Source organism: Pseudomonas sp. ADAK21 (assembly GCF_012935735.1).
Lineage (GTDB): Bacteria > Pseudomonadota > Gammaproteobacteria > Pseudomonadales > Pseudomonadaceae > Aquipseudomonas > Aquipseudomonas proteolytica.
The window spans coordinates 1,709,283-1,820,128 of the sequence record NZ_CP052857.1 but is presented as its reverse complement, the minus strand read 5'-3'; the positions used below and the strand labels follow the sequence as shown (position 1 = coordinate 1,820,128).

The window sequence follows — 110,846 nt, the reverse complement described above, 5'->3', positions numbered from 1 at the left end:
CGCCCTTGAGGATTTTTTCGGTGGCGGGGCGGTAGCGTTCGGCGGCGGTGTTCGCTTGGCTGAAATCGACGACATCCTGAATGTTCATGCACGTATCCCGTCTAGGCCTGGGGTTGGAGAGCCAAAGTCTATGTTTATTAAAATGAACATCGCAAGGGCGTTTGCGGTCGTTATGTCAAATATATTGAAACATCCCCGGCGGCTGGTTTAGGGTGGCGGGTGCCTCGGACCGAATAGCTGGCTGGCCGGGCAAGCATTTGGAAGGGAACTGGTGATTACGCCGGGCCCTTATATTTAATAAGAGGAGGACACTCGCATGACCACCCTGACCCGTGCCGACTGGGAACAACGCGCCAAGGACCTGAAGATCGAAGGCCGCGCGTATATCAATGGCGAATACACCGCCGCCGTTTCCGGCGACACGTTCGAATGTCTCAGCCCGGTTGACGGCCGCCTGCTGACCACGGTTGCCAGCTGTGACGTCGCCGACGCCCAGCGCGCCGTGGAAAACGCCCGCGCCACCTTCAACTCGGGTGCCTGGTCACGCCTGGCCCCGGCCAAGCGTAAAGCCACCATGATCCGTTTCGCCGCGCTGCTCAAGGCCAATGCCGAAGAGCTGGCCCTGCTTGAAACCTTGGACATGGGCAAGCCAATCGGTGATTCCCTGGGCATCGACATTCCAGGCGCGGCGCAAGCCCTGAGCTGGAGCGGCGAGGCCATCGACAAGATTTACGACGAAGTCGCCGCCACCCCCCATGACCAACTGGGCCTGGTGACCCGCGAGCCCGTCGGCGTAGTGGCGGCCATCGTGCCGTGGAACTTCCCGCTGATGATGGCCTGCTGGAAACTGGGGCCGGCGCTGTCCACCGGTAACTCGGTCGTCCTCAAGCCGTCGGAAAAGTCGCCGCTGACCGCCATCCGCATCGCCGCCCTGGCCGTTGAAGCCGGTATCCCCAAAGGCGTGCTCAACGTGCTGCCGGGCTACGGCCACACCGTGGGCAAGGCGTTGGCGCTGCATATGGACGTCGACACTCTGGTGTTCACCGGTTCTACCAAGATCGCCAAGCAACTGATGATCTACTCCGGCGAGTCGAACATGAAGCGCGTCTGGCTGGAAGCCGGCGGCAAGAGCCCGAACATCGTGTTTGCCGATGCCCCGGACCTGCAAGCCGCTGCCGAATCCGCCGCTGGCGCCATCGCCTTCAACCAGGGCGAAGTCTGCACCGCCGGCTCGCGCCTGCTGGTGGAGCGTTCGATCAAGGACAAATTCCTGCCGATGGTGATCGAGGCCCTCAAGGGCTGGAAGCCGGGCAACCCGCTGGACCCGGCCACCAACGTCGGTGCGCTGGTGGATACCCAGCAGATGAACACCGTGCTGTCGTACATCGAAGCCGGGCACGCCGATGGCGCCAAACTGGTGGCCGGTGGCAAGCGCACCCTGCAGGAAACCGGCGGCACTTACGTCGAGCCGACGATTTTCGACGGTGTGACCAACGCCATGAAGATTGCCCAGGAAGAGATCTTTGGCCCGGTCCTGTCGGTGATCACCTTCGACAGCGCTGAAGAAGCCGTAGCCATCGCCAACGACACGCCTTATGGCCTGGCCGCTGCGGTATGGACCTCGGATATCTCCAAGGCGCACCTGACCGCCAAAGCGCTGCGCGCCGGTAGCGTGTGGGTCAACCAGTACGATGGCGGCGACATGACCGCGCCGTTCGGCGGGTTCAAGCAGTCGGGCAACGGTCGCGACAAGTCGCTGCACGCGTTCGACAAGTACACCGAACTGAAGGCAACCTGGATCAAGCTGTAAGCAACCCCGCTGATCCCCTGTAGGAGCGAGCTTGTGTGGGAGCTGGCTTGCCTGCGATAGCATCACCTCGGTGCAACTGATGTACCGAGGTGCCAGCATCGCGGGCAAGCCCGGCTCCCACACAAGCTCGCTCCTACAGTTCGTTTTACCGTCCACAAATGAGTTATCCACAGGAGCGTGGCAATGCGTTGGGCGACTTACTTTGCCGTCCTGGCTTCAGTACTCAGCGTCGGCCTTGCCCTGGGCGTCAGCATGCCGCTGGTGTCCCTGCGCCTGGAAAGCTGGGGCTACGGCAACTTTGCTATCGGCATCATGGCGGCGATGCCAGCGTTCGGTGTGTTGTTGGGCGCCAAGGTGTCGAGCCGCCTGGCTTCCTGGCTGGGCACGGCAAATCTGATGCGCCTGTGCCTGTGGGCCGGGGCGGTTTCCATCGGGTTGCTGGCGGTATTGCCCAGCTATCCGGTGTGGCTGGTGCTGCGGTTGATGATCGGGGTGATCCTGACCATTGTGTTTATCCTCGGCGAAAGCTGGATCAACCAACTGGTGGTGGAGCAGTGGCGTGGCCGGCTGGTGGCGCTGTATGGCTGTACCTACGCCTTGAGCCAGCTGTCGGGGCCGTTGTTGCTCGGCGTGCTGGGCACCGATCATGACTATGGCTTCTGGGTTGGCGTCGGTCTGTTGATCGTTGCGCCCTTCCTGCTGCTGGGGCGTAGCGGGGCGCCGACGGCAGAGGCCTTCAGCGTGACCTTTGGCGACTTGTGGGGATTTTGCCGGGGCTTGCCGGCGATCGCCTGGGCGGTGGCATTGTTTGCCGCGTTCGAGGCGATGATTCTGACGCTGTTGCCGGTGTATTGCCTGCAACAGGGCTTCACTGCCGAAGTGGCGTTGGCGATGGTCAGCACCGTGGTAGTAGGCGATGCCCTGCTGCAATTGCCGATTGGTGCGCTGGCCGACTACCTGCCCAGGCGCACCCTGTTTCTCGGCTGTGCGGTGCTGTTGCTGCTGTCGAGCCTGGCCATTGCGCCGTTGCTGGATACCTGGCTGATCTGGCCGATCTGGGTCCTGTTCGGTGCCAGTGCGGGGGGCTTGTTCACCTTGTCGTTGATTCTGATCGGCGAGCGCTACCGTGACGATGCGCTGGTGCGAGCCAATGCCCATATTGCCCAGTTGTGGGGGATTGGTTGCCTGATCGGGCCGCTGGTGGCGGGGGCTGGCAGCCAGTGGATCAGCGGGCATGCGTTGCCGTTGTTGATGGCCGCAGGTGCCTTGGGATTGGTGATTCTGTTGTTGCGCCAAGGCGCGTTTGGCCTCGAGCAACCAGCCTGACCTGGAAATGCGATCAAAACTGTGGGAGCTGGCTTGCCTGCGATAGCGGTGTATCAGTAGCAAATGGGCCAACTGACCCACCGCTATCGCAGGCAAGCCAGCTCCCACAATGGATATTCGTGGTTCTTAGAGCATGCGCTCCAGACCCACGGTGGTGGCAAACCAGGCATTGAACCGGCGCCACCAGCTCCCCGGCTCGCGGCTCAGGGTGTGCATCTGGCCGTTGTCTTCCGTGACCCAAACCACCTGGCCATCTTGCAGTTTTGCCTCATAACTCAACGCCGGCGCCATCCCTTGCAGGGCCAGGTTACGAACATGCTCGGCCAGTTCGGGGCTGTCCACCAGCACGCCGACCTCGGTGTTCCACAGCACCGAACGCGGGTCGAAATTGAACGAGCCGATAAACGACTTCTGCCGATCAAAAATCATCGCCTTGCTGTGCAGGCTCGAGTCCGAACCGTGCAGCGAGCGGCTGCCCAGCAGGTGCGGGCCACTGCCGCCACCGTCGCCCGGTTGGCGGCGCAGTTCGTACAACTTCACCCCGTGTTCCAGCAGCGCCTTGCGATAGGGCGCATAGCCGCCATGCACCGCCGGCACGTCGGTGGCTTCCAGGGCGTTGGTCAGCAGGCGCACGTCGACGCCTGCGTCCGCGCGGCCGGTGAGGTACACCAGGCCCGGCTGGCCGGGCACGAAGTAGGCCGAAATCATCATCAGCTCACTGTGCACGCCTTCCAGCTCTGGCCCCAGTTGGGTCGTGAGCAGCAGTTGTGGGTCGGGATCGGCCTTGGCCAGGACTTTGCTCGGCGCGTCCCACAGTGCCTGGTTCCAGGCCCAGATCAGTTCCCGGCGCCAGATATCCATGCGTGGCTGGGTCTGGTAGGTCCGCAGGCGGTTATACAGGGCATGGTTTTGCTGGCGCGATTCGGCCAGGGACTTCTCCAGAAGCCCGCGCGCCGTGGCCAGGTCGCGGGAGGACGGGGCGCTGGAGATAAAGTCGGCGATAGGTTTGCTCAGCGCACTGTTCCAGTACTGATCAAAACTGTGGCCCAGTTGCTCGGCCACGGGCCCCACACTGAGCATGTCGATATCGGTGAAGTTCAGGTTGGGCTCGGCATCGAAATACTCATCCCCCAGGTTGCGCCCGCCGACAATCGCCACGCTGTTGTCGGCCAGCCATAGCTTGTTGTGCATGCGCCGGTGTTGCAGCGACAGGTTGAACAGCCGGCCCATGGCCCGTGTCACGCCGGTGCTGCGCCCCAGGTGCAAGGGGTTGAACAGGCGGATCTGGATCTGCGGATGTGCAGCCAGTGTGGCGATGATCTGGTCCAGGCCGTCGCTGGTGGTGTCATCGAGGAGGATGCGCACCCGCACGCCACGGTCGGCCGCCGTCAGCAGCTCGTCCACCAGCATGCGCGTGCTGATGCCGTCATGGACGATGTAGTACTGCAAGTCGAGGCTGGTCTGGGCATTGCGGATCAATTCGGCGCGGGCCATGAACGCTTCGCTGCTGTTGGGCAGCAGGCGAAACCCGGAGCGGCCCTGATAGGGCGCGGCCTGGGCCTGGATCGAGCGCCCAAAGGCGGACTGCGTCGCCGGCAGTGCCTCGCTGGGCACCCGGGGCACGTCCAGGGTGGCGCAACCGCCCAGGCCCAGGAACCCCAGCAAAAAGAACGCTAACAGCCGTTGGCTCATCAAGGAGACAGGTTCCGAATCAGGACGGTGGTGGGCATATGACGGTGATTGCTGGCAAAAGGTCAGTCCATCCGCTGTTCGGCTTCGGCGAGCATCTTGCTCGCCGTTGCCCCGACCTTGCGCACCGCCTCTTCAATCTGCGGGGTTGGCTTGGCAGCGTAGTTCATCCGCAGGCAGTTACGGTATTTGCCCGAAGCGGAAAAGATACTGCCTACGGCAATTTGCACCCCCTGCTCGACCAGGGCCCGGTTGAGCCTGAGGGTGTCGAAGCCTTCGGGCAGTTCCACCCACAGCATAAAGCTGCCCTGGGGCCGGCTGGCGCGGGTGCCAGCGGGGAAATAGCGGCTGACCCAATCGAGCATCAGGTCGCGATTGCGCTGGTATTGGGTACGCATGCGCCGCAAATGCGGTTCGAAGTGCCCGTTCTTGAGGAATTCGGCAATGGCGATCTGTGGTTGGGTGGCGGTGGAGCCGGTGCTGATGTACTTCATGTGCAGCACCCGCTCCAGATAGCGTCCGGGCGCTACCCAGCCGATCCGCAGGCCGGGGGCCAGGGTCTTGGAGAACGAGCTGCAGAGTAGGACGCGGCCATCTTCGTCGAAGGACTTGATGGTGCGCGGCCGCGGGTAGCTGTAGGCCAGTTCGCCATACACATCGTCCTCAATGATCGCCACGTCAAAGCGCTGGGCCAGGGTCAGCAGCGCCCGCTTGCGCGCCTCGGGCATGATGTAACCCAGGGGGTTGTTGCAGTTGGGCGTCAGCTGGATGACCTTGATCGGCCATTGCTCCAGGGCCAGTTCCAGGGCTTCGAGGCTGATGCCGGTGAGCGGGTCAGTGGGGATTTCCAGGGCTTTCATGCCCAGGCCCTTGAGGGTCTGCATGGCGCCATGGAAGCTTGGCGAGTCCACGGCGACGATATCGCCGGGTTCGCAAATCGCACGGATGCTGGAGGATAAGGCTTCGTGGCAGCCAGTGGTGATCACGATGTCCTGGGCGTCGAGCTGGCAGCCGGAATCCAATGACAGACGGGCTATTTGCTCGCGCAATTCCATACAGCCGTAGATATTGTCGTAGTACAGGCCCGGCAGGTCCTGGCGGCGACTGACCCGGGCCAGGCTGCGCAGCAAGGGCTTGATGGTCGGTGACATTACATCTGGCATGCCGCGGCCCATCTGTATGACGTCTTTGCGCGGCACCGCGCGCACCAGTTCCAGTACCTGGTCCCACTGGGAGATCTCCACCGGGCGCTGGGCCGGCCGACCCACGGCGGGCAGCGCCGGCAGCTCGCGCCCAACGGGCACGAAGTAGCCGGATTTTGGCTTTGGCGTCGCCAGGCCGTTGTCTTCCAGTAACCGGTAAGCCTGTTGCACGGTGCTCAGGCTGACGCCATGTTCCACGCTCAGGGCACGCACCGAGGGCAGGCGATCGCCGGGGCGATAGAAGCCTTGCTCGATGCGGGTACCCAGCAATTCGGCGAGGTTGACGTAGAGGGTCATGGCGGTCGCTCCCGGTGGACCAGTACAGATGAAGGGAAAATACAGGATTCAGCTCCTGCATGGCAGTATCTGTATGGATTTAATAAAGGTTGGTTGAATCTGTAATGGTTTTGCCGCGCCATCCATTCTAGTCACTCATGGCAACAGGCAAATGAGGGGCAGGACAATGAGTGGCTTGAGCGATGTGCGGCTGGCGCTACACAGTCAGGAACTGGAAGCAGGGCAGGAGCGTGGGCTGACTGGGCTGGCGCCTGGTCAGCCGAGCCGTTGGGAACTGTTCTGGCGCCGTCGCCACACGCGCCAGGCCCTGCTGGACCTGACCCCGGAGCAACTGCGCGATATCGGCTTGAGCGCTGAGCAAGCGCGCCAGGAAGGCTTGAAACCGTTCTGGCGCGGGTGAGTCAGAGCAGTTCTTTCAAACGGTGCCAGAGCATGCCCAGGGCCAGCAACGGCGAGCGCAAGTGCTTGCCGCCAGGGAAGGTGACGTGGGGCACCTGGGCAAACAGATCGAAGCGCCCACGGTGCTGGCCGCTAATGGCTTCGGCCAGCAGCTTGCCCGCCAGGTGGGTGGCGTTCAGGCCATGGCCGGCATACGCCTGGGCAAAGTACACGTTGGGTTGGTCGGCCAAGCGGCCAATCTGCGGCAGGCGGTTGGCACCGATGCCGATCATGCCGCCCCATTGGTAGTCGATTTTCACCTCGGCCAGTTGCGGGAAGACCTTGAGCATCTTGGGCCGCATATAAGCCGCGATGTCTTGAGGGTCGCGCCCGGAATAATGGCAGGCGCCGCCAAACAGCAGGCGGCGGTCGGCTGACAGACGGAAGTAATCCACCGTGACCCGCTGATCACACACGGCCATGTTTTGCGGCAGCAGCTCGGCGGCCTGGGTCGGGCTCAAGGGTTCGGTGGCGATGATATAGCTGCCGGCGGGCAGCACCTTACCGCTCAGGTGGGGGTTGAGGCCGTTGAGGTAGGCATTGCAGCCCAGCACCAGAGTCTTGGCGCGCACACTGCCGTGGGCGGTATGGACTTTGACTTCAGGGCCGTAGTCGATGCGCACCGCTGCGGAGTGCTCGAACAGCCTGACACCCAGTTGCTGCGCGGCGGCGGCTTCGCCGAGGGCCAGGTTCAGCGGGTGCAGGTGGCCGGAGCCCATGTCGATCATGCCGCCTACGTAGCGGTCGGAACCGATCACGCTGCCCATCTCCCCGGCTTGCAGCAGGCGCAGTTCGTGGCGATAACCCAGGTCGTGCAACTCCTCGGCATCGGCGGCCAGGCCCTGCAGGTCGCGGGGCTTGTTGGCCAGGTCGCAGTAACCCCAGGTCAGGTCGCATTCAATCTGGAAGCGCTCGACCCGCTGGCGCACGATTTCCACGGCTTCCAGGCCCATCAACTTCATCTGCCGCACGCCTTCGGTGCCGACCACATTGGCAAACTGATCCAGGCCGTGGCCGACGCCACGAATCAACTGCCCGCCATTACGCCCGCTGGCGCCCCAGGCAATCTTGCGGGCCTCCAGCAGCACCACGCTGAAGCCCCGTTCAGCCAGTTCCAGCGCGGTGTTCAGCCCGGAAAACCCACCGCCCACCACGCACACATCGGCGACGACTTCACCCGCCAGCGCCGGGTAATCGGGTTGCGGCAGGCTGCTGGCGGCGTAGTAGGAAGCGGTGTGCCGGGCGCTGGCGGTCATGGGGAGCATCCGTGTTTGGAAAATTTGACGCAGGATACAGCGGTCGGGTGAAGCTGTCTCACTCGTGGCTTTTAGGGCAAAATCCACGCCTATTCGCCGTTCGGTATGGGTTTCGATGAGTTGCAACAGCCAGAAAGTCAACGCGCTGCGCCGGCAGATTCCCTCGTTCGAGTGTGTGCCGGGTTGCCATGATTGCTGTGGGCCGGTGACTACATCCACCGAGGAAATGTCGCGCCTGCCGCGCAAGACCGCGGCCGAGCAGGAAGCGGCCATGGATGAGCTGAACTGTGTACACCTGGGGCCCAACGGCTGCACGGTGTACGACGAGCGCCCATTGATCTGTAGGTTGTTTGGTACTACGCCCAGCCTGCCATGCCCCAATAACCGTGGGCCGGTGGAACTGATTCACCCTCGGGTCGAGAAGCAGATCCACGAGTACATGGCGACGACGCGGCAGGTGCTGGTCTGACAGATGTACTCGGTCAAAAGGTGGGAGCTGGCTTGCCTGCGACGACGGTGTACCAGGCCATGAAAATGGCGGCCGGTTGATCGCTATCGCAGGCAAGCCAGCTCCCACAGGATCAATCCGGGATCGGCAGGTTCAGGCTCTCCTTCACCTCTTCCATCACGATATAGCTCTTGGACTCGCGCACATGGGGCAGCTTGAGCAGGATGTCGCCCAGCAGTTTGCGGTACGACGCCATTTCGGAAATCCGCGCCTTCACTAGATAGTCGAAATCCCCCGAGACCAGGTGGCACTCCAGCACATGGGGCAGTTTCAGCACGGCACGTCGGAATTCTTCGAAGGTATCGCCGGATTTGTAGTCGAGGCTGATCTCGACAAACACCAGCAGGCTACCCTTCAAGTGCTGCGGATTGAGGCGGGCGTTGTAGCCCATGATGATCCCCTCGCGCTCCAGGCGCCGGACCCGTTCGGTGCAGGGCGTGGTCGACAGTCCTACCTTCTCCCCCAGCTCGGTAAACGATATCCGCCCGTCCGCCTGCAGGATGCGCAGGATGTTGCGGTCGATCTTGTCCAGCTCCCGCTTGGTCTGGGTATTGGTCCGCATAGGGGATGCTCCTCCGTGAAAAGGGTTTTTGCCGAGAATTGTCGCCAAATATAGGCACTTATATAGTGAAATGCACTGGTCATTGCTTTTTATACTGCCCACATCTTTGTGCTGAACAACAAACGTCAGCGGTCAAGCCGTGATGAGGATATAAAAATGCGCGTTTTGGTCTTGGGTAGCGGTGTCATTGGTGTGGCCAGTGCCTACTATTTGGCGCGTGCCGGTTTTGAGGTGGTCGTGGTCGACCGTCAGCCGGCCGTTGCAATGGAGACCAGCTTCGCCAACGCCGGCCAGGTTTCGCCCGGCTATGCGTCGCCATGGGCTGCGCCGGGTGTGCCGCTCAAGGCCATCAAGTGGCTGCTGCAGCGCCATGCGCCGCTGGCGATCAAGGCCACGGCCGATATCGACCAATACCTGTGGATGGCGCAGATGCTGCGCAACTGCACGGCCAACCGCTATGCGGTGAACAAGGAGCGCATGGTGCGTCTGTCCGAGTACAGCCGCGACTGCCTCGACGAACTGCGCGCCGAAACCGGCATTGCCTACGAAGGCCGTAGCCTGGGTACTACGCAATTGTTCCGTACCCAGGCGCAACTCGATGGTGCGGCCAAGGATATTGCCGTGTTGAAAGAGTCCGGCGTACCGTTCGAGCTGCTCGACCGCGCCGGCATCGCCCGCGTCGAGCCGGCCCTGGCCAGCGTCACGGATATCCTGGCCGGTGCCTTGCGCCTGCCCAATGACCAGACCGGCGACTGCCAGATGTTCACCACCCGCCTGGCCGATATGTGCAAGCAGTTGGGCGTGGAGTTCCGTTTCGAGCAGGACATTCAGCGCCTGGACCACGCCGGTGATCGTATCAACGGTGTGTGGATCGACGGCAAGCTGGAAACCGCCGATCGCTACGTGCTGGCCCTGGGCAGCTACTCGCCGCAGTTGCTCAAGCCGCTGGGGATCAAGGCACCGGTGTATCCGCTCAAGGGTTACTCCCTGACCGTGCCGATCACCAACCCGGCGATGGCCCCGACTTCGACCATTCTCGACGAAACCTACAAGGTTGCGATCACCCGTTTCGACAACCGCATCCGGGTTGGCGGCATGGCTGAGATAGCCGGTTTTGACCTGTCGCTGAACCCGCGCCGGCGCGAAACCCTGGAGATGATCGTCAACGACCTTTATCCTCAGGGCGGTGATCTGAGCGAAGCCACGTTCTGGACCGGCCTGCGCCCGACCACCCCGGACGGTACGCCAATTGTCGGCGCCACCCCGTTCAAGAATCTGTTCTTGAATACCGGCCACGGCACCCTCGGCTGGACCATGGCCTGTGGCTCTGGCCGCTTGCTGGCGGACCTGATGGCCAAGAAAACCCCGCAGATCAGCGCCGCAGGCCTCGATATTTCCCGTTACGGCAACCCTCAGGAGTCCACAAAACATGTCAATCCAGCGCCAGCTCACCAATGAGCGCATGAGCCAGATCGTTGTCCACAGCGGTACCGTGTATCTGGCAGGGCAAGTCGGCGACGACATGAGTGCCGGGATTGAACAGCAGACCCGCGAGACGTTGGCCAACATCGAGCGCTTGCTGGATCTGGCCGGTACCGACAAAACCAGGTTGCTGTCGGTGACGATCTACCTCAAAGACATCGACGCCGACTTTGCCGGCATGAACGCGGTATGGGACAAGTGGCTGCCAAAAGGTGTCGCACCCGCCCGTGCCACGGTCGAATCGAAACTGTGTGAACCCGAAATCCTGGTCGAGCTGTCTGTCGTGGCCGCTCTGCCTTAAACGATCCCTCTTCCGGTGCCGGCGCTGTCGGTCGGTACCGGTTTTTTCTTCCTACCGCCGCCTAGAAGCCTGCCGCCATGCGTCCTGCCCGTGCCCTGATCGACCTACAAGCCCTGCGCCACAACTACCAATTGGCCCGCGAACTGACCGGGGCCAAGGCCCTTGCCGTGATCAAGGCCGATGCCTACGGCCATGGAGCCGTGCGCGTGGCCCAGGCCCTGGAAGACCAGGCCGACGGTTTTGCCGTGGCCTGTATCGAGGAAGCGCTGGAACTGCGCGCTGCCGGGATTGGTGGGCCGGTATTGTTGCTCGAAGGGTTCTTCGAAGCCGACGAACTGCCGCTGATCATCGAGCATGACTTCTGGTGCGTGGTGCATTCGCTGTGGCAGCTGGAAGCGATTGAACAGGCGCGCCTGAGCAAGCCGCTGACGGTATGGTTGAAGCTGGATTCGGGCATGCACCGGGTTGGCTTGCATCCCAAGGATTATCACGACGCCTATCAGCGCCTGCTGGCCAGCGGCAAAGTGGCCAAGATCGTGTTGATGAGCCACTTCGCCCGTGCCGATGAGCTGGACTGCGCGAGCAGCGATGAACAGGTCACGGTCTTCGAGGCCGCGCGCCAGGGCTTGGCGGCCCAGGTCAGCCTGCGCAACTCGCCGTCGGTGATGGGCTGGCCGAGCGTTTCCAGCGACTGGGTACGCCCCGGCATCATGCTTTACGGTGCGACGCCGTTTGGCGAAGACCAGGCGGTTGCCGCGCGTTTGCAGCCGGTAATGACCCTGGAGTCGAAAGTCATCTGCGTCCGCGAGCTGCCTGCGGGCGAGCCCGTGGGTTATGGCGCGCGCTTCGTGACGCCCAAGCCGATGCGTATCGGTGTGGTTGCCATGGGGTATGCCGACGGTTATCCACGGCATGCGCCGACCGGTACGCCGGTACTGGTCGCCGGCCAGCGCAGCCAGTTGCTGGGGCGGGTGTCGATGGACATGCTGTGCATCGACCTGACCGATGTACCCCAGGCGGGTCTGGGTTCGACCGTCGAGTTGTGGGGCAAAAACATCCTCGCCAGCGATGTGGCGACCGCCGCCGAGACCATCCCTTATCAGATTTTCTGCAACCTGCGCCGTGTGCCACGGCTCTATTCCGGCGCTTAGCCGCCAGCTGCAGATGAAGCCCTGCGGGATTCAGACCAAAGTGTTGTAAATACTGAACGCTGTCGCCATGATAACGCTCAATTACAACAAAGCCTGAATCCTAGGAGGCTCCTGCATTGGACGTCGGCGAACGACTGCAATCCATCCGTAAACTGAAAGGTCTTTCCCAGCGTGAACTCGCCAAGCGTGCGGGCGTCACCAACAGCACCATTTCGATGATCGAGAAAAACAGTGTCAGCCCCTCCATCAGCTCCTTGCGCAAGGTGCTGGGCGGCATCCCCATGTCCATGGTCGAGTTCTTTTCCGAGGAGATCCTCCAGGAAAAACCGACGCAGATCGTCTATAAAGCCAATGAGCTGATCGACATCTCCGATGGCGCGGTCACCATGAAGCTGGTGGGCCGGGCACATCCGAGCCGGGCGATTGCGTTTCTCAACGAAATCTACCCACCGGGCGCCGATACGGGTGAGGAAATGCTGACCCATGACGGCGAGGAAACCGGGATCCTGCTGGAAGGTCGTCTGGAATTGGTCGTGGGTGTCGAAACTTTTGTGCTCGAAGCCGGCGATAGCTACTACTTTGAAAGCACCAAGCCGCACCGTTTTCGCAATCCGTTCGATGTGCCGGCGCGACTAATCAGCGCAGCCACACCCGCGAACTTTTAACAGAAGAGGCGCCCTGCCTACCTTGCAGAGGTGCCCGTAGTTGTATTTCGCCATGCTCAATCTCCCCTTGGATAATAGGGTTGTTTCAGTGAGGCGGCCTAACCGTTATACTTTCGCCGCCTGCGAAACCGTGGCCGCAGGCGTGAATAGCCACCATGAGGGTGAACGCGTGAACCTAATTATGAAAATGCTGGCTGTACCAGCAACCGTACTGGCCCTTTGGGCTGCCAGCGCTCAAGCTGCGACCAATGATGATATTGCCAAGCGCCTTGAACCCGTGGGGAAGGTCTGTATTCAAGGTGAGGAATGCAAGGGCATGGAGGTCGCTGTGACAGCGGGCGGCGGCGGCGCAAAAACGCCGGACGAGATCATCGCCAAACACTGTAACGCTTGCCACGGCACTGGCCTGTTGGGCGCACCGAAAATCGGTGACACCGCAGCCTGGAAAGAGCGCGCCGACCACCAGGGCGGCCTCGACGGCATCCTGGCCAAAGCCATCACCGGCATCAACGCCATGCCGCCTAAAGGCACCTGCTCCGATTGCTCGGATGACGACCTCAAGGCTGCAATCGAGAAGATGTCTGGTTTGAAATAAACCGATCTTCGCCAAAAAGCCGCTGACCAGCGGCTTTTTTGTGCCCGCAATTTGCCGGCCAAGGCTGTTCATTGCAGCAAAGACCCGGCAAGCTCGGTCCAACCCCTAATCACGGAACGTCAGGAGGGTCGGATGGTGCAGTTGTGTTCAATCGAGCAAGCGGTCGACGACGTACTGGAGCGCCTACCGGCGCATATCCACATGGGTATGCCGCTGGGTCTGGGTAAGCCGAATCTGTTTGCCAATGCCTTGTACCGGCGTATCGCCAAGCTGCCCGAGCGGTCGCTGACGATCTACACCGCGTTGAGCCTGGGCCGCCCGCCGCTGGGTGATGGTTTGCAGAAGCGCTTTCTGGAGCCGTTTGTCGAGCGGGTGTTCGGTGATTATCCCGAGCTGGATTACCTTGCCGCCCTGCGCAAGGACAGCCTGCCGGCCAATATCCACGTGCAGCAGTTCTTCATGCAGCCCGGCAGCCTGTTGCACAGCGCCCAGGCCCAGCAGGACTACGTCAGCAGCAACTACAGCCATGCCGCTCGCGATATCAACGCCGCCGGCCTGAACCTGGTTGCGCAATTGGTGGCCAGCAGCAGTGAGCACCCGGATCGCCTGAGCCTGAGTTGCAACCCGGATATCACCCTCGACCTGTTGCCCATGATCGCCAAGCGCCGCGCGGCAGGCGAGACCATCCTGGTGGTCGGCCAGGTACATGAAGATTTGCCCTACATGCCCGGTGATGCCGAACTGGGCATGGATCAGTTCGACTTCCTGATCGACGAAAAAGACCGCACCACGCTGTTCTCTACGCCCAACATGCCAGTGGGTTTGCAGGACCACTTCATCGGTTTGCACGCCAGCACCCTGGTGCGCGATGGCGGCACCTTGCAGATTGGTATCGGTTCGATGGGCGACGCCTTGACCGCCGCGTTGCTGGCGCGTCAGGCCGATAACGAGAGCTATCGGCAGTTGCTCACCGACCTGGATGTGTACCAATGGGCGCCGCTGATCAGCCGTGAGGGTGGGGTCGAACCGTTTGCCCGGGGCCTTTATGGTTGCAGCGAAATGTTCGTCAACGGCCTGCTGGTGCTGGCCGATGCCGGGATTGTGCGGCGCAAGGTGTACCCGGATGTGGCGACGCAGGAGCAGGCCAACGCAGGCCTGCTGGACGATGCGGCGCAGCCCGATGGCATATCGATCCACGGTGGGTTTTTCCTCGGCCCCCGCAGTTTTTACCAGCGCTTGCAGGAAATGACCCACGCCAAGCGTCTGGAATTCAACATGACCCGCATCAGCTATATCAACGAGCTGTACGGGCAGGAAGAACTCAAGCGTTTACAGCGCGTGGATGCGCGGTTTATCAACAGCGCGATCATGGTGACGCTGCTGGGTGCAGGCGTTGCCGACCAACTGGGAGATGGCCGCGTGCTCAGCGGTGTGGGTGGGCAATACAACTTTGTCGCCCAAGGCCATGCGCTGGAGGGTGCGCGCTCGATCCTGATCCTGCGCAGTTGGCGCGAATCGGCTGGCGAGGTCAGCTCCAATATTGTCTGGGAATACGGCCATTGCACGATTCCAAGGCACCTGCGCGATATCGTGATCACCGAATACGGCATCGCTGACCTGCGCGGCCAGACCGACGCCAAGGTGATCGAGGCGTTGCTCAATATCACCGACTCGCGGTTCCAGGCCGACTTGATCGAACAGGCGCAAAAAGCCGGCAAGTTGCCCAAGGACTTCCAGCTCGACCCACGCTTTGCCGACAACACTCCCGAGCGTTTGCAGGCGGTGCAGGCGCGGCATTCAAGGCTGTTTCCGGAGTATCCGCTGGGCAGTGACTTCACTGATCAAGAGCGGGATTTGTTGCGCGCGCTGAACTGGCTCAAGAGCAAATTCAAGCTGACGGAGATTCTGGAGTTGGGCAAGGCGGCGCTGGATGCACCGGAACCTGCGGCGTTTCCCAAGCATCTGGTGCGCATGCGCCTGGATAAGCCTGAGGGGTTTAAAGAGGATCTGTATCAGCGCCTATTGCTTGCTGGCCTACAGGCCACCGCACACTGATAGGTAACACAAGGCAAATGTGGGAGCTGGCTTGCCTGCGATGAGGGCCTGACAGTCGACATCTCTGTCGCCTGACACTGCGCTATCGCAGGCAAGCCAGCTCCCACATTTTTAACTGTGCTCGCTCACCTTCAGTCGATGAAGGTCACAACCCCACCGGCCAGGGACTTCACCCGCGCCAGCGACTCAACACGGTAGCCCTGGGCATCCAGCTCTGCACGGCCGCCCTGGAACGACTTCTCGATCACAATCCCCAGGCCTGCCACGGTGGCGCCGGCCTGTTTGATGATCGAAATCAGCGCCTGGGACGCCTTGCCGTTGGCCAGGAAGTCATCGATCACCAGCACGCGGTCGCTGCTGGTCAGGTGACGCGGGGAAATCGCCACGGTGCTTTCGACTTTCTTGGTGAAGGAATACACCGTCGCCGACAGCAGGTTTTCCGTCAGGGTCAGGGACTGTTGCTTGCGGGCGAAAATCACCGGCACGCCCAGGTTCAGGCCGGTCATGATCGCCGGCGCGATGCCCGAGGCTTCGATGGTGACGATCTTGGTGATCCCCGAATCCTTGAACAGCGCGGCGAATTCGTCGCCGATCAGCTTCATCAGCGCCGGGTCGATCTGATGGTTCAGAAAGGCGTCGACCTTGAGTACCTGGTCGGAAAGCACGATGCCTTCTTCGCGAATTTTCTTGTGCAGTGCTTCCACAAAAGCTTCCTCTGGTGGCGCAAGGGGCGCCGAAAGTAGATTAAAAAGTAGTCGATTCTAGCGCTTTAGCATCGCGCGTATATCCGCCAGGGCAGTGTTGCCGCGTACCGCCTTGACTTCAGTCGGGGTGTCGTCGTTGCCTTCCCAGGCCAAATCGTCCGGTGGCAGCTCATCGAGGAAGCGGCTCGGGGCGCAGTCGATGATCTCGCCGTATTGCTTGCGCTTGGCCGCAAAGGTGAAGGCCAGGGTCTGACGCGCGCGGGTAATGCCCACGTAGGCCAGGCGCCGTTCTTCTTCAATGGTGTCGGCTTCGATACTGGAGCGGTGTGGGAGGATTTCCTCTTCCATGCCCATGATGAACACATAGGGGAATTCCAGGCCCTTGGATGCATGCAAGGTCATCATTTGCACCCCTTCGGCGCCATCTTCTTCTTCCTGCTGGCGCTCGAGCATGTCGCGCAGGACCAGCTTGCCGATGGCGTCCTCGACGGTCATTTCACCGTCTTCGTCTTTTTCCAGGGTGTTCTTCAGCGCTTCGATCAGGAACCAGACGTTGCCCATGCGGTAATCCGCGGCCTTGTCGCTGGAGCTGTTGGTGCGCAGCCAGTTTTCGTAGTCGATATCCATGACCATGCTGCGCAGGGCGCTGATCGGGTCTTCGCCGGCGCACTGCTCGCGCACCTTGTCCATAAAGCGCTTGAAGCGCGACAGGCGATCGGTGAAGCGCGTATCCAGGTGTTCGCCCAGGCCGATTTCGTCGGTGGCGGCGTACATCGAGATCTTGCGTTCGGTGGCGTAGTTGCCGAGTTTTTCCAGGGTGGTGGAGCCGATCTCCCGACGCGGCACGTTGATCACGCGCAGGAAGGCGTTGTCGTCATCCGGGTTCACGATCAACCGGAAGTAGGCCATCAGATCCTTTACTTCCTGGCGTCCGAAAAAGCTGTTGCCGCCTGACAGGCGATACGGCACCTGGTGGTGCTGCAGCTTCAGCTCGATCAGCTTGGCCTGGTAGTTGCCGCGATACAGGATCGCAAAATCGCTGTAGGGCCGGTCGGTGCGCAGGTGCAGGCTGAGGATCTCGACGGCCACGCGCTCGGCTTCGGCATCTTCGTTGCGGCAGCGGATCACGCGGATTTCGTCGCCATGGCCCATCTCGCTCCACAGCTGCTTTTCAAACTCGTGGGGGTTGTTGGAGATCAGCACGTTGGCGCAACGCAGGATGCGGCTGGTGGAGCGATAGTTCTGCTCCAGCATCACCACTTTCAGCGACGGGTAGTCGACCTTGAGCAGCATCAGGTTTTCCGGGCGCGCGCCGCGCCAGGCGTAGATCGACTGGTCATCGTCGCCGACCACGGTGAACTGGTTGCGCGTACCGATCAGCAACTTCACCAGCAAATACTGGCTGGCGTTGGTGTCCTGGTATTCATCCACCAGCAGGTAGCGCACCTTGTTCTGCCACTTTTCGAGGATGTCGGCGTGTTCCTGGAACAGCTTGACCGGCTGCAGGATCAGGTCGTCGAAGTCCACCGCATTGAACGCCTTGAGCGTGCGCTGGTAGTGGGTGTAGACGATGGCGGCGGTCTGTTCCTTGGGGTTGCGTGCGTTTTCCAGGGCTTCGGGGGGCAGGATCAGGTCGTTTTTCCAAGCGCCGATCATGTTCTTGATCTCATCGACGCCGTCGTCGCCCGCGTATTCCTTCTGCATGATGTCGGTCATCAGGGCCTTGACGTCGGTTTCGTCAAAGATCGAGAAGCCCGGCTTGTAGCCCAGCCGCGCATGCTCCTTGCGGATGATGTTCAGCCCCAGGTTGTGGAAGGTACACACGGTGAGGCCACGGCCTTCGCCGCCCTTGAGCAGGGTGCCGACGCGCTCTTTCATCTCGCGCGCGGCCTTGTTGGTAAAGGTCATGGCGACGATGTACTGGGCACGGATGCCACAGTTCTGGATCAAGTGCGCGATCTTGCGGGTGATCACGCTGGTCTTGCCGGAGCCAGCACCGGCGAGCACCAATAGAGGGCCGCCGACGTAGTTCACGGCTTCTTGCTGCCGGGGATTGAGTCGGGACATACGGAATTTTGGGAGTCATTGTTCAAAAGGGCGGGCATTTTAACAGGCTGGCAAGATTCTGCTGCCTCTGAACGACAGTGTGACGTACCACTCGATCTAAATTTGCCGCTTTTGTTACTTTGCCGCAGGATGTGCGGGGTTTTTGGGTCTATCGTTCGATCTAGAGCCGCACTGCGCGTATTTGATAACCAATATCATTGGTGATTATCAGGCTGCACGTCATAATGCCCGCCGCCAACGAAATCTTGCACAGTCTAGGGAGCTAGCTTGTCTACGCCTGTCGAACCCTTGCGTTTGCTGCTATTGGCCGATACGCCTACGTGGGCAGCGTTGTTGCGCGAGTGCCTGGCGCCGATGGGCGACGGGGCAGTGCTGATCAGTGCGCCAAATTGGGAGTCGGTGAGCAGCCTGTTCGACGACGACCGCACCGCCGTCTTGCTCACCACCCCCAGCCTGCAACCCGGCCCAGGCCGTTGCAGCCTGCCGACCGTCTTGCTGCTGGAGCAGGAGCCGCTGGTTGCGCCGTTGGGCGCCAGCGACTGGCTGATCCTCGGTGCGTTTGATGTCGATACGGTACGCCGCTGCCTGCGCCATGTGCGCGAGCGCGGCTTGCTGGAAAACACTCTGCAACGCCTGGCCGAACAGGATCCGCTGACCGGCATCGCCAACCGCCAGGGGTTCCAGACCCTGCTGGCCGCGCGCCTGGCAGAAAACGACGGGCGAGGCCTGGCCCTCGGCCATCTGGACCTGGACAACTTCCGCCATGCCAACGATGCCCTCGGCCACCAGGCGGGCGACCGGCTGATCCTGCAAGTGGTCTCGCGGCTCAAGAGCCAGCTCGAAGCCGGCGACCAACTGGCGCGCCTGGGCAGTGACGAATTCGCCTTGTTGATCGACACCCGCCGCGCGCCGCAACGCGCCGAGTGGATGGCCGAACGCATCACCGAGGCCATGGCCGAACCTTACTGGGTCGATGGCGAGAGCCTGCTGATCGGCTGCAGTCTCGGTGTGGCCCATGCCCGCGCCAAGGCCGGCGCCGACCCGTTGATGTGGCACGCGCATATCGCCATGCAACAGGCCAAGAGCACCCAGGGCTGCACCTTTCATATCTTCAATGAACGAATCAACCGCAACGCCCGCAGCCTTGCCGACCTGGAAAGCGAACTGCGCCGGGCGCTGCGCCGTGATGAGCTGGAGCTGCATTACCAGCCGCGCCTGGACCTGGACGATGGGCATATCGTCGGCCTCGAAGCCCTGGTGCGCTGGCGCCATGGCGAGCGCGGCCTGTTGCCGCCAAGCGAGTTCGTGCCGTTGGCCGAGCAGAGCGGCCTGATTGTGCCGTTGGGCTACTGGGTGATTTCCCGTGCCCTGCGCGACATGCAGGACCTGCGCGAACGCGGCCTGCCGCCGCTGCACATGGCGGTCAACCTGTCGTTCCGCCAATTCCAGGACAGCCAATTGCTGTCGACCTTGAGCCGGCTGATTGCCGAGCGTGGGGTGGAGGCGCAGTGGCTGGAATTCGAACTGACGGAAACCGCCGTGATGCGCCGCAGCGACCTGGTCAAGCAGACCATGGATGCCTTGGGCCGCCTGGGCGTACGCTTTTCCCTGGATGACTTTGGTACCGGGTTTTCATCCTTCGTACACCTCAACAGCCTGCCGATTGCCCTGCTCAAGATCGACAAGAGCTTTGTCGGCGGCATGGAAGAGCGCGAGGAAAACCGCAAGCTGGTGCACGCCATGATCAACCTGGCCCATAACCTCAACCTGGAAGTGGTGGCCGAAGGTGTGGAGACGCCGGAGCAACTGGCGTTATTGCGTCTGTTTGGCTGCGACCAGGCCCAGGGTTACCTGATCAGCAAGCCATTGCCGTTGCCGGAGTTGGTGGAATACCTGACATTTGGCAGCAGCCAACAGGCGTTGTTGGGTGAAGTGATCTGACTTTGTAAACCCAATCAAAAATGTGGGAGCAGGCAAGCCAGCTCCCACATTGACCGAGTACATGCTTCAGTTCGGCTGTGGGGCCATGTCGATTTGCGGTTCCTGGGCAATCATTCGCCTCATCTTTCTTTCAAACGCCCACGTCAGGGTAATCGCCGCACAGGCCAGGCCCAGCGCCAGTCCCCACCACACGCCGGTCGGGCCCCAATCCAGGGTAAACGCCATCAACCAGGCCGCTGGCGCGCCAATCAACCAGTAGCAGCCCAGGCCGACGAGGAAAGTGGTCTTGGCATCCTTGAGCCCGCGGATACAACCCATGGCAATGGTTTGCACGCCGTCGAACAACTCGAACCACGCCGCCACCGCCAACAGGCTGACCGCCAGGCTGATCACCTGGGCGAAGGCCGGGTCGTCATGGTCGAGGAACAGGCCGATCAGCGGGTCTGAAAACAACCAGAACACCATGGCAAACCCCAGCATCACCGTTGCGCCGAAGGCGATCCCGACCCGCCCGGCCAGCCTCGCGCCCAGCAGGTGCCCACCGCCGTAATGCAAACCGATGCGCATGGTGACCGCATAAGACATGCCCGCCGGCACCATGAACGCCACCGAGACGATTTGCAGGGCAATCTGATGCGCTGCCAACTGCGTACTGCCCATGGTCCCCATGCACAGCGCCGCGAAGGCGAACAAGCCGACTTCCACTGCATAGGTGCCGCCAATCGGCAGGCCCAGGCGCCACAGCTCGCGCAGGTAGTGCAGGTTGGGCCGCAACAGGCCCTTGCCCAATGGGTAGGCCGCGTAGGCGCGGTTGTATTTGATGTACCACAACAGCGCCAGGGCCATGCAGTTGGCGACAATCGCGGTGACCAGGCCAATGCCCATCAGGCCCAGCTTGGGCAGGCCGAACATGCCTTCGATCAGCGCGTGGTTGAGCAGGTAGTTGATCACCGTGCCGCACAGGCTGATCACCATCACCGGCGTGGCTTTGCCGATGGCGCTGGTGAAGCCGCGCAGGGCCATGAACGTCAGGTAGCCGGGCAGGGCGAACGGCAGGATCATCAGGAACTGGCCGGCCGACTGCACGTTGGTTTCGGTCTGGCCGAACATCAGCAGTACGGGCTTGAGGTTCCACAGCAGCAGGCCCGCCACCAGGGCCATCAGCCAGGCCAGCCAGAGTCCCGCCTGGGTCAGGCGGGTGGCGCCTTCGATATCACCGGCGCCCTGGCGGATAGCGACCAGGGTGCCCACGGCGGCTATCACGCCGATGCAAAAGATCGACACAAACGAGTAGCTCGCCGCCCCCAGCCCGCCGCCGGCCAGGGCTTCGGGGCTCAGGCGGGCCATCATCAAGGTGTCGGTGAGCACCATCAGCATGTGCGCCAACTGTGAGGCAATCAACGGCCCTGACAGCCGCATAATGGCCCAGAGTTCGGTACGCGCCGGATGCTGCATGATCATCACGCTCAATAATTCAGGAAGGGGTGGAAGGGTTGATTCTCGGCGCTCTCAGCGCTTTGCACAAAGGGATAAATGCGATCAGTCGCATGATTAAAACTCATGCCTGGACGATTCTGGTAGGGTTTGCGGATCAAGCCGTCGGAGTTTTCTTCATGTCTCGTCGTCTTCCTCCGCTGTATGCCCTGCGCGCGTTTGAAGCGGCGTCCCGGCACAATTCGTTCACCCGGGCCGCCGAGGAGCTGTCGATCACCCAAAGCGCGGTCAGCCGGCATATCCGCACCCTGGAGGAGCACTTCGCCTGCCGTCTGTTCCAGCGCAGCGGGCGCACCTTGCAGCTCACCGAGTCGGCGCGCCTGCTGTTGCCCGGCGTGCGCGAGGGTTTTGCCGCCCTGGAACGCGCTTGCCATACCTTGAATGCCGAGGACGACATCTTGCGCATGAAGGCCCCGTCGACCCTGACCATGCGTTGGTTGCTGGCGCGGTTGAGTCGGTTCCGGCATCTGCAGCCGGGCAATGAGGTGCAGTTGACCAGCGCGTGGATGAGCATCGATGAGGTGGACTTCAACCAGGAGCCGTTCGACTGCGCGGTCCTGCTGAGCGATGGGCACTTTCCTGCGGACTGGGAAGCCAGTTACCTGTTTCCTGAATTGCTGATCCCGGTGGGCGCTCCGAACTTGCTTAACGATGGCCCCTGGGATGTGGAACGCCTGGCCGGCGCCGAGCTGCTGCACCCCACGCCGGACCGGCGTGATTGGCGCCGCTGGTTGCAACGCACGGGGCTGGCCTCTCGCGTCGCCATCAAGGGCGGGCAGGTGTTCGATACCCTGGAGCTGGGCATGATTGCTGCCGCCCGGGGCTACGGCGTGTCCATGGGCGACTTGCTGATGGTCGCCGAGGATGTGGCCCAGGGCCGTTTGAGCCTGCCTTGGCCTACTGCGGTGGCCAGCGGCGAGAGCTACTACCTGGTCTGGCCCAAGACCCGCCCCGGCGGTGAGCGCCTGCGCAGGCTGTCGGACTTTCTGCAAAGTGAAGTGCGGGCCATGGCACTGCCGGCAGTGGAACAGCTCGACTGAATCGATGCAGCGCCCGCCAACAATGCGTTGGAGTGATACCCCTGTGATTTGCTCAAGTATTGACCCCGGCCGCCGAAGTAGGTGTGTCGCAGCTGCCATTAGTTGCGGCTCAGCGTGCCCCCAATTCAAGAAATTCGCCGATTAGCGCTATGAGATCAGGAAGATCCGGGCCTCGGCCAGGAGCAGTCATGTCTCAACCCCGCGCCCGCATAGCTTCGCAGCTGGGCATCGCCTTGGCGGTCATATTGGCTGTCGTGATCAGCGGCAGTACCGTGTTTGCCCTGCGCTCCCTTGATTCGGCCAACCTGCAGACCCGTGAAGAACACCTGGCCAGCGAAGCGCGTTTGCTCGCCGACCAACTCAATACCTTCCACAGCACCTTGCGCGAGAGCACTCAGCGTTTGAGCGGGTTGTTTGAAAAGCGCTTTGGCGCAGGCCTGAGTGTGCATGCCGAGCAGACGGTGAATGTGGCCGGGGTAGCGACCCCGAGTCTTTACCTGGGCGATGCGGTGCTCAACAACAACTTCGACGAGGTCGATGAGTTCAAGCAGATGTCCGGCGGCGTGGCCACGGTGTTTGTGCGCAGCGGCGAAGACTTCATCCGCATCAGTACCTCCCTGACCAAACAGGATGGCAACCGCGCCATCGGCACCGTGCTCGACCGTCAGGGCGCGGCCTACCAGCGCGTGGCCGGCGGCCAGACCTACATCGGCCGTGCGGTGCTGTTCGACCGTTCCTACATGACTCAATACAGCCCGGTGCGTGACAGCAGTGGCAAGGTCATCGCCGTGCTGTTCATCGGTTTTGATTACACCGACGCCCAGAACGCCCAGTTTGAAAACCTCAAACGTTTTCGCATCGGCCAGACCGGCTCGCTCGCGCTGCTGGATGAACAGAAGCATTGGCTGGTGGCGCCGGCTGGGGTGCAGGCGCCGGACGAGGCCATTGCGGTGATGCTCGACCTGGCGAAGAAACCGGGCGCAGGCCGTTTCTGGAGCGACAAGCACGAAGATTTCTACAGCGTCTCGGTGCCGTTCGAAGGCGGCCCCTGGGCGGTGGTAGCGAGCATGCCCAAGGCTGAAATTCGCGCAGTGACCTGGGAAGTCGGCATCCGCTTGGTGATCGGCAGTGTGCTGGCGATGTTGCTGGCAGTAGGCGCCACGGTGTGGCTGTTGCGCAGTAAGCTGGCTCCATTGAGCGACCTGGTGCGCCAGGCCGAAGCCCTGGGCGCCGGTGATTTGAGTGCGCGGTTGAATGTGTCCAGCCATGACGAAATCGGTCAATTGGCGCGCAGTTTCAACCAGATGGGCGAGGCCCTGTCGACCATGGTCTCGCATATCCGTGAGGCGGCCGAGGAGGTCAACAGCCGCGCTCAGGCGCTGTCGGGCTTGTCAGGTGGGGCCTATGAAGGCATGGAGCAGCAGTCCGGCGAGATCACCAGCATGGCCGGTGCGGTGGAAGAGTTCAGTGCCACCTCGTTGAACATTGCCGACAACATGGGCAATACCGAACGCCTGGCCCAGGAAAATGCCCAGCAGACCCGCATTGGCCGCAACTCGATGCAGGAGGCGTCGGCGTCCCTGGAGCATATCGCTACGGCACTCAACAGCACGGCCACGGTGATCAACACCCTGGGCCAGCGTTCCCAGGAAATCGGTGGCATCGTCGGCGTGATCACCTCGATTGCCGACCAGACCAACCTGTTGGCCCTCAACGCGGCCATCGAGGCGGCACGGGCCGGGGAGCAGGGGCGTGGGTTTGCCGTGGTTGCCGATGAGGTGCGCAACCTGGCCTCACGCACCCGCCAGGCCACCGACGAGATCTCCGGGATGATCCAGAGCATCCAGCAGGAAACCGGCAATGCCATCAGCACCATGGAGCAGGGCAATGTGCTGATGCAGGAAGGCTTGTCGCGCAATGCCGACGTTGCCTCAGCCCTGGCGCGCATTGACGAACAAAGCCGCTCGGCGGGGCAGCAATTCGCCGCGATCACCACCGCCACCCAGGAGCAAAGCAGCACGGCGACCTTGCTCAGCAGCAACCTGCAGAGCATTGCGCTGGCCAACAGTGAACAACGTGAAGTGGTCTCGAACCTGGCGATTACCGCCAGGGAGTTGGAGACGCTGGCGGCGGGGCTGCGGCATGAGGTTGATCGGTTTCGTTGATTGACTGTCAGGGCCTCATCGCGGGCAAGCCCGGCTCCCACAGTTGACCGTGTTCAATTGAAGAAACCGGTTCAGTGTGGGAGCCGGGCTTGCCCGCGATGACGGCTGACTCGGCTCTCAAGCCTCGGTTCGATCGCCGAGCCCTGGGTCCACGCGCTTGCCGATGTCCTTGAGCCGCGCCAGTTGATCGACCATCCCTGGTGCTTCGTCGAGGCTGCTGACGAAGGTCCACAAGTACGTCATCACCGCATACACGTGGCCGGCCTTGACTGCAGGCGACAGGGCCAGCTGGCTTATGGCGACCACAAACAGCAGCGCCGCCAGCGTGCCGATAAACAGGAACGCCGCGGCCTCGCGGTCCGACAGCCAGATACGCAGGCGTGACAGCAGTTGGTAATGGCGACGCAGGGTCTGGGCGCTGACCTTTTCCACCAGGCCAATTTCTTTCTCCAGGCGGTTATTCAAGCGTTTGTGCAATTGCTCGTTACGGCGGGCAAAGCGCGGCAGCAGGGTGATGCACAGCACCAGCGCGGCAAAGCAGGCCAGGCCGACCCAAGGTTCAATCACCAGGAGCATCACGGCTGCGCCAACGATGGATACCAGGGCCGTAGCAATCACCGGCACGTGCTTTTCGAAAAAATCGACAAAATCCCGTGCCAGCACTACCCGCGCGGCAGCCTTTGACGTGCTGTGGTTTTGCAGGCGCTGGTTGAGAATCACCGGCACGGCAAGGTCGGCGTAGATCCGGGTGAAGGTACGGGTATCCAGGGCCCGGCGTGCGGCACCGACTACCCAGAAAGCCATGACCACGGCTGCATAAATCAACGCGCTGCCGGCATCGCCGCGCAGGATCGAGTCCACGGCGAAACCCGCAAACAGCGGGTAGGCCAACAGCAAGGCGTTCTCCAGCGCGACCAACGACAACGTGCCAAACAGCTTCCAGGGGTAAGCCCTGGCGATTGCCTTGAGGGTTTGGCTGGCGGATTGCTGGCCAATTTTCTTGCTTTCTTCGATCAGGATGTGCGGCGTTACGGATGGCATGGGTGCACCAAAGGAGTGATAGGCGCTACTATTGAGCGACTGCTCAAGTATCCTTGAGCGATCGCTCAAAAAGCAAGCGCCGCTTATCTGCCGGTGCCCGTAAGGAATTGCCCATGTCGCGTATCGACCGTAAAGACCAGATCATCACCGCTGCCCTGGAGCTGTTTCGCAGCAAGGGTTTTGCCGATGTCTCCACCCGCGATCTGGCGGAGCATGCCGGTTTGTCCCGCAGCCACGTGTATCACTACTTCAGCGACTGGAAAGAACTGCGCCGCGAAGCCTTCGTGCGGTTCGCCACCGACCAGTTGGACGAAGTGCGTGCCCCCCTGGCGCTGGCGCCGCCTCTCGAGGCGTTGCTGGGGTTCCTGCGTGACTGCCTGCCAAGCAGCGCCGATGCCGACTGGGCACTGTGGCTGGACGCCTGGGACGAGGCGCTGTATGACCCGCAAATGGCCCAGGCCTATCTGTCGATCAACGCCCAGTGGCAAGCCATGCTGGCGGAGGTGATCGAGCGGGGTGTGGCCGCGCAGGTGTTCCGTTGCGACTCATCCACACGCGCCGCACGCCAGATCTTTGCCTTGGCGATGGGGTATGCCGATGACCTGATGCTTAACCCCTCCACCGAGTCCGCCGAATCGGCACTGGGTGAGGTGCTGGAAGTGGCGGGGTGGTTGCTGGACTTACCCCGGGATCTCTAGCCCAATGTTGCTGGCCGGTATTGCAACGCCTCCGCCAAGTGATGCCGCATGATGCTTTCCACCTGCTCCAGATCCGCCAGGGTGCGTGCGACCTTGAGCAGCCGGTGGGCCGCGCGCAACGACAGGGTCAAGCGCTCGCAGGCCGTCTCCAGCCAGCCTTCGTCGACTTTCGATAACTCGCAGTGGCGGCGCAACCCCGTCAGGTCGAGGAAAGCATTTGCACAGCCTTGGCGTTGCTGCTGGCGATCCCTGGCGTCGGCGACGAGGGCAGAAGCGCTGGCCGTGTCATTGCCGGTTTGTTTGGCAGGGTTCAGCGCGGTGCTTTCCCGGGCGACGGTCAGGTGCAGGTCGATGCGGTCCAGCAGCGGCCCGGACAGTTTGTTGCGGTAGCGCTGGACCTGCTCCGGCGTGCAACGACAGCGCCCGCTGGGCTCGCCCATATAGCCGCAAGGGCAGGGGTTCATCGCCGCTACCAGTTGAAACCGCGCCGGGAAACTCACACGGTCGCGGGCGCGGGAAATCACGATATGCCCGGACTCCAGCGGCTCGCGCAGCACCTCAAGCACTTTGCGATCAAACTCTGGCAACTCATCGAGAAACAGCACCCCATGATGGGCCAGGGTGATTTCCCCTGGCTGGGGTTTCGAGCCGCCACCCACGAGTGCCGGCCCGGACGCGGAATGATGCGGCTGACGGAATGGCCGGTGCGGCCAGTGGCTCAACGGAGCGAGGCTGACCACCGACTGGATCGCCGCCACTTCCAGGGCTTCCTGTTCACTCAGCGGCGGCAGCAAGCCGGGGAGGCGGCTGGCGAGAAGGGTCTTGCCGGTGCCCGGCGGGCCGCTGAACAACAGGTTGTGGGCGCCTGCTGCGGCAATCAACAGCGCTCGCTTGGCCGCCAGTTGGCCTTGCACTTCACTCAGGTCGGGGTAGGGCTTGTTCAGGTACAGCAAACCGTCGGACTTGAACGGCTCAATCGGCACCTGCCCATTAAGGTGCGCCACCACCTGCAGCAGATGATCCACCGCAATCACCGTCAGCCCGGACGCCAGGCAGGCTTCCTCGGCATTGGCCCGAGGCACGATCACCGTGCGCCCGGCCTTGCGTGCCGCCAGGGCGGCCGGTAATACGCCTTTCACCGCTCGCACCTCGCCGGACAGGGCCAGTTCGCCCAGACACTCCACATCATCGAGCATCAACGCTGGCACCTGCACACTGGCCGCGAGAATCCCCAGGGCAATCGCCAAGTCAAACCGCCCACCGTCCTTGGGCAGGTCGGCGGGGGCCAGGTTGAGCGTAATGCGGCGTGCGGGGTATTGCAGCGCGCTGTTGAGAATGGCGCTGCGTACGCGGTCCTTGCTTTCCTTCACAGCAGCCTCGGGCAAGCCCACCAGCGTCAACGATGGCAAGCCATTGGCCATATGCACTTCGACCGTGACGGCAGGGGCTTCGACGCCGATCTGGGCGCGGCTGTGGACGATGGCGAGGGACATGCTCGTTCCTTGAAAGAGAGGCCGCTTCCTGCGGGTTTTTCAAGGGTAGACGAGGTGGGGAAGAGCGAGGCGGGGGAGGTTTTACAGAACGTATCCGGAGTCGTTCGCAGCGCTTTATGTGGGAGCTGGCTTGCCTGCGATGCACACGCCTCGGTGTATCAGAAAGACTGAGGCGATGCTATCGCAGGCAAGCCAGCTCCCACACTGACCGCGTTTATTCAGCAGCGGCTGGCGTCAACTTGGCTTCCAACTCCGCGACCTTCGCCTCCAGGCTCTCCAGACGCGCGCGGGTGCGGGCCAGGACCACCATCTGGCTGTCGAATTCCTCGCGGCTCACCAGGTCCAGTTTGCTGAACCCGCTTTGCAGCAGCGCCTTGAACTGGCTTTCGATTTCGTTGCGAGGCAGCGGGGTTTCGCCGCTGAACAGGCGAGAGGCATGGCCGCTCAGGGCGTCGAGGAGGTCTTTGGGCGCGAGCATGGGAAACATTCCGGAAAACAGTTGGCCGGCAGTGTATCACGCAGCGCCTACAGTCTTTTCAAGGTGATCTACGCACGCTTTTCGCGCATCGGCCCGAATGGGTATGCACCGTTTTTGTGCGTATCCAGGCCGCAGCACAGGCCCGTGGGCGGATGTAAGCGGGCAACGGATTGATTTCAGTGATTTTTACGGAGCTGGCAAGGTTTCTGCTTAGACGATCATGACCCATGCACTGATGCAGTCGCTGTGACGAATGCAGTGCGCTGACGGACCAGGGTACTTGTTTCGTCACCAACGGTTAGCTGGCGTCGCAAAGGCAATTGCCAAGGCGACGATGCGTTACAAAGCCAGGCACTGCGCTTAGACTTGAGACGGGTTTGTTTTCCTGGGGCAAGTCCACCAATTCGGGAGAGAGTTTTCATGAAGCTAGTCACTGCCATCATCAAGCCGTTCAAGTTGGACGATGTACGCGAGTCACTGTCCGAGATCGGCGTGCAGGGCATTACCGTCACCGAGGTCAAAGGCTTCGGTCGGCAGAAGGGTCATACCGAGCTGTATCGCGGCGCGGAATATGTAGTCGATTTCCTGCCGAAGGTGAAGATTGATGTCGCCATTGACGACAAGGATCTTGATCGGGTTATCGAGGCGATAACCAAGGCGGCCAACACCGGCAAGATCGGTGACGGCAAGATCTTCGTGGTCAATCTGGAACAGGCTATTCGCATCCGTACCGGCGAAACCGATACCGACGCAATCTAAGCCGCCAAACCCCAACGCCCCAGGAGAAAACAATATGACTCTGCGTAAATTCGCAGGGCTAGGAGCCCTGTTGTCCATCGTAATGCCCAGCCTGGCCATGGCGGCAGACGAAGTGGCGGCTCCAGTCCTCAACTCCGGCGACACCGCCTGGATGCTGACAGCCACCGCATTGGTGCTGTTCATGACCATCCCCGGCCTCGCGCTGTTCTACGGCGGCATGGTCCGCTCCAAAAACATTCTTTCCGTGATGATGCAGTGCTTCGCCATTACCGGTCTGATCAGCATCCTGTGGGTCGTCTACGGCTACAGCATTGCGTTCGACACCACCGGCATGGAGCAGGGCGTCGTCAACTTCAACTCCTTCTTCGGCGGGATGGGCAAGGCGTTCCTGGCGGGTGTCACACCGTCCAGCATTACTGGCCCTGCGGCGCTGTTCCCGGAAGCGGTGTTCATCACCTTCCAGATGACCTTTGCGATCATCACCCCGGCGCTGATCGTCGGTGCATTCGCCGAGCGCATGAAGTTCTCCGCCATGCTGCTGTTCATGGCCATCTGGTTCACCCTGGTCTATGCGCCAATCGCGCACATGGTCTGGAGCGGCAACGGCGGCCTGATGTGGGACTGGGGCGTGCTGGACTTCGCTGGCGGCACCGTGGTGCACATCAACGCCGGTGTGGCTGGCCTGGTGGCGTGCATCGTGCTCGGCAAGCGTAAAGGCTACCCGACTACGCCGATGGCCCCGCATAACCTGGGCTACACCCTGATCGGTGCGGCAATGCTGTGGATCGGCTGGTTCGGCTTCAACGCCGGCTCCGCTGCAGCGGCCAACGGCACGGCCGGCATGGCGATGCTGGTGACCCAGATCGCCACCGCTGCTGCGGCACTGGGCTGGATGTTCGCCGAGTGGATCACCCACGGCAAACCAAGCGCCCTGGGCATCGCCTCCGGTGTGGTTGCCGGCCTGGTGGCCGTTACGCCGGCCGCCGGTACCGTGGGCCCGATGGGCGCCCTGGTGATCGGCCTGGCTTCGGGTGTGATCTGCTTCTTCTGCGCCACCAGCCTCAAACGCAAGCTGGGCTACGATGACTCCCTGGATGCCTTCGGTGTACACGGCGTGGGCGGGATTGTCGGGGCAATTCTCACCGGCGTATTCGCGGCGCCGATCCTGGGTGGCTTCGGCACAGTGACCGATATTGCCGCACAGGTCTGGATCCAGGCCAAGGGCGTCGGCTTTACCGTGATCTACACCGGTATCGTGACTTTTGTGATTCTCAAGGTGCTGGACTTGACCATCGGCCTGCGTGTGACTGAAGAGGAAGAGGCCGTTGGCCTGGACCTGGCGGAGCACAACGAACGCGGCTACAACTTGTAAGAACCTATGAAAAAACTTGCCCGGCTTGCCGGGCATTTTTTTGTCTGGTATTTGCCTGTGGTGAAGGCTTGTGAGATTTTTTGTGGCGAGTTTGTGATCGGATCCACAAGGCAGTTTTCACTGTGCGAATGTCTTACAGGCATGTAGGCGTATTCGGCACTTTGTTTTTTCCCAGAGCGCGCTAGAATGCGCGCCGATGGGCGCAGAACTGTATACGGCGGCAGACCCTGATTACCCTGTGGGCCAAGCCCCGGGTCCTTTCAAGGGCAACCTATCAGGTCGCCAACTGAGTTTGCCGGTCAAGGCCGGCCACTTGGCAATGGGCACATGGCAACGCGTTTATCTGGGCGAGCAGCGTGATCATGGCGGTGCTCGTAAAGTCCTCGGTACCTTGCAGGGTGACGGGGCATAAGCCACTGGTTATCCGGTGGACGTTGATTTTTTTCCGGCAGCCTTCGACAGATGGTGAAGCTGGGCTATAACTAATCTGCTTTTCGCAAGTCATGAGGTAGAACATGAGCGACGATGATCTGGAAAACGACGAACTGGAAGTAGGTGACGAAGACGACACCGAAGAAGGTCTTGAAGCGGCAGCGGAAGATGTTGCTGACGACGACGGTGGCGATGACGCACCTGTTCCGGCCGCCAAAGGCAAGGCCAAGGCTGCCGTTTCGGTAGACGAACTGCCGAGCGTCGAGGCCAAGAACAAAGAGCGCGATGCGCTGGCCCGTGCGATGGAAGAGTTCCTCGCCAAAGGTGGCAAAGTTCAGGAAGTCGAGGCTAACGTGGTGGCAGATCCACCGAAGAAGCCGGATAACAAGTACGGCAGCCGTCCTATCTGAGGTCGGTGACTTGCTTGCTGAAAAAGCCCGCCGTCGCTGCGGGCTTTTTCATGGGCGCCTCTATTTCCTGCGGTGATGACTTCTGTAGGAGCCGGCTTGCCGGCGAAGATCGTCAACGATAACGCAGGGTCGCGGTGCTCTCGGGTTTTTCGCCGGCAAGCCGGCTCCTACAGTTATTTCCAGCTGTGGAGCAGTGAGGGCAGCTCGGTCAGGCTACGAATCTGCGCATCCGGCAACTTATCGCCTGTCCAGGCCTTGCCAGTCGGGTTGAACCACACCGCTCGCAACCCCGCCTGCTGGGCGCCGGCAATGTCATCACCTGGATGGTCGCCGATGTGCACTGCCGCACTGGCCTCCACCCCGCCTCGCTGCAACGCTTCCTGAAACAATCGCGCATCTGGCTTGGGGATCCCGATATCCTCGGCCCTCAGGGCAAAGTGGAAGTAATCCGCCAGGCCCACGCGTTGTACGTCGGCATTGCCATTGGTGATCACCCCCAGCAGGAAGTGTTGGCGCAGGGCTTGAAGCATCGGCTCGGCTTCCGGGAACACCGTGAGTTGGTGCCGCGCGTGAATGAAAGCTTCAAAACACACATCGGCCATCTCCGTGGCTTGCGGTTGTGCATAACCGGCCTCTTCAAAGGCATGCATCAGCACCCGGTGGCGCAGGATGCTGATCCGGTGCTTGAGCTCGGGATGACGCTGCAGCACCTGCTGGCGCAGGCTGGCGAAATGCTCCAGGGGCAGGTCGCCGACCTTGGGCGCATGGGTTGCCAGCCATTGGCGCATCGATGCTTCGGCGCTGATGATGACGGGGACGTTATCCCACAAGGTATCGTCCAGGTCGAAGGTGATTAGCTTGATGCTCATGAGTCGCCGCCTTTAATGCGTTTGGCCCTTGGGTGGGCGCTGTCGTACACCGTCGCCAGATGCTGGAAGTCCAGGTGGGTGTAGATCTGGGTGGTCTTGATATCCGAGTGGCCGAGCAGTTCCTGTACGGCGCGCAAGTCTTGTGACGATTCCAGCAGGTGGCTGGCAAAGGAGTGCCGCAGCATGTGCGGATGCAGGTTCTGCCCCAGTTCCCGCTCGCCGGCGGCCTTGACCCGTAACTGAATGGCCCGTGGCCCGAGGCGTCGGCCTTGTTGGCTGACAAACACCGCATCGTCCGGCGGATTGCTCAAGGCCCGCAGGGGCAGCCATATCAGCAGGGCGTCGCGGGCTTTTTTGCCGATGGGCAGCACGCGGGTCTTGCTGCCTTTGCCGTGCACTTGTACCAGGCCGTCGGCCAGGTCCAACTGATCGAGATTGAGGCTGGTCAGCTCCGACAGGCGCAGGCCCGAAGAGTAGAACAGCTCCAGGATCGCCTGGTCGCGGTGCGCCAGGAAGTCATCCTCGACCGCGCCATCGAGCAATTGCAGGGTGCGGTCGGCATCCAGGGTCTTGGGCAGGCGACGTTCACCCTTGGGCGGCGCCAGGCCGTTGGCCGGGTCGTGGTCGCACAGGCCTTCGCGGTTGAGGTAGTGATAGAGGCCGCGCACCGCCGACAGCAGGCGCGCCAGGCTGCGGGAGGATTGGCCTTGCTGGTGCAGGCGGGCAATCAGGCTGCGCAGACCCTGGATGTCGAGGGCCTTCCAGCTACCGATCTGTTGTTTCTCGCAGAAGGCCAGGACCTTGTTCAAGTCCCGCCGATAAGCCTCCAGCGTATGGGGCGACACCTGGCGCTCGCTGCGCAGGTGAGCGCAGTAGGCGTCCAGTTGTCGTTCCATGGCTAGCGCACCGCGCGCAGGGCGGTGGTAAAGCGCGGCAGGCTGCGGCTCAGCACTTCGGCAATGTAGGTCAAGAACAAGGTGCCGACGGTGCTTTTGTAGTGCTGCGGATCACGGCTGGCGATGGCGAGGACGCCGTGCAAGCCCTGATGGCTGAGAGCGACCACGGCAGTCGAGCCGATCTGCACGCGCTGGTCTTCGCCAAACAGGAAGTCCAGTTCATGCTCGCGCAGAGTGCCGCTGATGGTCTTGCCTTCCGACAGCAGGCCACCAATGGCGGTTTGCGCCTCGCTGCCCTTGACCCAGCGCCCGACCGGCATCGGGTTGTCACTGAACAGGATCAGGCTGACAAACGGCACCTGGAAGTCCTGGCGCAGGCTGTCTTCGACAGCAATGGTCAGGTCTTCCAGGCTGCCAGCATCCAGCAGCGCCAGGATCAGGCGGCGGGTCTTGTCGAACAGGCGGTCGTTGTCACGGGCCACGTCCATCAACTGCGAAAGCCGATGGCGCATTTCGATGTTGCGCTCGCGCAGGATTTTCATCTGCCGTTCTACCAACGACACGGTATCGCCGCGCTGGTGAGGGATACGCAGGGCCGGGAGCAGCTCGTCGTGTTCGACGAAGAAGTCCGGGTTAGCCTCCAGGTAAGCGGCGACGGCCGCTGCCTCCAGGCTTTCGCAAGGGGATCCTTCGGGCTGCTTGGCGGGTGCCTGGGGCTTATCGGTCATTGGCGAGTCGCTCTCATAGACGGACCTGTCCTTCGTATACACGGGATGCCGGGCCGGTCATCTTCACCGGTTGGCCTGGGCCTGCCCATTCGATGGACAGGCGTCCGCCGGGCAGGTCGATCAACAGTGGCGAATCCATCCAGCCCTGGCTGATCGCGGCCACGGCGGCGGCGCAAGCACCGGTGCCGCAAGCCTGGGTTTCCCCGGCGCCGCGTTCCCAGACGCGCAATTGCGCACGGGAGCGGTCGATGACCTGCAGGAAGCCGACGTTGACCCGTGCCGGAAAGCGCGGGTGATGTTCGATCTTCGGCCCCAGCTCATGCACCGGCGCATTGTTGATGTCGTTGACCCGCAGCACCGCATGGGGGTTGCCCATGGACACGGCGGCCACTTCGACCACAGTACCGTCGACCTCCAGCGGATAACTCAACGACTGGGCATCGGCCTCGAACGGAATATCGGCCGGCACCAGGCGCGGGGCGCCCATGTCGACGCTGATCTGGCCGTCGCTGCGGATATCCAGCTCGATAATGCCGCTTTTGGTCTCGACGCGAATCTGCCGCTTGGCGGTCAGGCGCTTGTCCAGCACAAACCTGGCGAAGCAGCGCGCGCCGTTGCCGCATTGCTCCACTTCGGAACCGTCGGAGTTGAAGATCCGGTAACGGAAGTCCACTTCCGGGTTGCTCGGCGCCTCGACGATCAACAGTTGATCGAAGCCGATGCCGGTATGCCGGTCGCCCCACAGCTTGGCGTGCTTGGGCAGGATGTGCGCGTGCTGGCTGACCAGGTCAAGGACCATGAAGTCATTGCCCAGGCCGTGCATCTTGGTAAAACGCAGCAGCATGGCTTACTCCGGCAGCAGGCTTTCGCCAGCAAACAACTCGGCTACCGTCTCGCGGCGACGCACTTCAAACGCTTGATCACCGTCCACCAACACTTCGGCGGTACGCCCGCGGGTGTTGTAGTTGGAACTCATGACAAACCCATAGGCACCGGCCGAGTGCACGGCCAGCAGATCGCCTTCTGCCAGGGCCAGTTCACGGTCCTTGGCCAGGAAGTCGCCGGTTTCGCAGATCGGGCCGACGATGTCATAGGCGCGCGCTTCGCTGTTACGCGGCGTCACGGCGGTGACGTTCATCCAGGCCTGGTACAGCGCCGGGCGGATCAAGTCGTTCATCGCCGCATCGACGATGGCGAAATCCTTGTATTCGGTGTGCTTGAGGTACTCGACCTGGGTCAGCAGTACGCCCGCATTGGCGACGATGTAGCGGCCCGGCTCGAACATCAGCGTCAGGTCGCGGCCTTCGGTGCGCTCGCGTACGGCCTGGATGTAGTCGGCAATCAGCGGCGGCTCTTCATCGCGATAACGCACACCCACGCCACCACCGAGGTCGATGTGGTGCAGGTAGATGCCGCACTCGCCGAGGCGATCGATCAACGCCAGCAGGCGGTCGAGGGCATCGAGGAACGGTGGCAGGCTGGTCAGTTGCGAGCCGATATGGCAGTCCACACCCAGCACTTCCAGGTTCGGCAACTGGGCGGCACGGATGTACACGTCTTCGGCGTCGGCAATGGCGATGCCGAACTTGTTCTCTTTGAGCCCGGTGGAAATGTACGGGTGGGTGCCGGCATCCACATCCGGGTTGACGCGCAGGGAGATCGGCGCACGCACGCCCATCTCGGCGGCTACGACTTGCAGGCGCTCCAGCTCGTCGGTGGATTCGATGTTGAAGCAATGCACGCCCACTTCCAGGGCGCGGCGCATGTCTTCACGGCTCTTGCCGACACCGGAGAACACGATTTTGTCAGCCTGGCCACCAGCCGCCAGGACACGCTCCAGTTCGCCACGGGACACGATGTCGAAACCAGCGCCCAGACGCGCCAGGACATTGAGTACACCCAGGTTGGAGTTGGCCTTTACCGCGTAGCACACCAGGTGCGGTACGCCATCGAGGGCGTCGGTGAAGGAGCGGTATTGCGCTTCGATGTGGGCACGGGAGTAGACATAGGTCGGGGTGCCGAAGCGTTCGGCAATCGCGGACAGCGCCACGCCTTCCGCGAACAGCTCGCCGTCCCGGTAGTTAAAAGCGTCCATGATGTTCCCTTAGTTGGTGTCGTGCTTGTGCGCTTTGGATTGCGACGTTTGCGCCTGTTCATTGGGGTCTTTGCTGTCATCAGGCAGGTACAACGGGCCTTTTTGACCACAGGCACTGACGAGGCAAGCGACCGCGACGAGCGCAGCAAGGGAAGAGATCAGGCGCTTCATGGCTAAATCCTTGAATATGCATTAATTGCGCCCGAGTATACCGACCACCCGGCAGCTTGCCTATGCGCCGGGACACCCGTCCGGCGGGGCTTTGCCGTGTATGTCGTGAAGTGACCTACATCACTCTGAGATATTTCACGCGGCGTACGGGAATGAAATCGGTATCCTTTGCAATCATGATGGCGCCTCCGTATCGTGCGGCGCTTGAGCGTGAGTAGACACTTTTTGAGGTTCCCACCATGAGTTTGACCGAAGCCCGTTTTCACGACCTGGTCGATGCGACCCAGCAAGCGCTGGAGGATATTTTCGACGAGAGTGGCCTGGACGTGGATCTGGAAAATTCTGCAGGCGTGTTGACCGTCAAGTTCGAGAACGGCAGCCAATTGATCTTCAGCCGCCAAGAGCCGCTGCGTCAGTTGTGGTTGGCGGCGCGCTCCGGAGGTTTTCACTTCGACTATGACGAAGAAGAAAACCGCTGGTCGAACGACACCAGCGACGAGCTGTTGAGTGAAATGCTTGCACGCATCACCCTGGAACAAGCCGGCGTCGAGCTGGATTTCGACGAGATCTGATCGTGACCCAGCCTGCTCCCGCCCGCCCGCCCAAGCCGTTGTTCAGCAATGTCAGCCCGGCTGTGCCGTCACCTTGTATCAGTTTGTGTCGGCTGGATGAGCAAAAAGTCTGCCTTGGCTGTTTCCGGCACGTGGAAGACATCCGGGAATGGCGCTCCGCCGACGATCAGCGGCGCCGCGTGATCGTCGCCCAGGCCGAGCAACGCAAGGCTGGCGCCTGACCTTCAGGCCGGCCCATCTTGTTTATTTGTTGTGCTGTGGTAGTGTCCGGGTACACCTCAACTCATCGAGGTCCGTGAGAACCCCGCCGTTTACTGGCGGGGTTTTGCTTTTTTGTGCAGAAAAAAAGGAGTCTGCCGCAATCATGACTGCACCTTCCATCATCCTCACCCGTCTCGATGTGCAACGTCTTGAGCAATTGATCGACCGTCTGGGCGACGAATTTCCTGGCGTCGAGGCGTTGCAAGCCGAACTTGACCGTGCCGAAGACTTGGTTGGCCACGATGAAGTGCCTGCCGGTGTCGTGACCATGAACTCCAGTGTCCATTGCCGCGAGCAGAGCAGCGGCAAGGACTATCACCTGACCCTGGTCTACCCCAAGGACGCGAATGCCGACGAGGGCAAGATTTCGATCCTGGCTCCTGTGGGCAGTGCGTTGCTGGGCCTGCAAGTCGGCCAGCACATCGATTGGCCGGCTCCGGGCGGCAAGACCCTCAAGCTTGAGTTGCTGAGTGTCGAAGGCCAGCCTAAAGACGGCGGCGCCTTCACGCTCTAAATCTGGTTCAACGCCTGGTTGAGCGCCTGCTCCAACTCGGCCTTGTAGCGCAGGTACAGATTGCTTGGGCTTTGAACATCACCGAGTAGCCCGGACAGGTCCAGGTCGGTGATGTAGCAACGATAGCGCTCGGTTTCCCGACGCTGCCCGACGATCTCCTGGGCGACCACTGCAAACAGTTGGTCGCCAAATTCCAGTTCGGAAAACTCCCGCTGATTGCAATACAGGGTAATCCCCACCTGGCCTGGCGAACCCTTGCCGATAATCGCCTGCACGTCATAGAACGGTTTGTTGGCCGGAGTCTGTGGCGCAGGCCGTGGCTCTACCCGACGGGCGCGGCCGCCTGCCGATGGCAACAGTTGGTAATACAGCACCTGCAAGGCACCTGATGGCTGCTGCGGGTCCAGCGGTGACAGCGCGTCGCGGCGATAGATGATCGATTGCAGGAAGCGCTGCAAAGGCGCCAACAAGCTCTGTTCATCATGAAACGGCAGGCGCTGTTGCCAAAGGGCATTGAACTCGTCGAGTACGTACAGCTCGGCAAAGCCCTCGTTGATGCGGTAGAACACCTGCACACATTCTGGCAGGCCCATGGGCAACAACGCTGCCAGGTCGTGGTCTTCCAGGGCCATGGCATCCAGGTGCAGCGGGCTGTAGCTGGCCAATTCTTCGCTGAGATAGTCCACCAGCGCCTGCTGGCTGGGCAGCGACACATGATTGGCTTGCCCCGGCGCCAGCTCCATGACGTGATAGTGCTGTTGTACCTGGATCAGGTAGCGGTGGTTGAGCTGGCTCAGTTGCAGGTTCTGCGCGGTGTCGAAAATCTCTTCTACACGTTGCGCGATGAATTGCGCACGGTTGTGGCAGAAACACCGGACCCGCAGCCGTGGCAGTTGGTTGCGCGGCAGTTGGTTGAGGTAGTCGCGCAGGCAGTCGAGCAGGGCATGGGGGCCGTCGTAGCGGCTGACCATCACCTCGTTCCAACTGTTGAGCGTCACCTGGTCCAGGGTCAGCACCAGGTTTTCCCGCACGCCGGCATAACTCAATGAGTCGGTGCGCTCGGTGGTCATCAGGATATTCAGGTCGCGATGGTGCTTGAGCGGGTCGACCCCAACGTTGATCAGCAATAGCACTTCATCGGGTATCGCCGTGCGCAGCAAATGCTCCTCATCCACCGTGGCCAACGGCAGGGCGATGGTCTGCTGCAGGCTGCCCAGCAGGTTGAACAGCTCGAATTCGCTCAAGTCACTGCTGCCCGGGTGCAGGGCCAGGCGGGTGCTGCTGTCGATCACGCCGTTGCGATGGCACCAGGTGAGCATCTCCAGCAGGTCACGGCTGCGTTTGATCGGTGCAAAGTGCTCCCATTCCAGGGCGGTCAGGCTGCCGTTGTACAAACCCCAGTGAAACTGACCCGGCTCCTTGCGGTTGGGCGAATGCACCAGGGTCAGCGTGTCTTCGGCCAGGTCCGGGGCAATCCCGGGGTTGATGAATTCGACTTTGCCGGCCTTGCGTTCAAATGCCGCGTACAGGCGCCGGCCCAGTACATTGAGGTCACGCTTGTTGATCAGGCTCACGGTCTGTTCGGTGCGTGCGAATTGGGTCAGGAAGCGATAACTGTAATTGAGTTCATTGACCAGGGCCCGGCGCTCGGACGCGACCTGGCGCACTTTCCACTGGCTGCGGCTATCAAGCAGGGCCAGTTGCCGTTGGTCCCAGCCCCATTCATTGGCCAGGCGTTCCAGCAGTGCGCGCTGCCAACCGATGGTGCGCTGGCCGGTGGTGAGCTTGCGGTTGACCTTCAGGTAAAGGCTGCGCCGCACCAGTTCCAGGCGCTCGGGCTCGTTGCGCCCGCGCAGATATTCTTCGATGCGGCGGTAGACCACGACATAGGGGTCCAGCTCATCCAGATCCAGCTGGTTGGCGAACACCGCGCGTTTGAAGCGCAGGCTCAGGCACTGCACCTTGGGGTGTTCGCTGGCATACACCTCGGTGAGCAACAGCTTGAGTACGGACTTGTACGGGGACTCGATACCCTTGAATAACTGCCACAGGCCGGCGCCGATAAATTCTCCCGGCGGGATATGGGCCAAGTGCCCGAGGTCGAGGGTTTCGTCGGCGCGGATAAAGCGTTTGGAAATCAGCGTGTGGGTAAATTCGGCGTACCGCGCTTCTTCGTAGACCGGCACCAGCCACCAGATCGGCGTGCGCCCGGCCAGCCAGATGGCGGTGCGGTAGAACTCGTCGAGCAACAGATAGTGCTGGCTGGTGCCACAGTCATCCGAACTGAGCTGGGTATCGCGGCCACCTTGTGCAAAGCGGTTCGGCTCGACCAGGAAAAAATGCGCTTCGGCGCCCATGCTTACGGCCCAGGCCTCCAGCAGTTGGCATTTTTTGCGCAACTCACCCAGCTCGGCCTCGTTCAGGTCGTCGGCGTGGCATACCCAGACGTCCATATCGCTTTGGTCAGCCTGGGCCAGCGTGCCGAGGCTACCCATCAGGAACAGGCCGTGGATCGGGGTAGGCGGGTTGCCGTGGCGTGGTTTGTAGGAAAACGAGCGGGTCAGGCGCTGGGCTTCGGCCAGGACCTGGGCCTCGGGTTCAAAATTCGCCAGCCCGGCCGGGGTGCTGCCCGAGACATAGCCCGGCAGCAGCGGGTGATTGACGTGGAAAAACAGCGGCAGCAGCGCCAACACGCTTTGCTGGCGTGGCGTCAGGCCTTCGACGGCCCGGGCCATGCGGCCGGCATTGAGGGTCAGGAAGCGCGAGCGCAGTTGGGCCAGTACCTTGCGGTCAATGCCTTCATCCAAGTCAGGGCGGATTTCATGGGTACTGGTCATGTCGAACTCAGCGGCTCGCAGGGCCCGGCGTGGGCAGCCGTGTAGGAGTTTACAGACAGAATCGTAGGAGGTTTAAGGGGAATTTGTTTTTGGCGTCAGAATTTTATCGCGCACACAGGAATGCCCGCGGAATCCGTGAGCAGAGGATCCCGAGGGCGATACGGAGTGTCAGGCAGCTTCTTTGGTGGTCGCGGTGGTCAGAATCGTCAGCAACGTTTGCGCTTGCTCTGCAGCATCCCGGCCCAGGCTGGTCAGGTAGCCGCCATCTGGCTGATCGATCAGTTTTTTGTCGAACAGGCGCTTTGCAGCAGCAATGGCAGTGGGAGCAGCAGTCTGATGGACTTTCAGACCTTCATGGGTGCTATCCAGGGGGAAAAGTACAAGGATTTCCAGTTCGGCAACCAACTCAGGGGTATACGACATAAGGACTCCAGACGTTCTAGGAATTGTCAGACGCTAGCAGAGCCTAAGGTGAACGCACTTGAGCGAACTGTCCAGTGCGATATGGGCGCAGGGGAGGCAAGCCGCACTCCTGTAGGAGCCGGCTTGCCGGCGATGGCGGTTCCAGGGACCTACTGTTTTTCCGGCGGCAGCTCAGGCAGTGCGCGCAGCGCCGTTTCATACCAATCGGTATCGAACGGGCGGTCTGTTTCCAGCATCGCGTCGATTTCCACGGCCAGCACGTGGGCCATCAGGTTCAGGATGTCTTCACGCTCGTAACCGACCAGGGTCAGCTTGTTGAACGTAGCCTTGGCTGCCGGCGGGTTGTCGCTTTCGATCTGGTTTTCGATCGCCTGGGTCAAGGTGGACTCGGCGAACTCTTCTTCGTCGTTATCGATATCGGTTGGCTCGCTCATGGCAGCCTCCTGTCAGGAAAGGGCGCCAGTCTACCCCCATTCAGCCAGGTGATGCTGCTGGTCAGGCCGCGCGTCACGATCTATAACCTACCCAGCCAACCCCCTGCACGGCCTGGAGGCTTTGTGATGCTCAAGCTCTACGGATTTTCAGTCAGTAACTACTACAACATGGTCAAGCTGGCGCTCCTGGAAAAGGGCCTGCCCTTTGAAGAAGTGCCGTTTTATGCCGGGCAAACCGCTGAAGCCCTGGCGGTGAGCCCGCGCGGCAAGGTGCCGGTGCTGAAGGTCGAGAAAGGCTTCATCAACGAAACCAGCGTGATTCTCGAATACCTCGAACAGACACAGTCGGGCCCGGCCCTGCTGCCGGGCGATGCATTCCAGCGCGCCCAGGTGCTGGCGTTGTGCCGGGAAATCGAGCTGTACATCGAACTGCCAGCCCGCGCGTGTTATGCCGAGGCGTTCTTTGGCATGTCGGTGCCAGAGGCGATCAAGGACAAGTCCAGGGCCGAGTTGCTGTTGGGGATTGCGGCGCTGGGGCGACACGGCAAGTTTGCGCCGTATGTCGCGGGGGAGAGTTTTACGCTGGCCGACTTGTACTTCCTGTACAGCGTGGACTTGGCGTGTGCCGTCGGTGGGAAGCTGTTTGGCCTGGATTTGCTGGCTGAGCTTCCGAAGGCCAAGGCCTTGCTGAAGAGGCTGCAAGACATGCCCAACGCCCAGCGAGTGGCGGCGGACAAGGAGGCGGCGATGCCAGCCTTCATGGCGATGATCGCGGCGAAGAAGTAGTAAATGGGGGGGGCGGGCGTGTGTGGGAGCTGGGCTTGCCCGCGATGCAGGCACCTCGGTGTGTCAGTGACACTAAGGTGATGCTATCGCAGGTAAGCCAGCTCCCACACAAGCGTGCTTCCACAGTTGACCGAGTTGAATTGAAGGCCCCGGTCAAAGGTGGCAGCTAGCTTGCCTGCGATACTTTCAGCGGCTGGCGAGCAGCGCCTGGCCGCGTGCGACTGCCGCCTTGACCTGGGCCGGTGCGGTGCCGCCGATGTGGTTACGGGCATTGACCGACCCTTCCAGGGTCAGCACCGCAAACACATCCTGTTCGATCTGGTCACTGAACTGGCGCAGTTCTTCCAGGCTCATTTCCGCCAGGTCCTTGCCGGTATCCACGCCGTATTTCACCGCATGCCCGACGATTTCATGGCAGTCACGGAACGGCAGGCCACGGCGCACCAGGTAGTCCGCAAGGTCAGTGGCGGTGGAGAAGCCGCGCAGGGCCGCTTCACGCATGATCGCGTGCTTGGGCTTGATCGCCGGGATCATGTCGGCAAATGCGCGCAGCGAGTCGCGCAGGGTGTCGGCGGCGTCGAACAGCGGTTCCTTGTCTTCCTGGTTGTCCTTGTTGTAGGCCAGAGGCTGGCCTTTCATCAGGGTCAGCAGGCCCATCAGCGCGCCGAATACACGGCCACTTTTACCGCGCACCAGTTCCGGCACGTCGGGGTTTTTCTTTTGCGGCATGATCGAACTGCCGGTGCAGAAGCGATCCGGCAGGTCGATGAACTGGAACTGCGCGCTGGTCCACAACACCAGTTCTTCGGAGAAGCGCGACAGGTGCATCATCGCAATGCTGGCCGCTGCACAGAATTCGATGGCGAAGTCACGATCCGACACGCCGTCCAGGGAGTTGCCGCCCACGGCGTCAAAGCCCAGCAGTTGCGCAGTGTATTCGCGGTCGATCGGGTAGGTGGTGCCGGCCAGCGCAGCGCTGCCCAGGGGCATGCGGTTGGCGCGCTTGCGGCAGTCGACCAGACGTTCGTAGTCGCGGCTGAGCATTTCGAACCAGGCCAGCAGATGGTGGCCGAAGGTCACGGGCTGCGCGGTCTGCAGGTGGGTGAAGCCGGGCATGATGGTGTCCGATTCACGCTCGGCCTGCTCCAGCAGGCCTTTTTGCAGGCGGGTGATTTCGCCCAGGATCAGGTCGATTTCATCACGCAGCCACAGGCGGATATCGGTAGCGACCTGGTCGTTGCGGCTACGCCCGGTGTGCAGTTTCTTGCCGGTCACGCCGATGCGGTCGGTCAGGCGCGCCTCGATATTCATGTGCACATCTTCAAGGTCCACGCGCCAGTCGAAGGTGCCGGCCTCGATTTCGCCACGGATGGTGGTCAGGCCATCGATGATGCTGTCGCGCTCGGCATCGGTCAGCACGCCGACCTTGGCCAGCATGGTGGCGTGGGCGATCGAGCCCATGATGTCGTGGCGATAGAGGCGCTGGTCGAAATTGACGGAGGCGGTGAAGCGCGCGACGAAGGCGTCGACGGGCTCACTGAAGCGGCCGCCCCAGGACTGATTGGTCTTGTCGGTGCTCATGGATTCGCTCGTGATCTGCTTAAAAGAGGCATGAAAGTGTGCCGCCGATAATAACAGGGTTGCCCGTGGAGGCGTTGATACGCCGCGTCGGCATTTTTATTTGTTTGATGGATGGCAAAGTGCCTTGCCGTTGGCCGCGTCCGGGATGAGACTGGAGGCGGGAGTGAAAGCGGGGGTTTCACCCGACCGGATCCTGAGGTAAACAAAGGATGTTTATTGAAACGATATTTGACGATTGAGCAATGTCGTCTTCGTGAGCGTCTACAGTTGCACTGACAGGGGTGCAGTGCACCAATGCCAGGCGATGAGGTCGAACTCCAGGCTAACCTTAAAGTAGAGGGGGTGTTCATATTGAGTATCAGCAAACCCTATGACGATGCCCTGCGGTATCGGGTTTTGGGCGGTATTGAACAGGTCCGGGTAAATATTGGTGTCGCTCTCGGGGCACTTTTTGCCGCTCACGCTAGTCTTAGCGTGGATCGCCGTGACGGAAGTCACCGCACCTGTCTACGCTATCCTTGTGCGAGACTCACGCAGGAATCCAGCGCAATATGAATGTCCTGATCGTTGATGACGAACCCCAAGCCCGCGAGCGACTGAGCCGTATGGTCAGTGAGCTCGAGGGATACACTGCCCTTGAACCGAGCGCGTCCAGTGGCGACGAGGCATTGGCCTTGATCGAAAGCCTCAAGCCGGACGTGGTGCTCCTTGATATCCGTATGCCTGGCCTTGATGGGTTGCAGGTCGCCGCCCGCTTGAGCGAGCGCGAGTCGCCGCCGGCGCTGGTGTTATGCGCGACCGACGAGGAGTTCTCCTCCGAGACCCTGGAGGCAAGCGGCGTCAGCTTCCTGGCCAAGCCGGTATCTGCCGAAGCGCTGCTCAAGGCGTTGAAGAAGGCCGAGCGGCCCAATCGCGTGCAGCTTGCTGCCCTGACCCAGCCTGCGGCGCAAAGTGGCAATGGCCCCCGCAGCCATATCAGCGCGAGGACCCGCAAGGGGATCGAGCTGATTCCCGTGGACCAGGTGATTTATTTCATTGCCGATCACAAGTACGTGACCTTGCGCCACGAGCACGGTGAAGTGCTGCTCGATGAGCCGCTCAAGGCCCTGGAAGACGAATTTGGCGAGCGCTTCGTGCGTATCCACCGCAACGCGCTGGTGGCTCGCGAGCGTATCGAACGCCTGCAACGCACGCCCCTGGGGCATTTTCAGTTGTTCCTCAAAGGGCTCAACGGCGACGCGTTGATCGTCAGCCGGCGCCATGTCGCAGGCGTACGCAAGATGATGCAGCAGCTTTAGCCCGAGGGCTGTAGCGACCTGCATGCCCCGAATCCCGGTGCGCAGCGGCCAGGGAGGCCCCGCACTTGCTGATTCAAATCAAGGCGGTTCTGCCTGAGCTGTTATTATCTGCCGTATCTATTCAGTACGGATTGATCCATGTCCTCTCGCGAAATCCGCATCGCCACCCGTAAAAGCGCCCTGGCCTTGTGGCAGGCCGAATACGTCAAAGCCCGCCTTGAGCAAGCCCATCCGGGGCTCACGGTGTCCCTGGTGCCCATGGTCAGTCGTGGCGACAAGCTGCTCGACTCGCCGCTGTCGAAAATCGGTGGCAAGGGCTTGTTCGTCAAGGAGCTGGAAACCGCTCTGCTGGAGAATGAAGCCGACATCGCCGTGCACTCGATGAAAGACGTGCCGATGGACTTTCCCCAAGGTCTGGGCCTGTATTGCATCTGCGAGCGTGAAGACCCGCGCGATGCCTTCGTGTCCAATACCTACGCCTCCCTTGATGAACTGCCGCAGGGCAGCATCGTCGGCACCTCCAGCCTGCGTCGCCAGGCCCAGTTGCTGACCCGTCGCCCGGACTTGCAGATCCGCTTCCTGCGGGGCAACGTCAATACCCGCCTGGCCAAGCTGGATGCCGGCGAGTACGACGCGATTATCCTGGCGGCCGCTGGCCTGATTCGCCTGGGCTTTGAAGAGCGCATCACCTCTGCCATCAGCGTCGAAGACAGCCTGCCGGCTGGAGGCCAGGGTGCCGTCGGTATCGAATGCCGCACCGCAGACCTGGAAATCCAGGCGCTGCTCAAGCCCCTCGATCACCAGCCAACCGAAGTGCGGGTCACCGCCGAGCGTGCCCTGAACAAGCACCTCAACGGTGGCTGCCAGGTGCCGATTGCCTGCTACGCGGTACTTGAGGGTGACAACCTCTGGCTGCGCGGCCTGGTGGGTGATCCCGACGGCGGTTTGCTGCTCACGGCTGAAACCCGCGGGCCACAAACCGAGGCCGCGAGCCTGGGCGTGCAGGTTGCCGAAGAACTCCTGGCAAAAGGCGCCGGCGCCATTCTGCAAAAAGTCTATGGCGAGGCCGGTCCGCAGTGACCGGTTGGCGTGTGCTGCTGACGCGGCCTGCCGAGGAATCGGCAGCCCTGGCGGCCTCGTTGTCCGAAGCCGGTATCTTCAGCAGCAGCCTGGCGTTGCTGGAAACCCAACCATTGCCCATCACCGCCGAGCACCAGGCGGTTTTTCAGCGCCTGAACCGCTATTGCGCGGTGATCGTGGTGAGCAAGCCGGCCGCGCGCCGGGCGCTGCAGTTGCTCGATCAGTTCGCCCCAGCGGTGCCGACCCTGCCGTGGTTCAGCGTCGGCGCGGCAACGGCCCGGGTTCTGGCTGACCATGGCCTGGATGTGAGCTACCCCGAGGTTGGGGACGACAGCGAGGCCTTGCTTGAATTGCCCAGGTTGCGCGAGGCTGTCGCTGTTGACGGTGCGCGCGTATTGATCCTGCGTGGGCAGGGGGGGCGAGAGTTGCTGGCTGAGCGTTTACGCGGCCAAGGTGCTAGTGTCGATTATCTGGAGTTGTATCGTCGGTTTTTGCCGACCTACGACCCGGATGTGCTCACCCAGCGCATTGATGTGGAACGCTTGAACGGCCTGGTGGTCAGCAGTGGGCAGGGTTTTTTGCATCTGCATGGCCTCGCCGGTGCCGATTGGCCACGCGTGGCACAGTTGCCGTTGTTCGTGCCCAGCCCACGAGTTGCCGAAATGGCCCGGGCTGCGGGCGCGAAAAAAGTTGTGGATTGCCGCGGTGCCAGTGCCGCGGCTTTGCTAGTGGCGTTACGGAGCCAGCCCGTTCCCACTCTCTAATAACGCAAAGGATGGACACGTGAGCGAAACAGCCTTGCCTAAAGATGAAGCTCAGCCCGCGCTTGATGCGCCTGTTGAGACCCCGGTCACTACGCCTCGCCGTGGCAACGGCCTGGCGGTCTTTGCTTTGCTGCTTGGCGCCGCGGGTGTTGCGGCTGGCGGTTGGGGGCTCTGGCAGGTCCGGGCCCTGCAAACGAGCAGCCAGCAACAGTTGGTGCAGGTGCGCACCCTGGATGAACAATCCCAGGGCATCCAGCAGGCGCAGCAGCAATTGGCCGCACGCCTGGCGCAATTGCCGGGTGCTGATGAACTGGAAGAACGCCGGCGCCTGGTGGCGCAATTGCAGGGCGACCAGCAGCGCCTGAACCAGCGTCTGGAAACCGTCCTGGGGGCCAGCCGCAAGGACTGGCGCCTGGCCGAGGCCGAGCATCTGCTGCGCCTGGCCAGCCTGCGCTTGTCAGCGTTGCAGGACATCAACAGTGCCCAGGCGCTGGTGCAGGGCGCCGATGAGATCCTGCGTGAGCAGAGCGATCCGGGTTCCTACGCCGCCCGCGAGCAGTTGGCCAAGAGCCTGGCGGCCTTGCGCAGCGTTGAGCAGCCAGACCGCACCGGGCTGTACCTGCAACTGGCGGCGCTGCGTGACCAGGTGGTGCAACTGGCCGCCGTGTCCCCGGAATATCAGTTGCAAGAGAGCCCCCAGGGCCGTCCGAGCACCGACACTGACAGTCGCTGGAGCCAATGGTGGGAGCAGATCTCCCGCTACTTCCGTATCGATTTCAACCCCGATGACAACATCCGCCCATTGCTGGCAGGCCAAGGCCTGAACCAGGTGCGCCTGGCCCTGAGCCTGGCGCTGGAGCAGGCGCAATGGGCTGCACTCAATGGCGAACCGGCGGTGTACGCTCGGGCGCTGGGCGAGGCGCGCAGCGTATTGCAGGGCAACTTCAACCAGGACAACCCGCAAAGCCAGGCCATGCTGGCGCGTATTGCCGAGCTTGAGCCCAAGGCCGTGTCGGTAGTGACCCCGGACCTCGCCGCGAGTTTGTCTGCGGTGCAGGCTTACCTTGAACGCCGCCATCTGTCTGCCGACGAAGCCAAGGCTTCCGCCGGTAAGCCGGCGACCCAGGAGTAAAGCCGATGAAGCGTTTCTATGTGGTCCTGGTGCTGGCCATTGCCCTCGCTCTGGCGCTGGCGGTGGGCATCTCGAAACACACCGGTTATGTGCTGATCAGCTATCCCCATGTGCTGCATTATGAGTCCGGCCTGTGGTCGACCCTGGTGGCGGTGTTTGTCGTCGGCCTGGCGATCTATCTGCTGCGCGTGCTGCTGGGCCTGGTGACGACTTCGGGTGGCGTGGTCAATCCCTGGTCGCGGCGCAATCGCAGCCGGCGGGTGCAGGTGGCTATCGAGCAGGGGCAGATGGACTTGGCGGAAGGCCGCTGGGCCAGTGCCGAGCGGCACCTGCACCGTGCGGCGGAAGCCGAACGCCAGCCATTGCTCTACTACCTCGGCGCGGCTCGGGCGGCCAACGAGCAGGGGCGCTATGAAGAGTCCGACAGCCTGTTGGAGCGTGCCCTGGAGCGTCAGCCCCAGGCCGAGCTGGCGATTGCCTTGAGCCACGCACAGTTGCAGATGGACCGTGGCGACACGGACGCAGCCCTCGTGACGCTGCAGGCCATGCATGAGCGCCATCCGCATAACGCCCAGGTATTGCGCCAGCTCCAGCGCCTGCACCAGCAGCGTGGTGACTGGTCCTCGGTGATCCGGCTCTTGCCGGAGCTGCGCAAGGATAAAGTGCTGCCAGCCACCGAGCTGGCGGATCTGGAGCGCCGGGCCTGGGGTGAAAACCTGAGCCTGGCCGTCCAGCGTGAAGAGCATGGTGAGGCCGGCCTGCAGTCCCTTGAGCGGGCCTGGCAGCAATTGACCTCGGCCCAGCGCCAGGAGCCCCAACTGGTACTGGCCTATGCCGAACAGTTGCGCCAACTGGGCGCCGATGCCAAGGCCGAAGAGGCTTTGCGTGTTGCGCTCAAGCGCGGCTACGACAGTCACCTGATCCGGTTGTATGGCCTGCTGCGCGGTGGCGATCCGGCACGGCAGTTGAAGTTCGCCGAAGGCTGGCTCAAGGACCATCCGGGCGATGCCAGTTTGTTGCTGACGCTGGGTCGGCTCTGCCTGCAAAACAGTTTGTGGGGCAAGGCGCGGGACTATCTGGAAAGCAGCCTGCAGGTTCAACGCAACCCCGAGGCCTGTGCCGAGTTGGCGCGATTGCTCGCGCAGCTGGGTGATACCGAGCGCAGTAATCAACTGTTCCAGGAGGGCCTGGGGCTGTTGGACAGCCGCCTGCTGGCTTCACCGCTACCGGTGCCTGCACGGGTCTGACGTAGGATGTTTTGAAGGGCTGGCTCAGAAGCATCTGGCAACCAGTCCTTCAAAATCCCTCGGTTTTGCGGATTCAGGGGCTTGAGGTGGTTTCCCACAGGGCACCACGTAAAGTTACCTGCCCTCTGACGGGATATCCCTGCGATCTCGCGGAAGTGTCTGCTCCAGCGCGTATTGAAAGGGGTAAGGTCTTTCCTCTACCGTAACGACCTATCTCTTGCGTTACGGATAAACAATGTCTTTGGCCCCTTCACGCTCCTTGTTCTTCCTGGCGTTCATGGCCGGTGTGCTGACGTTGGGCGCGTCGTTTTACCTGGAATACGGGGCTCTTTTGCGGCCTTGTTTCCTATGCCTGATCCAGCGCAGCCTGCTGGCGGTGTTCACCCTGATCAACTTCATAGCGGCGATCCACGGCCCCAGGCGCGTGGGCATCTACCTGTACTGGGCGGCGAGCATGGGCTGTGCGTTGCTCGGCGCAGTGACAGCGGTGCGCCAGGTGCTATTGCAGAACATCCCGCCTGACCAGGTTCCCAACTGCTGGCCAAGCCTGGAATACATGATCGAAAACCTGTCGCTGGGGCAAGCCCTGCAGTTGGCGTTCAAGGGCACTGTCGACTGTGTGGAAATCAACTGGACGTTGTTTGACCTGAGCATCCCGGAGTGGAGCCTGCTGTTCTTCGTGGCCATGCTCCTACTGGGGGTGACGCAGTTTTCCCGACTGTTACCCGGTCAGAATCTACGGTTTGTGAAGCACTGACTGGTTGGGTTGGTTCGTAGGATGGGATTAAACACTTGTATGAACTTTCTGGTCTGCGTACCTTGAAGCCATAGTCGTGGGGGCATAATCTGGCCCGCACGCGTTATTGAAACAGTTTGTTCGATGCGGCGTTGTCCGCTTGCCGCTTTATCCTCGACGCATCGCGCGGGTGAAAGCGGCACCGCCCATAAGGGAAGAGATCATCATGTTGGAAAGTTGTCAGAATGCTCAGGAACGCTGGGGTGGTGTGCATAAGCTGATCGACAGCTGGTTGAAGGCACGTCACGAATTGGTTCGGGCCTTTGATGCTTTGGGTGAGAAGCCTGAAGCGCTGGCTGAGAACCGCAAGCCTCTGCAGGAGTTCTGTGGTGTCTTGGTGGACTACGTCTCGGCAGGGCACTTCGGGGTCTATGAGCAACTGACCAAGGAGGCCGAGGCCTTCGATGACCAGCGTGGCCTGGATTTGGCCAAGACCATTTACCCGCGTATTGACGTCATCACCGAAAAGCTCCTGGCGTTTAACGACCTTTGCGACAAGGGTGAGTGCGTTGCCGCGACATTCAAAGAGCTGGGTGGCCTGCTCCATGAGCGTTTCGAACTGGAAGACTGCTTGATCGAAGTGCTGCACAACGCCCACAAGGAAGAGCCTGCAACCCAGGCCTGAGCCTCAGCGGCAAGACAAAAAACGGTGCGCATGGCGCACCGTTTTTCGTTGGGCTCAGGCACCGATTGCGAGCAGCTCAATCTCGAAAACCAGCGGTGTGTAAGGTGCGATCAACTGGCCCGCACCGTCTGCGCCATAGGCCTGTGCAGAAGGAATCACCAGGCGCCATCTTGCGCCTACCGGCATCTGTTGCAGCGCGCTTTGCCAGCCGCTGATCACGCTGTCCAGGCGAAACCATTGGGGCTGCGTGCTCTGGTCGAAAACCGTCCCATCCGGCAATCGCCCCACGTACTTCACCTGCACCCGATCATTGGCGCCTGGCTTTTTCCCGCTTCCAGGGGCCAACTCCGTGAGCAAGATACCGTCTGCCAATTCGCGCGCACCGTTCCTGGCTTTTTCCGTGCTCAGAAATTGTTGTTCGGCGGCGAGAGCCTTTTCGCTTTGCGGCACTTGTGCCTCGCTGCTGGCTTGCGCTTCGTGTTGGGCGAGGATCTGAGCGATGCGTGCGTCATCCAGGGCCAGGGGCTTGCCTTGATAGGCTTGCTTGAGGCCGTCGAGCAAGGCCTGGATCTGCAGGTCGGGGACTTCCTGGCGCAGGCGTTCGCCAAGGCTGGCGCCCAGGCTGTAGGCCAGGTCGTGGCTGTCTTTGGACGCTGCTGGCTCACTCGCGTTGGCCACTGAAAACGACAAACCCAGGATGAAAAAAAGGTAACGCGACATGGGTATTCTCCAGCCGAAAGTGCGGTGGATTATGCCAGTGTGGAGGGGTAAAGAATGGAGTGGTTTTTCGTTATATCGATAAGAATTTTTGTGCGGTGCAACGCAACGCATTCGATACTGTCAACATGCCCTAGCGGCGGTAAGAGCAGAGGGCTAGTATGAGCCGCACCCACGTCAGCCAGGAGGTAAACCATGTCGGCCAAACAGAAGCCTGTTAATACCCCGTTGCACTTGCTCCAACAACTCTCGGGCAGCCTGCTCGAACATTTGGAAAGTGCTTGCTCCCAAGCCTTGGCTGATGCAGAGAAATTGCTCGCCAAGCTGGAAAAGCAGCGCGGTAAGGCTCAAGAAAAACTGCATAAATCCCGCACCAAACTGCAAGACGCCGCGACTGCCGGCAAAGCCAAGGCGCAAACCAAAGCCAAGGGCGCTGTCAAAGAACTTGAGGACTTGCTCGATGCCCTCAAGGATCGTCAATCCGAAACCCGCACCTACATCCTTCAACTCAAGCGTGATGCCCAAGAGAGCCTGAAACTGGCCCAGGGCGTTGGTCGTGTGAAAGAAGCAGTGGCTAAAGTGTTGAGCACTCGTACACCGGCCAAGGCAGTTGCGGCCAAGGCTTCGGCTAAAGTTGCGGCCAAGCCTGCTGCTAAAAAAGCGCCTGCAAAATCGGTCGCCAAGCCAGTGGCCAAAACCGCTGCTGCGAAACCAGCCGCCAAGCCAGCTGCTAAAACCGCTGCTGCGAAACCAGCCGCCAAACCAGCTGCTAAAACTGCTGCTGCGAAACCAGCCGCCAAGCCAGCTGCTAAAACTGCTGCTGCGAAACCAGCCGCCAAGCCAGCTGCTAAAACCGCTGCTGCAAAACCAGCCGCCAAGCCAGCCGCTAAAACTGCTGCTGCGAAACCAGCCGCCAAGCCAGCTGCTAAAACCGCTGCTGCAAAACCAGCCGCCAAGCCAGCTGCTAAAACCGCTGCTGCAAAACCAGCCGCCAAGCCAGCTGCTAAAACCGCTGCTGCAAAACCAGCCGCCAAGCCAGCTGCTAAACCTGCTGCTGCAAAACCAGCCGCCAAGCCAGTTGCCAAACCTGCTGCTGCAAAACCAGCCGCCAAGCCAGCTGCCAAACCTGCTGCTGCAAAACCAGCCGCCAAGCCAGCTGCCAAACCTGCTGCTGCAAAACCAGCCGCCAAGCCAGTTGCCAAACCTGCTGCTGCAAAACCAGCCGCTAAGCCAGTTGCCAAACCTGCTGCTGCAAAGCCCGCGACCCCCGCTTCACCGGCAGTTCCAGCTGCTACCCCGGCACCGGCCAGCAGCACGCCTGCTCCGGTAGTGCCAGGTACCACCCCAACCAGCGCTTCCTAAGTGCCGGTGGCCGCGACGCGCAGCTGATGCAGTGCGTCGTGGTCGAAGTTGGCGGCTTCGGTCGCCAGTGCTTCAAGCCATGCCTGATCTGTGGCGTGCTCCCCCGCTGGCCAACGCTGTGCCAGTGCCTCCAGACGCAATAGCAACTGCCGTTCGGCCTCCAGTTCCAGGGCTTTGACCTGCTCGCGCAACGCCCCCAGCTCCACATCCTGCTGTGCCATGCAACGCCATTGTTTGCGCACCCTGCGCAAGGGCTGCACGACATCTGCCTGCCAGGGCTCGGCGATTGTTCGCAGCGCCTGTACGCGTCCAGGCTCCAGCGCGACCCCGCGCTGTTCCAGCCACAACCCACACAACAACAGACACACATCGGCCCCTTGCTCCTGCAAGCGCAGGCAGGCATCTTCAGCACCCGCACGGGCGTAGGTCGAGAGGGCAAAGCTCCACAGGTCAGCGCACATGTTCACACCCAAGCCAGCGGCTAACGAAGCTGGTAGACTCCGCCGCCATTATGATCCGACTTCAAAGCCTAACATTACAGCGTGGCCCGCAACGTCTTCTTGAAGACGCCGAGCTGACCCTGCACGCCGGTCACAAAGCCGGCCTGATCGGTGCCAATGGCGCCGGCAAATCCACGTTGTTTGCCCTGTTGCTCGGTGAGCTGACCCCGGATTCCGGGGACTGCCTGCTGCCAGCCGACTGGCGTATCGCCCATATGCGCCAGGAGATCGACACCCTGGACCGCATCGCGATCGACTACGTGCTCGATGGCGACCTGCGCCTGCGCCAGGTGCAACACGACCTGGCCGAGGCCGAGAAAGCCCAGGACGGTGCCGCCCAGGCCCGCCTGCACTCGGAACTCGACAGTGCCGACGGTTACACCGCCGACGCCCGTGCGCGCAAGATGCTCGCCGGCCTGGGGTTCACCAACGAACAGATGGATCGCCCGGTCGCCGACTTCTCCGGTGGCTGGCGCATGCGCCTGAACCTGGCCCAGGCGTTGATGTGCCCCTCGGACCTGTTGCTGCTCGACGAACCCACCAACCACTTGGATCTCGATGCGATCCTGTGGCTGGAGGATTTCCTCAAGAGCTACCCGGGCACCTTGCTGCTGATTTCCCACGACCGGGATTTCCTCGACGCAGTGGTCGATAACATCGCCCATGTCGAACAGAAAAAAATCACCCTCTATCGCGGCGGCTACACCGCGTTCGAGCGGGCCCGCGCCGAACGCCTGGCCCAGCAGCAACAGGCTTTCGAGAAGCAACAGGCGCAGCGTGCGCACATGGAAAGCTACATCGCCCGGTTCAAGGCCCAGGCCACCAAGGCCCGCCAGGCTCAGAGCCGGATCAAGGCGTTGGAGCGCATGGAAGAGCTGTCGGCGGCCCACGTCGATTCGCCATTCGACTTTGTGTTCCGCGAATCGGTGAAAATCTCCAGCCCCTTGCTGGACCTCTCGGATGCACGCCTGGGCTATGGCGACAAAACCATCCTGGAGAAGGTCAAGCTGCAGCTCACCCCGGGTGCGCGCATCGGTTTGCTCGGGCCCAACGGCGCGGGCAAATCGACGCTGATCAAGAACCTTTCCGGTGAGCTGCAACCCCTGGCCGGGCGCCTGACCCGTGGCGAGAACCTGGTGGTGGGCTACTTCGCCCAGCATCAGCTGGACTCCCTCGACTCCAAGGCCAGCCCGCTCCTGCATTTGCAGCGCCTGGCGCCAACCGAGCGCGAGCAGACCCTGCGCGACTTCCTGGGTGGTTTCGACTTCCGTGGCGCGCGCATCGATGAGCCGGTGTTGAATTTCTCGGGCGGCGAAAAAGCCCGTTTGGCCCTGGCGTTGATCGCCTGGGACCGGCCAAACCTGCTGCTGCTCGACGAACCGACCAACCACCTGGACCTGGAAATGCGCCTGGCGCTGACCATGGCCCTGCAGGAATTCAGCGGTGCAGTACTGGTGGTGTCTCACGACCGCCACTTGCTCAAGAGCACCACTGATAACTTCCTGCTGGTAGCTGATGGAAAAGTCGAAGAGTTCGATGGCGACCTGGACGACTACGCCCGTTGGCTGACTGACTATCGACTGCGCAACGCGCCGGTCAGCAACACCCCGGTCAACCCGGACAAGACCGACAAGAAAGCCCAGCGCCAGGCTGCCGCAGCCCTGCGCCAGCAATTGGCACCGCACAAACGCGAAGCCGACAAGCTCGAGGCCGAACTGGGCAAGGTCCACGAACGCCTGGCCAAGATCGAAGCCAGCCTCGGCGACAGCGCCGTGTACGAAGCGGCCCGCAAGGATGAACTGCGCGACCTGCTGGCTGAACAGGCCAAGCTGAAGGTGCGCGAAGGGCAATTGGAGGAAACCTGGATGGAAGCCCTCGAACTGCTGGAAGGCCTGCAAGCGGAGCTGGAGGCACTGTCCTGATGGAAGCCTTGCAACTGCCGCTGCCCGCGCAATGGATCGAACCGGTGTGGGTCGGCGTGCAAATCCTGCTGATCCTGCTGGCCGGTTACCTGGCCCAGCGCTTCGTCGCCAAGGGCCTGACGCGCCTGGGCGAGCGCTACCCGTTCCCGCCGCAACTGCTGATGCCCCTGCGCGGTGGTCTGCGCTGGCTGATCATGGGCAGTGCGCTGATCTTCGTCCTTGAGCGCCTGGGGGTGTCGGCCACCGTGCTGTGGACCGCGTTGTCGGGCTTTGTGGCCGTGGCAGCGGTGGCGTTCTTTGCCATGTGGTCGGTGTTGTCCAACCTGCTGTGCGCGATCCTGATCTTCACCGTCGGGCCGTTTCGCCTGGGTGATGTGGTGGAGTTGGTGGATACCGTCGACAAGCCTGGCGTCAAAGGTCGGGTGATCGCGATCAACCTGCTTTACACCACACTGATCGAAGTGGCCGAGGCGGGCACCGACAGCGCTGTGGTGCAAGTGCCCAACAGCCTGTTCTTCCAGCGTTCGGTACGCCGCTGGCGCGGTAGCGACGTCAGCCCCATATCCTGAAAAAACTCTAGCCAGCCCTTGGCCCTCGGAGTTAGCTTAGTGCTCACGACGAATTTGCTACGAGGTGTGTAATGGCGCTCGACACATGGCTGGCCTTCTTCCTGGCCAGCTGGATCATCAGTCTCTCTCCCGGCGCGGGCGCCATCGCCTCGATGTCCAGCGGCCTGCAATACGGTTTTGTGCGCGGCTACTGGAATGCCATCGGCCTGCAACTGGGCCTGGCGATGCAGATTGCCGTGGTGGCCGGCGGCCTTGGGGCGGTGCTTGCGGCGTCGTCTACCGCCTTCTACGCGATCAAATGGTTCGGCGTGGCCTACCTTGTGTACCTGGCCGTCAAGCAATGGCGTGCCTTGCCCATGGACCTGACCGATGACGCTGCCGTGCGCCCCATCGGCAAGCCCATGGCGATGATGTTCCGTGGTTTTCTGGTGAACGCCAGCAACCCCAAGGCGCTGGTGTTCATGCTGGCGGTGCTGCCGCAGTTCGTGAACCCGCAGGCGCCGCTGCTGATCCAGTACCTGATCCTCGGCGCGACGATGATCGGCGTGGATATGATCGTAATGGCCGGCTACACGGGGCTTGCGTCCAAAGTGTTGCGCCTGTTGCGCACGCCCAAGCAGCAGAAACGCGTGAACCGCACGTTTGCCGGGTTGTTCGTGGGCGCTGCGGGTTTCCTCGCCAGCCTGCACCGCGCCACCGCCTGACTGAATAAACCCAATCAAAACTGTGGGAGCTGGCTTGCCTGCGATACACGCGCCGCGGTGTCACTGATACACCGCGCTGATGCGATCGCCGGCAAGCCAGCTCCCACATTGATGTGTGCTAGCCGAGCCATTGAGGTTCAGCGCAGGATTTTCGGCGCTTCGTCCCTTGGCAGGTTATTGCGCAACGCAGGCTGGCCGGGCTCTTGATAGCCGCCGCCCAACTGCTCTTGTAGCTGGCGTGCCACGTCCTCACCCAAGGCTTTCGACACTTCCCTCACCACTCGTGGCCGGTTCAGGTTCACGCGCACATCACGACTGCTCACCAGCTTGGTGTCCTGGCCTTCGCCCATGGCGGTAAACGCCGAGGTGATTTCATAGGTGCGGGTGTTGATCAGACTGAAATCCGCCACCACGCTCAGCCCCAGCACCGCCGAATAGCTGCTGGTGTGATCCAGGGCGTTGATGTCCCGGGTGAAGTCGATGTCCGATAGGGTGCCGAATAGCACATAGTCCGCACCCTTGAAGTGGCCGGCCTTGATCCGCTTGATCACGTCGTACACATCGCCCTTGGCTTCGCTGGTGTAGGGCGTGCCCTGGACCAGTTGGAACTGGCGCGACTTGAGGATCTCGCCCTTGATATCACCGCTGAATTTGCGCAGTTCGCCCTGTTCGATGTAGCTGCTGCGGCTTTCAAACTCGCTGTAGCTGGACGCGCCACTGGCGTTATAGGCACTGGCCTGGAAGTTGTTGCTGGCCGAGACTGCGTGGATGTATTCCTCTACGCGCGCCTCGTAGGCCAGGTCTGTGACGGCAATTTTCGGTGCCGCCCAGGCGCCAAACGTGCAAAGCAAGCCGATGATGCCGATCCATAGGCGCATGGTTTAGCGCTCCGTGGTCTTGCGGATTTCTTTTTCGTCCATCCATTCGGCCAGGCCGCTTTCGACGTCGACCAGTTGCAGGCTGAACTTGTAGAACACGTCCTTGTAGTCGGCACTGCGCTTGACGATGGAGCTGATGGAGCCTTCCAGGCGGTACTTGGCCGCGACCATGTTGCCGGTCTTGCTGACCGTGGACTTCTTGTACAGGCCGCTCTGGTTTTGCAGCTTGAGCTGGTCGACCTGGCTTTGCATGTCGGTGTTGTCGCTGGCGAAGCGGGCGGTGCCGGTCTTCATCAGTTGGGTCTTGATCGAGGTGGTGATCTCGCGGGTATCGATGTATTCGCTGGTCTTGTTCTTCACGTCATACACCTGCACCACCGGGCGGCCCTGGAGAATGCCGGACTGCGCCAGGGAGCGGGTCATGCTTTCGGCGATCATCTGCAGGTCGGTGGACCCGAACTCGTTGGTCACCAATTCCACGGCCTTGGTATCGCCGTAGCTGATGTTTTTGCCGCCGATGACCGGCGAGGTGTTGGCGCAGCCGCTGGCCAGGGCGGCGATCACGGCGAGGAACGAAAAGCGTGCAAACATGGGAAGGTCTCTCGAAAACTGAATAGGGGGCAGGTTCAAGGCGTCTTGACTTCAAGGCGGAAGTCGGCCGCCTGGGGCAGGTTGGCGATAGCCGGCAGGAAAGTGGCCTGGTTGGCGTAGAGGTTCAGCACTTTCCAGGTTTCTTCGTCGCCCACCGGGAAGCCATCGGCGCCCAGCCAGGCGAAGCGGTAATACATCATCTGGTTGCTGCTGGTGATGTTGCTCAACTGCACCTTGGCGGTCAGGAAGCCGTTTTCGCGGGCCACGCGAATCGCGCCCACGGCAATCCCCTTGAACTTGCCCATCACCACGACTTTGCTCGCCGCGCTGCCAGGTTCCGGCGGCGGGGTGGCGCAACCGGCGAGGAAAATCAGCGCCAGGGCGCCGAGGATGAAATGACGCATAGCGTGCTCCTTAAGGTTGTTTGAGGCTGGCCACGGCCTGGCCCGGGTTGCTCGCGACCACATGGGCCGCCAGGCCGCTGGCGAATACCTGGTTGCCGACCACGCGCAAGGTAATCACCTGGTGGCGTTGTTCGGCCTTGACCGTCACCAGCGTGCCGCCCAGGGCATTGGGCAGGCTCACTTGGTGCTCGCCATGCTTGAGGCGCAGGCGCGTGACCTGGGTGACGTCCGGCAGGGTGCGCCAGGTACGGGTGTCGGCGCCCTCGGTGACGGCGGAGGCGATGCCCAACACCAGGCCGGCCATGGGGTTGGTCTGGTTCAGGTTCTTTTGTGTCACACCACGGCTGATGGCGCGCACGGTGGTGCGCAGGATGATCCCTGGCATGTCGTCGCGCAGGGCGCGGCGGGACATGGCGGTGGTGCTGTTGAGGGCCGTGAGGTTCTGCTGCCGGCCATCGACGCCGATCTGCGCAAAGGTGGCCGTCGAGGTGTCTGGCTTGATCACCGGGAACGACAGCGGTGTGATCACCCAATGCCCGTCGATAGGGATCGGCAGTGGCAGGCGGATCGAGTCGCGAGCCGGCGCCAGGCCGCTCTGGACTACGATCAGCACGTCGCTTTCGTCAGCCGCCACGCTGGGCGCGTCCAGATCGAGCAGGGCCTGTTCCAGCAGCGGTGTGTTGGGGCGCAGTTCGGCGGCCTTGCGATAGCCCGGCGCGGCCAGGTCTTTTTCACCCAGGGCTTCGTAGACGAAACCGGCCAGGTAATGACTGAAAGCGCTCTGGTAGCTGTTCTTCAGGCCCACCACGTCCGGCGCGTCGAGGCTTTCCACCGGGTAGCCGCGCAAGTCCTTGAACTGGGTGGCGACGCCCTGGCGTTCGGCTGCGTTTTCGCGCTTGAGGTATTCCTTGTCCCGCAGTTCGGCGATCACCGCTTCGCGTTCGTGGGTTTTCTTGATTTCGGTCCGGGCGCCGTCGAAGTCGTTGACCGCCAGCAGATTCAACGCCATCTGGGTGGTGAGCATGACTTTTTCATAGTCATACCCTTCGTAGCGCCGCACCTTGTCATTGACCAGGAAGCTGCCGAACTGCGCCAGGTAGCGCTCGGTGTCGAACTTGACCGACTCTTCCCACTTGTACACCACCAGGTCTGCGCGGTGCCAGGCCGCCTGGCTGCCGGCCAGGTCACCCTTGGCGCGCAGCAACTCGCCTTTTTCGAAATAGTAGAGAAGGTCTTTGTCTTCGCTGCTGTTGTTTTTCTCCAGCAGGGTCAGCGCACCGTCGACATTGCCGCTGGCCAATTGCTGGTTAGTGGCTTGCAGTTCCGAGTCGTAACTGCGGAACATCGAACAGCCCGACAGCAGCGTGACCGCAGCGAGGGCAAGGGAGATGAAGACGCGAGATGCCATTGGAATGCTGCTTCCCTGAGCGTAGTCGGCCGAAGGTGCTGGTCGGGCCGAATAACCAATCGCAGGAAAAGCCTTTCCTACACATTCCTCATAAAACGAGGAGCTGAAATGCCGATTCGCGATAACGAAGGCGGCGCATTATAGGCTTCGTTACTGGCAAAACAATGGCTTTTCCGTGGGTGTATTGAAGACCTGGGCGGGTCATTTCGGCGGACAAAGCACTAACGCCTTGAGTCAAACCCATTAACATTCGACAATATGTTACTTCTTGTTTCCATCTGAGATTCATTCATGACTGCCCCCTCCCGTTTTCTCGCCTGGCTGTTGTTGCCGGCGTTGGTGTCGTGCAGCTTCAATCTGTTGGCTGCCACCGCAGAAGGTGCGCCCCAGGCCCTGCATTTGCTGGACTACATTGGCGCTGACTATCCGCCGACGGTGGAGGCGGGCAAGGTGGTCGATGAGTCCGAATACCGTGAGCAGGTGGAGTTTCTCGGTGTGCTGCAGGGGCTGGTGGCAGACCTGCCCGACAAGCCCGAGCGTGCGGCCCTGGTCAAAGGCGTCGATGAGCTGCTCGGCGCCGTCACCACCCATCAGGACGGCAACGCGGTAGCGCGCCAGGCACGGCAACTGGGTTCGCAATTGGCGGCGGCCTATGAAGTCAGCCAGGCACCGGCCATTACCCCAGACCCGACACGGGGTGCGCCGCTGTACGCCCAGCATTGCTCGGTGTGCCACGGTGACGCCGGGGCGGGCGATGGCCCGGCCGGTGTCGGCATGACCCCGCCGCCGGCCAACCTGCGCGATGCACAGCGCCTGGACCGCCTGAGCCTGTATGGCATCTACAACACCCTGGGCCTGGGCGTCGAAGGCACCGATATGCCGTCGTTCGCCGACCAGTTGGATGACCGTCAGCGCTGGGACCTGGCGACCTATATCGCCGGCTTCACCGCCGACCCGGCCGCAGCAAAAAGCGAAAAATCCTTCAACCTGGCCGACCTTGCCCGCCAGACCCCGGAAGAAGTGCTGGCCGCCGAAGGGCCGGAGGCGGTCCGGGTGTTCCGCGCCCAGCGTGCGCAGCCGCCGCAGGTCCAGCGTGGCCCGGCGCAGTTGCTGGAGTACACCGCTGCCACGCTGGACAAGAGCCTGGCGGCGTTCCGCAGCGGCGAGCATGAACAGGCCTACGACCTGTCGGTAGCGGCGTACCTGGAAGGTTTCGAGCTGGTGGAAAGCTCCCTGGATAACGTCGACGCCAATGTGCGCAAGGACACTGAGAAGGCCTTGATGGCCTATCGGCAGTCGTTGCAGGACGGGCTGCCGATCGAGCAAGTCCAACAGCGCCTGGACGTGGCCAAGGGCAAACTCACTGAGTCGGCCGGCCTGTTGGGCGGCGACGGCTTGAGCTGGTCCTTGAGCTACATCTCGGGCTTGCTGATCCTGTTGCGTGAAGGGCTGGAAGCGATCCTGGTGCTGGCGGCGATCCTCGCCTTCCTGCGCAACACCGGCCAGCAATCGGCGGTGCGCAGCGTCAACGTCGGATGGGCCCTGGCCCTGGTAGCCGGCGCGGCGACCTGGGCGCTGGCGGCGTATGTCATTGACGTCAGTGGCGCCCAGCGCGAGTTGCTGGAAGGTTGTACGGCACTGTTCGCCAGCGTGATGGTGCTGTGGCTGGGCGTGTGGATGCATGACCGCCGCCACGCGGCCGCCTGGCAGGACTACATCAAGAGCAGCCTGGTCGGCGGTGGTGGGCGTTTTGGGTTTGCGATCCTGGCGTTCTTCTCGGTGTACCGTGAACTGTTCGAAGTGATCCTGTTCTACGAAACCCTGTGGCTGCAGGCCGGTCCTGCCGGGCATAACGCCGTGTTGGCCGGTGGTGCCACGGCGCTGGTGTTGCTGATGGGCCTGGCGTGGATCATTCTGCGCGGCTCGGCGAAATTGCCGCTGGCGCTGTTCTTCGGAATCAACGCCGCGCTGCTGTGCGCGCTGTCGGTGGTGTTCGCCGGGCATGGCGTCAAGGCATTGCAGGAAGCGGGTATCTTCGGCACCCGGCCGGTGGCGTTCTTTGACTTCGACTGGCTGGGCATCCACGCCGATGCGTATTCATTGAGCGCCCAGGCGGTGGCGATCATTGCGATTGTGGTGTTGTACAGCCGCAGCCGCCTGGCCGAAAAGCGCCGGGTGTCGGCTTCTTAAGCACGCCAGCGGTCAAAAGTGGGGCGGGCTTGCCCGCGATGCAGGCGCCTCGGTGTGTCAGTTAAACCGAGGTGATGCTATCGCAGGCAAGCCAGCTCCCACATCGCTGCTGTGAATAGTCAGAGACGACTCAGTCGTTCTCGTGGGTCAGTTCCAGCACCCGGTCCACCAACTTGTTGATGCCCGATGCCACTTCGCTGATGTTCTTGCCCAACATGTAGGCCGGCGTGCTCACCAGTTTGCGCGCCTTGTCTTCGACGATCTCATCTACCGCGCATTCCTGGTGGGTGGCGCCCATCTTGTCCAGTGCCGCCGCCGTGTCGGTGTCGTTGCCGATGGTGCAGGTCACGCCGGGGCCGTAGATTTTTGCCGCCAAGGCTGGCGAGATGCAGATCAGCCCCACGGGCTTGGCTGCTTCGGCGAAGGCTTCGGCCAGTGCCAGTACATCCGGGTTGACGCTGCAGCCGGCGCCTTCGACAGCAAAGGTCGATAGGTTCTTCGCCGCACCAAAACCGCCGGGCACGATCAATGCGTCGAACTCCTCCACGCGGGCCTCGCGAATGTCCTTCACCTCGCCCCGGGCGATGCGCGCAGACTCCACCAGAACATTGCGCGACTCGGGCATTTCTTCGCCCGTGAGGTGGTTGATCACATGCATTTGCGCAATATCCGGCGCGAAGCACTGAACCTCGGCGCCGCGCTGGTCCAGGCGCAGCAAGGTGATCACACTTTCATGGATTTCAGCGCCGTCGTACACGCCACAGCCGGAAAGGATCACTGCAATCTTTTTGCTCATGGGCATTTCTCCTGATTTATGGCGTTAAATGTCTACTTATTTTTCGGTCATTGCCAATGGGGCATCCGGCCATTCGCCCTAATCTTGATATGACAATAGTCGACCGGACTGGCCCTTGGACTTCGTTCCTTGCGCGGTACCGTTGTTCATTGCCCTGATTGTGTTCGAACGGCTGGGCCGCCATGCACAGAACGCTCTCTACATGGATCGCAACCAAGGCGGGGTGTTCATTATTTGGGGGCGTTCGTTTGGCTCGTTACCGGAAGAAGACGAAAAAGAGCCGGTGATCTTTGGCGTGACCACGCCTTTGCCAGTTGGAAGCCGCTGTGGGCCAACTGGCAGTTCTATGCGCAACGATGGAGTGAGGCGCGGCTTACTCGATTGGCGTCGTAGGCTCGGGCTTTTTCTCGGCCAGTTGTTCCTGCGCCAATTGGGCCTTCTCGGCGGCGCAGGTTTCCCGGGCCAGGCGGGCGTTGCGGATGCGCCGGCGCAGCCACAAGCCCAGGCCGAGCACGAGCAAGGCGCCCAGCACCCAGAGCTCGTACTTCTTGACGCTGCCCAGCATGCCTTCGAGCACGGCGCCGAAGTGGTAGGCCGCCGCCCCCAGCGCAGCCGCCCAGATCGCCGCGCCAATGCCGTTGAGCAACAGGTAGCGTCCCGGCGGGTAGCCTGACAGGCCGATGGCCACGGGCATGACCGTGCGCAGGCCATAGACGAAACGGAAACTCAGCACCCAGATATCCGGATGCCGGCGGATGTGCTCCAACGCCCGATCACCCATCAACTGCCAGCGTGGCTTGCGTGCCAACAATTTGCGCCCATGCTTGCGGCCCATGAAGTACCAGAGCTGGTCGCCGGCGTAGCTGCCGAAGAACGCGACCACCACCACTACGTTGATATCCATGTATCCGCGGAACGCAAGGAAGCCTGCGAGAACCAGAATGGTCTCACCTTCAAAGAACGTCCCCAGGAAGAGGGCAAAGTAGCCAAAGTCATTCAGAAATTGTTGGAGCATTGTCTGGGTGCTGGCGAAATGAACGCGCAGCCTACGCCTTCGTGGACATTCATGAAAGTATCGAGATGTGTCATGAAGTGAACATTTCCTACAGAAACCGTGAATGCGGCGACAGGTCGCATGAGTAAGCACAACTGTCATTCCTTCGTCATAATGACCGCTTATAACTGTCACGCTCGCCCGTCAAGCCGGGCTCAGGAGTATGCCGTGAGCTTTACCCCCGCCCAACGCCTGTTTCCCGCTACCCGCCTGCGCCGCAACCGTCGTGATGATTTTTCTCGCCGCCTGGTGCGTGAAAACGTACTGACGGTGGATGATCTGATCCTGCCGGTGTTTGTGCTGGACGGTGAAAATCGTCGGGAAGCGGTGGCGTCGATGCCGGGCGTCGAGCGCTTGACCATTGATCTGCTGCTCGAAGAAGCCGCGCAGTGGGTCGAGCTGGGGATTCCGGCGCTGGCACTGTTCCCGGTCACGCCGGCCGGGCTCAAGTCCCTGGACGCCGCCGAGGCCTGGAACCCCGAAGGGATTGCCCAGCGCGCGACCCGCGCCCTGCGCGAGCGCTTTCCGGAGCTGGGGGTGATCACTGACGTGGCGCTGGACCCGTTCACCACCCACGGGCAGGATGGGATCCTGGATGAAGAAGGCTACGTGCAGAACGACATCACCGTCGATGCCCTGGTCAAGCAGGCGCTGTCCCATGCCGCCGCGGGCGCCCAGGTGGTGGCCCCGTCGGACATGATGGACGGTCGTATCCAGGCAATCCGTGAGGCGCTGGAGCTGGCCGGCCACGTCAATGTGCGGATCATGGCCTATTCGGCCAAGTACGCCAGCGCCTACTACGGGCCGTTCCGCGATGCGGTCGGCTCGGCGTTGAACCTGGGCAAGGCCAACAAGGCCTCGTACCAGATGGACCCGGCCAACAGCCACGAAGCCTTGCACGAAGTGGCGGCGGACCTGGCCGAAGGCGCCGATATGGTGATGGTCAAGCCCGGCATGCCGTACCTGGACATCCTTTATAGGGTCAAGGAGGAATTCAAGGTGCCGACCTTTGTCTATCAGGTCAGTGGTGAATACGCCATGCACATGGCTGCGATTCAAAATGGCTGGTTGGGTGAAGGAGTGATCCTCGAGTCCCTGACTGCCTTTAAACGTGCGGGTGCCGATGGCATCCTGACTTACTTTGCCGCCCGTGCCGCCCAATTGCTTAGAGAGCAACAATAGCCCTCACAGGAACACTCGATGAATACCGAAGGACTCACAGACGTTGCCGTAAAAGACGCTCACCCGGTGGTTGAACAGGTGGCCGAAACCCCGCCGGAGCTTGTGCCTGAGCAGCCTGCCGTGATTACTGAGCCGGTGGTGGCGGCACCGCCTATCGTGATTCCGAACCTGGATGACAGCAGCCTGTATATCCATCGCGAGCTGTCCCAACTGCAATTCAACATCCGTGTACTGGAACAGGCGCTGGATGAGTCCTACCCACTGCTCGAGCGCCTGAAGTTCCTGCTGATCTTCTCCAGCAACCTGGACGAGTTCTTCGAGATCCGTGTCGCCGGCCTCAAGAAACAGATCACCTTTGCCCGTGAACAGGCTGGCGCCGATGGCCTGCAGCCGCACCAGGCCCTGGCCCGCATCAGCGAGCTGGTACACGGCCATGTGGACCGTCAATACGCCATCCTCAACGACATCCTGTTGCCGGAGCTGGAAAAGCATCAGGTGCGGTTCATCCGTCGGCGCAACTGGACCGTCAAGCTCAAGACCTGGGTGCGTCGCTACTTCCGTGACGAGATCGCGCCGATCATCACCCCGATTGGCCTGGACCCGACGCACCCGTTCCCGCTGCTGGTGAACAAGAGCCTGAACTTTATCGTCGAGCTCGAAGGGATCGATGCCTTTGGCCGTGACTCGGGCCTGGCGATCATCCCGGCGCCGCGCCTTTTGCCACGCATCATCAAGGTACCGGAAGAGGTCGGGGGGGCTGGCGATAACTATGTATTTCTTTCGTCGATGATCCACGCCCATGCCGATGACCTGTTCCAGGGCATGAAGGTCAAGGGCTGCTATCAGTTCCGCCTGACCCGTAACGCTGACCTTGCGGTCGACACCGAAGACGTCGAAGACCTGGCCCGCGCCCTGCGCGGCGAGCTGTTCTCGCGGCGCTACGGCGACGCGGTGCGCCTGGAAGTGGCGGATACCTGCCCCAAACATCTCTCGGACTACCTGCTCAAGCAGTTCAACCTGGCCGAGACCGAGCTGTACCAGGTCAATGGCCCGGTGAACCTGACGCGCCTGTTCAGCATCACCAGCCTGGACAGCCATCCGGAGCTGCAATACACGCCGTTCACTCCGCAGATCCCGAAACTGCTGCAAAACAGCGAGAACATCTTCAGCGTGGTCAGCAAGCAGGACATCTTGCTGCTGCACCCCTTCGAGTCGTTCACCCCGGTGGTCGACCTGCTGCGCCAGGCCGCCAAGGACCCCCATGTACTGGCTGTGCGCCAGACCCTGTACCGCAGCGGCGCCAACTCGGAAATCGTCGATGCGCTGGTGGACGCCGCGCGTAACGGCAAGGAAGTCACGGCGGTGATCGAGCTGCGTGCGCGGTTCGACGAAGAGTCCAACCTGCAACTGGCCAGCCGCCTGCAAGCAGCCGGCGCGGTGGTGATCTATGGTGTGGTCGGCTTCAAGACCCACGCCAAGATGATGTTGATCCTGCGCCGCGAAGCCGGGGAAATCGTGCGTTACGCACACCTGGGCACCGGTAACTATCACGCCGGCAACGCCAAGCTCTACACCGACTACAGCCTGCTGACTTCCGACGACGCACTGTGCGAAGACGTCGGCAAACTGTTCAGCCAGTTGATCGGCATGGGTAAGACGCTGCGCATGAAAAAGCTCCTGCATGCGCCGTTCACCCTGAAGAAGGGCATGCTTGACATGATTGCCCGCGAAACCCAGTTCGCCCTCGACGGCAAGCCGGCGCATATCATCGCCAAGTTCAACTCGCTGACCGACCCGAAGATCATCCGTGCGCTGTACAAGGCCAGCCAGTCCGGCGTGCGCATCGACCTGGTGGTGCGCGGCATGTGCTGCCTGCGTCCGGGTATTGCCGGGGTGTCGCACAATATCCACGTGCGTTCGATCATCGGCCGCTTCCTGGAGCACACGCGGGTGTTCTACTTCCTCAACGGTGGTGAAGAGCAGATGTTCCTTTCCAGTGCCGACTGGATGGAACGCAACCTCGACAAGCGGGTAGAGACTTGCTTCCCGGTAGAAGGCAAGAAGCTGATCATGCGGGTCAAGAAAGAGCTGGAGAGTTATCTCACCGATAACACCCACAGCTGGAGCCTGCAGTCGGATGGGCGCTACGTGCGCAACACCCCGACCGGCAACCAGAACCCGCGCAGTGCGCAGGCGACGTTACTGGAGCGGCTGGGCAGCCCGCTGCTGGCCGTACGCTGATACTGGCCTGAGCCTACGTCCACCTCTGACCGGTCGGACAGGCGCTTCAGATATGCCAGGTTGGGAGCCGCCTCTTTCCATTCCTAGACTGACACCGGGCTATCAGACGATAGCCGGTGACAGCTAAGGAGTTTCAATGATGGGGCCAGTCGTAGGAATGGGAGTGGGAGGTACGGGGCTACTTGATGCGTTCACTTCGCCGCCAAAGGATTATCGCAGCGCACACGTGATGGCGTCGGGCATGAGCCAGGCGACGGTCACTTCAGAGGCCCTGGTAAAGGATTCGCTGAAAAGCATCGCCAATATCGACCAGGGTTTGCAGGGCGGCAATGCGTTTCTTGAAGTCAATCCTGATGCCCGTGAGCAGGCAAGGGCGCGCGACCTGGAGCGTGCCAACGGTAACGTGCGCGGTTTTTTGCATGGCGTTCCGATCGCTCTGAAGGATGTCTTTGAAACCAGTGGGAAAATGCAGACCAGCGCGGGTTCCCGTGCGTTGGTTGGATTACCGACGAAAAAAAACGCCAAGGTTGTGGATAACTTGCTCAACGCGGGTGCGGTCATCGTGGGCAAAACCAACATGAGCGAGCTGTCCAACTTTCGCTCCGACGTACCGGTTGACGGATGGAGTTCCCGTGGCGGGCAAACCCTCAACCCGCATCGGCTGGGAGGGCAGGTGGCGGGTTCGAGTTCCGGTTCGGCGGTGGCGGTTGCCCAGGGGCATGTCCCACTGGCATTGGGGGTCGAGACCAATGGTTCGATCATTGCCCCGGCGGCCTACAACGGTGTGTTCGGGGTGAAAACAACGGCCGGGCTGGTGAGCACCGAGGGCGTGATGACCAGTTCGAGGCTGGACGCGGTGGGCACGTTCACGCGCAACATACGCGATGCCGCCGAAGCGCTGAACGCCATGACACAAACAACCGCCTACACCGCCGGGCTGAAGCCGGATGCCTTGCAGGGCAAGCGGATCGGCTACACCCCAGTGCCCGAGTTGACGCAAGAAGAAGCCAGGGATCCGGCCATGCGCGCGGACAAAAAGCATTTTGAGGACGCTATCCAACTCCTGGCGTCCAAGGGTGCCGTCATGGTGCCGATCACCGCGCCGGATGCTGATGTATCGCAGCAAACCTACCATCAATACAACGCCGCGCTTATTGCCGGCATCAAGCCGAGACTGGAAGCGTACCTGGCCACACGGGAAGGGTTGCCCGTGAAGTCGTTGTCTGAGCTGATTGCATTCAATGAGCGCGACAGGCGGCCGGGGGAGCCTGACCAGGATCTGCTGGCCTTTATCAACGGCCTGCAGCTGACGGATGAGCAGCGCGAGAGCCTGTGGGCGTCCGTTATCCCCACGTTCAGCAACGCTCTCGACAAGCCGCTCAATGAACACAAGCTCGATGCCATTGTGTCGAACTTCCACTCACACAGTTACTACGGCGCCGCCGCAGCAGGTTACCCCGGTATATCGGTGCCTTCGGGTATGGATGAGGAGGGGATGCCGACCGCGATTCACTTGTGTGGTACGGGCAACAGCGAGGCCACGTTGCTTTCGATTGCCTATGGCTATGAACAGGCTTCCCAGGCTATCCAGGAGCCGGCCTTCAAGCCGGGTGTGCCACAGACCTCGAGCGTTTAGGGGCGTCGTGAAGTCGCGCACCGGACGCCAGCCAGGCATCCGGTGCGTTGCCAGGTCAGTGGACGTTCAGGGTAAAGCCTACCCGTGTCAGCCATTCGGCCTCCTGGGCAAAATCCGCCTGGGTCAAGGGGTGTTCATCCAGCCAATTTTCGGGGAACACCACATCCAGGCTGTCGCCACGGGCGTGCAGGGTGACCTGCGGCATCTGGTGGGTGCCGCGAATGTGATGGAACAGAATCGCAAAGCGCAGCAGGGCACACAGGCGAATCAGCTTGATGCCCTCGGCGCCGAATTCGGCGAACTTGTCCCGGGGAATATTGCGGCGATGACCGCGCACCAGCAACGCCAGCATCTGCTGGTCTTCCCGGGAAAAACCCGCCAGGTCAGAGTGCTCGATCAGGTAGGCGCCGTGCTTGTGGTAATGGTAGTGGGCGATATCCAGCCCCACTTCATGGACCTTGGCCGCCCAGCCCAGCAGTTCCCGCCAGACCCCTTCTTCAAGCTCCCAATCCTCGGCGACCTGGTCAAAGGCATGCAGCGCCTTGCGCTCGACCCGTGCCGCTTGTTCCAGGTCGACGTGGTAACGCTCCATCAGCGAGCCCAGGGTGCGCTCACGCACGTCTTCATGATGATGACGGCCCAGCAGGTCATAGAGCACGCCTTCACGCAGCGCACCATCGCAATGGTCCATACGCTGCAGTTCGAGGGCGTCGAAGATGGCTTCAAGGATCGCCAGGCCGGCCGGGAAGATGGTCCGGCGATCAGGCTTGATGCCCTCGAAGTCGATTTTATCGGCATCACCGAGCTTGAACAGCTTGCGCTTGAGCCACGCCAGGCCTTCGGCATTCACCTCACCAGTGCCATGGCCGCCAGCCTTCAGGGCCAGGCCGATGGCGCGGATGGTGCCGGATGAGCCGATGGCTTCATCCCAGGTCAGGCGATGCAAGGCATGCTCGATGCTCATGATCTCCAGCCGCGCCGCCGTATACGCCTGGGCGTAGCGCGCCGGGGTGATCTTGCCGTCCTTGAAATAACGCTGGGTGTAGCTGACGCAGCCCATTTGCAGGCTCTCACGCAGCAACGGTTCGAAGCGCTGGCCGATGATGAACTCGGTGCTGCCGCCGCCAATGTCCGCTACCAGACGCTTGCCAGGGGTGTCGGCCAGCGTGTGGGAAACGCCGAGGTAGATCAGGCGCGCTTCTTCACGGCCGGAGATGACTTCCACCGGGTGCCCGAGGATCTCCTCGGCGCGGCGGATGAATTCGCCACGGTTGCGCGCTTCGCGCAATGCGTTGGTGCCGACGATACGCACGGCGCCCTGGGGCATGCCATTGATCAGTTGGGCAAAGCGCTTGAGGCAATCGAGCCCGCGTTGCATGGACTCTTCGTTGAGCTTGCGCTCGTCGTCGATGCCGGCAGCCAGTTGTACCTTTTCGCCGAGTCGCTCAAGGATGCGGATCTCACCGTTCTGGGCCTTGGCCACGACCATGTGAAAGCTGTTGGAGCCCAGGTCGATGGCGGCGATCAAGGACAGATTCTTGGCTTGGGATTGCGGCATGGTTAGGGGATCTCGGTCGATAACCTCGCCATCGTGCCACGATCAAACGCTGACGCCAACGCGTAGTGCTTGGTGATTTGTCCTACCCCTGCTCTCGATCAAATTTTGTAGGAAATGTAGGGCAAGTTTCCGTATGGCCGATGACATCACTCTTGGTCCGTGAAGGAAGTTGCACGATTTTTTGCGACTTGGGCGTTTTATGTTATTTCCTACATTATTCACGTAATTATGCGGGACCATAACTTGTTCCGGACTACTTGGGGGGTTAGTAAAAGGGACAGTTGTTTTTTATGAGTCTCACAGGGTTTAAGGTGTTGTCTTATATTTATTGAGTGGGCCCAGGGGCGAAACTGTCATTCGGCAATCAGGCCGTGGTGTTATTTATCTATGCTTTGTGTTTCAAGGATGAACTAATAATGGAGAACAGAATCTCCGCTCGGATAAATAATGCCTGACACTTTTCAACGACAGGTCGATCATGAAAAAAGCAGTAGGTTTGACAGTAGGCATTATTTGTCTGGCAGCCAGTATTGGCGCTCAAGCAACAAACGTTGCGCAACTGGTCGTACGCGGGACGATCACCCCCACAGCCTGCAATCTGAGCCTGGGCGGCGGTGGCATCATCGACTACGGGACCATTCGCTCCGGTGAACTGTCCCAGACCGCCTTCAACCCCCGTGAAGAGAAAACCACGTCGGTGGCCGTCAACTGCGGCACTACCCCGGCCAAGTTCGCCCTGGCCCTGACTGACCTGCAGGCAGGCAGCAAGGTCACCGGGATCCTCGGCACTGGCTATACCGAGGCGCAGAACTTCGGGCTGGGCGCTGTATCGTCCCGGCGTACCGGAGGGTACTCGGTCACGCTCAGGGACCTGAGGTCTTCAGGTGTCGTGTTGAACCCTATCATGCGGGTCAGCACCGGCGCCTGGCAGAACAGCGACGGGAAAGTCGCGCAGGCACCCAGCCAGTATTCGTGGCGTAACGGCTCTACCGTTACCCCCGCGTCAATCTCCCAGCTGACAGGGGTGATTGCGGTGAAGGCGGTCATCAACAGGGCACAGGACTTGGACCTGACCCGTGATGTCACGCTGGATGGCCGCGCTACTTTAGTACTTAGTTACATCTAAGGACTTATAAAAGCAGCCGATATTGAAACGGAAGTTTTCATAACGCTTTCGTAACTTGTCGGCTGCTTTTGCATGGCTGTTTATTTTCTTGCTGTTTGTCTGGGTTGTTGCGGAGAAACCACGGTGAGTTGTTTTTTGAAAGCAAGTGTGACGCTGTTGTGGTGTGCCGGTTTGTTGTTATGCGCAAGTGGCATTACGGTCGCCGATGGCATGCAGCCCGAAACAACGGTCGTGGTGCTATATGAAGAAGACGGTGAAGCGACGATCAATATCAAGAACACCGACCCGGGGCCCGCGTTACTTCACTCGGTGATTGAAAACATTCCTGAAGATCAAGAGCCACTGTTGATAGTCACGCCGCCGATTACCCGGGTCGAGGCAGGTGAAACCCAGCTCGTGCGTTTTATCAGCACGGCTGGGGCGCCGCTCAAGACCCAGCGGTTGAAACGTGTGTCCTTTGAAGGGATTCCCCAGGCGCGTAGCCCCGGTGGTACGACCATTGGCATTACCTTGCGGCAGAACCTGCCACTGATCCTGCACCCCAGGGGGTTGGCCAGGCACCAGGCACCCTGGGAGTTGTTGAAGTGGAAACGCCAGGGCGGCGGCTTGGTTGTGCATAACGACAGCGCATATGTGGTGCGCCTGGCGCTGGAGTTGCAACTGTTGCCCGGCAAGCAACTGGCGACCCTGCCGCGCAGCTATGTCCTGCCGGGTGAAGTATTGGTGGTCGATACCCACGGGCCGCAGTCCGATGTCACCTCGGTGGTTCTGCAGCCTGCGACGGTGTACGGGTTCAGTGTCGACAGCTATCAAGCAGATGTCACCGACCATGGGGTTTGAGCGGGCGGTGGGCAAAGGGGCCGGCGGTGCGTGTTGCTCGGGGCTGTTCATGGGCCTGGCAACCCTATTCGGGGTCCAGGGGGACGCGCAGGCCATCCAGTTGGGCGACGGGTTTGATCTGGCCGCCCTGACCACGCACGGCATTGATCCAAAAGTCTCGGAGTACTTTCGCAGCGCCGCGCGCTTTCGCGAGGGCGTACAGGTGGTCGGGCTGCGGGTCAATGGCACGGCGTTGGGTCTGGTCGATGCGCGTTTCGACTATCAAGGGCAGCTGTGTTTTACCCGCGGGCTGCTGGACAAGGCGGGTTTGCGGGTGCCGTCGGCGGTCCTGCAGGCTGGCGTGACGGCTGAGCAGGCGTGTCACGACTTCCTTGGCGAGTTCCCGGCGACGCTCGTCAGGTTGCGCCCCGGCAGTGACGAAGTGTCCCTGGTGGTGCCCACGCAATCGTTGCGCGAGCCAGAGTGGGAGGTGGGCAGCTTCAGCCAGGGCGGGACGGCCGCCATGCTCAACTACGATGTGCTGGGCTTCGACAGCCATGCGCGCGATGGCTCCAGTCGTTTTGTCTCGGCCTACACCGAGGCGGGATTCAACCTGGGCAACTGGGTGGTGCGCAGTCGACAGTTCTATATTTCCGATAACGGCAGGGGCCGTAGTGAACACGTATATGCCTATGCCCAGCGCGATTTCGCGGCCTTGCAGTCGACCTTCCAGGTGGGCCAGATTTCCAGCCGCAGCCCGGTGTTTGGCGGCCTCCAACTCTCGGGCCTGCAGCTCTTCCCGGATGGTGTTGCGCGCCTGGGGAGTTCCAACGGCGTCGTGGTTGAAGGCTTGGCCCACAGCCAGGCGAGGGTCGAGGTGCGCCAGTCCGGCGTGCTGATTTATTCGACCCTGGTGCCCGAAGGGCCCTTCAGCCTGACAGGCCTGCCCCTGCTCAATGGCACCAGTGACCTGGACGTGAGTGTCATCGGTACGCGGGGTGGCAAGCGCAACTTCGTGGTGCCCGCCGCGTCTTTTGGTGCTCAAGTGCCGGTGGCGCCGGGCTTCGACTTTGCCCTGGGCAAAGTGCGGGAAACCCTCGCCAACGGCCGGGAGTCGCCGGTGGTGGCGATGGGCAGTGGCACTTGGGGCCTGGGCGCAGGCACCTCCCTGGGGCTCGGTGTGCTGGGGACCGATGACTATCACGCGGCTGGCGGTACATTTAGCCGTGTCTTTTTCCAGCGGGTCACGGTTGCGGCACGGCACAACCGCTCGCGAGACAAAGTCTACGCAGTGGGCGGGACGCGCAGCGCCGTGTCGTTGGGCAGCCCTTTGGGCGCGGGGGTTGAAGTCAACCTGAGCGTCACCACCCAGAGCCAGGGTTATCGTGATGTGCTGGAGGCCGGCATGGCATCGACTCGGGATGCCCTGGGCGCAAGGTTCCAACACCAGTACACCGCTGGCATAAGTTGGGCCGAGCCGGTTTTGGGCGCGTTCTCCCTCAGCTATTCGCGCAACCGGCAGTTTGATGGGCAAGGCGCCGAGCATGTATTTGCGTCGTGGAACAAGCGCTTCAATGAGGTTGATGTCGCCCTGGTCGCCGATTCTCAGACAGGCCCCTCCCGTCGGCGCAAGCGCCGTTATGCGGCCAATGAGCAACTCCCCTCGCAAGGCGTGTCACTGCGCCTGCAAGTCAGCGTGCCCTTCGGCGAGAGTCGTCGCCTCACCTCTTTTGCGAGTCGGCGCAACGGTCGCTCCGATGTCGGCACCGCGCTGTCGGAACGGGTCAACGAGTATGTGGACTATGAGGTCGGCGCCGAACGCGACCTGAGTGAGCGCCAGCAATCGGTGTACGGGCGGGTCGACGTCATGCCGCGCTACACCCGCATCGGCGCCGGAATGAGTCGGGAAGCATCAGGCACCAGCTACACCGGGCAACTGCAGGGCGCCGTGGTCGCCCATGGGCAGGGGGTGTCCTTTTCGCCCTATGCGGTACAGGACACGTTCGGCCTGCTGTCGGTGGGGAATATCGCTGGCGCCAAGGTCTCCACGCCCCAGGGCCCGGTCTGGACCGACTATCGCGGTCATGCGGTCATCCCAGGGTTGCCGGCCTACAGCAACACCCACCTGGAGGTACAGACCCAATCCCTGCCCAAGCATGTCGACCTCAAGAACGGCACCCACACCCTCGCTGCCGCACGCGGGTCGTTCAATACCGTGGAGTTCAAGGTGGTCAGTGCACGCCGCGTGCTGTTGACCGCTCATGACCAGCGTGGGCGTGCGTTACCCCAGGGGGCTGCGGTGTTTGGACCGGACAAGGCTTTCCTGACCAGCGTGGTGGGCGAAGGGCTGATCTTCCTGAATGACAGCGAGCCCCAGCAAATCCTGAGTGTCGAGTTGCCTGACTCTACGACGCCCTGCCTGTTGCAACTGAACCTTGAGTCAGAGCCTTCCAATGACAAATTGTATGAAACCGCCTCGGCTACCTGCCGTGGATTGTAAGTCGATGGGCAGCCTCTCTCGGTGCTTGTTGTTTGTGATGGCGTTACTGGCCAGTGAGGCCAGCGTCGCGACGTGTCAGGTAGCGCTGAGCCAGCCTCGGGTGGACTACGGCGTCTTGCGCCATGGGCAAGGGCTGGATGGGCGCGCAGGCGCGCAGTCGCTGGGCCGGCGGACGGTGTTGCTGAACGTGGTCTGTGTCGATCCTGCTCCCATGGCACTGCGGTTCAGCGGCTCGCCTGCGGGAGGGCTGGGCTTTCGGTTTGGCGGCGACGGCGCCTTTGCCCTGGGTATCAGGCACGCCCATGTTGATGGGCGATCCGTGGATCTGATCGCCGAGGGTGCGCCGTCCGTGGCTGTCAGCGAACACCTTATGCCCGGGCAGGTCCTGATCGCCCGCGCGGCGGGTGTCCCGGTGGCAGGCCGACGGCTATCGGCCCACCTTGAGATCGACCCTTACTTGCCGGTGGAGGCTTTCTCTGTACGCCGCGAAACCACCCTCGAAGGGCGGGTGCAGGTTGAGTGGATGCCACTGGGGGTGAGTATCAGCCCGGCTGTTCCACCGAGCCAATGAAGTTGGCCAGTTCGGCGGTGCGCGGTTGGGCGAACAGGGTTTTCGGGTCGCCCACCTCGTGCACTTTGCCCTGGTGCATAAACACCAGTTTGTCGCCCACTTCCCGGGCAAAGCGCATCTCATGGGTCACCATGATCAGCGTCATGCCGTCCTTGGCCAGTTGGCGCACTACGCTGAGCACTTCATTGACCAACTCCGGGTCCAGAGCCGAGGTGATTTCATCGCACAGCAATACCTTGGGCGACATTGCCAGGGCGCGGGCAATGGCCACCCGCTGCTGTTGGCCGCCAGACAGGCGATCGGGAAATGCATCGAACTTTTCCCCCAGCCCGACACGGTCGAGCATCTGCCGCGCCAGTTGCGTGGCCTTGGCCTTGGGTACTTTTTGCACGACCTGGGGCGCGAGCATGACGTTTTCACCCACGGTCAAATGGGGGAACAGATTGAACTGCTGGAACACCATGCCGACTTTCTGCCGCAGGCTGCGCAGGTCGGCTCGGGCCGCGTCGAGGTATTCGCCATCGACTTCAATCACCCCGTCGTTGATTGACTCCAGGCCATTGAGGGTGCGCAGCAAGGTGGACTTTCCCGAGCCACTGCGGCCAATGATCGCCACCACCTGGCCTTCCTCGACCGTCAGATCGATGCCCTTGAGCACATGGTGATCGCCGTAATACTTATGCAGCGCGGATATTCTAAGCAGAGGCATGCAGTCTCCTTTCCAGGTAGCGGGCACTGAGGGACAAGGGGTAGCAGAGCAGGAAGTAACCGAGTGCAACCAGGCCGTAGACCATGAAGGGCTCGAAGGTGGCATTGGCGAGCATGCCGCCGGTCTTGGTCAGTTCGGTGAAGCCGATGATCGACGTCACCGCCGTGCCCTTGACCACCTGCACCGAGAAACCCACCGTTGGCGCCACGGCAATACGCAGGGCCTGGGGCAGGATCACATAGCGCAGTTGCTCATAAGGGTTGAGCGCCAGGCTGGCGGAGGCTTCCCATTGGCCATGGGCAATGGAGTCGACACAACCGCGCCAGATCTCGGCCAGGTAGGCGCTGGTAAACAGGGTCAAGGCAATCGCGGCGGCCAGCCACGGCGAGATATCGATCCCCAGCAAGGCGATGCCGAAGAACACCAGGAACAGCTGCATCAGCAGCGGCGTGCCCTGGAACAGTTCTATATAGGTGCGGGCAATATTGCGCGGCAACGCTTTTTTGCTGATGCGCAGGGTCATTACCAGCAGACCGATCAGCCCACCGCCGATAAACGCCACCAGCGACAACAGCAATGTCCACTGCAGGCCGGTCAGCAGGTTGCGCACGATGTCCCAGAACGAAAAATCACTCATGGCTGTTCCTCATCACATAGCGACGGCCGATCCAATTGAGCAACTGGCGGATCATCAGCGCCATGCACAGGTACACCAGCGTGGTCAGCGCGTAGGTTTCAAAGGCGCGGAAGTTGCGCGACTGGATAAAGTTGGCGGCAAAGCTCAGTTCTTCAGTGGCGATCTGCGAGCACACCGCCGAACCGAGCATCACGATGATGATCTGGCTGCTCAGGGCCGGCCAGACCTTGCCCAGCGCTGGCAGCAGCACCACGTGGCGGAACGCTTCAAAACGTGTCATCGCCAGCGCTGCCGCCGCTTCTAGTTGCCCGCGGGGAATCGCCTGGATGCCGGCCCGGATGATCTCCGTGGAATAGGCGCCCAGGTTGATCACCATCGCCAACACCGCCGCCTGCCATTCGGAAATCTGCAGGCCCAGGGACGGCAGGCCGAAGAAGATAAAAAACAACTGCACCAGGAATGGTGTGTTGCGAATCAACTCGACATACACCCCGAAGAGCCAGCAGAACGGCTGGATTTTCCATGCGCGCACCACGGCGCCGACAATCCCCAGCGCCACCCCCAGGATGGCGCCGATGGCGGTCAGTTCCAGAGTGAACAACGCGCCGCGCAACAGGAGGTCGGTATTGGCCAGCACCGGCGCAAAGTCGAATTGATAGGCCATCAATCAGCTCCGCTTCAGAGATCTGCAGGCAATGGTTCTTTCAGCCACTGCATCGCGTTTTTTTCCAGGCTGCCATCAGCCTTGGCGCTGACCAGGATCTGGTTGACCTTCTCCAGCAGTGCCGGCTCGTTTTTGTTCACCCCGACATACACCGGCGAATCCTTGAGCTTGACCTTCAGCGCCGGCACACGCTTGGGGTTGCGCTCGCTGATCGCCACCATCACCACGTTGCCACTGGCGATCAGGTCCACCTGGCCGGCGAGGTAGGCGGCGATGGTCGAGTTGTTGTCTTCGAAGCGCTTAATCGTGGCTTCCTTGGGGGCGACGGCGCTCAACTCGATATCTTCAATGGCGCCGCGGGTCACGCTGATGGTCTTGCCCTTGAGGTCATCGAGGCTTGCAATGGCCGCGTCAGGAGGGCCGAACACTGCGAGATAGAACGGCGCGTAGGCCTTGGAAAAGTCGATGACCTTTTCGCGATCCGGGTTCTTGCCCAGGCTGGAAATCACCAGGTCCACTTTGCCGGTGGTGAGGAACGGGATGCGGTTGGTGCTGTTGACCGGGGTCAGCTCCAGTTTGACCTTGAGTTGCTCGGCCAGCAGTTTGGCGGTGTCGATGTCCAGGCCGCGTGGTTTCATGTCCGGGCCCACCGAACCGAATGGTGGGAAGTCCTGGGGTACGGCAACCTTGAGGGTGCCACGGGCGACGATATCGTCCAGGCCATTGGCCTGGGCAGGTGCCTGGCTGAGCATCAGGCTGGCAAACAAGGCAGTGAGCAGGACGCTGCAACGCTTGGTCATGGCAACTCTCCGAAAAGGGCGAAGGGATTTTCTGAGTGTTGCCAGTGCACAGCCCGTGCCATGGTGCTGTGAAACGCCTGCAAGGCAGGTTTTATGAGGCGTTCGGCGGTCTGACTGGTCTGAACAGTCAGGTCTGGTTTCGCACCCTTTTCGAGCGTCGGCAAAACCGCGCGAGCCCCTTTGGGGCGTGGCTTGCCGGCTGCCGAGAATAGCTTTACAACTAGGCCCACTGTTGACTGAAACCTCGGGTTTTCCATGAATTCCATCGCCCAAGCCGTACCGGAAGCGGCCTTGCAAGCTATCCGCAAACTGATCAAGGAGCAGGGCTTCGGCCCCGGCGATGCCTTGCCTTCGCAGCGGGACCTAGCGATGCAATTGGGGGTCAGTCGTGCTTCCTTGCGCGAGGCCTTGTCGTCGCTCAGCGCACTGGGGCTGGTCAGCGTGCAACCGGGCAAGGGCGTATTTGTGCAGGCGCCGCCGGCGGCCGAGATAAACGGCGTGGCCTGGCCGTTTACGGCCCAGGCCAGCCCGCTGGATATCTTCCAGCTGCGCTATGCCCTGGAGGGGTTTGCGGCGGGGCTGGCGGCCATGACGCTGACCACTGGGGAACTGGATTGGCTCGAAGACAATGTCCAGGCCATGCGCCAGGAGCTCAAGGCCGGTGATTTCGAGGCCGCCGCGCGGCTGGACTTCGCTTTTCACCAGCGCATCCTGTTGGCCAGTGGCAATCAGGCGATGGTGAGCATCCTCAGCGCCAGTGCCGAGGTGTTTCTGGAAAGCCAGAAACTACCGTTCATCCGACCGGAGCGGGCGATGGAAACCTGGCAGGAGCACCGCAAGATCCTCCGTGCGCTGGCCCGGCGCAGCAGCGCGGCGGCGCAAAAAGCCATGCAGGAGCACGTGCGTAACGCTGCCTTGCGCACGGGCATCGCCTTTGTCACACCGGTAACATCCTGAATCGGTAATACCCAAAATGATGGCATTCGATAGCAAGAGTCAATCAGCGGCGGCTTCCTGAACGAAGGAAGGGCAGCTATGATGGGCAACGTTTTTTTTGCTTACAACCCGGAGACATCCATGAGCAACGATCTTATCAAGCACGTCACCGACGCGACCTTTGAGGCCGAAGTACTGCAGGCCCAGGGCCCGGTGCTGGTTGACTACTGGGCTGAGTGGTGCGGTCCTTGCAAAATGATCGCTCCGGTCCTGGACGACATCGCAACCACCTACGAAGGCAAACTGACCATTGCCAAGCTGAACATCGACGAGAACCAGGAAACCCCGGCCAAGCACGGCGTACGTGGTATCCCGACCCTGATGCTGTTCAAGAACGGCAACGTCGAAGCCACCAAGGTTGGCGCACTGTCGAAGTCGCAACTGGCCGCATTCCTCGACGCCAACATCTAAGCGTCGTAAAAAAAGCCCCGCAAATTGCGGGGCTTTTTCGTAAAGCAGGGCTAGACGCTCTGAAATTCAGGTGGTACATTCGGCCCCGCACTGGTTTCTCCACTGCCCCCTGCAAGCCGTCGCCGACGCATTCCTTTCGATTAGTACGCGATCCTGTCGCCTTCTCTGCGGCGCGGCCTCATTAAGCCAAAAGCTTAATTCCCCCCCTCTATAAATGATTACGTCATTCCTATATGAATCTGACTGAACTCAAGCAAAAGCCGATTACCGACCTGCTCCAACTGGCCGAAGAAATGGGCATAGAAAATATGGCCCGTTCGCGCAAGCAGGACGTGATTTTCTCCCTGCTGAAAAAGCACGCGAAAAGCGGCGAGGAAATCTCCGGTGATGGCGTGCTGGAGATTCTCCAGGACGGCTTCGGCTTTCTCCGCTCTGCAGACGCCTCCTATCTCGCCGGCCCAGACGATATCTACGTCTCGCCGAGCCAGATCCGTCGCTTCAACTTGCGCACCGGTGACACCATCGTTGGCAAGATCCGCCCTCCAAAGGAAGGCGAGCGTTATTTCGCCCTGCTCAAGGTCGACACGATCAACTTCGATCGCCCGGAGAACGCGAAGAACAAGATTCTCTTCGAGAACCTGACGCCGCTGTTCCCAACCGTGCGCATGAAGATGGAAGCCGGCAACGGTTCCACCGAAGACTTGACCGGTCGTGTGATCGACCTGTGCGCCCCGATCGGCAAAGGCCAGCGTGGCCTGATCGTCGCGCCGCCGAAAGCCGGTAAGACCATCATGCTGCAGAACATTGCAGCGAACATCGCGCGTAACAATCCTGAAGTTCACCTGATCGTGCTGCTGATCGATGAGCGTCCGGAAGAAGTGACCGAAATGCAGCGCACCGTGCGCGGCGAAGTGGTTGCCTCGACGTTCGATGAGCCGCCAACCCGCCACGTGCAGGTTGCCGAAATGGTGATCGAGAAGGCCAAGCGCCTGGTCGAACACAAGAAGGACGTGGTGATCCTGCTCGACTCCATCACCCGTCTGGCCCGTGCCTACAACACCGTGATCCCGAGCTCCGGCAAAGTGCTCACCGGTGGTGTCGATGCCCACGCCCTGGAGAAGCCAAAACGTTTCTTCGGCGCCGCGCGTAACATCGAAGAAGGCGGCTCGCTGACCATTATCGCCACCGCGCTGGTTGAAACCGGCTCGAAGATGGACGAAGTGATCTACGAAGAGTTCAAGGGTACCGGCAACATGGAGCTGCCTCTGGACCGTCGCATCGCTGAAAAGCGTGTGTTCCCGGCCATCAACATCAACCGCTCCGGCACCCGCCGCGAAGAGTTGCTGACGGCCGACGACGAACTGCAGCGCATGTGGATCCTGCGTAAGCTGCTGCACCCGATGGACGAAGTCGCTGCCATCGAGTTCCTGATCGACAAGCTGAAAACCACCAAGACCAACGACGAGTTCTTCCTGTCGATGAAACGCAAGTAATACTGCGTTTCAGGTCCGAAAGAATGGCGCCCCCAGGGGCGCCATTTTTTTGCCTGGGGTTTTTAACGACACCCGGCCGGCAATTGCGCCGCCGATAGGGCTGCCAGCCGCCCTCAGAGCAGGTAGGATGTACGCCTATTTTACGGGTGGCATGGTTAATGAAATTCAAGGATCTTCGGGATTTCGTGCAGCAACTTGAGCAGCGCGGAGAGTTGAAACGTATTCAGGTGCCGGTGTCCCCAGTCCTGGAAATGACTGAGATTTGCGACCGCACCTTGCGCAACAAGGGCCCGGCGCTGCTGTTCGAGAACCCCACAGGCTTTGATATCCCGGTGCTCGGCAACCTGTTCGGCACGCCCGACCGGGTGGCATTCGGCATGGGCGCCGAGTCGGTCAGCGAACTGCGCGAAATCGGCAAGCTGCTGGCGTTCCTCAAGGAGCCCGAGCCGCCCAAGGGCCTGAAGGACGCGTGGTCGAAGCTGCCGATCTTTCGCAAGATCATTGCCATGGCGCCCAAGGTGGTCAAGGACGCGGTATGCCAGGAAGTGGTCATCGAAGGCGATGATGTCGACCTGGCGATGCTCCCGGTGCAGACCTGCTGGCCCGGCGACGTCGGCCCGCTGATCACCTGGGGCCTGACCGTCACCAAGGGCCCGAACAAGGACCGCCAGAACCTGGGCATCTACCGCCAGCAAGTGATCGGCCGCAACAAGGTGATCATGCGTTGGTTGAGCCACCGTGGTGGGGCGCTGGATTTCCGTGAGTGGTGCGAGAAGCACCCGGGCCAGCCGTTCCCGGTTTCCGTGGCCCTGGGGGCCGACCCGGCGACGATCCTCGGCGCCGTGACGCCGGTGCCCGACAGCCTGTCCGAATACGCCTTTGCCGGCCTGCTGCGCGGCAACCGCACCGAGTTGGTGAAGTGCCGTGGCAACGACCTGCAAGTACCGGCCACCGCCGAAATCATCCTTGAAGGCGTGATTCATCCGGGCGAGATGGCCGATGAAGGCCCATATGGCGACCACACCGGCTACTACAATGAAGTCGACAGCTTCCCGGTGTTCACCGTCGAGCGCATCACCCACCGGGTCAAACCGATCTACCACAGCACCTACACGGGCCGGCCGCCTGATGAACCGGCGATCCTCGGTGTGGCGCTGAACGAAGTGTTCGTGCCGATCCTGCAGAAGCAGTTCCCGGAAATCACCGACTTCTACCTGCCGCCGGAAGGCTGCTCGTACCGCATGGCCATCGTGACCATGAAGAAGTCGTACCCGGGCCATGCCAAGCGCGTCATGCTCGGTGTGTGGTCGTTTTTGCGACAGTTTATGTATACCAAGTTCGTTATTGTCACCGACGACGACATCAACGCCCGGGACTGGAACGACGTGATCTGGGCCATCACCACGCGCATGGACCCCAAGCGCGACACGGTGATGATCGATAACACGCCGATCGACTACCTGGACTTTGCCTCGCCGGTGTCGGGCCTGGGCTCGAAGATGGGCCTGGATGCCACTCACAAGTGGCCGGGTGAAACCACCCGCGAGTGGGGCCGGGTGATCGTCAAGGATGAAGCGGTGACGGCGCGTGTCGATGCGATGTGGAAAGAATTGGGAATAGATTGATGCGTGTAACCCTGCAACCTTCCGGTGCGGTCCTCGACTTGCAGCCCGGCGAGCGGATTCTTGAAGGCGCGCGGCGCCTGGGCTATGAATGCCCGCAGGCGTGCCGTAATGGGGTGTGCCACGTCTGTGCGGCCCTGTTGGTCGAGGGCCGGGTGCAACAAGCCGGTGAGGTGCGCGATCATGGCGAGTTCTATACCTGCATCGCCGAGCCCTTGGAGGATTGCATCGTGCTATGGGATGGCGTGCTGGCGCCGGGAGAGTTGCCGGTGCGCAAACTTGCCTGCCAGTTGAGCGAATGCGTGGACCTGGGGGGCGACGTGTGGCGCGTGCGCCTGCGGGCACCGGCCGGCAAGGCGGTGCGCTATCACGCGGGCCAGTACCTGATGATCGAGCGCGAAAACGGCGAGAAGTCGGCGTTTTCCCTGGCTTCGGCGCCCCATGCCGGGCGCGATTTGGAACTGCATGTGCTGGTGCGTGAAGACAGCGCCCGCAGCCTGATCGAGCAGTTGCAGCGTAACCAGATGGCGCGGGTCGAACTGCCATTTGGCGATACCCACCTGGCCGAACTGCCCGACGGGCCGCTGGTGCTGATCGCGGCCGGCACCGGCATGGCCCAGATGCATAGCCTGATCGAGCACTGCCGGGCCAGCGGTTTCAAGCACCCTGTGCACCTGTATTGGGGCGTGCGCCAACCGGATGATTTCTATCAGGTGGAGCATTGGGAGCAGTGGCAGCAATTGCCCAATCTGTTCCTGCACAAAGTGGTCAGTGACCTGTGCGGTTGGGAAGGGCGCTGTGGCTTGTTGCATGAGGCGGTGTGTGAAGACATCAGCGACCTCAAGGCCGTGCATGTCTATGCCAGTGGTTCGCCGGCGATGATTTACGGCACGCTGGATGCGCTGGTCAACGCCGGCATGGATGCACACCAGATGCGCGCCGACGTGTTTGCCTACGCACCACGCTCCTGACTTCAAACGGTGTGTGGGCTTGCCTGCGAAAGCGGTGAATCAGTCGCTGGATGTGTTGACTGACACACCGCATTCGCGGGCAAGCCCGCTCCCACATAGGCCCGGTTCCCACAGGGGATTGTGTCTACTCACGTCTGTCGGTGTCAGAACCGCACACCTGTGGTCACCATCGCCGCATTGAACCCCAGCAATACGAATTCCGCCGCTACCGGCCCATAGTGGGTTCCCACCGACGGAATGATCACCGGCGCCACGCCGTAGCGGTTCAGCGGAATCTTGTCGCGATACTTGCCGCGATAGCCCTGGATCGCCCCGCCAGTGAGCTTCAGATACACCGGATAGTCGCTCATGTCGTAGCGCTTGCCTGCGTACGCGTAGTACGAGCGCTGGCGAAACGAGTTGCGAAAGGTCGCACCGCCATACACCCACCCCGAAGCGTCATTACGCTCCAGGCCGATCAGGTCCTGGTTGTTGTTGTGCTCGGGATCCGGCGCAAAGTGCCGGGTGTAGACGCTGGTCTGGGCGTACCAGAAGCCTTTGTCGTCGTTGGCCGGCGCTTCGGCGGCCAGGGCGGTGGTGGCCTGTGCCAGGAGCAGCAGGCCGGAAAGTCGGTTTTTCATGGGGCGACCTCGATAGTCGGTGGATGCACGGCTAAGTGGGTCGTGACGCGGGCCTATTTTGAGGGCTCGCTCTGCCCAAAGGCTGAACGGGCGCTGAAAGTAGCGGGATTTTCTGGAGCAATCCTGATGAACGGGGCCTGTTGCTTATGCTTTCGCTTATTCTTAAAAGATATTTATTCGTCAAGATGAATATCATTAAGCTATATGTCATCGGGCTACCGACTATCTGCCACAAACCAGTAAATGACCGCCACCGTCCGCCACACGGATCGATCGTATGAACTCAGGGCATTGACGTTCTGACTTTTGATTCCAAGGGGAGCGGTATGGGGAGCTACAACAGGCACGCGCTGTACACGGCGATTTTGTCAGCCAATTTGCTGGCCGCCGTGGGATTCAATCCAGTGATCGCCGCTGAAGCGGCGACGGCCGAAACGCCAAAACTCGACACCGTGATCGTCACGGGTACCCGCGCCCAAGAGCGCACGGCCAGCGCGTCACTATCACCTATTGATGTGATTTCCGGCGAAAGCCTGCGCAGCACCGGTTCCGATGAGCTGGGCGCGGTACTGGCGCGGCTGATTCCTTCTATCAACTTCCCCCGCCCTAGCCTGGTGGACGGCGCCGAACTGGTGCGCCCGGCGCAACTGCGCGGCCTGTCGCCGGATCAAGTGCTGGTGCTGGTCAATGGCAAGCGGCGCCACACCAGCGCTTTCGTCAACCTGGGTGGTGCGGTCGGCCGCGGTTCGGCCCCGGCGGATTTGAATGCTATCCCGTTGTCGGCGGTCGACCATATTGAAGTGCTGCGCGATGGCGCGTCGGCTCGCTACGGGTCCGATGCAATTGCCGGGGTGATCAACGTGATCCTCAAGCAGACCGACCACGGCGGCTCGGTTTCGAGCAAGTTCGGCCAATACAAGAAAGGCGACGGGATTCAGCGCAACATCAGCGGCAACACCGGCCTGGCCTTGGGCGAGAACGGGTTTATCAACCTTTCGGCCGAAGGTGCCGACAATGACTACACCAACCGCGCCGGCCACGATTACCGCCCGGCCAGCATCGGTTCCACCACGTACGGCCAGCGGGTGTTCCGCCAGGGCGAACCTTCGACCAACGAAGGCAAGCTGTGGCTGAACGCCGGCTATGCCTTCAACGAGGCTGCCGAGTTCTACACTTTTGGCGGCTACAGCAAGCGGCGTGGCGAGACGGCGGCGTTCTACCGGGCGAGCAATGCGTCCAACAACCTCCCGGCGCTCAACCCCAATGGCTACCTGCCGCTGATCCGTGGCAGCCTCGAAGATACCTCGCTGGTGGCCGGCCTGCGCGGGCAGTTGGCGTATGACTGGCACTACGACCTGTCGGCCAACTACGGCAAGAACCAGTACGAACTGCGCACCGAAACCATCAACACCTCCCTGGGCCTGGCGACGCCGCGCAAATTCGACAACGGCACCCTGAGCAACGAGCAGAAGCAGCTCAGCCTGGACCTGTCCCGTGAGTTTGACCTGGGCTGGCTGCCGTACCCGGTATCGGTGGCATTCGGCGGCGAATACCTGCACCAGGGCTATGAGATCGAAGCCGGTGAGCCGGCCTCCTATTACCAGACCGGCAGCTCGGGCCTTGGCGGTTTCCGCGATGCCGACGCCGGCAGCACCTCGCGCCACAACTGGGCGCAGTACCTGGACCTGGAAACCAACTTCACCGAGAAGCTCGGGGTTTCGGCGGCGGTGCGCCATGAGGACTACAGCGACTTCGGCTCCAACGTCAGCGGCTCGCTGTCGGCGCGCTATGACTTCACCCCGCAAGTGGGCCTGCGCGGCAGTATTTCCAATGGCTTTCGCGCACCGTCCCTGGCCCAGCAGAACTTTGCCTACACCTCATCGCAGTTGATCGGCAACACCATCCAGGAAGCCGGCACCTTCCCGGCCAACAGCCAGGTGGCGCGTTTGCTTGGCGCCGAAGACCTCAAGGCCGAGAAGTCACGCAACTACAGCCTGGGCCTGGTGCTGGAGCCCGCGGATAACCTGACGGTGACGGCGGACGTCTACCGTATCGACATTCGCGACCGCATCAGCCTGTCGTCCAACCTTGCCCTTAACGCGGCGACACGCGCCTATCTGCAAGCCAATGGCGTCGGCAATATCGACTACACCACCGCCCGCTACTTCACCAATGCCACGGACACCAGCACCGACGGCGTCGACCTGGTGGCCAACTACCGCTACCAGTTGGACAACGGCATCCGCTGGAACAGCACCGTGGGATACAACTACAACCACACCAAGGTCACGGACGTGAAGGCCAACCCGGCCATTCTCGATAGCCTGGGCGCCAACCTGGTGCGGGTCGACCGGCGCGAGCGCATCGGTCTGCTGGGCGACACCACGCCCCAGCACAAGCTGAGCCTGGGCAACGATTTCACTTTCGGCAATTGGGCGCTGCACAGCAATCTGGTGCGCTATGGCGAATTCACCAGCTACCAGGCGGACAAGGTCAATGACCAGACCTTCAAGGCCGCCTGGGTGCTGGATTTGTCGGCTGACTACACATTACACAACTGGACCTTCACCGTGGGCGGCGACAACGTGACCGATAAGTACCCGGAAAAGCTCAATGCCTACGCCAGCAGTGGCGGCAACCTGGCCTATAGCACTTTTTCGCCTTACGGTTACAGCGGCGCGTTCTATTACGGTAAAGTCGCCTATAACTGGTAGTAGCTCTTCATTTCCGAGAAAGGAGACCTAAGCGATCCGCCATGACCGTTATTGAATCCGAACTTCTGCAATTGGCTTACCCTCCGCGGCTCGATCTGGGGCCGCAACTCACTCACGAACAATTGATGAGCTCAATGCAGGCCACCATGGGCCTGCACAAGGGTGGGCCGGTCTGGTTGTTTGCCTACGGCTCGCTGATCTGGCGTCCCGAGTGTTCGGCCACCCAGCGCCTGCGGGCACGGGTCCACGGTTATCACCGGGGCCTGTATCTGTGGTCCCACGAGCATCGGGGTACGCCGGAGTTGCCGGGGCTGGTGTTTGGCCTGGATCGCGGCGGCTCGTGCAGTGGCTTTGCCTATCGCCTGCCGGAGGAGCAGTTGGAGGCTTCGCTCTATGCCTTGTGGCAGCGGGAGATGCCTTACCCTTCGTATCGGCCACACTGGCTCAGTTGCCGGCTTGAAGACGGCAGTCAGGTGCAGGCGTTGGGTTTTGTGCTGGAGCGGCACTTGCCCAGCTACGCCGGCAACTTGCCCGACAGCGTGCTGAACCAGGTATTCGCCAGCGCTTGCGGGCGCTACGGCACTACTCGCGATTATGTCGAGCAGACCGTCAACGCCCTGCGTAGCCACGCCATGCCAGACAAGAATCTGGAGGCGCGGCTCAAGCGATGTGCCAAAGGCGTCGCGGCGATTAACGCGCCGAGCTGACGCTATTGGTGTGCCACAGCGTAGGAATCAGGAACGCGATAGCCAACAGGCACGCGCCGATCAGCAGCACAAAGCCGCCATCCCAGCCGAAGTGGTCCACGGTGTAGCCCATGGCCGCACTGGCCGCTACCGAACCGCCCAGGTAACCGAACAGGCCGGTAAAACCTGCGGCTGTACCGGCGGCTTTCTTCGGCGCCAGTTCCAGTGCCTGCAGGCCGATCAGCATCACCGGGCCGTAGATCAGGAAGCCAATGGAGAACAGCGCGATCATGTCGACCATCGGGTTGCCTGGCGGGTTGAGCCAGTAAACCAGAGTCGCCACGGTGACCAACGCCATGAACACAATGCCGGTCAGGCCTCGGTTGCCACGGAAGATCTTGTCTGACATCCAGCCGCACAGCAGCGTGCCCGGAATCCCTGCCCACTCATAGAAGAAGTACGCCCAGGACGACTTGTCGACCGTGAAGTGCTTGGCTTCCTTGAGGTAGGTCGGTGCCCAGTCCAGCACGCCGTAGCGCAGCAGGTACACGAACACGTTGGCGAAGGCGATGTACCAGAGCATTTTGTTGCGCAGCACGTACTTGACGAAGATTTCCTTGGCGCTGAATTCGTCTTCGTGGCTGTCGTCGTAACCTTCCGGGTAGTCGTTCTTGTACTTCTCGATAGGCGGCAGGCCCACCGACTGTGGGGTGTCGCGCATGGTGATGAAGGCAAACGCCGCTACCGCCAAGGCTACAGTGGCCGGTACATAGAACGCCGCGTGCCAGTCGTTGAACCAGGCCATACCCAGCAGGAACAGCGGGCCGATCAAGCCGCCGCCGACGTTATGCGCCACGTTCCACACCGACACCACGCCGCCGCGTTCTTTCTGCGACCACCAGTGCACCATGGTCCGTCCGCTCGGCGGCCAGCCCATGCCCTGGGCCCAGCCGTTGATGAACAGCAAAATGAACATCATCGTCACGCTGGAGGTGGCCCAAGGCGCGAAACCGAAAATGAACATCACCCCCGCCGACACCAGCAAGCCAAAAGGCAGGAAGTAGCGCGGGTTGGAGCGGTCGGACACCAGGCCCATGAGGAACTTGGACAGGCCATAGGCAATGGCGATCGCCGACATGGCCAGGCCCAGTTGACCACGGGTGTAACCCTCGTCGATCAAATACGGCATGGCCAGGGAGAAGTTCTTGCGCAGCAGGTAGTAACCCGCGTAGCCAAAGAAAATACCGGCGAAGATCTGCCAGCGCAGTCGTCGGTAAGTACTGTCGATCTTTTCTTCAGGCAGGGGTGCCTGATGAGGGGCAGGACGAAAGAAAGCAAACATTCAAGAGCTCCAAATTTCTTGTTTTGACTGCGGATGCGAATGTTACAGTTTCGTTACCGAAAATAGCATCGCCTCTTATCTGCAAACACAGGAAACTGGAGTAATTGCATGTTCTTTTACGAACATGTCGCTAATAGATAAATATGCGTCGTAATCAAATTCCTCAGAACCCCGCGACTCAACTGTAGGAGCTGGCTTGCCAGCGATAGCGGTGGCTCAGCTAAACAGGTGGAGCTGACGGACCGCTATCGCAGGCAAGCCAGCTCCTCCACAGATCAGTGGCGGACCTGGACGACCACCTTGCCCACCGCCTTGCGCTGCCCCAGGTCATTGATCGCCTGGGCGGCGTTATCCAGCGGGTACACCTGCGAAACCAGTGGCTTCAGCTTCCCCTCGGCATACCAACTGAACAGTTGCTGGAAATTCGCCGCATTATCCTGGGGCTGGCGCTGGGCGAACGAGCCCCAGAACACCCCGACCACCGCCGCGCCCTTGAGCAGCGCCAGGTTCACTGGCAACTCAGGAATACGCCCGCTGGCAAAGCCCACCACCAACAGGCGCCCGTTCCAGGCGATGGCGCGGATGGCCTGGTCAAACAGGTCGCCACCTACCGGGTCGTAGATCACGTCGGCGCCATTGCCATCGGTCAGGCGCTTGATTTCATCCTTGAGGTTGGTTTCGCTGTAGTTAATCAACTCATCGGCACCCGCCGCCTTGGCCACAGCCAGCTTGTCGGCGCTGCTGGCGGCAGCGATCACCCGGGCGCCCATGGCCTTGCCGATTTCCACAGCGGCCAGCCCCACGCCACCGGACGCACCCAGTACCAGCAGGGTCTCGCCGGCCACCAGGTGGCCGCGCTGCTTGAGCGCGTGCATCGAGGTGCCGTAGGTCATGCTGAAGGCGGCGGCGGTGTTGAAGTCCATGCTCGGCGGGATCGGCAGTACGTTATAGCCCGGTACCGCGACCTGTTCGGCAAAGCTACCCCAGCCGGTCAACGCCATGACCCGGTCGCCGACCTTGAGGTGGCTGACCTTTTCCCCGACTTCGCTGACCACGCCTGCCGCTTCGCCACCCGGCGAGAACGGGAAGGGTGGCTTGAACTGGTACTTGCCCTCGATGATCAGCGTGTCCGGGAAATTCACCCCGGCGGCATGCACATCCAGCAGGATCTCGTTCTTCTTGATCGCGGGGCTGGCGACGTCTTCCAACACCAGGGTTTCGGCAGGGCCGAAGGCTTTGCACAGCACGGCTTTCATCGGACTATTCCTTTTGGCGTATTGGCCGATAAGTGTAGGTGGGTAAGGTCACGGGTCAACGAGCATGCCCCGGCCTGATAAGTCGCCATAAGCTTGTGCTCTGCCTTGCTAGCGTTATGCTACTGGCAACCGAATTTGAGGAATGAACTGTGAAAGCGTGGATCCTGTTGATGCTGGCCCTGACGTTGCCGATGGCGGCCCATGCCGAAGAAGCCAAGGAAGGCGAAGCGCCGAAGGTCAGCTATTACAGCCTGACGCCGCCTTTTGTGGGCAACTACGCCTTGGATGGCGGCCCGAAACTGCGGGTGTACAAGGCCGATGTGGCCCTGCGCGTGACCGGCCCGGAAGCGGCGGCGGCGATCAAGGCCAATGAACCGTTGATTCGCAACCAACTGGTGGCGTTGTTTACCCAGCAGACTGTCGAGAGCATGGGCAGTGTCGAAGGCAAAGAGAAGTTGCGCCAGGAAGCGTTGAAGCAGACCCAACAAGTGATGAACGACGAAACCGGCAAGCCGGTGGTTGAGGACCTGTTGTTCAACAACTTGATCATCCAGTAAAGCCCGCGCTGAAAAGCCGGTGCCCACATTTGACGGTGCTCACCCTCAAAATGTGGGAGCTGGCTTGCCTGCGATGACAGCCTTGCGGGCGCCTCAAGACGCCAGGCTTTTCCTGAACCTGGCCAACGCCACCGCAAAAAACAACAACCCAATCGCCGCTAGCGCCAGCAAGTCCGGCCACACCACGCTTACTCCTGCATCCCGGAACAGAATCGCCGCACTCAAGCTCACAAAGTGCGTCGACGGCGAGCCCTGCATCACCCATTGCAACCATTCGGGCATGCTGTCCAACGGCGTGCTGCCGCCAGACAGAAGCAGCATCGGAATGATCACCGGAATTGCCAGCAAACCGAATTGCGGCGTCGAACGGGCGAGGGTGGCCAGGAAGATGCCCAGGGCGGTGCTGGCAAACAGGTAGAGTGCCGTCACCAGCAGGAACAAGCTCAACGACCCGGCCAGCGGCACGCCGAGCATGCCCTTGACCACCACTTCCAGCGACAGCCAGGTGCACAGCACCACCACCAGCATGTTGCTCCAGATTTTCGCCAGCATGATCTCCAGCGCTGTCAGCGGCAGCACCAGCAGATGGTCGAGGGTGCCGTGTTCGCGCTCGCGCAGCAGCGCCGTGCCGGTCAGTACGATGGCCAGGATGGTGATGTTGTTGACGATCTGGATCACCGCCAGGAACCAGCCACCTTCCAGGTTGGTGTTGAACAATGCCCGGGTGGTGAGGGCCGCCGGCGCCCGCTGGCTGGCGTCAGGCTGGCCACTGTAGGTCAGCAGTTCGCGCTGGAAAATCCGCCCGATATAACCCGCACCCATAAAGGCCTGGCTCATCGCCGTGGCATCCACGTTGACCTGTACGCTTGGTTGGCGCCCGGCCAACAGGTCTGCCTGGAAATTGGCCGGCACGTTGATCACGAAGGTGTACTGGCCGCTGTCCATGACCTTGTCCAACTGGTCGTAGGCCAGTGGCACGGCGGGTTGGAATTCCGGTGGCTGCAGGGCTTCGGCCAACTGGCGCGACAATTGGCCGTGGTCCTCATCGACAAAGGCCACGCTGGCGTTGTGCACGCCAATCACCGAGCCGGCCGCTGGCATATAGATGGCGACGGTGAAGGCGTAGAACAGAAACAACAGCAACACACTGTCGTGGCGCAGGCTGGTGAGTTCCTTGATTCCCAGGCGCAGGATATGGGCGAACTTGTGCATCAGGCCTCCTGCTTCTTAAGCATGACCAGGCTCAGCCCGGTGAACCCCAGGAAAAACCCGAACAGCGCCAGGCACTGCGGCCACAACTGGCGCAAGTCCAGGGCTTTGGTGAAGGTGCCGACGGCCACATCCAGGAAGTAACCGGCAGGAAACAGCATGCCCATCAGCGCGGCCGCCCCTTCCAGAGACGAGCGCGGCACGATCAACCCGGAGAATTGGATGGTCGGCAGGCTGGTGATGATCATGGTGCCGAGAATCGCGGCGATCTGGGTGCGGGTGAACGCGGAAATCAGGAGGCCCATGCTGGTGGTCGCCAGCACGTACAGCAGGCCGCCAAAGGCCAGGGTCAGAGCGCTGCCCTTGAACGGCACGCCGAACAGCCAGCGATTCATTGCCACCAGCAAGGCCAGGCTGATCAGGCTGATGACCAGATACGGCGCCTGTTTGCCGAGGAGGAATTCCAGGCGGGTCAGCGGCGTGGCGTAGAAGTTGGTAATCGAACCCAGCTCCTTCTCACGCACGATGCCCAGGGCGGTAAGCATTGCCGGGATAAAGGCCAGGATCAGCGCCATCACGCCGGGGCCGATGGCATTGACGCTGACCACGTCCTGATTGTAGCGAAAGCGCGTTTCCAGTTTGGCCGCAGGCGGTTGGGCCCGTGGTGTGCTGTTGAGTTCGGCCAATTGCTGGAGGTTGGCCTGGTGCACCGCTTCTACATAATTGCGGCTGGTCTCGGCGCGAAACGGCATGCCGCCATCAAGCCAGGCGGCCACCGCCGGTTGGCGTCCGGCGTACAGATCGCGGCCAAACCCGGGTGGAATTTCCAGGGCCAGTTTGATCTCCGAGCGTTGCAGGCGCCGGTGCAACTCGGCCGAATCGGTGATCTGCGGCTGTTCGGCGAAGTAGCGTGAACTGCGAAAGGCTTCCAGGTAGGCCCGGCTTTGGGGCGTCTGGTCCTGGTCGTACACGGCGAAGGCAAGCTTCTCCACGTCCAGGGAAATGCCGTAGCCGAAGATCACCATCATGAAAATCGCCCCGAGCAGGGCAAAGGCCATGCGCACTTTGTCGCGCAGCAGTTCCTTGCCTTCACGGCTGGCCACCGCCAGCAGGCGCGCCAGGCTGAAGCCGCGCTTGCTGACGGGCGGCGTAGTCGGCGTGTTGACGGTCGCGCTGGGCGCGTCGGCTTGCGGGGCTTGCTGGGCTTGCTCCAGGCAGGTGACGAACGCGGCTTCCAGGGTCTCGCCGTGGAATTGTTGTTGCAGTGCGTGCGGCGTGTCGCAGGCCAGCACCTTGCCGGCGTGCATCAAGGAAATACGGTCGCAGCGCTGGGCTTCGTTCATAAAGTGGGTGGAGAGGAAAATCGTCACCCCTTGCTCGCGGGACAGCTCCACCAGCAGGCGCCAGAAATCGTCACGTGCGGCGGGATCCACACCGGACGTGGGTTCGTCGAGGATCAGCACTTCCGGGCGATGCAGTACCGCCACGGCCAGGGACAGGCGCTGGCGCAAACCCAGGGGCAACTCACCGGAAGGTTGTTCGGCAACGCTGCCCAGGTCAAAACGCTGGATCAACTCTTCGATACGCGGGCCGCTGTCAGCCTTGGGCAGGTCGAACAGTTGTGCGTGCAGCACCAGGTTCTGGCGCACGCTGAGCTCGCCGTACAACGAGAAGCTCTGGGACATGAAGCCCACGCGCTTGCGGGTCGCCAGGTCCTTGGCGTTCACCGGGTTGCCCAGCAGTGTGGCGCTGCCTTCGCTGGCCGGCATCAGCCCGGTGAGGACTTTCATGGTGGTGGTCTTGCCACAGCCGTTGGAGCCGAGAAAACCAAAGATCTCACCACGGCCGATGGCGAAGCTGACTTTGTTCACCGCCGTAAAGTCGCCAAAACGCAGGGTCAGGTCGTGGGCTTCGATGGCGATATCAGTGTTGTCGTTCGCCCGAGGTGGGATCACCAGCGGCTGGTTGTTGTGCGCGCTGTCGCCCTGGAAATGGGTAAAGGCTTCGTCCAGCTTGCCGCTGGGCGTGACAGCCGCCAGGTCGCGGCTCAGGCCATCGGCGATCAGTTTGCCGCGGTCGAGCATCAGGCAATGTTCGAACTGCTCGGCTTCCTCCATGTAGGCCGTGGCCACCAGCAGTGTCAGTTGTGGGCGTTCACTGCGTACGGTTTCCACCAGCTCCCAGAAGCGGCGGCGTGACAATGGGTCGACGCCGGTGGTGGGCTCATCGAGGATCAACAGATCCGGATCGTGGATCAGCGCGCAGCACAGCCCCAGTTTTTGCTTCATCCCGCCCGACAGTTTGCCCGCCGGACGGTCGGCGAAGCGCGCCAGGTCAGTGGCCAGCAGCAGGTTGTGCATGCGCTGGTCGCAGTCGGCTTTGGACAGGCCAAACAGGGTGGCGAAAAAGCGGATGTTTTCGCTGATGGACAGCTCGGGATACAGGTTGCCGCCCAGGCCCTGGGGCATAAAGGCGATCAACGGGTACAGGCTGTTGCGGTGGCGGCGGTCTTCGATGGAGCCGCCCAGCACCTGCAAGTCTCCGGCCTGCAGCTTTTTCACCCCCGCGATCAAGCCCAGCAGGCTCGACTTGCCCGCGCCATCCGGGCCGATCAGCCCGCAGCGGGTGCCGGCCGGCAGGCTGAAGGCGATGTCGATCAGTGCCTGTTGCTTGCCGTAGCGGTGGTTGATACCCGTGGCGTGCAGCGCCAGGCCGTTCATTGCAGGTTGGCCGGCCAGTCCAGGTCGGCAGTGCGCACGTAGCCGGCGCCGGGCATGCCGGGCTTGGCCTGGGGCACGGCGCTGGGTTGAGTCAGGCGCAGCTTGACGCGGAACACCAGTTTCTGGCGCTCGTCGCGGGTTTCCACTTCTTTGGGGGTGAACTGGGATTTGGCCGCGACAAAGCTGATTTTTGCCGGCAACGGCTGATCCGGCAGGGCATCGAGCACGATCCGCGCTTCGCTGCCCACGGTCAGGCGACCGGTGACCGAGGCGGGCAGGTAGAGGTTCATGTACTGGTCATTCGGGTCGATCAACAACAACACCCGCCCGCCGGCCCCGAGCACTTCGCCGGGTTCGGCCAGGCGCAACTGGATGATGCCGTCGATGGGCGCACGCAGGCTGCTGTCGTCGATCTCGCTGGTCAGTTGCGCCACCTGGGCCTGGGCGGCACCGATGGCGGCCTTGACCGCATTCACCTGGGCCTGGGCCGCGACCACTGCCGCGTTGCCGGTGTTCTGGCGGGCCTGTTGCTGATCGATCAACTGCGCGCTGGCAAAACCGCGTCGGTACAGTTCCTGGGTGCGCTTGAGTTCCTGGCTGGCCAGCAGGTTTTCGCTTTGGCGCAGTTGCACGTTGGCTTCGGCGGCGGCGAAATTTTCCTTGGCGCGCAGCACTTCGGCTTCAGCCTGGGAACGCTGGGCTTCCAGGGTGCGGGTGTCGATACGCGCCAGCAGTTGGCCCTTGAGCACCTTGTCGCCTTCATCGACCCGCACCTCGGCCAGGCGGCCGGGGATTTTGGTGGCAATCTGCACTTCGGTGGATTCCAGCCGGCCGTTGCCCATGCTCAAGCCTTCTGGCAGGCGGTCGAGGGTGGACTTCCAGTAGCCGAAGCCGCCGGCGGCGACCAACAGCAATATCAGGAGAAAGGCGAAGAATTGCGAACTGCGATGTGACGTCGACATGGGTGCATCCTGCGGTGTTAGCGTCCTAGTTTGCCGGGATCGTAACCGATAGCCGTTGATACCGGTCAAATGAATCCCTGACCCGCTCTTTATGATGCGGTGTTGAGGTGTTGATGGGGGCTTCTTTGGCCAGGGGGGGTTAGCGCAGGGCCATTACCGCCGCCCATTGTTCGGCTGTCACCGGCATTACGGACAGGCGACTGCCTTTTTGCACCAGGGGCATTTCGGCCAGGGCGGTCTGTTGCTTGAGGTAGCCCAGCCCGAGGACTTTGGGGAAGGTCTTGACGTGGGCAACGGTGATGGCGCTCCACGGATTTTTCTCGGGTGTGGCCTTGGCATCGAAGTAATGGCTGTCAGGTTCCAGCGCGGTCGGGTCGGGGTAAGCCGCTTCGATGATTTTCCCTACGCCGGCAATCCCCGGCTCCGGGCAACTGGAGTGGTAGAAGAAGAACTCATCGCCGACGGCCATGGCCCGCAGGAAGTTGCGCGCCTGGTAATTGCGCACGCCGTCCCAGCGCGCCTCGCCGAGTTTTTCCAGGCCCTTGATGGACAGCTCATCGGGCTCGGATTTCATCAGCCAATAGGCCATGGTTTTGCTCCTTTGCAGGGGATTGGGCAGGTTGTCTGTCAATTTCATGACAAACCGACGGTCGGTTGACGCCAAGGTTTGCGTGTTGGTTCACGTTAACGCAGAATGCCGGGATTTTAAGCTTGACGCAGCTGGAACGGACTACTTTGGAACGTTGCTGTCATCGTGTGTGATATGCCTGAAGGGGGGCAATCGATGAAACGCAAACCGGATTTACTATGGATTTTGGTTATTTTGTTCGGTCTGGGCGTCGTGACCACCGGGTATGCGCAAAGCCTGTGGTCGAACAAGACCGAAGCGCCCGTTGAATTTGCACAGCAGCAGCAACAAACCTTCAAGCGTTGACGCTATTTCGGCGCCGTTGATTCCAGCGGCGTCCCCTCTGCGACATACCATCTTCTATCGGTAACGGTGCCATTCAACGGCACGTCCCAGCTTGCCTGCGCCAGTCGTTCGACCTTCTGGCACTCATGGGCCAGCCCCAGCAGCGTTGGCTTGCGCCACGACGAACGGCGCGCCAGGTACGCCAGGCTGCGATCGTAAAAACCGCCGCCCATGCCCAGTCGCCCGCCCGCATCATCGAACCCCACCAATGGCAGCAGCACCAGGTCCAGGGCCCAGACCTTGCGCTGGCGCCCGACATTGACCCGTGGCTCAAGAATGCCAAAGCGATTGGGCGCAAGCTTTTCCCTGGGGCTCACGCGTTGGAACACCATCTTGGTCCGTGGCCAGGCGCTGAGCACCGGCAGGTAGGTGGCCTTGCCCCGGCGCTGGGCTGCGCGCAGCAGCAGGCGCGGATCGATTTCGCCATCCGTCGGCAGGTACAGGGAAATATGTTTGGCCCGGCGAAACAGCGGGTGCTGTGCCAGTTGCCGATACAGGCCAATGGCGGCCCGGCGCTGCTCGCTCGGCGTCAGGGCGCGACGGGCATTGCGCAACATGCGTCGAAGTTGCGGACGGGAAAGCGGCGCAGGTTCGGTCATGGTGGTCGGCTCATACAACAATGCCAGTCCGGGGACTGGCATTGAGTTTGGGAATCAGGCTCCCCGACAGAACCGCTGTCGACTTAGCCCTTGAACCCGAAAGTTCAAGGTGGAAGATGCAGTAGGCTTTAAGGCTTTCCGTCTAGCGGACATGCACACCAGCCCAACGTGCAACTTCCAGGGTAGTGCGAATCGGCTCAGGGACATCGCCGACTGGCAAGCACGCCAGGGAGTGAGGCGAGTATACCCCAAATAGACGCGGCAATCAGCCCTTGGGTGGTTCCTGATCGGTAGAAAGCACCAGGTCAACGCGCTCGAGCAGGTCACGCACTTGCTCGCGTGTCGAGCCGCTGGCCTGTACGTCAGGGCGTTCCTGCTTATGCAATAAATCGTGGGTAATGTTCAGTGCGGCCATCACGGCGATACGGTCGGCGCCGATGACTTTGCCGCTGCTGCGGATCTCGCGCATCTTGCCGTCCAGGTAGCGGGCAGCGCTCACCAGGTTGCTGCGTTCTTCCTGGGGGCAGATGATTGAATACTCTTTGTCGAGAATCTGCACGGTGACGCTATTGCTTGAACTCATGAGTCTTGCTCCAGGGCCTTCAGGCGCGAAATCATCGATTCGACCTTACGCCGGGCGATTTCGTTTTTTTCAATGAGGTGCGCGCGTTCCTCGCGCCAGGTCTTTTCCTGAGCTAATAGGAGTCCGTTTTGACTCTTTAGTTGCTCGACCCGGGTAATTAGCAATTCGAGTCTGGCCATCAGCGCTTGCAAGTCGGTGTCTTCCATTGGGTTCCACTGGATTTGTCTGATGAATGGCAACTGCAGGATAAACGATCTGACGCCCTTGATAGTCGGGTGCGTCTGCCGGTGCTAGGATACAGCGCTTCATTCTAGACATCGCGCCGCCTGGCGCCTAGCTCATCATGCCTATTCAGAATTCCCCGTACGACGCTTTTTCCAAACTGCTGAGCACCAGCGGCCACCCTTGCTCGCCCGCCGAACTGCATGGCGTGCTGTTGGGCCGCAGTTGCACCGGCGTCGGTTTTGACGCCGATAACTGGCTGGCCGACGTGGCCGAGCTGCTGGAAACCGAGCCTACCGAAAACGTGCGCAATGCGTTGATCGGTTTGCAAGAAATGGTTAAAGGCGAACTGACCGGTGATGACGTCACCGTAGTCCTGCTGCTGCCAACCGACGACGCGCCGCTCACCGAGCGTGCTGCGGCTCTGGGCCAATGGTGCCAGGGTTTCCTCCATGGCTTTGGCGTGAACGCCGGCGGCCTGGAACTGAGCACCGACGCCAAGGAAGTGTTGCAAGACCTGGCCGCCATCTCCCAGGTGCAAGATGCCCTGGAAGAGTCCGAAGACGGCGAAGGCGACTATATGGAAGTCATGGAATACCTGCGCGTCGCGCCGCTGCTGCTGTTCACCGAGACCAAAAAGTCGGCTGAGCCCGCAGCGCCCAAGCCGTCGCTGCACTAAGAGAGGGAACCCACCTGCCCATGATCCATATCCCCAAAGCGGAATACACCCGCCGCCGCAAGGCGCTCATGGCGCAGATGGAACCCAACAGCATCGCGATCCTGCCCGCCGCCGCCGTGGCGATCCGCAATCGTGATGTCGAGCACGTGTACCGCCAGGACAGCGACTTCCAGTACCTGAGCGGCTTCCCCGAGCCCGAAGCGGTGATTGTGCTGATGCCTGGGCGCATTCACGGCGAATACGTGCTGTTCTGCCGCGAACGCAATGCCGAGCGCGAATTATGGGACGGCCTGCGCGCCGGCACCGAAGGCGCGATTCGCGAATACGGTGCCGACGATGCCTTTCCGATCACCGATATCGACGACATCCTGCCCGGCCTCATCGAAGGCCGGGACCGGGTGTACTCGGCCATGGGCAGCAATGCCGAATTCGACCGGCACCTGATGGAATGGATCAACGTGATCCGCTCCAAGGCGCACCTCGGTGCGCAGCCGCCGAACGAATTCGTTGCCCTGGATCATCTGCTGCACGACATGCGCCTGTATAAATCCGCCGCAGAAGTGAAGGTGATGCGCGAAGCCGCGCGGATTTCCTGCGCTGCCCATATTCGGGCGATGCAGGCCAGCCGTGCCGGGTTGCATGAGTTCAGCCTGGAAGCCGAGCTGGACTACGAGTTCCGCCGGGGCGGGGCGAAGATGCCGGCCTATGGCTCCATCGTCGCGTCGGGGCGCAACAGTTGCATCCTGCACTACCAGCAGAATGACGCGCTGCTCAAGGACGGCGACCTGGTATTGATCGACGCCGGTTGTGAAATCGACTGCTATGCCAGCGATATCACCCGCACCTGGCCGGTCAATGGCAAGTTTTCCGCCGAGCAGAAGGCGATCTACGACATTGTGCTGGCCTCCCAGGAAGCCGCCTTTGCGCAGATCGCGCCGAACAAGCATTGGAACCAGGCCCATGAGGCGACCGTGCAAGTCATCACCGCCGGGCTGGTGAAGTTGGGCTTGTTGCAGGGTGATGTGGATGAGCTGATCGCCAGCGAAGCCTACAAGGCGTTCTATATGCACCGCGCCGGGCATTGGCTGGGCATGGATGTGCATGATGTCGGCGAGTACAAGGTTGGCGGCGAATGGCGGGTGCTGGAAGTGGGCATGGCCCTGACCGTGGAGCCGGGCATCTACATTGCCCCGGACAACCAGAACGTGGCAAAGAAATGGCGTGGCATAGGCGTGCGCATCGAGGATGACGTGGTGGTGACCAAGCAAGGCTGTGAAATTCTGACCGGTGGCGTGCCCAAGGGCGTGGCCGAGATCGAAGCACTGATGGCAGCAGCCCGATGAGCCGGGTCAACCTGGCCATTATCGGCGGCGGCCTGGTGGGCGCCAGCCTGGCGCTGGCGTTGCAGGCCGGGGCCAAGGCCCGGGGCTGGAAGATCGTGCTGATCGAACCCTTTGCTCCCGGCGACAGCTATCAGCCGAGCTACGACGCCCGCTCTTCGGCGCTGTCCTTTGGTGCGCGGCAGATCTACCAACGCCTGGGCGTATGGCAGGACATTTCCCGGCGTGCCGAGCCGATCAAGCAAATCCATGTTTCCGATCGTGGCCGCTTCTCTACCGCACGCTTGTCGGCGCTGGAAGAAGGCGTGCCGGCCCTGGGCTATGTGGTGGAAAACGCCTGGCTCGGGCAGTGCCTGTGGCAAGGCCTGGACAAAGACGTGATCAGTTGGCGTTGCCCGGCAGAAGTCAGCCGCATGGAGCCGCTGGCCGACGGCTACCGCCTGACCCTCAACGATGAAACCGTCATCGAATGCGACCTGGCGGTATTGGCCGATGGCGGCCGCTCCGGGCTGCGCGAGCAGTTGGGCATTGGCGTCAAGCAACGGCCTTACAACCAGAGCGCCCTGATCGCCAACATCACCCCCAGCGAAGCCCACAACGGCGAGGCGTTCGAGCGTTTCACCGACGAAGGCCCGATGGCCCTGCTGCCACTGGCGGACAACCGTTGCGCGCTGGTCTGGACCCGTGTCGGCATGGATGCCCAGCGCTTGGCGCAGTTGGATGAGCGCAGCTTCCTCAGTGAATTGCAGGGTGTGTTCGGCTACCGCCTGGGCACCTTGAAACAGGTCGGCGCGCGTCACTTGTATCCGCTGACGCTGGTGGAGGCCGAGGAGCAGGTGCGCTCGCACCTGGTGATCCTCGGCAACGCGGCCCACAGCCTGCACCCGATTGCCGGCCAGGGCTTCAACCTGTCCCTGCGTGATGCCTATGCCTTGGCCGAGGCCTTGCTGGCCGGGCCGGCGGTGCCGGGCGACCTGGCGACCTTGCAAGCTTACCGCGAACGCCAGCGCCTGGATCAGCAGATGACCGTGGGCTTCTCTGATCAGGTCACCCGCCTGTTCGGCAGCGGCCAGCCGCTGGTCGCCATGGGCCGTAACCTCGGCCTGCTGGGCCTGGACCTGTTGCCGCCGGCCAAGCGCTGGTTCGCCCGGCAGGCCATGGGCCTGGGTACGCGTCCTGATGCGTAAGTGGCTGATCGAGCGCCTGGGCAAGGCGCGGTTATTGCGTTGGGTCATGACCTTGTACCCGCCGTATCTGGGCGCAGGGATCAGCGTGCAGCATATGAGCGCGGACTTTCGTCATGTGAAGGTGCGGATGGGGCTGGGCTGGTACAACCGCAACTATGTCGGTACGCAGTTTGGCGGCAGCCTGTATTCGATGGTCGACCCGTTCTACATGCTGATGCTGATGGAGAACCTGGGGCGCGACTACATCGTCTGGGACAAAGCGGCGAGCATCGATTTCATCTCGCCGGGCAAAGGCCCGGTGTTTGCCGAGTTCTCCATCGACCAGGCCTTGCTGGATGAGGTGCTGCGGCAGACCGAGGGCGGCGATAAATACTTGCCGCGCCTCCAAGTGCAGATTCACGACGGCTCCGGCACCCTGGTGGCGCGAGTCGACAAAACCCTTTACGTGCGGCGCAAGCCGCCAGCGAAGCAGGCATAAAGCATGGACATGCGCGCAGATGTGCTGATTGTCGGGGCCGGAATGGTCGGAAGCGCCTTGGCGCTGGCGTTGCAAGGCAGTGGCCTGCAAGTGCTGCTGCTCGACGGTAGCCCGTTGAGCGTCAAGCCATTTGATGCCGACGCCCCGTTTGAACCACGGGTGAGCGCCTTGTCGGCTGCCAGCCAGCGCATCCTCGAACGCCTGGGCGTGTGGGACGGCATCGCCAGCCGCCGCGCCAGTCCCTACGGCGAGATGCAGGTGTGGGATGGCAGCGGCACCGGGCAGATCCACTTTTCGGCGGCCAGTGTGCATGCCGAGGTGTTGGGGCATATCGTCGAAAACCGCGTGGTCCAGGACGCCTTGCTCGACCGCCTGCACGACTGCGACCTGGGCCTGCTGGCCAATGCGCGCCTGGAACAGATGCGCCGCTCCGGCGATGACTGGCTGCTGACCCTCGCTGATGGCCGCACCCTGCGCGCGCCGTTGGTGATCGCGGCCGACGGCGCCAATTCGGCGGTGCGCCGCCTGACGGGCACTGCCACCCGCGAATGGGATTACCTGCACAACGCCATTGTCACCAGCGTGCGCAGCAGCCAACCGCACCAGCGCACGGCCTGGCAGCGCTTTACCGACCATGGTCCGCTGGCATTCCTGCCGCTGGTGCGCGATGGCCAGGAAGATTGGTGTTCGATCGTCTGGTCGACCACACCGAGCGAGTCCGAACGCTTGATGGCCCTGGACGACGAAAGCTTCTGCCGCGAACTGGAGCGCGCCTTTGAAGGCCGCCTGGGCAGCGTGATCAGCGCCGATCCACGCCTGTGTGTACCGTTGCGCCAGCGCCACGCCAAGCGTTACGTCGCCGAAGGCCTGGCCCTGATTGGCGATGCCGCCCATGTCATCCACCCGTTGGCGGGGCAGGGCGTGAACCTGGGATTCCTCGACGCGGCGGTGTTGGCCGAGGTGCTGCTGCAGGCGTCCGAGCGCGGTGAACGCTTGGCGGATGTGAAGGTGCTCAGTCGCTACGAGCGCCGGCGCATGCCCCACAACCTGGCGCTGATGGCGGCGATGGAGGGCTTTGAGCGGTTGTTCCAGGCTGACCAACTGCCGTTGCGCTGGTTGCGCAATGCCGGGTTGAAGATGGTCGACCAGATGCCCGAGGCCAAGGCGGTATTTGTGCGCCAGGCATTGGGATTGACTGGGGATCTACCGGAACTGGCCAAAACCTGAGGCCGGTTGCCGCACCCCGGAAGCCAATCACGCAACATCTCGTAACGCCTCCACCCAGTGTTCGGTTGAGATGCTAAATGTGAGTCCTTATCATTTGCGCTCACTTTTCCTACGAGAGACCGCACCTATGTTGGCACCCAAGCGCCTCCTGACTGCCCTGGCACTCACCCTTATCGCCAGCACCACCGTCCAGGCGGCTGACGAAGTGGTGGTCTACTCCTCTCGTATCGACGAGTTGATCAAGCCGGTGTTCGATGCCTACACCAAGAAAACCGGTGTACAGGTGAAGTTCATCACCGACAAGGAAGCGCCGCTGATGCAGCGCATCAAGGCCGAAGGCCAGAACGCCACCGCCGACCTGCTGTTGACCGTCGATGGCGGCAACCTCTGGCAAGCCGAGCAGATGGGCATTTTGCAGCCGTTCACCTCCAAGGTGATCGACGCCAACATCCCTGCGCAATATCGCGCTTCAAGCCATGCCTGGACCGGCTTGAGCCTGCGGGCGCGGACCATCGCCTACTCCACCGACCGTGTGAAGCCGGGTGAGTTGACCACCTACGAAGCCCTGGCCGACAAGCAATGGGAAGGCCGCCTGTGCCTGCGCACCGCGAAGAAGGTTTATAACCAGTCGCTGACCGCCACCCTGATCGAGACCCATGGCGCGGACAAGACCGAGGAGATCATCAAGGGCTGGGTCAACAACCTGTCCACCGACGTGTTCTCCGATGACATCGCCGTATTGCAGGCAATCAATGCCGGGCAGTGCGATGTGGGCATCGTCAATACCTACTACTACGGGCGCCTGCACAAGCAGGATCCGAAGCTGGCCGTGAAACTGTTCTGGCCTAACCAGGGCGACCGTGGCGTGCACGTCAACCTGTCGGGCATTGGCCTGACCAAATACGCCCCGCACCCGGACGCCGCCAAGGCCCTGGTGGAATGGATGACTACGCCTGAGGCGCAGAAGATCTTTGCCGACGTCAACCAGGAGTTCCCGGCCAACCCGGCGGTCGAGCCTTCGGCTGAAGTGGCGAGCTGGGGCAAGTTCAAGGCTGACACCTTGCCGGTGGAAGTCGCGGGCAAGCGCCAGGCCGAGGCGATTCGCCTGATGGATCGCGCAGGCTGGAACTGAGTACAATTTGTAAGGCTTCACAAATCTAATGTGGGAGCTGGCTTGTGTGGGAGCTGGCTTGCCTGCGATAGCATCACCCCGGTATCGCTGATACACCGAGGTGTCTGCATCGCAGGCAAGCCAGCTCCCACACAAGCCCGCTCCCACAGTGGTTTGTGTATGTCTCCAAATCATCCACTGCTTGGGAATTCCTTTTGGCCCACCCCGCCCAACGCCGCTGGTACCTGCCGGTCTTCACTGTCGCTGCCCTGGTGCTGCTGCCGCTGAGTGTCCTGCTGCTGTCCTGGCAAAGCATTGACACGCAAATCTGGTCGCACCTGTGGGACACCCAGATGCCGCGCCTGCTGGGCAACACCTTGACCCTGGTGTTGGGGGTCGGGGTTGGCGTAACGGTGTTGGGCGTGAGCCTGGCCTGGCTGACCAGCCTCTGTGAATTCCCCGGCCGGCGCTGGCTGGACTGGGCGTTGATGCTGCCGTTTGCCATCCCGGCGTATGTCCTGGCGTTTGTCTTCGTGGGCCTGCTGGATTTCTCCGGGCCGGTGCAGACCCTGCTGCGTGAGTGGTTCGGCACAGGCCTGCGCTTGCCGCGCGTGCGCTCCACCAGTGGCGTGATCATCGTGTTGGTGCTGGTGTTCTATCCCTACGTCTACCTGCTGGCGCGCACCGCCTTTCTGGCGCAGGGCAAGGGCTTGATGGAAGCGGCGCGGGTGCTGGGCCAATCACCCTGGCAGGCATTCTGGCGGGTGGCCCTGCCCATGGCGCGCCCGGCCATCGGCGCCGGCGTGGCCCTGGCGCTGATGGAAACCCTGGCGGATTTCGGCGCGGTGTCGGTGTTTAACTTCGACACCTTTACCACCGCCATCTACAAGACCTGGTACGGCTTTTTCAGCCTGTCCAGCGCCGCGCAACTGGCAAGCCTGTTGCTGTTGGTGGTGATGCTGGTGCTCTACGGCGAGCGCCGGGCCCGTGGCGCCAGCCGCCCGAGCAACGAGCGGCCACGGGGCAAGGCGCTGTATCACCTGCATGGGTTCAAAGCCGCCGCCGCGACTGGCTGGTGCGCCCTGGTGTTTGCCTGCGCGTTTGTCATTCCGATGATCCAACTGCTGGCCTGGTTCTGGCAGCGCGGGCGTTTCGACCTCGACGAGCGTTACACCGGGCTGATCGTACATACCCTTTACCTGGGCGGCATGGCCGCGCTGATCACCGTCAGCGTGGCGCTGCTGCTGGCGTTTGCCAACCGCCTGGCGCCGACCCGGGCCATCCGCTCCGGGGTGAGCCTGGGTAACCTGGGCTACGCCTTGCCGGGTTCGGTATTGGCGGTGTCGATCATGTTGGCGTTCAGCTATCTGGATCGCGAGTTAGTGATTCCGCTTTCCAGCTGGTTGGGAGGCGCGGGCAAGCCTTTGCTGCTGGGCAGCCTGTCGGCCCTGGTGATGGCTTATCTGGTGCGCTTCCTGGCCGTGGCCTATGGCCCGCTGGAAAACAGCCTGGCGCGCATCCGCCCATCCTTGCCGGAAGCAGCGCGTAGCCTGGGGGTCAGTGGGCCACGACTGTTTTGCAAAGTGTATCTGCCGCTCTTGCTACCAGGCACCTTGAGTGCAGCCTTGCTGGTATTTGTCGATGTACTCAAGGAAATGCCCGCGACCCTGCTGATGCGCCCATTCGGCTGGGATACCCTGGCCGTGCGCATCTTCGAGATGACCAGCGAAGGCGAGTGGGCGCGTGCCTCCTTGCCTGCACTGACCCTGGTATTGGTCGGCCTGTTGCCGGTCATCGGCTTGATCCGACGTTCGGCGCGACGAATCGGTTAGGTGCCAGTCCTACGGCTTGAGGCTACAATGCGCGGCATTCGGTGCGGCCCGTCTTTCGGGCAGGGTGGCTGATTGTGGCTGCAGGCCTTGTATTTCAAGGTGTGTAGCCCGAACGGCGACCGTCCGCACCTTCGCCACGCCCGGAAGGAGAAACCCATGGGACAGCGTACGCCTCTGTATGACCTGCATCTCGCCCTCGGCGCGAAAATGGTCGATTTTGGCGGTTGGGATATGCCTCTGCACTACGGCTCGCAAGTCGAGGAGCACCATCAGGTGCGCCGTGACTGTGGGGTGTTTGATGTTTCCCACATGACCGTGATCGACATCTCGGGCCATCAGGCCAGGGAGTGGCTACAGTACCTGCTGGCCAATGATGTCGGTCGTTTGCATGGCTGCGGCCATGCGCTGTACAGCGCCATGCTCAACGAGCAGGGCGGGGTGGTGGACGACATGATTGTCTACCGCACCGAAGACGGTTACCGGCTGGTGGTCAACGCGGCCACCCGCGACCAGGATATCGCCTGGATGCAGGCCCAGCTGGGCAGCTACCAGGTGATGATGCGTGAGCGCCCGGACCTGGCCATGCTGGCTATCCAGGGGCCCCAGGCCCGACACAAGATTGCCGAACTGGTCACCCAGTCTCGTGGCGTGTTGATCCACCAGCTCAAGCCCTTCGAGGGCCGTGCCGACGGCGACTGGTTCATCGCGCGCACGGGCTATACCGGCGAAGATGGCCTGGAAATCGTCCTGCCCGCCGACCAGGCCCCGGGTTTTTTCAACGACCTGGTCGGTGCGGGCATCTCGCCCATCGGCCTGGGCGCGCGCGACACCCTGCGCCTGGAGGCCGGCATGAACCTTTACGGCCAGGATATCCACCTGAATGTGTCCCCTCTGGCCGCCAATATGGCCTGGAGCATCGCCTGGGAACCCGCCAGCCGCGCGTTCATCGGGCGTGCGGCCCTGGAAGCCGAGCGTGAGGCTGGGGTTCAGCTCAAACTGGTGGGTCTGGTGCTGGAGGAGCGTGGGGTTTTACGCGCTCACCAGGTGGTTCGTATCGCCGATGTTGGCGAAGGAGAGATCACCAGTGGTAGTTTCTCTCCTACGCTGAGTAAATCCATTGCCCTGGCGCGTGTACCGATGGCAACCGCCGACCGCGCCGAGGTAGAGATTCGCGGCAAATGGTACCCGGTGCGAGTGGTCAAGCCGACCTTCGTGCGCCATGGCAAAACCTTGATCTAACCTTTTCCGGCAGGCCAATGGCTGCTGACATTTCTTTTGAGGACACAGACTATGAGCAATATCCCTGCCGAACTGCGTTTTGCCGAAAGCCACGAATGGGCACGCCTGGAAGCTGATGGCTCGGTGACCGTCGGGATCTCCGATCACGCCCAGGAAGCACTGGGTGATGTGGTCTTCGTTGAGTTGGCTGAAGTGGGCAAGGTATTTGCTGCAGGCGACGCAGCGGGCGTCGTGGAATCAGTGAAGGCTGCTTCGGATATTTACTCGCCAGTTTCGGGTGAAGTGATTGCGGTCAACGAGGATCTGACCGATGCCCCTGAGTCGCTCAACGAAAAGCCTTATGAGGCGTGGATCTTCAAGGTCAAGCCAAGCAATACCGCCGAACTGGAAAAACTGCTGGATGCCGCCGGCTACAAGGCTGCCATCGGCGAGTAACACCCCCCCTGTGTAGGAGCCGGCTTGCCGGCTCCTACAACAAAGGTCAGGGCTTGAGCACCTGCTTCACCGCCGCAACCGCGCGCTCTACATCCGCCTTGGTCATCGCCGTAAACATCGGCAACGACACAATCAAACGCCCGACTCGTTCTGCCACCGGGAACATGCCTTCCTTGAACCCCTGTGCCCGGTACAAACTCAGCAGATGGATCGGCGGGTAGTGATAGCCAATGCCCACGCCCTGGGCCTGCATCTGCTCCATGAACGTGGCGCGGGCTGGCAGGCCATCCTGGCGCTCAGGCAGTACCAGCTGGAACAAGTGCCAGTTGCTGTTTTCGAAGTCGGCAGGTGGCAACTGCGCGCCGTATGTCGCCTCGAAATCGCTGCCAAAACACTCGAAGTAATGCCGGGCCAGGGCCTGTCGATGGGCAGTGATCTGCTCGATGTTGGCAAATTGGCCCAGGCCAACCGCCGCGGCGACATCGGTCATGTTGAACTTGCCGCCCAGCACATCCACATCCAGGCCATCGAAGCCGCTGCGAGTCACGCCTTGCAGCCGGTACTTTTCCGCCAGGCGTGCTTCTTCGGCGTTGTTCAACACCAGGCAGCCGCCTTCGCAAGAGGTGATGTTCTTGTTTGCCTGGAAGCTGAACGAGACAAAATCCCCGGTGGCGCCGATCCTCTGGCCATCCCAGCTGGACCCGAGCGCCTGTGCGGCATCTTCGACGACACGCAGCCCATACTTGTTGGCCAGGGCGTAGAGCATCGGCATGTCCAGCGGCAGGCCGGCCAGGTACACCGGAATAATCGCCTTGGTACGCGGTGTGATAGCGGCTTCCAGTTGGGCCAGGTCAATATTGCGGGTCACGGGGTCGATATCGGCAAACACAGGCGTGGCGCCCACCTCCAGAATCACGTTGGCGGTCGCCACCCAGGAAATCGGTGTGGTGATCACCTCATCCCCTTGGCCAACCCCGGCGATGCGCAGGGCAATTTCCATGGTGCAGGTGCCGGAGTTGAAGGTGCGCACCGGCCGTCCACCAAAGTACTCCGATAGCTGTGCTTCGAACGCCTGCACCTTTGGCCCGCTGGTGATCCAGCCCGAGCGCAACACATCACCGACCGCCGCAATGGTGGCTTCGTCAATGCTGGGTTTTGAAAACGGCAGGAAAGGCAGTTGGCTCATGATGTTGAAGGTACCCGCAGGAGAAAGACCAAGAATAAAAACTCAAATCAACCCCGGCATCGTCGCACGGGGCAACTGAATATAGCCTGTCGCCTGTAAACGTATCGTCGAAAAACAGGCAAAAAAAAGCCGCTCTAAAGCGGCTTTTTCACGCACCGGATTTACTCGGCAGCAACTGCGTTTTTCGCCAGGATGGCGTTGGCCAACTCCATGTCGGTGGCTTTCAGGCCTGGATTGTCTGCCCGCACCTTCTGCATGGCGGCTTCCAGGTATGGGCCACGGATACCGCCGTCACTGGCGACGAAGCTGCCGGCGTCGTCCTGGGCGGCGACGACCAGCTTGTGGTCCTTGAAGGTCAGGTACGTCGAGCCGGTGGTGGCGCCCGATGAGATGACATTACGCCAGAAGCTGTCGGCCATGGCCGATCCAACTGGGAGGGAAAGCACGGCGAGGGTGGCGACAGCATATTTGAGACGCATGATGGGTGACTCCGACTGGGTTATCTGAACAGTTTGATTGTAGATAACCCGGTCGAGTTCCATGGCTGACTAAACAGTTTCAATGCGCATAATCACGCCATCCTGGCCAATCACCCGTACTTGAGCCCCTACAGGTGCGTCAGGCCCGGTGACCATCCACACGCCATCGCCGACCTTGATTTTGCCCCGCCCGTCGATAATCGCCTGATGCACCACAAAGGTGCGGCCAATCAGCTCCGAACCGCGCATGTTCAGGCCCGGCTGGTCGCTGGCCTTGGCGCTGCTGCGCTGGCGCTTCCACCAGTACACCGCCGTCAGGATGGACAGCACTGCAAACAGCAGCAGTTGCAGCTCCAGCCCAAGCCCCGGGATCAGGAACTTGAGCACTCCCACGGCCGCTGCGGCGATCCCCATCCACAGCAGATAACCGCCGGCACCAAACACTTCAAGAATCAGCAGCACCGTGCCCAGCGCCAGCCAATCCCAGAACGACAGGTGTTGCAGGAATTCCCACATGGTGCGGGCCTCAGGCTTTCTTGTTGTCGAAGGTGGCCTTGACGATTTCGCCGATGCCTCCCACTGCGCCAATGACCTGGCTGGCTTCCAGCGGCATCAGGATGACTTTGCTGTTGTTGGCAGAAGCGAGCTTGCCCAGGGCATCGATGTACTTTTGCGCGACGAAGTAGTTGATGGCTTGCACGTTACCGGTGGCGATCGCTTCCGATACCACCTGCGTGGCACGGGCCTCTGCCTCGGCCTGACGTTCACGGGCCTCGGATTCAAGGAATGCGGCCTGGCGACCACCTTCAGCCTCGAGGATCTGCGCCTGCTTCTTGCCTTCGGCGGTCAGGATGGCGGAGGCGCGCAGGCCTTCGGCTTCGAGGATCTGGGCACGCTTGATACGCTCGGCTTTCATCTGGCCGGACATGGCGGCCATCAGGTCGGCGGGCGGGCTGATGTCCTTGATCTCGATACGGGTGATCTTGATGCCCCAAGGTGCGGTGGCTTCATCGACCGTGCGCAGCAGCTTCTCGTTGATGCCGTCGCGCTGGCTGAGCATGGCATCCAGTTCCATCGAGCCGAGCACCGTACGGATGTTGGTTTGCAGCAGATTGCGGATCGCATGTTCGAGGTTGTTGACCTCATAGGCCGCCTGGGCGGTGTTCACCACCTGGAAGAAACACACCGCGTCGATCTGCACTGTGGCGTTATCGGCGGTGATCACTTCCTGGGGCGGAATATCCAGCACGCTTTCCATCACGTTGATCTTGCGCCCGATGCGGTCCATCACAGGAATGATGATATTCAGGCCAGGCTTGAGCGTGTTGGTGTAGCGGCCGAAGCGTTCCACGGTCCACTGGTAGCCCTGGGGCACGACCTTGAAGCCCATGAACAGGATGGCGATGGCCAAGCCTACGAAGAGGAGAAGCACTGTTCCGATCTGCATAACGATTCCTTGTCTGGTGGTGGCGGTGACGCGAAGTCTGTCGATTGTAACGGGCTTGCCGCAGATAAGAACGGTTTACTCGTTCGCTGGTGTAACCCGTAGCACTTCCTCCAGTGTGGTCAGCCCCGCAGCCACCTTGTGCGCACCTGCCAGACGCAGGCTGTGCATGCCGCCGTTGAGCGCTTCGCGGCG

Annotated in this window: 107 protein-coding genes, 1 other RNA gene and 2 pseudogenes (2 of these 110 cut by a window edge); 60 read left to right on the top strand and 50 right to left on the bottom strand. The window is 61.5% G+C overall.

The annotated features are described in order from the left end of the window. Nucleotides 1–88, bottom strand: partial view of a cupin domain-containing protein gene (locus tag HKK57_RS08390; RefSeq protein WP_029289794.1) — the start only. 275 nt of this gene lie to the left of the window's left edge; 88 of the gene's 363 nt are visible here — the first part of the coding sequence; it begins with the start codon at nt 86–88; its stop codon lies off the left edge, out of view. Between the two features lie 228 nt (nt 89–316). Here HKK57_RS08390 and HKK57_RS08385 point away from each other — a divergent pair, with 228 nt between their 5' ends. Next, entirely contained in the window at nt 317–1,810 is a 1,494-nt protein-coding gene (locus tag HKK57_RS08385) for an aldehyde dehydrogenase (RefSeq protein WP_029289792.1), read from the top strand. 183 nt (nt 1,811–1,993) lie between these two features. Then, entirely contained in the window at nt 1,994–3,136 is a 1,143-nt protein-coding gene (locus HKK57_RS08380; RefSeq protein ID WP_070994050.1) for an MFS transporter, read from the top strand. A gap of 126 nt (nt 3,137–3,262) precedes the next feature. Here HKK57_RS08380 and HKK57_RS08375 read toward each other — a convergent pair whose 3' ends face one another. Both HKK57_RS08375 and HKK57_RS08370 read right to left on the bottom strand, forming a co-directional pair. After that, on the bottom strand, nt 3,263–4,828 hold the full coding sequence (locus HKK57_RS08375) for a phospholipase D family protein (RefSeq protein ID WP_029289787.1): 1,566 nt from the start codon (nt 4,826–4,828) through the stop codon (nt 3,263–3,265). A 62-nt stretch (nt 4,829–4,890) separates the two neighbouring features. Next, nucleotides 4,891–6,324: an aminotransferase-like domain-containing protein gene (locus tag HKK57_RS08370; RefSeq protein ID WP_029289785.1), complete on the bottom strand. Its 1,434-nt coding sequence runs from the start codon at nt 6,322–6,324 to the stop codon at nt 4,891–4,893. A 166-nt stretch (nt 6,325–6,490) separates the two neighbouring features. On the opposite strand from HKK57_RS08370, the gene HKK57_RS08365 reads away from it, so the two are divergent. Beyond that, nucleotides 6,491–6,724 carry a DUF1127 domain-containing protein gene (locus tag HKK57_RS08365; RefSeq protein WP_029289783.1) on the top strand — a complete coding sequence of 78 codons (234 nt, stop codon included), beginning with the start codon at nt 6,491–6,493 and terminating at the stop codon, nt 6,722–6,724. Between the two features lies 1 nt (nt 6,725). On the opposite strand, the gene HKK57_RS08360 is transcribed toward HKK57_RS08365, so the two are convergent. Further along, nucleotides 6,726–8,018 (bottom strand): NAD(P)/FAD-dependent oxidoreductase, encoded by a 1,293-nt coding sequence (locus HKK57_RS08360; RefSeq protein WP_092232116.1) that lies wholly within the window; start codon nt 8,016–8,018, stop codon nt 6,726–6,728. 115 nt (nt 8,019–8,133) lie between these two features. Between HKK57_RS08360 and HKK57_RS08355 the strand changes: the two genes are divergently transcribed. Continuing rightward, entirely contained in the window at nt 8,134–8,487 is a 354-nt protein-coding gene (locus HKK57_RS08355) for a YkgJ family cysteine cluster protein (RefSeq protein WP_029289779.1), read from the top strand. A gap of 112 nt (nt 8,488–8,599) precedes the next feature. Here HKK57_RS08355 and HKK57_RS08350 read toward each other — a convergent pair whose 3' ends face one another. After that, on the bottom strand, nt 8,600–9,088 hold the full coding sequence (locus HKK57_RS08350) for an Lrp/AsnC ligand binding domain-containing protein (RefSeq protein WP_003206849.1): 489 nt from the start codon (nt 9,086–9,088) through the stop codon (nt 8,600–8,602). A 156-nt stretch (nt 9,089–9,244) separates the two neighbouring features. Between HKK57_RS08350 and dadA the strand changes: the two genes are divergently transcribed. From dadA to HKK57_RS08320, 6 genes are all read left to right on the top strand, one after another. After that, complete coding sequence (gene dadA, locus HKK57_RS08345; protein WP_029289774.1) at nt 9,245–10,546, top strand: D-amino acid dehydrogenase; 1,302 nt, start codon at nt 9,245–9,247, stop codon at nt 10,544–10,546. Beyond that, entirely contained in the window at nt 10,518–10,871 is a 354-nt protein-coding gene (locus tag HKK57_RS08340; RefSeq protein WP_029289772.1) for a RidA family protein, read from the top strand. Before dadA ends, HKK57_RS08340 begins: the two co-directional genes overlap by 29 nt. Nucleotides 10,872–10,948: 77 nt before the next feature. Further along, complete coding sequence (alr, locus tag HKK57_RS08335; protein ID WP_070994048.1) at nt 10,949–12,022, top strand: alanine racemase; 1,074 nt, start codon at nt 10,949–10,951, stop codon at nt 12,020–12,022. A gap of 116 nt (nt 12,023–12,138) precedes the next feature. Next, a complete protein-coding gene (locus HKK57_RS08330) occupies nt 12,139–12,687 on the top strand; it encodes a cupin domain-containing protein (protein ID WP_029289768.1) in 549 nt (182 codons plus the stop codon). 181 nt (nt 12,688–12,868) lie between these two features. Continuing rightward, complete coding sequence (locus HKK57_RS08325; RefSeq protein ID WP_092232109.1) at nt 12,869–13,282, top strand: c-type cytochrome; 414 nt, start codon at nt 12,869–12,871, stop codon at nt 13,280–13,282. 132 nt (nt 13,283–13,414) lie between these two features. Beyond that, nucleotides 13,415–15,337 carry an acetyl-CoA hydrolase/transferase family protein gene (locus HKK57_RS08320; RefSeq protein WP_169390018.1) on the top strand — a complete coding sequence of 641 codons (1,923 nt, stop codon included), beginning with the start codon at nt 13,415–13,417 and terminating at the stop codon, nt 15,335–15,337. Between the two features lie 131 nt (nt 15,338–15,468). On the opposite strand, the gene HKK57_RS08315 is transcribed toward HKK57_RS08320, so the two are convergent. Continuing rightward, nucleotides 15,469–16,041 (bottom strand): xanthine phosphoribosyltransferase, encoded by a 573-nt coding sequence (locus HKK57_RS08315; RefSeq protein WP_029289761.1) that lies wholly within the window; start codon nt 16,039–16,041, stop codon nt 15,469–15,471. Nucleotides 16,042–16,098: 57 nt separating this feature from the next. Further along, nucleotides 16,099–18,108, bottom strand: a complete 2,010-nt coding sequence (gene rep, locus HKK57_RS08310; protein WP_029289758.1) for a DNA helicase Rep — start codon at nt 18,106–18,108, stop codon at nt 16,099–16,101. A gap of 267 nt (nt 18,109–18,375) precedes the next feature. Between rep and HKK57_RS08305 the strand changes: the two genes are divergently transcribed. Beyond that, the gene (locus HKK57_RS08305; protein ID WP_029289756.1) at nt 18,376–20,049 is read left to right on the top strand and encodes a putative bifunctional diguanylate cyclase/phosphodiesterase; all 1,674 of its coding nucleotides are present in this window, start codon (nt 18,376–18,378) and stop codon (nt 20,047–20,049) included. A gap of 66 nt (nt 20,050–20,115) precedes the next feature. Here the strand turns inward: HKK57_RS08305 and HKK57_RS08300 are convergent, their stop codons facing one another. Then, nucleotides 20,116–21,510 (bottom strand): NorM family multidrug efflux MATE transporter, encoded by a 1,395-nt coding sequence (locus HKK57_RS08300; protein ID WP_169390017.1) that lies wholly within the window; start codon nt 21,508–21,510, stop codon nt 20,116–20,118. Nucleotides 21,511–21,662: 152 nt separating this feature from the next. Between HKK57_RS08300 and HKK57_RS08295 the strand changes: the two genes are divergently transcribed. Both HKK57_RS08295 and HKK57_RS08290 read left to right on the top strand, forming a co-directional pair. Continuing rightward, a complete protein-coding gene (locus HKK57_RS08295; protein ID WP_029289752.1) occupies nt 21,663–22,583 on the top strand; it encodes a LysR substrate-binding domain-containing protein in 921 nt (306 codons plus the stop codon). Nucleotides 22,584–22,771: 188 nt separating this feature from the next. After that, a complete protein-coding gene (locus tag HKK57_RS08290; RefSeq protein WP_070994044.1) occupies nt 22,772–24,748 on the top strand; it encodes a methyl-accepting chemotaxis protein in 1,977 nt (658 codons plus the stop codon). Between the two features lie 117 nt (nt 24,749–24,865). Here the strand turns inward: HKK57_RS08290 and HKK57_RS08285 are convergent, their stop codons facing one another. Continuing rightward, entirely contained in the window at nt 24,866–25,789 is a 924-nt protein-coding gene (locus HKK57_RS08285) for an ABC transporter six-transmembrane domain-containing protein (RefSeq protein WP_029289748.1), read from the bottom strand. A gap of 113 nt (nt 25,790–25,902) precedes the next feature. Between HKK57_RS08285 and HKK57_RS08280 the strand changes: the two genes are divergently transcribed. Then, nucleotides 25,903–26,487 carry a TetR/AcrR family transcriptional regulator gene (locus tag HKK57_RS08280; protein WP_029289746.1) on the top strand — a complete coding sequence of 195 codons (585 nt, stop codon included), beginning with the start codon at nt 25,903–25,905 and terminating at the stop codon, nt 26,485–26,487. Here the strand turns inward: HKK57_RS08280 and HKK57_RS08275 are convergent. Continuing rightward, nucleotides 26,484–27,980, bottom strand: a complete 1,497-nt coding sequence (locus tag HKK57_RS08275) for a YifB family Mg chelatase-like AAA ATPase (protein WP_070994043.1) — start codon at nt 27,978–27,980, stop codon at nt 26,484–26,486. The two genes, HKK57_RS08280 and HKK57_RS08275, sit on opposite strands and share 4 nt — an antisense overlap. A gap of 214 nt (nt 27,981–28,194) precedes the next feature. Continuing rightward, entirely contained in the window at nt 28,195–28,458 is a 264-nt protein-coding gene (locus HKK57_RS08270) for an accessory factor UbiK family protein (protein ID WP_169390016.1), read from the bottom strand. A 420-nt stretch (nt 28,459–28,878) separates the two neighbouring features. On the opposite strand from HKK57_RS08270, the gene glnK reads away from it, so the two are divergent. The 4 genes and pseudogenes from glnK (at nt 28,879) to sutA (ending at nt 31,431) form a co-directional block, all read left to right on the top strand. Then, nucleotides 28,879–29,217, top strand: a complete 339-nt coding sequence (gene glnK, locus HKK57_RS08265) for a P-II family nitrogen regulator (protein WP_002555808.1) — start codon at nt 28,879–28,881, stop codon at nt 29,215–29,217. A gap of 34 nt (nt 29,218–29,251) precedes the next feature. Then, the gene (locus HKK57_RS08260) at nt 29,252–30,589 is read left to right on the top strand and encodes an ammonium transporter (protein WP_029289659.1); all 1,338 of its coding nucleotides are present in this window, start codon (nt 29,252–29,254) and stop codon (nt 30,587–30,589) included. Nucleotides 30,590–30,839: 250 nt separating this feature from the next. Next, nucleotides 30,840–31,001, top strand: a pseudogene (locus tag HKK57_RS08255) (YjbQ family protein); the annotation flags it as partial. Between the two features lie 103 nt (nt 31,002–31,104). Continuing rightward, nucleotides 31,105–31,431, top strand: a complete 327-nt coding sequence (sutA, locus tag HKK57_RS08250) for a transcriptional regulator SutA (protein ID WP_015886504.1) — start codon at nt 31,105–31,107, stop codon at nt 31,429–31,431. Between the two features lie 173 nt (nt 31,432–31,604). Here the strand turns inward: sutA and HKK57_RS08245 are convergent, their stop codons facing one another. The 6 genes from HKK57_RS08245 to lptM are packed head-to-tail and all read right to left on the bottom strand — an operon-like array spanning nt 31,605 to nt 36,190. After that, nucleotides 31,605–32,300, bottom strand: a complete 696-nt coding sequence (locus HKK57_RS08245) for an HAD family hydrolase (protein ID WP_029289653.1) — start codon at nt 32,298–32,300, stop codon at nt 31,605–31,607. Then, a complete protein-coding gene (gene xerC, locus HKK57_RS08240) occupies nt 32,297–33,196 on the bottom strand; it encodes a tyrosine recombinase XerC (RefSeq protein ID WP_070994041.1) in 900 nt (299 codons plus the stop codon). The genes HKK57_RS08245 and xerC overlap by 4 nt, the downstream gene beginning before the upstream one ends. 2 nt (nt 33,197–33,198) lie before the next feature. After that, on the bottom strand, nt 33,199–33,924 hold the full coding sequence (locus tag HKK57_RS08235) for a DUF484 family protein (protein ID WP_029289648.1): 726 nt from the start codon (nt 33,922–33,924) through the stop codon (nt 33,199–33,201). 13 nt (nt 33,925–33,937) lie between these two features. Next, nucleotides 33,938–34,768, bottom strand: a complete 831-nt coding sequence (gene dapF, locus HKK57_RS08230; protein WP_169390015.1) for a diaminopimelate epimerase — start codon at nt 34,766–34,768, stop codon at nt 33,938–33,940. 3 nt (nt 34,769–34,771) lie between these two features. Continuing rightward, nucleotides 34,772–36,019 carry a diaminopimelate decarboxylase gene (lysA, locus tag HKK57_RS08225; protein WP_070994040.1) on the bottom strand — a complete coding sequence of 416 codons (1,248 nt, stop codon included), beginning with the start codon at nt 36,017–36,019 and terminating at the stop codon, nt 34,772–34,774. 9 nt (nt 36,020–36,028) lie between these two features. Further along, nucleotides 36,029–36,190, bottom strand: a complete 162-nt coding sequence (gene lptM / locus HKK57_RS08220) for an LPS translocon maturation chaperone LptM (protein WP_032856894.1) — start codon at nt 36,188–36,190, stop codon at nt 36,029–36,031. A 239-nt stretch (nt 36,191–36,429) separates the two neighbouring features. Between lptM and cyaY the strand changes: the two genes are divergently transcribed. From cyaY to rnk, 3 genes are all read left to right on the top strand, one after another. Then, complete coding sequence (gene cyaY / locus HKK57_RS08215) at nt 36,430–36,762, top strand: iron donor protein CyaY (protein ID WP_029289642.1); 333 nt, start codon at nt 36,430–36,432, stop codon at nt 36,760–36,762. Nucleotides 36,763–36,764: 2 nt separating this feature from the next. Then, a complete protein-coding gene (locus HKK57_RS08210) occupies nt 36,765–36,983 on the top strand; it encodes a DUF1289 domain-containing protein (protein WP_092232081.1) in 219 nt (72 codons plus the stop codon). Nucleotides 36,984–37,126: 143 nt separating this feature from the next. Beyond that, nucleotides 37,127–37,537 (top strand): nucleoside diphosphate kinase regulator, encoded by a 411-nt coding sequence (rnk, locus tag HKK57_RS08205; RefSeq protein WP_029289638.1) that lies wholly within the window; start codon nt 37,127–37,129, stop codon nt 37,535–37,537. Here rnk and HKK57_RS08200 read toward each other — a convergent pair. The 3 genes from HKK57_RS08200 to HKK57_RS08190 form a co-directional block, all read right to left on the bottom strand. Next, nucleotides 37,534–40,374, bottom strand: coding sequence for a class I adenylate cyclase (locus HKK57_RS08200; protein ID WP_159909151.1), 2,841 nt, complete (start codon nt 40,372–40,374; stop codon nt 37,534–37,536). The genes rnk and HKK57_RS08200 overlap by 4 nt on opposite strands. Nucleotides 40,375–40,542: 168 nt before the next feature. Further along, a complete protein-coding gene (locus tag HKK57_RS08195) occupies nt 40,543–40,797 on the bottom strand; it encodes a TIGR02647 family protein (protein WP_029289634.1) in 255 nt (84 codons plus the stop codon). A 149-nt stretch (nt 40,798–40,946) separates the two neighbouring features. Next, nucleotides 40,947–41,231, bottom strand: a complete 285-nt coding sequence (locus HKK57_RS08190; RefSeq protein WP_029289632.1) for a hypothetical protein — start codon at nt 41,229–41,231, stop codon at nt 40,947–40,949. Nucleotides 41,232–41,357: 126 nt separating this feature from the next. Here HKK57_RS08190 and HKK57_RS08185 point away from each other — a divergent pair, with 126 nt between their 5' ends. Further along, nucleotides 41,358–42,017 carry a glutathione S-transferase family protein gene (locus HKK57_RS08185; protein ID WP_070994038.1) on the top strand — a complete coding sequence of 220 codons (660 nt, stop codon included), beginning with the start codon at nt 41,358–41,360 and terminating at the stop codon, nt 42,015–42,017. Between the two features lie 186 nt (nt 42,018–42,203). Here the strand turns inward: HKK57_RS08185 and argH are convergent, their stop codons facing one another. Beyond that, complete coding sequence (argH, locus tag HKK57_RS08180; RefSeq protein WP_029289628.1) at nt 42,204–43,598, bottom strand: argininosuccinate lyase; 1,395 nt, start codon at nt 43,596–43,598, stop codon at nt 42,204–42,206. A gap of 551 nt (nt 43,599–44,149) precedes the next feature. Between argH and HKK57_RS08175 the strand changes: the two genes are divergently transcribed. The 7 genes from HKK57_RS08175 to HKK57_RS08145 all read left to right on the top strand — a co-directional run bounded on the left by HKK57_RS08175 (nt 44,150) and on the right by HKK57_RS08145 (nt 50,540). Further along, the gene (locus tag HKK57_RS08175; RefSeq protein WP_029289624.1) at nt 44,150–44,896 is read left to right on the top strand and encodes a LytR/AlgR family response regulator transcription factor; all 747 of its coding nucleotides are present in this window, start codon (nt 44,150–44,152) and stop codon (nt 44,894–44,896) included. A gap of 138 nt (nt 44,897–45,034) precedes the next feature. Continuing rightward, nucleotides 45,035–45,976, top strand: a complete 942-nt coding sequence (gene hemC / locus HKK57_RS08170; RefSeq protein ID WP_029289622.1) for a hydroxymethylbilane synthase — start codon at nt 45,035–45,037, stop codon at nt 45,974–45,976. Then, on the top strand, nt 45,973–46,740 hold the full coding sequence (locus tag HKK57_RS08165) for a uroporphyrinogen-III synthase (protein ID WP_154907100.1): 768 nt from the start codon (nt 45,973–45,975) through the stop codon (nt 46,738–46,740). The genes hemC and HKK57_RS08165 overlap by 4 nt, the downstream gene beginning before the upstream one ends. A 19-nt stretch (nt 46,741–46,759) precedes the next feature. Continuing rightward, complete coding sequence (locus HKK57_RS08160; protein WP_070994035.1) at nt 46,760–47,872, top strand: uroporphyrinogen-III C-methyltransferase; 1,113 nt, start codon at nt 46,760–46,762, stop codon at nt 47,870–47,872. 5 nt (nt 47,873–47,877) lie between these two features. Continuing rightward, a complete protein-coding gene (locus HKK57_RS08155; protein ID WP_070994034.1) occupies nt 47,878–49,119 on the top strand; it encodes a heme biosynthesis protein HemY in 1,242 nt (413 codons plus the stop codon). Between the two features lie 235 nt (nt 49,120–49,354). Then, complete coding sequence (locus HKK57_RS08150; protein ID WP_029289614.1) at nt 49,355–49,876, top strand: disulfide bond formation protein B; 522 nt, start codon at nt 49,355–49,357, stop codon at nt 49,874–49,876. A gap of 205 nt (nt 49,877–50,081) precedes the next feature. Continuing rightward, nucleotides 50,082–50,540, top strand: coding sequence for an Rsd/AlgQ family anti-sigma factor (locus HKK57_RS08145; RefSeq protein WP_029289613.1), 459 nt, complete (start codon nt 50,082–50,084; stop codon nt 50,538–50,540). A 54-nt stretch (nt 50,541–50,594) separates the two neighbouring features. On the opposite strand, the gene HKK57_RS08140 is transcribed toward HKK57_RS08145, so the two are convergent. Then, nucleotides 50,595–51,260 carry an FKBP-type peptidyl-prolyl cis-trans isomerase gene (locus HKK57_RS08140; RefSeq protein WP_169390014.1) on the bottom strand — a complete coding sequence of 222 codons (666 nt, stop codon included), beginning with the start codon at nt 51,258–51,260 and terminating at the stop codon, nt 50,595–50,597. A 192-nt stretch (nt 51,261–51,452) separates the two neighbouring features. Here HKK57_RS08140 and HKK57_RS08135 point away from each other — a divergent pair, with 192 nt between their 5' ends. Next, entirely contained in the window at nt 51,453–52,619 is a 1,167-nt protein-coding gene (locus tag HKK57_RS08135; RefSeq protein ID WP_169390013.1) for an AlgP family protein, read from the top strand. On the opposite strand, the gene HKK57_RS08130 is transcribed toward HKK57_RS08135, so the two are convergent. Then, a complete protein-coding gene (locus HKK57_RS08130) occupies nt 52,616–53,080 on the bottom strand; it encodes a TIGR02444 family protein (RefSeq protein ID WP_029289610.1) in 465 nt (154 codons plus the stop codon). The two genes, HKK57_RS08135 and HKK57_RS08130, sit on opposite strands and share 4 nt — an antisense overlap. Nucleotides 53,081–53,130: 50 nt before the next feature. On the opposite strand from HKK57_RS08130, the gene HKK57_RS08125 reads away from it, so the two are divergent. The 3 genes from HKK57_RS08125 (at nt 53,131) to HKK57_RS08115 (ending at nt 56,314) form a co-directional block, all read left to right on the top strand. Continuing rightward, nucleotides 53,131–55,041: an ATP-binding cassette domain-containing protein gene (locus HKK57_RS08125; protein WP_029289609.1), complete on the top strand. Its 1,911-nt coding sequence runs from the start codon at nt 53,131–53,133 to the stop codon at nt 55,039–55,041. After that, entirely contained in the window at nt 55,041–55,610 is a 570-nt protein-coding gene (locus HKK57_RS08120; protein ID WP_029289606.1) for a mechanosensitive ion channel family protein, read from the top strand. Before HKK57_RS08125 ends, HKK57_RS08120 begins: the two co-directional genes overlap by 1 nt. A gap of 71 nt (nt 55,611–55,681) precedes the next feature. Further along, nucleotides 55,682–56,314: a LysE family transporter gene (locus HKK57_RS08115; RefSeq protein ID WP_029289605.1), complete on the top strand. Its 633-nt coding sequence runs from the start codon at nt 55,682–55,684 to the stop codon at nt 56,312–56,314. Nucleotides 56,315–56,451: 137 nt separating this feature from the next. On the opposite strand, the gene HKK57_RS08110 is transcribed toward HKK57_RS08115, so the two are convergent. Genes HKK57_RS08110 through HKK57_RS08095 form a run of 4 tightly spaced genes read right to left on the bottom strand, consistent with a single transcriptional unit; the run spans nt 56,452 to nt 59,595 of the window. Next, nucleotides 56,452–57,192: a hypothetical protein gene (locus HKK57_RS08110; RefSeq protein WP_029289603.1), complete on the bottom strand. Its 741-nt coding sequence runs from the start codon at nt 57,190–57,192 to the stop codon at nt 56,452–56,454. A 3-nt stretch (nt 57,193–57,195) separates the two neighbouring features. Further along, the gene (gene lpoB, locus HKK57_RS08105) at nt 57,196–57,783 is read right to left on the bottom strand and encodes a penicillin-binding protein activator LpoB (RefSeq protein WP_029289601.1); all 588 of its coding nucleotides are present in this window, start codon (nt 57,781–57,783) and stop codon (nt 57,196–57,198) included. A gap of 35 nt (nt 57,784–57,818) precedes the next feature. Further along, the gene (locus tag HKK57_RS08100; RefSeq protein WP_029289599.1) at nt 57,819–58,187 is read right to left on the bottom strand and encodes a YcfL family protein; all 369 of its coding nucleotides are present in this window, start codon (nt 58,185–58,187) and stop codon (nt 57,819–57,821) included. Nucleotides 58,188–58,197: 10 nt separating this feature from the next. After that, the gene (locus HKK57_RS08095) at nt 58,198–59,595 is read right to left on the bottom strand and encodes a COG3014 family protein (protein ID WP_169390012.1); all 1,398 of its coding nucleotides are present in this window, start codon (nt 59,593–59,595) and stop codon (nt 58,198–58,200) included. Nucleotides 59,596–59,886: 291 nt separating this feature from the next. Here HKK57_RS08095 and HKK57_RS08090 point away from each other — a divergent pair, with 291 nt between their 5' ends. After that, a complete protein-coding gene (locus HKK57_RS08090; RefSeq protein WP_169390011.1) occupies nt 59,887–61,785 on the top strand; it encodes an FTR1 family protein in 1,899 nt (632 codons plus the stop codon). A 130-nt stretch (nt 61,786–61,915) separates the two neighbouring features. Here HKK57_RS08090 and elbB read toward each other — a convergent pair whose 3' ends face one another. Continuing rightward, nucleotides 61,916–62,581: an isoprenoid biosynthesis glyoxalase ElbB gene (gene elbB / locus HKK57_RS08085; RefSeq protein ID WP_029289592.1), complete on the bottom strand. Its 666-nt coding sequence runs from the start codon at nt 62,579–62,581 to the stop codon at nt 61,916–61,918. Between the two features lie 181 nt (nt 62,582–62,762). Between elbB and HKK57_RS08080 the strand changes: the two are divergent. Continuing rightward, a pseudogene (locus HKK57_RS08080) lies at nt 62,763–62,959 on the top strand (sterol desaturase family protein); the annotation flags it as partial. Here the strand turns inward: HKK57_RS08080 and HKK57_RS08075 are convergent. Then, complete coding sequence (locus HKK57_RS08075) at nt 62,955–63,596, bottom strand: DedA family protein (protein ID WP_029289590.1); 642 nt, start codon at nt 63,594–63,596, stop codon at nt 62,955–62,957. The pseudogene HKK57_RS08080 and the gene HKK57_RS08075 overlap by 5 nt on opposite strands. Nucleotides 63,597–63,803: 207 nt before the next feature. Between HKK57_RS08075 and hemB the strand changes: the two genes are divergently transcribed. From hemB to HKK57_RS08060, 3 genes are all read left to right on the top strand, one after another. Further along, entirely contained in the window at nt 63,804–64,817 is a 1,014-nt protein-coding gene (hemB, locus tag HKK57_RS08070) for a porphobilinogen synthase (RefSeq protein ID WP_070994028.1), read from the top strand. 18 nt (nt 64,818–64,835) lie between these two features. Then, nucleotides 64,836–67,058, top strand: a complete 2,223-nt coding sequence (gene ppk1 / locus HKK57_RS08065) for a polyphosphate kinase 1 (protein ID WP_029289586.1) — start codon at nt 64,836–64,838, stop codon at nt 67,056–67,058. 229 nt (nt 67,059–67,287) lie between these two features. Further along, nucleotides 67,288–68,694 (top strand): amidase family protein, encoded by a 1,407-nt coding sequence (locus tag HKK57_RS08060; protein ID WP_029289584.1) that lies wholly within the window; start codon nt 67,288–67,290, stop codon nt 68,692–68,694. A gap of 55 nt (nt 68,695–68,749) precedes the next feature. On the opposite strand, the gene ppx is transcribed toward HKK57_RS08060, so the two are convergent. Beyond that, a complete protein-coding gene (gene ppx / locus HKK57_RS08055) occupies nt 68,750–70,252 on the bottom strand; it encodes an exopolyphosphatase (RefSeq protein WP_029289582.1) in 1,503 nt (500 codons plus the stop codon). A gap of 478 nt (nt 70,253–70,730) precedes the next feature. On the opposite strand from ppx, the gene HKK57_RS08050 reads away from it, so the two are divergent. The 4 genes from HKK57_RS08050 (at nt 70,731) to HKK57_RS08035 (ending at nt 75,268) form a co-directional block, all read left to right on the top strand. Further along, nucleotides 70,731–71,378 carry a DUF1120 domain-containing protein gene (locus HKK57_RS08050; protein ID WP_070994026.1) on the top strand — a complete coding sequence of 216 codons (648 nt, stop codon included), beginning with the start codon at nt 70,731–70,733 and terminating at the stop codon, nt 71,376–71,378. 72 nt (nt 71,379–71,450) lie between these two features. Beyond that, complete coding sequence (locus HKK57_RS08045; protein WP_081041693.1) at nt 71,451–72,218, top strand: fimbria/pilus chaperone family protein; 768 nt, start codon at nt 71,451–71,453, stop codon at nt 72,216–72,218. Nucleotides 72,219–72,267: 49 nt separating this feature from the next. Next, nucleotides 72,268–74,697 (top strand): fimbria/pilus outer membrane usher protein, encoded by a 2,430-nt coding sequence (locus HKK57_RS08040; protein ID WP_154907173.1) that lies wholly within the window; start codon nt 72,268–72,270, stop codon nt 74,695–74,697. A 4-nt stretch (nt 74,698–74,701) separates the two neighbouring features. Further along, nucleotides 74,702–75,268, top strand: a complete 567-nt coding sequence (locus HKK57_RS08035) for a hypothetical protein (RefSeq protein WP_169390010.1) — start codon at nt 74,702–74,704, stop codon at nt 75,266–75,268. Here HKK57_RS08035 and HKK57_RS08030 read toward each other — a convergent pair. The 4 genes from HKK57_RS08030 to HKK57_RS08015 are packed head-to-tail and all read right to left on the bottom strand — an operon-like array spanning nt 75,240 to nt 78,078. Beyond that, complete coding sequence (locus tag HKK57_RS08030; protein ID WP_029289575.1) at nt 75,240–75,977, bottom strand: amino acid ABC transporter ATP-binding protein; 738 nt, start codon at nt 75,975–75,977, stop codon at nt 75,240–75,242. The two genes, HKK57_RS08035 and HKK57_RS08030, sit on opposite strands and share 29 nt — an antisense overlap. Further along, nucleotides 75,964–76,614: an amino acid ABC transporter permease gene (locus tag HKK57_RS08025; RefSeq protein WP_029289573.1), complete on the bottom strand. Its 651-nt coding sequence runs from the start codon at nt 76,612–76,614 to the stop codon at nt 75,964–75,966. The genes HKK57_RS08030 and HKK57_RS08025 overlap by 14 nt, the downstream gene beginning before the upstream one ends. Further along, nucleotides 76,607–77,278, bottom strand: coding sequence for an amino acid ABC transporter permease (locus tag HKK57_RS08020; RefSeq protein WP_133715258.1), 672 nt, complete (start codon nt 77,276–77,278; stop codon nt 76,607–76,609). The genes HKK57_RS08025 and HKK57_RS08020 overlap by 8 nt, the downstream gene beginning before the upstream one ends. A gap of 14 nt (nt 77,279–77,292) precedes the next feature. After that, nucleotides 77,293–78,078: a transporter substrate-binding domain-containing protein gene (locus tag HKK57_RS08015; protein WP_070994024.1), complete on the bottom strand. Its 786-nt coding sequence runs from the start codon at nt 78,076–78,078 to the stop codon at nt 77,293–77,295. Between the two features lie 255 nt (nt 78,079–78,333). Here HKK57_RS08015 and HKK57_RS08010 point away from each other — a divergent pair, with 255 nt between their 5' ends. The 5 genes from HKK57_RS08010 (at nt 78,334) to HKK57_RS07990 (ending at nt 83,571) form a co-directional block, all read left to right on the top strand. Then, nucleotides 78,334–79,035 carry a FadR/GntR family transcriptional regulator gene (locus HKK57_RS08010; RefSeq protein ID WP_169390009.1) on the top strand — a complete coding sequence of 234 codons (702 nt, stop codon included), beginning with the start codon at nt 78,334–78,336 and terminating at the stop codon, nt 79,033–79,035. A 120-nt stretch (nt 79,036–79,155) separates the two neighbouring features. Beyond that, nucleotides 79,156–79,485 carry a thioredoxin TrxA gene (gene trxA, locus HKK57_RS08005; RefSeq protein WP_029289563.1) on the top strand — a complete coding sequence of 110 codons (330 nt, stop codon included), beginning with the start codon at nt 79,156–79,158 and terminating at the stop codon, nt 79,483–79,485. A 233-nt stretch (nt 79,486–79,718) separates the two neighbouring features. Continuing rightward, a complete protein-coding gene (rho, locus tag HKK57_RS08000; protein WP_003176825.1) occupies nt 79,719–80,978 on the top strand; it encodes a transcription termination factor Rho in 1,260 nt (419 codons plus the stop codon). A gap of 158 nt (nt 80,979–81,136) precedes the next feature. Next, the gene (ubiD, locus tag HKK57_RS07995) at nt 81,137–82,603 is read left to right on the top strand and encodes a 4-hydroxy-3-polyprenylbenzoate decarboxylase (protein ID WP_029289556.1); all 1,467 of its coding nucleotides are present in this window, start codon (nt 81,137–81,139) and stop codon (nt 82,601–82,603) included. Further along, nucleotides 82,603–83,571 carry a CDP-6-deoxy-delta-3,4-glucoseen reductase gene (locus HKK57_RS07990; protein ID WP_169390008.1) on the top strand — a complete coding sequence of 323 codons (969 nt, stop codon included), beginning with the start codon at nt 82,603–82,605 and terminating at the stop codon, nt 83,569–83,571. The genes ubiD and HKK57_RS07990 overlap by 1 nt, the downstream gene beginning before the upstream one ends. A 143-nt stretch (nt 83,572–83,714) precedes the next feature. On the opposite strand, the gene HKK57_RS07985 is transcribed toward HKK57_RS07990, so the two are convergent. After that, nucleotides 83,715–84,191, bottom strand: a complete 477-nt coding sequence (locus HKK57_RS07985; protein ID WP_070994021.1) for a sn-glycerol-3-phosphate transporter — start codon at nt 84,189–84,191, stop codon at nt 83,715–83,717. A 326-nt stretch (nt 84,192–84,517) separates the two neighbouring features. On the opposite strand from HKK57_RS07985, the gene HKK57_RS07980 reads away from it, so the two are divergent. Both HKK57_RS07980 and HKK57_RS07975 read left to right on the top strand, forming a co-directional pair. After that, nucleotides 84,518–86,905, top strand: a complete 2,388-nt coding sequence (locus tag HKK57_RS07980; protein WP_169390007.1) for a TonB-dependent receptor plug domain-containing protein — start codon at nt 84,518–84,520, stop codon at nt 86,903–86,905. 41 nt (nt 86,906–86,946) lie between these two features. Continuing rightward, complete coding sequence (locus HKK57_RS07975) at nt 86,947–87,612, top strand: gamma-glutamylcyclotransferase (RefSeq protein WP_029289548.1); 666 nt, start codon at nt 86,947–86,949, stop codon at nt 87,610–87,612. Here HKK57_RS07975 and glpT read toward each other — a convergent pair. Together glpT and HKK57_RS07965 are read right to left on the bottom strand one after the other, a co-directional pair. After that, nucleotides 87,596–88,933, bottom strand: coding sequence for a glycerol-3-phosphate transporter (gene glpT / locus HKK57_RS07970; protein ID WP_029289546.1), 1,338 nt, complete (start codon nt 88,931–88,933; stop codon nt 87,596–87,598). The genes HKK57_RS07975 and glpT overlap by 17 nt on opposite strands. Nucleotides 88,934–89,208: 275 nt before the next feature. After that, a complete protein-coding gene (locus HKK57_RS07965; protein ID WP_029289544.1) occupies nt 89,209–90,189 on the bottom strand; it encodes an NADPH:quinone oxidoreductase family protein in 981 nt (326 codons plus the stop codon). Between the two features lie 149 nt (nt 90,190–90,338). Between HKK57_RS07965 and HKK57_RS07960 the strand changes: the two genes are divergently transcribed. Beyond that, on the top strand, nt 90,339–90,746 hold the full coding sequence (locus tag HKK57_RS07960; protein WP_029289542.1) for a flagellar basal body-associated protein FliL: 408 nt from the start codon (nt 90,339–90,341) through the stop codon (nt 90,744–90,746). Nucleotides 90,747–90,839: 93 nt separating this feature from the next. Here HKK57_RS07960 and HKK57_RS07955 read toward each other — a convergent pair whose 3' ends face one another. From HKK57_RS07955 to HKK57_RS07940, 4 genes are all read right to left on the bottom strand, one after another. Further along, nucleotides 90,840–91,958 carry an ABC transporter permease gene (locus HKK57_RS07955; protein ID WP_070994018.1) on the bottom strand — a complete coding sequence of 373 codons (1,119 nt, stop codon included), beginning with the start codon at nt 91,956–91,958 and terminating at the stop codon, nt 90,840–90,842. Next, nucleotides 91,958–94,675 carry a ribosome-associated ATPase/putative transporter RbbA gene (gene rbbA, locus HKK57_RS07950; protein WP_169390006.1) on the bottom strand — a complete coding sequence of 906 codons (2,718 nt, stop codon included), beginning with the start codon at nt 94,673–94,675 and terminating at the stop codon, nt 91,958–91,960. The genes HKK57_RS07955 and rbbA overlap by 1 nt, the downstream gene beginning before the upstream one ends. Beyond that, complete coding sequence (locus HKK57_RS07945; RefSeq protein WP_029289536.1) at nt 94,672–95,637, bottom strand: HlyD family secretion protein; 966 nt, start codon at nt 95,635–95,637, stop codon at nt 94,672–94,674. The genes rbbA and HKK57_RS07945 overlap by 4 nt, the downstream gene beginning before the upstream one ends. Nucleotides 95,638–95,776: 139 nt before the next feature. Then, nucleotides 95,777–96,226 (bottom strand): EVE domain-containing protein, encoded by a 450-nt coding sequence (locus HKK57_RS07940; RefSeq protein WP_029289534.1) that lies wholly within the window; start codon nt 96,224–96,226, stop codon nt 95,777–95,779. A gap of 195 nt (nt 96,227–96,421) precedes the next feature. On the opposite strand from HKK57_RS07940, the gene HKK57_RS07935 reads away from it, so the two are divergent. Next, nucleotides 96,422–96,571, top strand: coding sequence for a hypothetical protein (locus tag HKK57_RS07935; RefSeq protein ID WP_092231272.1), 150 nt, complete (start codon nt 96,422–96,424; stop codon nt 96,569–96,571). 2 nt (nt 96,572–96,573) lie between these two features. Here HKK57_RS07935 and HKK57_RS07930 read toward each other — a convergent pair whose 3' ends face one another. The 4 genes from HKK57_RS07930 to HKK57_RS07915 form a co-directional block, all read right to left on the bottom strand. Next, nucleotides 96,574–97,209 (bottom strand): 5-formyltetrahydrofolate cyclo-ligase, encoded by a 636-nt coding sequence (locus HKK57_RS07930; RefSeq protein ID WP_104911161.1) that lies wholly within the window; start codon nt 97,207–97,209, stop codon nt 96,574–96,576. Between the two features lie 56 nt (nt 97,210–97,265). Continuing rightward, nucleotides 97,266–97,444, bottom strand: a non-coding RNA gene (ssrS, locus tag HKK57_RS07925) — 6S RNA. A 30-nt stretch (nt 97,445–97,474) separates the two neighbouring features. After that, a complete protein-coding gene (locus HKK57_RS07920; RefSeq protein ID WP_029289530.1) occupies nt 97,475–97,792 on the bottom strand; it encodes a cell division protein ZapA in 318 nt (105 codons plus the stop codon). After that, the gene (locus tag HKK57_RS07915; RefSeq protein ID WP_007982902.1) at nt 97,789–97,998 is read right to left on the bottom strand and encodes a TIGR02449 family protein; all 210 of its coding nucleotides are present in this window, start codon (nt 97,996–97,998) and stop codon (nt 97,789–97,791) included. Before HKK57_RS07915 ends, HKK57_RS07920 begins: the two co-directional genes overlap by 4 nt. A 137-nt stretch (nt 97,999–98,135) precedes the next feature. On the opposite strand from HKK57_RS07915, the gene HKK57_RS07910 reads away from it, so the two are divergent. The 9 genes from HKK57_RS07910 (at nt 98,136) to gcvH (ending at nt 107,542) form a co-directional block, all read left to right on the top strand. Further along, the gene (locus HKK57_RS07910) at nt 98,136–98,693 is read left to right on the top strand and encodes a YecA/YgfB family protein (protein ID WP_017739071.1); all 558 of its coding nucleotides are present in this window, start codon (nt 98,136–98,138) and stop codon (nt 98,691–98,693) included. 20 nt (nt 98,694–98,713) lie between these two features. Continuing rightward, nucleotides 98,714–100,036: a Xaa-Pro aminopeptidase gene (gene pepP, locus HKK57_RS07905; RefSeq protein ID WP_029289518.1), complete on the top strand. Its 1,323-nt coding sequence runs from the start codon at nt 98,714–98,716 to the stop codon at nt 100,034–100,036. After that, nucleotides 100,033–101,220, top strand: a complete 1,188-nt coding sequence (gene ubiH / locus HKK57_RS07900) for a 2-octaprenyl-6-methoxyphenyl hydroxylase (protein WP_029289515.1) — start codon at nt 100,033–100,035, stop codon at nt 101,218–101,220. Before pepP ends, ubiH begins: the two co-directional genes overlap by 4 nt. Beyond that, complete coding sequence (locus tag HKK57_RS07895) at nt 101,213–101,698, top strand: DUF4442 domain-containing protein (protein ID WP_029289513.1); 486 nt, start codon at nt 101,213–101,215, stop codon at nt 101,696–101,698. The genes ubiH and HKK57_RS07895 overlap by 8 nt, the downstream gene beginning before the upstream one ends. A 9-nt stretch (nt 101,699–101,707) precedes the next feature. After that, nucleotides 101,708–102,925, top strand: coding sequence for a 2-octaprenyl-3-methyl-6-methoxy-1,4-benzoquinol hydroxylase (locus HKK57_RS07890; protein WP_175581882.1), 1,218 nt, complete (start codon nt 101,708–101,710; stop codon nt 102,923–102,925). A gap of 127 nt (nt 102,926–103,052) precedes the next feature. Further along, nucleotides 103,053–104,057, top strand: coding sequence for an extracellular solute-binding protein (locus HKK57_RS07885; protein WP_029289509.1), 1,005 nt, complete (start codon nt 103,053–103,055; stop codon nt 104,055–104,057). A 194-nt stretch (nt 104,058–104,251) separates the two neighbouring features. Next, the gene (locus HKK57_RS07880) at nt 104,252–105,868 is read left to right on the top strand and encodes an ABC transporter permease (RefSeq protein WP_070994014.1); all 1,617 of its coding nucleotides are present in this window, start codon (nt 104,252–104,254) and stop codon (nt 105,866–105,868) included. A gap of 156 nt (nt 105,869–106,024) precedes the next feature. Then, nucleotides 106,025–107,107, top strand: coding sequence for a glycine cleavage system aminomethyltransferase GcvT (gene gcvT, locus HKK57_RS07875; protein WP_092231261.1), 1,083 nt, complete (start codon nt 106,025–106,027; stop codon nt 107,105–107,107). Nucleotides 107,108–107,158: 51 nt separating this feature from the next. After that, the gene (gene gcvH, locus HKK57_RS07870) at nt 107,159–107,542 is read left to right on the top strand and encodes a glycine cleavage system protein GcvH (protein WP_029289503.1); all 384 of its coding nucleotides are present in this window, start codon (nt 107,159–107,161) and stop codon (nt 107,540–107,542) included. A gap of 46 nt (nt 107,543–107,588) precedes the next feature. Here gcvH and HKK57_RS07865 read toward each other — a convergent pair whose 3' ends face one another. From HKK57_RS07865 to HKK57_RS07845, 5 genes are all read right to left on the bottom strand, one after another. Continuing rightward, nucleotides 107,589–108,728, bottom strand: coding sequence for a DegT/DnrJ/EryC1/StrS family aminotransferase (locus tag HKK57_RS07865; protein WP_133715266.1), 1,140 nt, complete (start codon nt 108,726–108,728; stop codon nt 107,589–107,591). Nucleotides 108,729–108,889: 161 nt separating this feature from the next. Continuing rightward, the gene (locus tag HKK57_RS07860; RefSeq protein ID WP_029289499.1) at nt 108,890–109,207 is read right to left on the bottom strand and encodes a DUF2388 domain-containing protein; all 318 of its coding nucleotides are present in this window, start codon (nt 109,205–109,207) and stop codon (nt 108,890–108,892) included. A 69-nt stretch (nt 109,208–109,276) separates the two neighbouring features. Further along, nucleotides 109,277–109,723 (bottom strand): NfeD family protein, encoded by a 447-nt coding sequence (locus HKK57_RS07855; RefSeq protein WP_029289497.1) that lies wholly within the window; start codon nt 109,721–109,723, stop codon nt 109,277–109,279. A gap of 10 nt (nt 109,724–109,733) precedes the next feature. Then, nucleotides 109,734–110,654: an SPFH domain-containing protein gene (locus HKK57_RS07850; RefSeq protein ID WP_027608388.1), complete on the bottom strand. Its 921-nt coding sequence runs from the start codon at nt 110,652–110,654 to the stop codon at nt 109,734–109,736. 75 nt (nt 110,655–110,729) lie between these two features. Continuing rightward, nucleotides 110,730–110,846 carry the 3' end of a GspE/PulE family protein gene (locus HKK57_RS07845; RefSeq protein WP_169391183.1) on the bottom strand. Its footprint extends 1,635 nt past the window's final position, so the window shows 117 of its 1,752 coding nt (coding positions 1,636–1,752); its start codon lies beyond the right edge, outside the window; the stop codon is at nt 110,730–110,732.

What these genes read in the sequence shown, in the direction of transcription:
- HKK57_RS08385 (WP_029289792.1), top strand. Translation starts at nt 317, where the DNA reads ATGACCACCCTGACCCGTGCCGACTGGGAACAACGCGCCAAGGACCTG.
- HKK57_RS08380 (WP_070994050.1), top strand. Translation starts at nt 1,994, where the DNA reads ATGCGTTGGGCGACTTACTTTGCCGTCCTGGCTTCAGTACTCAGCGTC.
- HKK57_RS08375 (WP_029289787.1), bottom strand. Translation starts at nt 4,828, where the DNA reads ATGAGCCAACGGCTGTTAGCGTTCTTTTTGCTGGGGTTCCTGGGCCTG.
- HKK57_RS08370 (WP_029289785.1), bottom strand. Translation starts at nt 6,324, where the DNA reads ATGACCCTCTACGTCAACCTCGCCGAATTGCTGGGTACCCGCATCGAG.
- HKK57_RS08365 (WP_029289783.1), top strand. Translation starts at nt 6,491, where the DNA reads ATGAGTGGCTTGAGCGATGTGCGGCTGGCGCTACACAGTCAGGAACTG.
- HKK57_RS08360 (WP_092232116.1), bottom strand. Translation starts at nt 8,018, where the DNA reads ATGACCGCCAGCGCCCGGCACACCGCTTCCTACTACGCCGCCAGCAGC.
- HKK57_RS08355 (WP_029289779.1), top strand. Translation starts at nt 8,134, where the DNA reads ATGAGTTGCAACAGCCAGAAAGTCAACGCGCTGCGCCGGCAGATTCCC.
- HKK57_RS08350 (WP_003206849.1), bottom strand. Translation starts at nt 9,088, where the DNA reads ATGCGGACCAATACCCAGACCAAGCGGGAGCTGGACAAGATCGACCGC.
- dadA (WP_029289774.1), top strand. Translation starts at nt 9,245, where the DNA reads ATGCGCGTTTTGGTCTTGGGTAGCGGTGTCATTGGTGTGGCCAGTGCC.
- HKK57_RS08340 (WP_029289772.1), top strand. Translation starts at nt 10,518, where the DNA reads ATGTCAATCCAGCGCCAGCTCACCAATGAGCGCATGAGCCAGATCGTT.
- alr (WP_070994048.1), top strand. Translation starts at nt 10,949, where the DNA reads ATGCGTCCTGCCCGTGCCCTGATCGACCTACAAGCCCTGCGCCACAAC.
- HKK57_RS08325 (WP_092232109.1), top strand. Translation starts at nt 12,869, where the DNA reads ATGAAAATGCTGGCTGTACCAGCAACCGTACTGGCCCTTTGGGCTGCC.
- HKK57_RS08320 (WP_169390018.1), top strand. Translation starts at nt 13,415, where the DNA reads ATGGTGCAGTTGTGTTCAATCGAGCAAGCGGTCGACGACGTACTGGAG.
- rep (WP_029289758.1), bottom strand. Translation starts at nt 18,108, where the DNA reads ATGTCCCGACTCAATCCCCGGCAGCAAGAAGCCGTGAACTACGTCGGC.
- HKK57_RS08300 (WP_169390017.1), bottom strand. Translation starts at nt 21,510, where the DNA reads ATGATCATGCAGCATCCGGCGCGTACCGAACTCTGGGCCATTATGCGG.
- HKK57_RS08295 (WP_029289752.1), top strand. Translation starts at nt 21,663, where the DNA reads ATGTCTCGTCGTCTTCCTCCGCTGTATGCCCTGCGCGCGTTTGAAGCG.
- HKK57_RS08290 (WP_070994044.1), top strand. Translation starts at nt 22,772, where the DNA reads ATGTCTCAACCCCGCGCCCGCATAGCTTCGCAGCTGGGCATCGCCTTG.
- HKK57_RS08285 (WP_029289748.1), bottom strand. Translation starts at nt 25,789, where the DNA reads ATGCCATCCGTAACGCCGCACATCCTGATCGAAGAAAGCAAGAAAATT.
- HKK57_RS08280 (WP_029289746.1), top strand. Translation starts at nt 25,903, where the DNA reads ATGTCGCGTATCGACCGTAAAGACCAGATCATCACCGCTGCCCTGGAG.
- HKK57_RS08275 (WP_070994043.1), bottom strand. Translation starts at nt 27,980, where the DNA reads ATGTCCCTCGCCATCGTCCACAGCCGCGCCCAGATCGGCGTCGAAGCC.
- HKK57_RS08270 (WP_169390016.1), bottom strand. Translation starts at nt 28,458, where the DNA reads ATGCTCGCGCCCAAAGACCTCCTCGACGCCCTGAGCGGCCATGCCTCT.
- glnK (WP_002555808.1), top strand. Translation starts at nt 28,879, where the DNA reads ATGAAGCTAGTCACTGCCATCATCAAGCCGTTCAAGTTGGACGATGTA.
- HKK57_RS08260 (WP_029289659.1), top strand. Translation starts at nt 29,252, where the DNA reads ATGACTCTGCGTAAATTCGCAGGGCTAGGAGCCCTGTTGTCCATCGTA.
- sutA (WP_015886504.1), top strand. Translation starts at nt 31,105, where the DNA reads ATGAGCGACGATGATCTGGAAAACGACGAACTGGAAGTAGGTGACGAA.
- HKK57_RS08245 (WP_029289653.1), bottom strand. Translation starts at nt 32,300, where the DNA reads ATGAGCATCAAGCTAATCACCTTCGACCTGGACGATACCTTGTGGGAT.
- xerC (WP_070994041.1), bottom strand. Translation starts at nt 33,196, where the DNA reads ATGGAACGACAACTGGACGCCTACTGCGCTCACCTGCGCAGCGAGCGC.
- HKK57_RS08235 (WP_029289648.1), bottom strand. Translation starts at nt 33,924, where the DNA reads ATGACCGATAAGCCCCAGGCACCCGCCAAGCAGCCCGAAGGATCCCCT.
- dapF (WP_169390015.1), bottom strand. Translation starts at nt 34,768, where the DNA reads ATGCTGCTGCGTTTTACCAAGATGCACGGCCTGGGCAATGACTTCATG.
- lysA (WP_070994040.1), bottom strand. Translation starts at nt 36,019, where the DNA reads ATGGACGCTTTTAACTACCGGGACGGCGAGCTGTTCGCGGAAGGCGTG.
- lptM (WP_032856894.1), bottom strand. Translation starts at nt 36,190, where the DNA reads ATGAAGCGCCTGATCTCTTCCCTTGCTGCGCTCGTCGCGGTCGCTTGC.
- cyaY (WP_029289642.1), top strand. Translation starts at nt 36,430, where the DNA reads ATGAGTTTGACCGAAGCCCGTTTTCACGACCTGGTCGATGCGACCCAG.
- rnk (WP_029289638.1), top strand. Translation starts at nt 37,127, where the DNA reads ATGACTGCACCTTCCATCATCCTCACCCGTCTCGATGTGCAACGTCTT.
- HKK57_RS08200 (WP_159909151.1), bottom strand. Translation starts at nt 40,374, where the DNA reads ATGACCAGTACCCATGAAATCCGCCCTGACTTGGATGAAGGCATTGAC.
- HKK57_RS08195 (WP_029289634.1), bottom strand. Translation starts at nt 40,797, where the DNA reads ATGTCGTATACCCCTGAGTTGGTTGCCGAACTGGAAATCCTTGTACTT.
- HKK57_RS08190 (WP_029289632.1), bottom strand. Translation starts at nt 41,231, where the DNA reads ATGAGCGAGCCAACCGATATCGATAACGACGAAGAAGAGTTCGCCGAG.
- HKK57_RS08185 (WP_070994038.1), top strand. Translation starts at nt 41,358, where the DNA reads ATGCTCAAGCTCTACGGATTTTCAGTCAGTAACTACTACAACATGGTC.
- argH (WP_029289628.1), bottom strand. Translation starts at nt 43,598, where the DNA reads ATGAGCACCGACAAGACCAATCAGTCCTGGGGCGGCCGCTTCAGTGAG.
- HKK57_RS08175 (WP_029289624.1), top strand. Translation starts at nt 44,150, where the DNA reads ATGAATGTCCTGATCGTTGATGACGAACCCCAAGCCCGCGAGCGACTG.
- hemC (WP_029289622.1), top strand. Translation starts at nt 45,035, where the DNA reads ATGTCCTCTCGCGAAATCCGCATCGCCACCCGTAAAAGCGCCCTGGCC.
- HKK57_RS08155 (WP_070994034.1), top strand. Translation starts at nt 47,878, where the DNA reads ATGAAGCGTTTCTATGTGGTCCTGGTGCTGGCCATTGCCCTCGCTCTG.
- HKK57_RS08150 (WP_029289614.1), top strand. Translation starts at nt 49,355, where the DNA reads ATGTCTTTGGCCCCTTCACGCTCCTTGTTCTTCCTGGCGTTCATGGCC.
- HKK57_RS08145 (WP_029289613.1), top strand. Translation starts at nt 50,082, where the DNA reads ATGTTGGAAAGTTGTCAGAATGCTCAGGAACGCTGGGGTGGTGTGCAT.
- HKK57_RS08140 (WP_169390014.1), bottom strand. Translation starts at nt 51,260, where the DNA reads ATGTCGCGTTACCTTTTTTTCATCCTGGGTTTGTCGTTTTCAGTGGCC.
- HKK57_RS08135 (WP_169390013.1), top strand. Translation starts at nt 51,453, where the DNA reads ATGTCGGCCAAACAGAAGCCTGTTAATACCCCGTTGCACTTGCTCCAA.
- HKK57_RS08130 (WP_029289610.1), bottom strand. Translation starts at nt 53,080, where the DNA reads ATGTGCGCTGACCTGTGGAGCTTTGCCCTCTCGACCTACGCCCGTGCG.
- HKK57_RS08125 (WP_029289609.1), top strand. Translation starts at nt 53,131, where the DNA reads ATGATCCGACTTCAAAGCCTAACATTACAGCGTGGCCCGCAACGTCTT.
- HKK57_RS08120 (WP_029289606.1), top strand. Translation starts at nt 55,041, where the DNA reads ATGGAAGCCTTGCAACTGCCGCTGCCCGCGCAATGGATCGAACCGGTG.
- HKK57_RS08115 (WP_029289605.1), top strand. Translation starts at nt 55,682, where the DNA reads ATGGCGCTCGACACATGGCTGGCCTTCTTCCTGGCCAGCTGGATCATC.
- HKK57_RS08110 (WP_029289603.1), bottom strand. Translation starts at nt 57,192, where the DNA reads ATGCGCCTATGGATCGGCATCATCGGCTTGCTTTGCACGTTTGGCGCC.
- lpoB (WP_029289601.1), bottom strand. Translation starts at nt 57,783, where the DNA reads ATGTTTGCACGCTTTTCGTTCCTCGCCGTGATCGCCGCCCTGGCCAGC.
- HKK57_RS08100 (WP_029289599.1), bottom strand. Translation starts at nt 58,187, where the DNA reads ATGCGTCATTTCATCCTCGGCGCCCTGGCGCTGATTTTCCTCGCCGGT.
- HKK57_RS08095 (WP_169390012.1), bottom strand. Translation starts at nt 59,595, where the DNA reads ATGGCATCTCGCGTCTTCATCTCCCTTGCCCTCGCTGCGGTCACGCTG.
- HKK57_RS08090 (WP_169390011.1), top strand. Translation starts at nt 59,887, where the DNA reads ATGACTGCCCCCTCCCGTTTTCTCGCCTGGCTGTTGTTGCCGGCGTTG.
- elbB (WP_029289592.1), bottom strand. Translation starts at nt 62,581, where the DNA reads ATGAGCAAAAAGATTGCAGTGATCCTTTCCGGCTGTGGCGTGTACGAC.
- HKK57_RS08075 (WP_029289590.1), bottom strand. Translation starts at nt 63,596, where the DNA reads ATGCTCCAACAATTTCTGAATGACTTTGGCTACTTTGCCCTCTTCCTG.
- ppk1 (WP_029289586.1), top strand. Translation starts at nt 64,836, where the DNA reads ATGAATACCGAAGGACTCACAGACGTTGCCGTAAAAGACGCTCACCCG.
- HKK57_RS08060 (WP_029289584.1), top strand. Translation starts at nt 67,288, where the DNA reads ATGGCGTCGGGCATGAGCCAGGCGACGGTCACTTCAGAGGCCCTGGTA.
- ppx (WP_029289582.1), bottom strand. Translation starts at nt 70,252, where the DNA reads ATGCCGCAATCCCAAGCCAAGAATCTGTCCTTGATCGCCGCCATCGAC.
- HKK57_RS08050 (WP_070994026.1), top strand. Translation starts at nt 70,731, where the DNA reads ATGAAAAAAGCAGTAGGTTTGACAGTAGGCATTATTTGTCTGGCAGCC.
- HKK57_RS08045 (WP_081041693.1), top strand. Translation starts at nt 71,451, where the DNA reads ATGGCTGTTTATTTTCTTGCTGTTTGTCTGGGTTGTTGCGGAGAAACC.
- HKK57_RS08040 (WP_154907173.1), top strand. Translation starts at nt 72,268, where the DNA reads ATGGGCCTGGCAACCCTATTCGGGGTCCAGGGGGACGCGCAGGCCATC.
- HKK57_RS08035 (WP_169390010.1), top strand. Translation starts at nt 74,702, where the DNA reads ATGGGCAGCCTCTCTCGGTGCTTGTTGTTTGTGATGGCGTTACTGGCC.
- HKK57_RS08030 (WP_029289575.1), bottom strand. Translation starts at nt 75,977, where the DNA reads ATGCCTCTGCTTAGAATATCCGCGCTGCATAAGTATTACGGCGATCAC.
- HKK57_RS08025 (WP_029289573.1), bottom strand. Translation starts at nt 76,614, where the DNA reads ATGAGTGATTTTTCGTTCTGGGACATCGTGCGCAACCTGCTGACCGGC.
- HKK57_RS08020 (WP_133715258.1), bottom strand. Translation starts at nt 77,278, where the DNA reads ATGGCCTATCAATTCGACTTTGCGCCGGTGCTGGCCAATACCGACCTC.
- HKK57_RS08015 (WP_070994024.1), bottom strand. Translation starts at nt 78,078, where the DNA reads ATGACCAAGCGTTGCAGCGTCCTGCTCACTGCCTTGTTTGCCAGCCTG.
- HKK57_RS08010 (WP_169390009.1), top strand. Translation starts at nt 78,334, where the DNA reads ATGAATTCCATCGCCCAAGCCGTACCGGAAGCGGCCTTGCAAGCTATC.
- trxA (WP_029289563.1), top strand. Translation starts at nt 79,156, where the DNA reads ATGAGCAACGATCTTATCAAGCACGTCACCGACGCGACCTTTGAGGCC.
- rho (WP_003176825.1), top strand. Translation starts at nt 79,719, where the DNA reads ATGAATCTGACTGAACTCAAGCAAAAGCCGATTACCGACCTGCTCCAA.
- ubiD (WP_029289556.1), top strand. Translation starts at nt 81,137, where the DNA reads ATGAAATTCAAGGATCTTCGGGATTTCGTGCAGCAACTTGAGCAGCGC.
- HKK57_RS07990 (WP_169390008.1), top strand. Translation starts at nt 82,603, where the DNA reads ATGCGTGTAACCCTGCAACCTTCCGGTGCGGTCCTCGACTTGCAGCCC.
- HKK57_RS07985 (WP_070994021.1), bottom strand. Translation starts at nt 84,191, where the DNA reads ATGAAAAACCGACTTTCCGGCCTGCTGCTCCTGGCACAGGCCACCACC.
- HKK57_RS07980 (WP_169390007.1), top strand. Translation starts at nt 84,518, where the DNA reads ATGGGGAGCTACAACAGGCACGCGCTGTACACGGCGATTTTGTCAGCC.
- HKK57_RS07975 (WP_029289548.1), top strand. Translation starts at nt 86,947, where the DNA reads ATGACCGTTATTGAATCCGAACTTCTGCAATTGGCTTACCCTCCGCGG.
- glpT (WP_029289546.1), bottom strand. Translation starts at nt 88,933, where the DNA reads ATGTTTGCTTTCTTTCGTCCTGCCCCTCATCAGGCACCCCTGCCTGAA.
- HKK57_RS07965 (WP_029289544.1), bottom strand. Translation starts at nt 90,189, where the DNA reads ATGAAAGCCGTGCTGTGCAAAGCCTTCGGCCCTGCCGAAACCCTGGTG.
- HKK57_RS07955 (WP_070994018.1), bottom strand. Translation starts at nt 91,958, where the DNA reads ATGCACAAGTTCGCCCATATCCTGCGCCTGGGAATCAAGGAACTCACC.
- rbbA (WP_169390006.1), bottom strand. Translation starts at nt 94,675, where the DNA reads ATGAACGGCCTGGCGCTGCACGCCACGGGTATCAACCACCGCTACGGC.
- HKK57_RS07945 (WP_029289536.1), bottom strand. Translation starts at nt 95,637, where the DNA reads ATGTCGACGTCACATCGCAGTTCGCAATTCTTCGCCTTTCTCCTGATA.
- HKK57_RS07940 (WP_029289534.1), bottom strand. Translation starts at nt 96,226, where the DNA reads ATGGCCTATTGGCTGATGAAATCCGAGCCCGATGAGCTGTCCATCAAG.
- HKK57_RS07935 (WP_092231272.1), top strand. Translation starts at nt 96,422, where the DNA reads ATGAAACGCAAACCGGATTTACTATGGATTTTGGTTATTTTGTTCGGT.
- HKK57_RS07930 (WP_104911161.1), bottom strand. Translation starts at nt 97,209, where the DNA reads ATGACCGAACCTGCGCCGCTTTCCCGTCCGCAACTTCGACGCATGTTG.
- HKK57_RS07920 (WP_029289530.1), bottom strand. Translation starts at nt 97,792, where the DNA reads ATGAGTTCAAGCAATAGCGTCACCGTGCAGATTCTCGACAAAGAGTAT.
- HKK57_RS07915 (WP_007982902.1), bottom strand. Translation starts at nt 97,998, where the DNA reads ATGGAAGACACCGACTTGCAAGCGCTGATGGCCAGACTCGAATTGCTA.
- HKK57_RS07910 (WP_017739071.1), top strand. Translation starts at nt 98,136, where the DNA reads ATGCCTATTCAGAATTCCCCGTACGACGCTTTTTCCAAACTGCTGAGC.
- pepP (WP_029289518.1), top strand. Translation starts at nt 98,714, where the DNA reads ATGATCCATATCCCCAAAGCGGAATACACCCGCCGCCGCAAGGCGCTC.
- ubiH (WP_029289515.1), top strand. Translation starts at nt 100,033, where the DNA reads ATGAGCCGGGTCAACCTGGCCATTATCGGCGGCGGCCTGGTGGGCGCC.
- HKK57_RS07895 (WP_029289513.1), top strand. Translation starts at nt 101,213, where the DNA reads ATGCGTAAGTGGCTGATCGAGCGCCTGGGCAAGGCGCGGTTATTGCGT.
- HKK57_RS07890 (WP_175581882.1), top strand. Translation starts at nt 101,708, where the DNA reads ATGCGCGCAGATGTGCTGATTGTCGGGGCCGGAATGGTCGGAAGCGCC.
- HKK57_RS07885 (WP_029289509.1), top strand. Translation starts at nt 103,053, where the DNA reads ATGTTGGCACCCAAGCGCCTCCTGACTGCCCTGGCACTCACCCTTATC.
- gcvT (WP_092231261.1), top strand. Translation starts at nt 106,025, where the DNA reads ATGGGACAGCGTACGCCTCTGTATGACCTGCATCTCGCCCTCGGCGCG.
- gcvH (WP_029289503.1), top strand. Translation starts at nt 107,159, where the DNA reads ATGAGCAATATCCCTGCCGAACTGCGTTTTGCCGAAAGCCACGAATGG.
- HKK57_RS07865 (WP_133715266.1), bottom strand. Translation starts at nt 108,728, where the DNA reads ATGAGCCAACTGCCTTTCCTGCCGTTTTCAAAACCCAGCATTGACGAA.
- HKK57_RS07860 (WP_029289499.1), bottom strand. Translation starts at nt 109,207, where the DNA reads ATGCGTCTCAAATATGCTGTCGCCACCCTCGCCGTGCTTTCCCTCCCA.
- HKK57_RS07855 (WP_029289497.1), bottom strand. Translation starts at nt 109,723, where the DNA reads ATGTGGGAATTCCTGCAACACCTGTCGTTCTGGGATTGGCTGGCGCTG.
- HKK57_RS07850 (WP_027608388.1), bottom strand. Translation starts at nt 110,654, where the DNA reads ATGCAGATCGGAACAGTGCTTCTCCTCTTCGTAGGCTTGGCCATCGCC.